Here is a 114,039-nt window from a genome sequence, read left to right as displayed (position 1 = left end):
CGCAGCAGCACCAGCAGGATGTACGAGGCGAGGCCGAGCGTCTCGTAGCCCGGCAGCAGGCCGATCAGCAGCGTGATCACCCCGAAGCCCGCCACCGAGTAGATCGAGGCGGCCCGGCGGCCGACCTTGTCGGCGATCAGGCCGAAGATGAGCGCGCCGATCGGGCGGCCGAGCAGGGTAGTGATGAAGACCAGCGAGGCCAGCACCGTCTCCATCTGGGGAGACAGGTTCTTCGGCTGGAACATGAACATCACCGGCGCCAGCGCGACCACCGGCAGGTAGATGTCGAACATGTCGATGTATTCGGAGAAGAACGCGCCGCGGATGGCGCTCTTCCGCTTCTCCTCGATCGACTGGGACGCGGCCGGGCGCGCACCCGCCGTATCCGTTGCCAAGGCTGCCGACGTGACCGACATGGCGTCTCCCTCCCTGTTCGTCTGCCGCGCGAGTTTTCTGACTGCGTCGGACCTGGGCGCGGGTGCGGGCTCAGCGCCCGCTGGCGTGCTCTCTGTCCCAATCGGCGATCGCCGCGGAGGCGGTCCGGAAGGCAGCCAGGGCCGCCGGGGCGCCGCAATAGACGAGCGCCTGCATCAGCACCGCCTGGATCTCGTCCTTCGTGACGCCGTTGTTGAGGGCGCCTTTGACGTGGACGCCGAGCTCGTGGTGCTGGTTCATCGCGGTCAGCATCGCGATGTTGAGCATGCTGCGGGTCTTGAACGGCAGCGTCTCATCGCCCCAGACCGCGCCCCAGCAATACTCCGTCACGAGCCGCTGGACCGGACGGTTGAACGCGTCGGCATTGGCCCAGGACTTCTCGACATGGGCGGCGCCGAGGACGGTCTTGCGGTTCTCGAAACCCTGGCCGAACAGCTCGCTCTCGTCGGACATCTGGTTCTCCTGGTCGGGGCCGACGCGCGCGGGCGCCGGCCGCATCGCGCGGGACGGATCAGTCGAGGCCGAAGCCGATCATCGCCTTGGTCTCGAGGTATTCCTGGAGACCGGCCTCGCCCCATTCCCGGCCGTTGCCGGACTGGCGGTAGCCGCCGAAGGGCGCGTGGACGTCCGGGGGCGGGTAGTTGATGTGGACCTGCCCGCCGATGAGCCGCCGCGCCACGGCGCGCGCCCGGTCGCGGTCCCGTCCCTGCACGTAGGCGGCGAGCCCGTAGCGCGAGCCGTTGGCGATCGCGATCGCGTCGTCCTCGCTGTCGTAGGCGAGGATCGACAGGACCGGGCCGAAGATCTCCTCCCGCGCGATGGTCATGTCGGGGGTCACGTCGGCGAAGATTGTCGGGCGGACGTAGAAGCCGCGGTCGAGGTGGTCCGGCCGCTCCGGGCCGCCGGCGACGAGCCGCGCGCCCTCCGCGATGCCGGTGCGGATCAGCCCGACGACGCGCTCGTACTGGGTGCGGTTGACCACCGGGCCGAGATCCGTCTCGGGGTCCGCGGTCGGGCCGAGCCGGAAGACCGCCGCCGCCTCGGCCGCGATGGCGGCCGCCTCGTCCATCCGGGCCCGGGGCACGAGCATCCGCGTCGGGATCGAGCAGGACTGGCCCGAATTCGTGCAGCAGGCCGCGACGCCGCGCCGGACCGCCTGATCGAAGTCGACGTCCTCCAGCAGGATGTTGGCGGACTTGCCGCCGAGTTCCTGCGCGACGCGCTTGATGGTCGGGGCCGCCGCTCGGGCGATCTCGATCCCGGCGCGGGTCGACCCGGTGAACGAGACCATGTCGATCCCCGGATGCGCGGCGATCGCGGCGCCGACGCCGGGGCCGTCCCCGTTCACGAGGTTGAACACGCCCGGCGGCACGCCCGCGTCGTGCAGGACCTGCGCGAACAGCATCGCGCTGACCGCCGAGTACTCGCTGGGCTTGAGCACCATCGTGCAGCCGGCCGCGAGCGCCGGGGCGATCTTCACGACGATCTGGTTGATCGGCCAGTTCCAGGGGGTGATCAGGCCGCAGACGCCGATCGGCTCGCGCCGGATCCGGGTGGTGCCGCGATCCTCCTCGAACGCGAAGCGCTCCATCACCGCGATGAGCGCGTTGAGGTGCGCCGGGCCCCGCGCCGCCTGCCCCTTGCGCGCGAAGCCGATGGGCGAGCCCATCTCCTGCCGGATCGTCTCCGCGAAGATCTCGAACCGCTCCTCGAAGAGCGCGAGGATCCGGCGGAGGAGCGCGACGCGTTCGGCGGGCGCCGTCTCCGAGAAGGCCGGGAAGGCGGCGCGGGCCGCGCGCACGGCCCGGTCGACATCCGCGGCATCGCCGAGCGCGAGGGTGCCGAACGCCGTCTCTGTGGCGGGATCGATCAGCGGGAACGGCTGAGCCGAAACCGGCTCGACCCAGGCGCCGTCGATGTAGAAGCGGCTCAGGTCCGTAAGCGCCATGGTCTCAGGCTCCCTCGGCCAGCAGGCGGTACATCTCGGTGTGGTCGGCCGCGGGCCCGACCTCGCCGGCGATGGCGTGCCAGGTCTCGATGCAGTGCCGGCCGAAGCCGAGCGGGTAGTCGACCGAGTCAGCCAAAGCCCCAGCGATGCCGAGATCCTTGTCCATCAGCTTCAGCGAGAAGCCCGAGGCGAAGCTGCCGCTGAGCATGAACTGCTTGACCTTGTTCTCGGAGGTGTTGCTGCGCCCGGACGAGGCGTTGAGCACGTCGGTCATGGCCTCCGGCGCGATGCCGAAGCGCTGCGCCACGTGGAGCGCCTCGACGGTGGCGAGCAGGCCCGCGGCGGAGACGAAGTTGTTCAGCGCCTTGGCGGCGTGGCCCGATCCCGCTTGGCCGATATGCAGGACGGATGAGCCCATCGCCTCCAGCACCGGCCGCCAGCGGGCGAGGAGATCCGCCTCGCCGCCGACGAGGATCGCGAGCGTGCCGTCCACGGCCCGCCGCACGCCGCCCGAGACCGGCGCGTCGAGATAGCCGAGCCCCTTCCCGGCGAGCGTCTCGCCGAGGGCGCGGGAGCGCACCGGCTCCGACGAGCTCATGTCGATCACGGTGGCGCCGGCCGGGAGCGCGTCGGCCCAGCCCTCGTCGAGCAGCACCGCCTCGACGATGGCCGAGTTCGGCAGCATCGTGATCAGCAGGTCGAGTTCGGACGCGTTCTCCCGCGTGAGCGTCGCCGCGCCGAGATCCCGGGCGAGCGCGTCGGTCCGGCCGGCATCCGCGTCCAGCAGGCGGAGCGCGTGCCCCGCTCGGGCCAGGCACCGGCTCATGGGATCGCCCATCATGCCGAGGCCGATGACGCCGATGGTTCTCTGTTCCATGCCGTGAATATCCCTCTGGGCGACGGCCGGACTGGCCCGGCGCCGCGTGTCCCCGTCAGCGCAGGGCGGAGAAGTCCGTGGGGGCGAGGAAGGTGTTCTCGATCCGGGCGACGATCGGCCGGTCCTTCTCGGTCTCGGCGCGGGCGGCGATCCAGTCCGGATCGGCCTGGAAGGCGTTCCAGCGCGCCTCGCGCTGGGCCATGTCCTCCCACTTGAGCAGGTAGGTGAGCGCGTGGTTGTCGGGACCGACGAGCGTAGTCCAGAAGCCGACCTGCTCGATGCCGTATTTCTGGAAGAAGCCGAGCGTGGTGGAGCGGAACCGCTCCAGCAGGGCCGGCAATCGGGTCGGGGCGCAGTAGTAAACGCGCATCTCGACGATCATGGAATCCTCCGGTCAGTAGGTCGGTGAAGCGGTCGGAGGCAGGTCGACGCGCGCGATCCAGCCGGCGACATCCGCGGACGCCGGCGGGTAGATCGCGAGAACCTGCGGATCGTGGCCCGGGACGATGTGATCCTCGGACTCGGCCAGATGCCGGACCGTCCGGTAGCCCTCGAACATGTCGCCGACATTGTAGACGATGGGATAGGCGAGCCGGCGACCGATATTGGCGTAGAAGTGCGCGGCGTCGGAGGCCAGTACGACCCAGCCGCGCGCGGTCCGGACTCGGACGATCTGCAGGCCGTCCGAATGGCCGCCGACCCGGTGGAGGGTGATCCCCGGATACAGCGTGTCGGTCGTCTCGCGGAAGCGGACGCGGTCCTCGAACAGGCGGTCCACCATCGCCTTCACGTCCTCGGCGGCGAAGGGGTGGCGGACCTCCGGATGGCACATGCACCGGCCGGTGCAGAACGCCATCTCGCGTTCCTGGACGTGGAAGCGGGCCGTCGGGAACAGGTCGTGGTTGCCGGCGTGGTCGTAATGCAGGTGGGTCAGGACGACGTCCTCAACCCGCAGCGGGTCGACACCGATCCGCGCCAGGCCCTCCTCGACCGGCCGCACGATGCTGCGGCCCCGCTTCGTCGCCATCGCGCGGTCGAAGCCGGTATCGACGACGATCGTCCTGCCACCGCCGACGACGACCCAGACGAAGTAATCGATCGGCATCGGGCCGTCGTGGATGTCCCCGCCGATGAAGTTCTCGCGGGCCATACGGTGATGATGCGCGTACTTGATCGCGTAGATCTCGTAGATCTCTGCGTCCATGCGGGCGTTTCCTTCGGGCGGCCGGTTGACCCGGCTCATCCTCGCGGATGCCTCTCATCCGCGGGCCGAATGGAGCACATCGTCCGACAATCTGTCAATCTGGCAAAATCTGGTCCGCATCCGCCGATCAGGCCGGCGCCCTCGGGCGACGCATCGCGAAGCCGAACACCCACAGGGACAGGCCGAGATTGATCGCCGCCACGGCCAGCATCACCTCCAGCAGGGGCAGCAGGCCGAGCCGTTCGGCGACGTAGCCGCAGGCCAGGGGCGTGATCGCCTGGCCGAGGAGCGGGAGGCGGGCGAGCCGGCCCATCGCCGCCGCGTACTGGCCCTGTCCGTAGAGCGCCAGCGGCAGCGTGCCCCGCACGACGGTGCGCATGCCGTTGCCGGCGCCGTAGAGCACCATCGCGAGCCACGCCAGGGACGGGATCGTCGCTAGCAGCAGGAGCCCCAGCCCGACGCTGGCGCTCGACAGGAGCAGGGACCAGGCCGGGTGGGCGCGGCGGCCGAGGGCCAGTTCGACGACGCGCACGCCGACCTGGGCGGGACCGATCAGGCCGGTCAGGGCCACCGCGGCGGTCGCGCCGACGCCCAGCGTCTGCAGCAGGTTGAGCAGTTGCACCGAAGTGGCGGTCATGATCATCGCCGCCATCGTGAAGGTCACGGCGAGCAGGCGCTCCGCCGGCAGGCGCGCCGCTTCGGTCGAGCCGGTCGGCTCGTAGGGCCGGGGCGCCGCGGCGGGCTCGACCGCGCCCCGGCTCCGGGCCGGCAGCGCCCAGGCGAAGAGTGGGACCACGAGGGCGACAGACAGGATCGCGTAGGTGAGGCAGGCCCCGCGCCAGCCGACATGATCGACCAGGAACCGCGTGGCGGGCCAGCAGAGCGAGACCGCGAAGCCCGACGAGATCGCGATCTGGGTCATCGCCCCGCGCGCGGCGGCGCCGTAGGCTTGGCCGATCGCCGCGAAGAGCGGGTCGTAGAGCGCGGCCGACATGCCGAGGCCGGCGACCATCCAGGCGAGCAGGAAGACCGGGAGGGACTGCGCGACCGCCATCAGCACGAGGCCCGCCGCGATGATCGTGGCGCCGGCTACGAGGACCGGCCGCCCGCCGTGACGCCGGATCATGCGGCCGACGAACGGCGCGGGCAGGCCCGACACGAAGATCGCGAGCGAGAGCGCGCCCACCACCATCGCCTGCGGCCAGCCGGTCTCGGCGACGATCGGGTCCGAGACGACGGCGGTGAGGAAGAACGTGCCGCCCCACAGGACGATCTGCGTGACGCCGAGGGCGACGTTGCCGGCGATGGTCGGACGCGGTAGCGTATCGGGCGGCTCTGAGCCGCGCGCGGTTGGGGCGCCGGGCACGATGATGATGTCTCCCAGTGGTCGTCTTCGAGGCTGCAGGGCCTCGAGCCTCACTAGCGCGCTACCGGGCCGATCAGCCCCGCAATCCTCGATCTGCAGCCGTGCGCGGGGTTCGGAGGTGACGGCGGGGTCGACGGCGACCGGCCTCAGGGCCGCGACGGATCCTCCGGCAGGAACCGCGCCACCGCGTCGTGGATCGTCGCGGCGATCTCCGCTTCCCGACGCTCGAACTCGTCGAGCAGGCCGGACACGGCGACCGCCAGCGGGCGGCCCTTGCTGTCGATGCGCCGGGGCAGCGGGACCGCGATCGAGCCGGCGCCCGGCGTGACGAGCCCGCGGGAGAGGAAGTGCCCGTCCCGCCGCAGCCGCGCCAGGTTGGTCAGGACGGCCGCGACCGCGATCGGCGGCTGCTCGGCCGGCGCCTCCGCGTTCGTGCGGCGGACCAGCGGACCGATCTCGGCCTCCGGGCTGTCGGCGAGGAGCGCGGTGCCAGTCGCCGACCAGACGACGAGGCGGCGCGTCCCGGGCGGAACGTGGAAGCGCATGGCGGTGCGCGCCTGCAGGACGTGGACGTACTGCGAGAAGATCGCGTTGCGCGCGGCGAGGATCACCGTCCCGCCCGTGCGCTCCGACAGGTGCTCGAGCATGCGCACGAGGCTGCCGTCGCGCACCGGTCCCTTGTCGAGCCACGCGCCGAGGAGCGCCACCCGGGGCGACGGCAGGAAGCTGCGGCTCGCCGGGTCGTAGTCGAGATAGCCGAGCCGGACGAGGCTCTTCAGGAGCACCGAAGTCGAGGATTGCGGGACGCTCAGCCGCTCGGCGATCTCGGAGACCCTGGCTTCCCGCTGGATCTCGTCGAACAGCTCCAGGATCTGGAGCACCCGTCCGGCGGACTTCACCAGGGCCACATCCGAACCGGCGGGATCGGCCCCCACCGTCAGGTCCGTGGACGCGCCCCCCCGAGCGCCGATGCGCTCACCCATGCCGCGACGCGCGAAACGGCGGCCCCGGAAGCCGCACGGTTCGCAACGGCCCTGGTCGCCCACGCGCGGATCCGTGGTGATCGCGGCGCATCGCCGGCACGTTCCCCCATCTGCCGCGGCGCCAGACCGCGTGCCGCTCAACAGCATTATAGAACCTGCACGATCGTGGAGATCCATCACACATGTGATATTGTACAGCAGGTGGGCGATGGCGGTTGATGCCGGGGGCGCGCTCTGCCCTACTCGCCCGCGGTGTCGGTCCCGCCTGACCGACCGGCACCGGGAGACCGCGCGGCAAGCGCGGCCCTGCTCGGGAGGAATGCCGATGTCGATCCGCCACGCGGCCGTCGCCGCGCGCCTCCTCGCCGCCACGCTGCTGCTCCCGGCCCTCGGCGGCGCGGCCCGGGCCGAAACCACCTCCGTCCGGATCGGCCTCCAGTACGGCCTCGTCTACCTGCCGGTGATGATCGCGCAGAGCGAGGGTCTCTTCGACAAGCGCGCCAAGGCCGCGGGGCTCGACGGCTTGTCGGTCACGCTGACGCGTTTCAGCGGCTCGACCGCGATGAACGACGCGCTGCTCTCCGACAGCGTCGAACTCGGCACCCTCGGCTCAGCCGGTGCCCTAATCGCCTGGGACAAGACCCGCGGGAGCCAGCAGATCAAGAGCCTCACCGCCCTGAGCTCGGTCGTCTACACGCTGTTCACCGGCAAGCCCGGCGTCGCCGCGTTGAAGGACTTCACCTTCGGCGACAAGATCGCGGTCCCGGCCTTCAACTCGCCCCAGGCGATCCTGCTGCGAGTTGCGGCGGCCCAGCAGCTCGGCGGATCGGCCAAGGCCGACGCGCTGATGGTGAGCCTGCCCCATCCGGACGCCACCGCGGCGATGCGCGCCGGACAGGGGATCGCCGGCTACTTCGCGACGCCACCCTTCACGCAGGTGCTGCAGGCCGATCCCAAGATCCGGACGGTCATGACCTCGACCGGCCTGATCGGCAGCGGCGACATCACCGCCGCGACCCTGAACGCGAAGCAGGGGTTCGTCGACGCGAACCCGAAGGTCGCGCAGGCGATCCGCGCCGGGATGGAGGATGCGGTGGCGCTGATCCGCAGCGACCCCAAGCGCGCGGCGTCGATCTATCTCGCCTCGGAGCAGGTTCAGATCGACCGCGCGCAAGTTGAGGCGATCCTGACCGACGGTTCCATCGTCTACGACGTGGCCCCGAAGGGAATGGTCGCCCTCGCCAAGGCGATGGCGACGCAGGGCTTCCTGCGGAAGGTGCCGGGCGACTGGCAGGAGATCTTCTTCCCCGGCCTCGAGGGCCGCGACGGCAGCTGAGCGCCGCGGATTCGGCACCGCCAGCCCGTCCCGCCACTCAGGGAGCCCCGATGCACAGTTTCCGCTTCAGCGCCGAGCCGCTCCCGCCCGAGGCCGAGGCCGCCCGCGCGTCCGTCCGCGCCTTCCTCGACGCGGAACGGGCGGCCGGGCATTTCGTCCCGCACCGGACCTCGTGGACGACCTTCGACGCCGCCTTCAGCCGGCGCGCGGGGGCCGCGGGCCTCATCGGCCTGACCCTGCCGGAGGCCTATGGCGGCCACGGCCGCTCCGGCCTCGTCCGCTTCGTCGTCACCGAGGAGATGCTGGCGGCCGGCGCGCCCTGCGGCGCGCACTGGATCGCCGACCGCCAGTCGGGGCCGCAGATCCACCGGCACGGCACCGAGGCGGCCAAGCGGGCGATCCTGCCGCGAATCTGCCGGGGCGAATGCGCCTTCGGCATCGGCATGAGCGAGCCGAATTCCGGCTCGGACCTCGCCGCCGTCCGGACCCGCGCGGTGCGCGACGGCGACGGCTGGGTGATCAACGGCTCCAAGATCTGGACGACGAACGCCCATCAGGTCGATTACCTGCTGGCCCTCGTCCGGACCGGCGAGCCCGGGCCGGACCGGCACGGCGGGCTGACCCAGTTCATCGTCGACATGGCGGCCCCCGGGGTGACGGTCCGGCCGATCCTCGACCTGTCGGGCCATCACGAGTTCAACGAGGTGTTCTTCACCGATTACCGCGTCGCCGACGCGATGCGGGTCGGCGCCGAGGGCGCGGGCTGGGGCCTCGTCACGGAGGAACTCGCCTTCGAGCGCTCCGGGCCCGACCGGTTCCTGTCGGATTACCGGCTGCTCGTCGAACTCGTCGACCGGATCGGGCCGGAGCCGGACCGGTTCCAGGCGGTCGAGACCGGACGGATGGTGGCCCAGCTCACCGCGCTGCTGGGCATGTCGGCCTCGGTGGCCCGCCTCCTCGATCAGGGCGTCGTGCCGGGCGTCGAGGCGGCGCTGGTCAAGGATGTCGGCAACGGCTTCGAGCGCGCCGTGCCGGAGATCGCCCGGCGGCTCGTGCCGGTCGAGCCGAGTCTCACCGCGCAGGGCGACGCCTTCCGCGAGGCTTTGGGCGGCGTGACCCTGCGGGCGCCCTCCTTCACCCTGCGCGGCGGGACCCGCGAGGTCCTGCGCGGCGTCATCGCCCGGGGGCTGGGGCTGCGATGAGTCGGATGGACCACGCGGCGGAGGCCGGCGACCCGGTCGACGGGATCGTCCTCGATCAGGTCGAGCGGCTGCTCGCCCAGCACCTCACGCCGGCGCTGCTGGCGGCCTGCGACGGGGCCGCGGGCGCGACCGCAAGGGCGGCGGATCTCTGGCCGGCGGATCTCTGGACGGCGCTCGCCGAGAGCGGCCTGCCGCTGGCGCTGGTGCCCGAGGCGGAGGGCGGGATCGGTCTCGCCGCCACGACCGCGGCCCGGCTGATCCGGCGTTGCGGCCGGGCCGCCCTCCCCCTGCCCCTGCCGGAGACCGTCGCGGGCGCGGCGCTCTGGGCTGCCACGGGGGGACAGGTGGCCGAAGACGCCCTGTCGCTGGTCCCGGGCGGTGGCCCCGTGCGGATCGCGCCGCACGCGGAGGGGTTCGTCCTGGACGGCCGGGTCGCGCAGGTGCCCTGGGGCGGTTCGGTCGCGGCCCTGCTCCTTGACGCCGTCGACGCGGCCGGCATCCCGCACCTCGTGCGGATCGCCGCGCCCGGGACGCTCCGCGACACGCACCACAACCTCGCCGGCGAGCCGCGTGACACCCTCGATCTGACCGGCTGCATCGTCCCGGCCGCCGACGTCCGGGCCGCGCCGGGCTGGGCTGCCGGAGCGGGGGCGCCGTCCGTCGAATCCGTCGGCGCCTGGGTCCGGGCGCAGCAGATGGTGGGCGCCCTGGAGACCTGCCTCGGCTCGGCCCTCGCTCACGCCCAGGAGCGGCAGCAATTCGGCCGGCCGCTCGCCAAGTTCCAGGCGATCCAGCACATGCTGGCCGAGGCCGCGGGCCATGTCGCCGCCGCAACCGCAGCCGCCGACCTTGCCGCCGCCTGCTGGGGCGACCCGCGCTTCGTCCTCGCCACCGCCATCGCCAAGGCGCGCTGCGGCGAGGCGGCGGGCCACGTCGCGGCGATCGGCCACCAGATTCACGGGGCCATGGGCTTCACCCAGGAGCACCCGCTCCACCGCGCGACGCGGCGGCTGTGGTCCTGGCGCGACGAGTTCGGATCCGACGCCCTCTGGCAGGAGCGGATCGGGCGCGCGGTCTGCGCGGGCGGCGGCGCGGCCCTCTGGCCGATGCTGGTCCGGCTCCGGGGCGGCGCCGGCTGAGATGGGAGAACTGTTGTGCTGGATCACTCCGCCGAGACCCACCTCGCCGAGACGAACACGGCCGGCCCGCTCGCGGGCGTGCGGGTCGTCGACCTGACCAGCGTGATCATGGGGCCCTCGGCGACCCATATGCTGGCCGATCTCGGCGCCGACGTGATCAAGATCGAGACGCCGGAGGGCGATTCCTTCCGGCATTACCGGCCTGCCCGCGGCGCCGGGATGGGCGGCAACTTCCTGCACCTCAACCGCAACAAGCGCAGCGTCCGCCTCGACCTGAAGCGGCCGGCGGCGCGGGCCGCCCTCGACCGGCTGATCGCCACGGCCGACGTCCTCGTCCACTCCATGCGGCCCGACGCGATCCTGCGACTGGGCTACGGCTACGAGCGGGTGCGCGCACTCAGGCCCGACATCGTCTTCTGCGGCGCCTACGGGTTCGGGGCCGACGGCCCCTACGCCCATAAGGCGGCCTACGACGACCTGATCCAGGCGGGCTCGGGCCTCGCGGCGCTCCAGACCGCCGCGTACGGCCAGCCCGGCTACCTGCCCACGGTGCTGTGCGACAAGATCGCCGGACAGGCCATCGCCTGCGCGATCCTCGCCGCCCTCTACGAGCGCCGGGCCGGCGGCGGCGGGCAGGCGGTCGAGGTGCCGATGTTCGAGACCATGGTGGAGTTCAACTTCGTCGAGCACATGGTCGGCTACGCCTTCGAGCCGCCGCTCGGTCCGCCGGGCTTCAACCGGGTCCTGAGCCCGCGGCGCAAGCCCTACCGGACCCGGGACGGCCACGCCTGCATCCTGCCCTACTCGGACCGGAACTGGCGCGACTTCTTCATCCACACCGGCCGGCTCGAGTTCGTGGATGACCCGCGCTTCGCGCCGCTCGCCGTGCGGGTCGAGAACATCGAGATCCTCTACGCGCTGGTCGAGGAGGAGGCGCCGCGCCGGACCACCGCCGAGTGGGTGGCATTTTGCGATTCGGTGAGCATCCCTTGCATGCCGGTCCTCGGCCTGGAGGACCTGCCGGAGGACGCGCACCTGAAGGCGGTGGGCTTCTTCGGCAGCGCCGAGCATCCGAGCGAGGGGCGCTACCGCACCATGCGCCGGCCGGTCTCGTTCAGCGGCAGCCGCTTCGCGATCCGCCGCCACGCCCCGCGGCTCGGCGAGCACACCGCCGAGGTCCTGGCCGAGGCCGGGCTCGAACCGGCCGAGATCGCCGCCCTGATGGACGCGCCGGACAAGCCCGACACCGCGCCCCTGGAGGCCGCCCGATGAGTGCTGAAGCCGAGACACAGGACGCCGGCGAGGACCTGCTGTTCTCCGTCGCCGACGGGGTGGCGACCATCACGCTGAACCGGCCCGAGCGGAAGAACGCCTTCACCTTCCCGATGATCGAGGCCTGGACGGAGGCCCTGCAGCGCTGCCGCACCGACGCGGCGATCCGCGTCGTGGTGGTGACCGGCGCGGGCTCGGCCTTCTGCAGCGGCGGCGACATCGTCGAGATGGGCGAGCGCCTCGACCAGCCGCCGGCACGACGCAAGGAGGAGCTTTACGGGCGGATCCAGCGCATCCCGCTGACGCTGGAGGATCTCGACAAGCCGGTGATCGCCGCCCTGAACGGCGTGGCCACCGGCGCCGGCCTCGACCTCGCCCTGATGTGCGACCTGCGCTACGCCGCGCAGAGCGCCCGCTTCGCCGAGACCTACGTGCGGGTCGGCCTCGTCCCCGGCGCGGGCGGCGCCCATTTCCTGCCCCGCCTCGTCGGGACCGCGAAGGCGCTGGAGCTGTTCTTCACCGGCGATTTCGTCGACGCCGACGAGGCCCTGCGGATCGGTCTCGTCAACGGCGTCCACGCCGACGCGGACCTGAGCCCGGCCGTGGCGGCGCTGGCGCGGAGGATCGCCAAGGCGCCGCCGCTGACGCTGAGCCTGATCAAGCGCGCGGTCTACCAGGGCATGCGCAACGACCTGCGCACCAACCTAGACCTGATCTCCTCCCACTACGCCGTCGTCACCGCGACGCCCGAGCATCGGGAGGCCGTGCAGGCTTTCATCGGGGCGCGCGACAGGACCTGACGCGTCGGGCCCCGGTCCCATTGCCGCCCGCATCAAGACCGAAACGTTTGTGCGGGCGACATCTTCCCCCCGGCGTCGCACTTTCGCGCTTGTCGCCACCGCGCTCACCTGCAAGTCTATCCAAAATTCAATCCGCGCAACGACGCGGGCTCAGGTCTGGGAGGACGCGATGACGGCTCGGATACTCGGTGCGCTCGTGTGTGCGCTCGCCTTCGTCACGCCGGCCGCGGCGCAGAGCCCCATCGTCATCAAGTTCAGCCACGTCACCACCACCGACACGCCCAAGGGCCAGGGCGCCGAGCGGTTCAAGCAGCTCGCCGAGGAGCGCACCAAGGGTGCGGTCAAGGTCGAGATCTACCCCAACAGCACGCTCTACAAGGACAAGGAGGAGGTGGAGATGCTCCAGCTTGGCGCCGTGCAGATGCTGGCGCCGTCCACGAGCAAGTTCGGGCCCCTCGGCGTGAAGGAGTTCGAGGCCTTCGACCTGCCCTACATCTTCCCCAACGAGCAGGTGCTGCGGCGCGTCCAGGACGGGCCGATCGGCCAGGGCCTGTTCAAGAAGCTCGAGACCAAGGGGATCAAGGGGCTCGGCTACTGGGACAATGGCTTCAAGATCCTCACCGCCAACAAGCCGATGCACGCCCCCGAGGACGTGAAGGGCCTGAAGTTCCGGATCCAGTCCTCGAAGGTTCTGGAGGCGCAGTTCAAGCAGCTCGGGGCGCTGCCGCAGGTGCTCGCCTTCTCCGAACTCTACCAGGCGCTGCAGACCGGCGTGGTCGACGGCCAGGAGAACCCGCCGTCGAACGTGACGACCCAGAAGCTCAACGAGGTGCAGAAGCACGCCACGCTGACCTATCACGGCTACATCGGCTACGCGGTCATCGTGAACAAGGGCTTCTGGGACGGGCTGCCGGCCGACATCCGCACGACGCTCGAGGGCGCCATCAAGGACGCGACCGCCTACGAGCACGAGATCGCCGACAAGCAGAACGAGAAGGCGCTCGCCGACATCCGCGCCACCGGCAAGACCGAGGTGTACACGCCGACCGAGGCCGAGAACGCCGCGTGGCGCAAGGCCCTGGCGCCGGTCCAGCGCGAGATGGCCTCCCGCGTCGGCAAGGATCTGGTCGCGGCGCTGAACAAGGAAGCCGAGGCGGCGCCGAACAACTGATCCCGCCGCCGCGCCCGGACCGACCATGTTGCTGAAACTGCTCGATCGGCTCGAAGAGGTGCTGATCGGAACCCTGATGGCGGCCGCGACCGTCATCACCTTCGCCACGGTGGTGCACCGGTTCCTCTCCGGCATCCCGGCGCTGCAGGACTACACCGACCGGATCGACTTCGGCTGGTCACAGGAACTGTGCATCTACATGTTCATCTGGGTCGCGAAGTTCGGCGCGGCCTACGGCGTGCGCACCGGCATCCACGTCGGCGTCGACGTGCTGGTCAACCGCCTGCCGCCGGGCGCGCGCCGGGTGATGGTCCTGGTCAGCCTCGCGGCGGGCGCGCTGTTCACCGGGATCGTCGGCACGCTCGGCACGAACTTCGTCTGGCGCATCGGCCACACCGACCAGACGACGCCCGACATGGAGATCCCGGTCTGGATCGTCTACCTCGCGATCCCGCTCGGCTCCTACCTGATGTGCTTCCGCTTCCTGCAGGTCGCGTGGAGCTACTGGAAGACCGGGCACCTGCCCGCCCGCGACCACGCCCATGTCGACGGCGTCCCGACCGTCGAGGGCGTCGACCCGATCCAGCTCGGCCGCGAGGGAGGCCCCGCATGAGCGGCCTGATCATCTTCGGGCTGCTCATCGCCCTCATGCTCACCGGCATGCCGATCTCAATTGCGCTCGGCCTGACGGTGCTGACCTTCCTATTCACCCTCACGCAGGTGCCGATCGAGAGCGTCGCGCTCAAGCTGTTCACCGGGATCGAGAACTTCTCGATCATGGCGATCCCGTTCTTCATCCTCGCCGGCAACTTCCTGGCCCATGGCGGCGTGGCGCGGCGGATGATCGCCTTCACGACCTCCCTCGTCGGGCACTGGCCGGGCGGCCTCGGCCTCGCCGGCGTGGTCGCCTGCGCGCTGTTCGCCGCCGTGTCGGGGTCCAGCGTGGCGACCGTGGTGGCGATCGGCTCGATCATCCTGCCCGCCATGGTGGCGGAGGGCTACCCACGGCGCTTCGGCGCCGGGGTGATCACCACCTCGGGGGCGCTCGGCATCCTCGTGCCGCCCTCGATCATCCTCGTGCTCTACGGGGTGTCGACGAATTCCTCGATCGGCAACCTGTTCCTCGCCGGTGTGATGCCCGGAATCGTCCTGTCGGCGATGCTGGCGAGCGTCACCTTCGTCATCGCCAAGCGCCGCGGCTATCCGCGCATGCCGAAGGCGTCCTGGGCCGAGCGCCTGCGCGCCTTCCGCGAGAGCGCCTGGGGCCTGTTCCTCGTGGTGATGGTGATCGGCGGCATCTACGCCGGCACCTTCACCCCGACCGAGGCGGCCGCGACGGCGGCCGTCTACGCCTTCGTCATCGCGGTGTTCGTCTACCGGGACCTGAAGCTGTCGGACGTGCCCCGCGTGCTCCTCGCGTCCGCCAACATGAGCGCGATGCTGCTCTACATCATCACCAACGCGGTGCTGTTCTCGTTCCTGATGACGTCGGAGAACATCCCGCAGACGATGGCGGCGTGGCTGATCGCCATGAACTTCAGCCCGCTGGTCTTCCTGCTCGTCGTCAACATCATCCTGCTGATCGCCGGCAACGTGATGGAGCCGTCCTCGATCCTGCTGATCATGGCGCCGATCCTGTTCCCGATCGCGGTCAAGCTCGGGATCGACCCGATCCATTTCGGGATCATCATGGCGGTCAACATGGAGGTCGGCCTGTGCCACCCGCCGGTCGGGCTCAACCTCTACGTGGCGAGCGGGATCGCCCATATGGGCATCTCCGAGCTGACCGTCGCGGTGCTGCCCTGGCTGCTGACGATGCTGGCCTTCCTGGTCCTGGTGACCTACTGGCCCGCCCTGTCCCTGTGGCTCCCGCGGGCGCTCGGGGCGATGTGACGGCCTGACGACCGGCGGAAGGATCCGATCGTCACGCTCGGCGCCGGGACGGCCGCTCCGGGCGCCCGTCCCGATCGCACCGGCACGGGCCGGCAGGAAGCCTGAGCATCCCTGCCGCCCCCGGGAACCGCCGCTCAGGCAGGCTGCGCGACCGCGGTGCTGCTGTGCCGCAGGGTCAGCGACAGGCAGACGATGGCGAGGACGCAGGCCGCCAGCAGGAGAATGAAGCAGCCGTTCCAGCCGTAATGGTCGGTCGTGTAGCCGACCAGCGCGCTCGCCGCGACGGAGCCGCCGAGATACCCGAACAGGCCCGTGAAGCCCGCCGCCGTCCCGGCCGCCTTCTTCGGCACGAGCTCGAGGGCCTGGAGGCCGATCAGCATCACCGGCCCGTAGATCAGGAAGCCGATGCAGATCAGGGCCGCGAGGTCGACGCCCGGATTACCCTCGGGATTGAGCCAGTAGACCAGCGTCGCCGCCATGACGCCGAACATGAACACCACGCCCGTCGCGCCCCGGTTGCCACGGAACAGCTTGTCGGACAGCCAGCCGCAGAGAAGGGTACCGGGAATGCCGGCCCACTCGTAGAGGAAGTAGGCCCAGGAGGTCTTGTCGACCGAGAAGTGCTTGGCCTCCTTCAGGTAGGTCGGCGCCCAGTCCAGCACGCCGTAGCGGAGCAGGTAGACGAAGACGTTGGCGAAGGCGATGTACCAGAGCATCCGGTTCTTCAGCACGTGCTCGACGAAGATCTCGCGCGTGGAGAACTCGCGCTCGTGGTTCGCGTCGTAGCCGTCCGGATAATCGTCCTTCCAGGCTTCCACGGAGGGCAGCCCGCAGGATTGCGGCGTGTCGCGCATGGTGATGAAGGCGAAGACCGCGACGCCGAGCGCCACGGCGGCGGGCACGTAGAACGCCGCGTGCCAGTCGTTGAACCAGGCCAAGCCGAGCAGGAAGAGCGGGCCGATCAGGCCACCGCCGACATTGTGCGCCACGTTCCAGACCGAGACGACGCCGCCGCGCTCCTTCTGGGACCACCAGTGCACCATCGTGCGGCCGCTCGGCGGCCAACCCATGCCCTGGAACCAGCCGTTGAGGAACAGCAGCACGAACATGATGCCGACGCTGGAGGTCGCCCAGGGCACGAAGCCGAACAGGAACATCACCAGCGCCGAGAGCACGAGGCCAATCGGCAGGAAGTAGCGCGGGTTGGAGCGGTCCGAGACCATGCCCATCAGGAACTTGGACAGGCCGTACGCGATGGCGACGGCGGAGAGCGCGGTGCCGAGCTCACCGCGGCTGTAGCCCTGCTCGACGAGGTAGGGCATCGCCAGCGAGAAGTTCTTGCGCAGAAGGTAATAGCCCGCATAGCCGAGAAAGATGCCCGCGAAGATCTGCCAGCGCAGCTTGCGGTAGGTCGGATCGACGCGATCCGTCTGAATGGGTGGCCTGTGGGCCGCGGGAGCGAGAAAGCCGATCATGGCGCGCCTTGGTGCTTGAGACCGCGGATGGACCCGGGCTCATCCCGGGCGCATCTCGGATTGGACGGGGTGCTGAGGTGCCGCACTCAGCGTCGTGCCGTATCGGCGCGCCGACGCGCGATCCGCGCGTCCGGTCTCGACCTGTGGCGATGGTGGACGGCATGGTCCGGTCGCGGCATCGTTTCCTCCTGTGATGCGGCGCCTCTCCGGCTCGGCCGGGTCGCCGTCTCTCGGTCTCGGTGCGTCCTTGCCGGTCTCAGACGGCGGCGGCCATCGCGCCGTCGGTGCGGCCGGTCATGGCCGCGATCCGCGCTCGGAGCGCCGCGACCTCGTCGGGCGAGAAGGCGAGACCGAGCTTCGACCGGCGCCAGAGAACATCCTCGGCGGTGCGGGCCCATTCCCGGTCCATCATCCAGCGCAGCTCGCCCTCGTGGAGGCCGTGTCCCAGATCGGGTCCCAGATTCGAGGCGATGCGCAGCGCGTCCGTCCCGTAGGCGGCCACCATGCGCTGGACCGTGGCGGCGCCGAGCCGGGGCGCGGTGCGGGCGAGGCGCGCCTCGAGCTCGGCCACCCCGTCCACCGGGAAGTCGCCGCCCGGCAGCGCGGCGGCTCCGGTCCACGAGCGGCCGCGCGCCCCGAGGCGCTGGCCGATCTCCTTCAGGGCATCCTCGGCCAGCTTGCGGTAGGTGGTGATCTTGCCGCCGAAGATGTTCAGCACCGCCGCCTCGCCGGCCGCGCCGTCCGTCTTCAGCACGTAGTCGCGCGTCGCCTCCTGCGCCGCGGAGGCGTGATCGTCGTAGAGGGGGCGCACCCCCGAGAAGGTCCAGACGATGTCCTCCCGGCGAAGCGGCGTCGCGAAGTACTCGCTGGCGGCGCTCAGGAGATACGCGGTCTCCTCCTCGGTGATCGCCGCGTCGGCGGGATCGCCGGAGAAGTCACGGTCCGTCGTGCCGACGAGCGTCGTGTCGTTCGCGTAGGGGATCGCGAAGATGATGCGCCCGTCCGCGTTCTGGAAGATGAAGGCCCGGTCGTGGTCGTAGAGCTTGCGCATCACGATGTGCGAGCCCTGCACGAGGCGCACGTGCTTGGCCTCGCTCCGGCCGAGCGGCCCCTGGATCACCCGGTCGACCCAGGGGCCGGCCGCGTTGACGAGGAAGCGCGCGGCGATCTCCTCCTCGCGGCCGGTCCGAAGCTCGCGCCGGACGATGCGCCAGAGATCGCCCTCGCGCCGGACCGAGACGACGCGGGTCCCCACCGCGATCTCGGCGCCCCGCGCCTCGGCGTCGCGCGCGTTGAGCACCACCAGGCGCGTGTCGTCGACGCGCGCGTCCGAGTACTCGAAGCCGCGCCGGAACTCGGATTTGAGCGGGGCGCCGATGGGGCCGGAGAGGTCCACGGGGCGCGTGCCGGGCAGGCGCTTGCGGCCGCCGAGATGGTCATAGAGGAATAGGCCGATCCGCAGCAGCCAGGCCGGACGCAGGCCCGCGTGGAGCGGCAGGACGAAGCGCAGCGGGCGCACGATGTGGGGCGCGATCCCCCAGAGCACCTCGCGCTCGGCCAGCGCCTCCCGCACGAGGCGGAACTCGTAGTGCTCCAGGTAGCGCAGACCGCCGTGGATCAGCTTGGTCGACCATGACGAGGTGCCGCTGCCCAGGTCATTCTGCTCGGTCAGCGACACCGAGTATCCCCGGCCGGCCGCGTCCCGCGCGATGCCGCAACCGTTGATCCCCCCGCCGATGACGGCAACGTCGAACGTCCGCATGATCCTCCCCCTCTCGTGCCGCGGCGTCGGACGCGCGGCTGCGAAAGCAGAGGAATTGAATACGAAACCAAAGGAAAGTCAATCGAAACCGATACGCTCAGCGACCGGTTTCGACGAGCCGCACTCCGGACGCGCGGCACAGGTCGCGCAGCGTATCGCTGGGGCAGCGATCGGTCACGAAGGTGCCGACTTGGCTGAGCTGGGCGAGCCGGACCGGCGCGCTGCGCTCGAACTTGGTGGAATCGGCGACCAGCACGACGTGGCGGGCGTTGGCGATGATCGCCTGCGCGACCCGGACCTCGCGATAGTCGAAGTCGAGGAGGGCACCGTCCTCGTCGATCGCCGAGGCCCCGATCACCGCGAAATCGACCTTGAACTGGCGGATGAAATCCACCGCCGCCTCCCCGACGATCCCCCCGTCCGAGCGGCGGATCAGGCCACCCGCCACGATGCACTCGATCTCCGGGCTGGGCCGCAGGGCGAGCGCGACGTTGAGGTTGTTGGTGATCACCATGAGGCCGGAATGGCTCAGCAGCGCCCGGGCGACGGCCTCGGTGGTGGTGCCGATATTGATGAACAGCGAGGAGCGGTCCGGGATCAGGTCGGCGGCCGCGCGCGCGATCGCCGCCTTCTCGGGCGCCGCGATCGCGTTGCGTGCCTCGTAGTCGAGGTTCTCGGCGCCCGCGCCGAGCACCGCCCCGCCGTGGATGCGCGAGAGGAGGCGCGCATCGCAGAGGTCATTCAGGTCCTTCCGGATGGTCTGCACGCTGACCGCGAACCGGCCGGACAGGGCATCGACCGAGACGCGCCCCTCGGTCCGGGCGACGTCCATGATCGCATTCTGACGCTCCGAGAGCATGCCTTCAGACCTCCGCGCGGCGAAAACGAAACCGGTTTCGGTGCGAACGCGCGAACGATGCCGGAAAGCGAAGGCGCGCTCTGAACCGGCCTTCACGCCTAGCGGATTCACCTCCGGGAAGAAACTTCGGGACCCCGCGGCCCGGCCCGGCGGATGTTGACGATGCGCGCCCGCGCGTCGACAAGCGCCGCGATGGAACGGTTTCGGTATTCGCATCGATGACGCGCGCGGCCGTCCCGCAGAACTGGTCTCCGGTCGGAGGCGGGGATCTCGGCGACCTGATCCGCGGTCATGACTGGGCGGCGACGCCGCTCGGGGCCATCGCCTCCTGGTCCGCGCCCGTCCGGACCATCGTCCAGACCCTGCTGCTCTCGCCGGTCCCGACGGTGGCGATCTGGGGAAGCGACGGGATCCTGGTCTACAACCGGGGCTACGCGGAGGTCTGCGGCCCGCGCCATCCGGAGGCCCTCGGCGGGCGTCTCCTGGAACTCTGGCCGGAAGCCCGCGCCTTCAACGCGCACGTGATCGCGAGTGGCCTGGCCGGTCGCCCGCTCAGCTTCCGCGCCCAGGAACTGGAGCTCTGGCGACACGGGCGTCCGGAGACGGTCTGGATGGACCTCGACTACACGCCCATCCTGGACGACGACGGGACGCCGATCGGCACGCTCGCCACGGTGCGCGACATCACCGAGCGCGTCCTCAGCGAGCGTCGGATCGCCGAGAACGAGAGCCGCCTCGGCTTCCTCGACCAGCTGGGCCAGGCAACCGCGAACGCCCGCGACGCCGGCACGATCCTGGAGATCACCACGCGCTGCGTCGGCGCGCACCTGAACCTGTCGAATTGCGCCTACGCCGACATGGATCCGGACGGCGACGGCTTCACCATCCGCGGCAACTGGCACGTGCCGACGGCGCCCTCGATCCTCGGGCGCTACAGCCTCGCCGATTTCGGCGCCCTGGCCGTCCAGGAACTCAATGCCGGCCGGCCGCTCATCATCAACGACAACGCCGCCGAGCTCGCCCCGCACGAGGCCGAGGCCTTCCGGGCGATCGGGATCGCGGCCACCATTTGCATGCCGCTGGTGAAGGACGGACGGCTCGCCGCCCTGATGGCCGTCCACCACGCGCGGCCTCACCGCTGGTCGCGCGCCGAGCTCGCGCTCATCCGCGAAGCGACCGAGCGCTGCTGGGCGCATATCGAGCGTGTCGGCGCGGAGGCGAGCCTGCGGCTCAGCGAGGCGCGGCTCCGCGCCCTGGTCCACGCGACCTCCGACGTGGTCTACCGCATGAGCCCGGACTGGCAGGAGATGCGCCAGCTCGACGGCCGCGGCTTCCTGTCCGACATGGCGGAGCCGAGCGTGCGCTGGCTCGACCGCTACGTCGATCCGGCCGACAGGCCTGAGGTCATGGCCGCCGTCAACGACGCGGTCAGCCGCAAGGGCCTGTTCGAACTCGAGCACCGGGTCCGGCGCGCCGACGGCGGCGTCGGCTGGACGCTGTCGCGCGCGGTGCCGCTGATCGATCGGCACGGGACCGTCACCGAGTGGTTCGGGATGGCCAGCGACGTCACGTTCCGCCACGAGGCCGACGCGCGGCTCAGGGAGAGCGAGGCCCGCTTCCGCGCCATGGCGGACGACGCGCCGGTGATGACCTGGATCACCGACGAGACCGGGGCGTGCATCTACCTCAACCGGCGCTGGTACGAGTTCACCGGGCAGGCGGAGGCCGAGGCGCTCGGCCTCGGCTGGCTGGACGCGATCCATCCCGACGACCGCGCCCACTCCGAGCAGGTGTTCCTGGCGGCGAACGCCGACCGAGCGTCGTTCCGCCTCGAATACCGCCTCCGGGACGGGGACGGCCGGTACCGCTGGGCGCTCGACGCCGCGTCGCCGCGGTTCGCCTCCGACGGCGCGTTCCTCGGCTATTTCGGCTCGGTCATCGACATCGACGAGCGCCGCGAGGCCGAGGCGCGGCTGCGCACGCTGACCGACGTCGTGCCGGCCTTCGTCTGGTTCGCCTCGCCGGACGGCCGGCTGCATTACCTGAACGACCGCTGTTGCGCGTATACCGGCCTCGACACGCAGGCGTCGCTGCCCGATGGCTGGATCGAGGCGGTGCATCCGGACGATCGCGCGCGGACGGCGGCGGTCTGGGCGGACGCGCGCGAGTGCGGTGTCACCTACGAGATCGAGGTGCGCTATCGGCGGCACGACGGCGCGTATCGCTGGTACATGGCCCGGGCCGAACCGCTGCGCGATCCCGGGGGGAGCATCACCGCCTGGTTCGGGACATCGACCGACATCCACGACCGCAAGCTGGCGGAAGACGGCCTGCGCGAGCTGAACGAGACCCTGGAGAGCCGTGTCGCCGAGCGCACCGGAGAGCTGCTCAAGACCGAGGAGGCGCTGCGCCAGTCGCAGAAGATGGAGGCCGTGGGCCAGCTCACCGGCGGCGTGGCGCACGACTTCAACAACCTGCTCACCATCATCCGCTCGTCTGTCGACTTCCTGCGCCGGCCCGAGCTGCCCGAGGCGCGCAAGGCCCGCTACCTCGACGCGGTGTCCGACACGGTCGATCGCGCCGCCAAGCTGACCGGCCAGCTTCTCGCCTTCGCCCGCCGCCAGACCCTGGACCCGCAGGTCTTCGACCTCGGCGACCGGTTGCGGGCCGTGGCCGAGCTGCTCGACACGGTGACGGGCGCGCGGATCCGGGTCGTCACCGCGATCCCGGAAGTCTCCTGCGCCGTGCGCGCCGACCTGAGCCAGTTCGAGACGGCGCTGGTGAACATCGCCGTCAACGCGCGCGACGCGATGGACGGCGAGGGCACCCTCACGCTGCGATTAACCTGCACCTGCCCTCTGCCGGCGATCCGCGGGCACGCGGCGAGTGCGCGGCCGTTCGCGGCGATCGCGCTCACCGATACAGGCTCCGGCATCGCCCCGAACGTGCTGGACCGGATCTTCGAGCCGTTCTTCACCACCAAGGAGGTCGGCAAGGGGACGGGCCTGGGCCTGAGCCAGGTATTCGGCTTCGCGAAGCAGTCCGGCGGCGATGTCGCGGTCGAGAGCGTGCTCGGCGCGGGGACGACCTTCACGCTCTACCTGCCCGAAGTCGCGGCCGAGTCCGCGCCGTACGCCGCCGTCGCCCCCGCGGAGCCGGCCTCCCCCATCGGTTCCGGCCAGCGCGTTCTGGTGGTGGAGGACAACGTCGAGGTCGGCACCTTCGCCACGCAGATTCTGGAAGATCTCGGTTACGAGACCACCTGGGCGGCGAATGCCGAGGAAGCCTTGGACCGGCTCGGACCCGAGGGAACGGAGTTCGACGTCGTGTTCTCGGACGTGGTGATGCCGGGAATGGGCGGGCTGGCCCTCGCGCAGGAACTCAGGCGCCGGATGCCGCGGCTTCCGGTGCTCCTGGCCTCAGGCTACAGCCACGTCCTCGCGCAGGACGGCGCGCACGGATTCTCGGTCCTGCACAAACCCTACTCGGCCGAGCAGCTCGGACGCCTGCTCCGGCAAGTCACCGCGCGGAAGCAGGGCGCGACGGCGACGCCGTGAGCCGCTGCGGCGCGCACGCGCGCCCCCCGGCTGTTTGCTGATGCAACCGGCGGTGTAAGACGGGCGCCGACGACCCGGACGGATGACGGTGCCGTCCCCCCGCGCGCGACTGACATGACGACGCCTGAACACCCATACGCGCCCGCCACCGGCGACGGCGGCCCGTTCGACGCCGACGGCCTGCGGCTGACGCTGGACGAGGCCGGCATCTGCGGCTGGGCCCTCGACATCCCGACCGGGCGCGTCACGATCCTCCCGTCCTGCATCCGCCTGTTCGGCGTGCCGCCGGACCGTCTCACCACCCTGGACGAGATCCAAGCGCGCGTTCACCCGGACGACCGCGCCGCCCGGGCGGCGGCGATCGGGCACGCGCTGACGGACGGCGGAAGCTACGAGATCGACTTCCGCGCCGTGCATCCCGATGGACGCGTTCAATGGTTGCGCTCGCGCGGGCGCGTGCAGGTCGATGCCGGCGGCCGGCCGTGCCGGCACCGGGGCGTGGTCTTCAGCATCCACGCGCAGAAGCAGGCCGACGAGGAGTTGCGGGCGCGCGAGGCGCACCTGCGCTCGATCCTCGACACGGTCCCCGATGCGATGATCGTCATCGACGAGCAGGCGCAGATCAAGTCGTTCAGCGCGGCCGCCGTGCGCCAGTTCGGCTACGGCTCGGACGAGATGGTCGGGCGGAACGTCAGCGTGCTGATGCCGGAGCCGTACCGCAGCCAACACGACGCCTACATGGCCCGCTACCTCCGGACGGGCGAGCGCCGGATCATCGGCATCGGCCGCGTCGTGGTCGGCCAGCGCAAGGACGGCTCCACCTTCCCCATGGAGCTGTCGGTCGGGGAGATGCGCTCGGGCGGCGAGCGCTACTTCACGGGCTTCATCCGGGACCTCACCGAGCGGAACGAGACCGAGACGCGCCTGCAGGAGCTGCAGTCCGAGCTGGTGCACATGTCGCGCTTCACCGCCCTCGGCGAGATGGCCTCGACCCTGGCCCACGAGATCAACCAGCCCCTGACGGCGATCGCGAGCTACCTGAAGGGCTGCCGCCGCCTCCTCGGGCGCATGGAGGGTCCCGAGGTGCCCCTGCTCGCCGACGCGGTGAATCAAGCGGCCGACCAGGCCCTGAGAGCCGGGCAGGTGATCCGGCACCTGCGGGATTTCGTGTCGCGCGGCGAGAGCGAGCGCCACATCGAGGGATTGCCGAAGCTGATTGAGGAAGCGAGCGCCCTGGCCCTCGTCGGCGCCAAGGAGAAGGGCGTGCGCGTCCGCTTCGATCTCGACCCGGACGCGCCCCTCGTGATGGCGGTCCGGATCCAGGTGCAGCAGGTCCTGCTCAACCTCATCCGCAACGCGATCGAGGCCATGCAGGACGTCGCCCGGCGCGACCTGACCGTCGCCACGCGGGCGCTGCCCGCCGAGGGCCTGGTCGAGGTGCGCGTGTCGGATACCGGGACCGGCATCGCGCCCGAGATCGCCGAGCAGCTCTTCCAGCCCTTCGTGACGACGAAGGCGAACGGCATGGGCGTCGGCCTGTCGATCTGCCGGACGATCGTCGAGGCCCACGGCGGCAAGATCCAGGCCGGACCCGGTCCGGACGGCGGGACGACCTTCCGCTTCACCCTGCGCACCTTCGACCGCGAGGAGATGGCTCATGTCGAGTGACGCGCCCGTGCACATCGTGGACGACGATCTCGCGGTGCGTCAGGCGCTGGCCTTCCTGCTGGCGACCGACGGGCTGACCGTCCGCGTCCACGATTCCGCGACCGCCTTCTTGGCGGCAGAATCCGAGCGCGTCGGCTGCGTCGTCACCGACGTGCGCATGCCCGGCATCGACGGCGTTGAGCTCCTGCACCGCCTCCGTCAGCGGGGTAGCCTGCCGCCGGTCATCGTCATGACGGGCCACGCGGACGTCGCCCTCGCGGTCGCGGCCATGAAGGCCGGCGCGGTCGACTTCATCGAGAAGCCGTTCGACGACGAGGTGCTCCTCGCCAGCATCCGCTCGGCCCTGGCGCGCTCGGACCGGACGGCCAAGCGCGCGTCCGAGCGCGACGCGGTGCGGGCGCGCCTGGCCGAACTGACCGAGCGCGAGCGGCAGGTGCTGGAGGGACTGATCGCCGGCAAGGCCAACAAGGTGATCGGCCTCGATCTCGGCATCAGCCCGCGGACGGTGGAGATCTACCGGGCGAACGTCATGTCCAAGCTCCAGGCCGGCAGCCTTTCCGAACTCGTCCGCATGGCCCTGATCGCGGGGCAGACGGACGGCGACTGAGCGCGGGAGCGGTCCCGCGGGCGGCCGGTCTCTCGGGCGCCCCGGGCGCAGCATCCGGGGGCGGTGGTCCGAGCCGGAATCCGCGTCGACGCCGTCTAGGTCGTGGCCAGCATTCCTTCCCCGAGGAAGGAGCCGGGCCCCGGCACGCCGGGCAGAGCGAAGAAATAGCCGCCGCCGATCGGGCGGATGTACTCTTCGAGCCCCTCGCCGGACAGACGGTTCTGCACGGTGACGAATCCGGCGGCGAGGTCGGCCTGGTAGCAGACGAACAGCAGGCCCATGTCGAGCTGGCCGGCGGCGGTCAGCCCGCGGGAATAGTTGTAGCTGCGGCGCAGGATCAAACTGCCCTCGGTGCCCGGCAGGCGCGGATTGGCGAGACGGATATGGGCCGCCAGCGAGATCGCCTCGCCGTCCGGGTCGGCGGCGTAGTCGGGGACGTCGCGCTCGTGTCCCTGCCGGAGCGGCGCGCCGCTGCCCTTGTGCCGCCCGATGATGGCCTCCTGCTCGCCGAGCGGCGTGCGGTCCCAGCGCTCGACGAGGGTGCGGATGATCCGCACGACCTGGTAGCTTCCGCCCGTCGTCCAGGCCGGCTCGTCCTGCCCCGCTCCGACCCAGACGTAACGGTCCATCATCCGGAGGTCCCGCACGTCGAGGTTGGCGGTGCCGTCCTTGAAGCCGAGCATGTTGCGCACGGTGTCGGCCCCCATGGTCTTCACCACGTGGGGCGGGAGGAAGCCCTCCATCTTCCAGCGCGGCGTGAGGAGGCCGGGCGTCGCCTTGATGACGTCGCGCAGGGCGTGGATGTTGGTCTCGGCGGTGTTCGAGCAGAACTGGATCAGCAGGTCGCCGTGGCACTGCGCCGGGTCGAGGGCGTCGTTGGGGAAGCGCTCCATCGGCCCGAGATGGCGCGGGCGGGCGCGACCCAGGCCGAACCGGTAGTCGAACAGGCTCGCGCCGACCGAGACGGTGGCGGTGAGATTGTCCGGGAGGATGGTCGGCCCGAGGATGCCGGAATTGCGCGGCGGGAGCTGCGGGTGAAGATCGGGCACGGCACCGCCGCGCGTCAGGAAAGCGAGGCGCTCGGTGAGCGTCCGGAACAGGCGGGGCAGCTCGCCGCGCCGCTCGGCCAGCACGTCGAAGGCGACGTACAGGGCGGCGGCCGGCTGCGGGGTGACGATCCCGGCCTGGTGGGGGCCGTAGAAGGGCTGGGCGACGAGCGTCCCTTCCGTGGCGATGGTCGGCGTCGCGTCCTCGGCCCGGGCGGGCCCGAGGAGCGCGGCGGCGCCGAGGCCGCCGAGAAACCGGCGGCGGGTGGGAACCGGTGAAAGGAAGCGCATCGTCGCTCGGCAAAATCTGGTCGCGCTGCCGCCTTTAGCCACGAAGAGAGGCCACAGCGCGGCACCTCGGCAATGATATCAGTCTAGACCGAGCCGGCCACGCAGCGTCGACAGATCTTCAGCCAGAAGGGTGATGGGCCCCTTCAGGGCGTTGCGGTCCCGGGCGGTAAGGTTGTCGTAGCTCTGGAAGCCGCCGTCCGGACTGCGGTAGCGCGCGAGCAGGTCCTCGACCCGCTTGTAGCTGCGCTCGACCCGGGCCACGAAGTCCCGGTCCGTCAGCAGCGGCCGCAGGAGCGTGAACACCACCTTCGAGCCCTCGATATTGGCCTGGAAGTCCCACAGGTCGGTGCGGCTGTAGCGCTCCTCCTCGCCGCTGATCTTGGTGGCGGCGATCCCCTCGATCAGGGCCGAGGCCGCCCCGACCGCCCGGGCGGGCGGGATGGCGAGCGCCGCGAGTCGGTCGCGCAGGGTCACGGTCTCGGCGGTGAGCCGCTCCGCGACCTCGCCGAGCCCCTCCGTGGTGCCGAGGGTGAACAGCGCCATCTCCAGCCGATGGAAGCCGACGAAGGCGGGATCGCGCTCGCGCAGCTCGAACTCGTCGCTGCGCACGTCGAGACGCTTGATCAGCTCGGGAAACAGGGCCGCCACCGGCTCGATACGCTCGTAGGGCGCGCGCGCCGGGGCGTAGAGCCGGCGCGCCTCCGCGAGCTGCCCGGCCTGGATCGCCGCGACGAAGCGCGCGGTCTCGCGCACGAAGGCGTCGGCCTGGGCCACGACGTAGGTCCTGTAGGCCGCGAGGGCCGCGGCCAGCTCCGGCGGCACCGGCCGGGACGGCCGGGCGGGACGCGGGCTGTCCGGCATGTCGAGGGACCAGCCCGGGCGGGGATCGCCGACGCCGATCAGCGTCGCCAGAGCGAGGGCCGCGATGCGGGATCGGTCCCGGGCGAGGCTTGGAGACGCGGGCATGGGCGGCGGCGCATCGTGACACGGGGCGCGGCCCGAGCCGGCCGCATCGACCGGCTAATCGAGGCCTCACCGGCGGGCAACTGCCGACCGCGGCGGCGGTTCGCGGCGGGCCCTGGTCGACCGGCCTTCCGGCGGCCTCGCGGAGCATGATCGCGGCGCGCTCAGACGAGGAGCGGGATCACGATCGCGAGCAGGACATTCCCGCCGACGAGCAGGATCAGAGGAAGCGTCTCCATACCGGTCAGCCCAGGCAGGACCGGGCGCGGATCCCGGCCATCGCGGGCTTGACCGGGCAGGCGGGCGCGTCCGCGGCGTAGCTCCGGGTGCCGGCCGGCTGCCCGGTGACGGCCTGCGAGAGCGCCGGCAGGTAGGTCGTGCCGACCATGATGCCGGCCGAGAGCAGGAGGCGGGCGATGACGTCGAGCATGGTGTTTCCCCTCATTCGGCCTTCGAGGACCGTTGTGCGGGGCGGTATCTACGCAAGCGGTGCTGCGGGAATATTGCGTCCCGTGTTGCTTCAGCGCTCTCGGGAAGTCATCGCGCCGATGGCACAATAACGGACTGTGTCGTCGCGGAATCAGCGATGGATCGGGGAGCGGGACGGGTGACGGGGCGCGGGACACGGTGCGCGGCGCGATGATCCGCGGGTTGGGGAGGTCCGGGATCGCGCGCCGCGTCCTCGTGGTCGGCGCGATCCCGATTCTCGTCGCGGCCGCCATCGCGCTGGGCGCCTGGATCCTGCTCTACGAGGCCGAGCGGGCCCGGACCGGCGCCGTGGTGGCGACGGAGACCGCACAGACGCTGACGTCGATGAACCGGGCGCGGGCGGATGCCGTCAGCGGCGGCACCGCGCGGCGGGACGAGGCCGAGCGTCGCTTCGACGAGCGGGCCGCCACGGCGGCCGGGCAGCTCGAACGCCTGGAGGGTCTCGCGCGCACGCGCGGCCAGTCGGCTCTCGTGGCGACCGTCACGGGCGATCTGAACTCGCAGGTGACGCGCATGCGCTCGCTCCTGCTCTCCGAGCGGACCGCGAACGCGACGATCGCCGATATGGCCCGGCGGGCGGACGCCCTGGTGGCCCTGACCGACGTTGCGCGCCGGCGCCAGCAGCAGGACAACGCTCAGCTGATCGCCGTCCTGGCCGTCAAGGATGCCGAGCTGGAGCGGAACCAGGGCGTCGTCACGGCTCTCCGGGAGCTCCGGGAGGCGATCAGCACCGCGGAGCTGAACCGGGCGCGCATCGGTCGCCCGGTCTTCCCGATCGAGTTCGATGAGCTCGCCGCCGACCTTCGGCAGCTCGATGCGGTGGGCGACCGGCTACGCCGCGTCCTGCGGGTCGACGGCGAGGCGGGGGCGGCGGACCGGGCGACAAAGCTCCTGAAGGCGTACCGCGACCGGAGCCGGACCGAGGACGGCCTCAACAGGGTGCTCTCCGAGGGCTTCGAGCTGACCCGCGCGACCCAGGCCGGCCGCGTCCTGGTCGAGTGGTGCGACCAGCTCGTCCAAGTGAACGTCACCCGGCAGAACCGGCTGTACGAGGAGGTCGCGCTCCTGATCCGTCACTCGGTCCTCTCGAACGAGGCCGAGCTCTCCGCCCAGGACATCGCCCTCACGGCCCTGCGCCTGGCCCGGCGGACGGATGCGGCCCTGGCGCGCCGGGATACTGCGGAAGCGTCGCGGGTGCTGGAGGCGGGCGCGGAGCTGTCGGGCACGTCCCGGACGCTGCTCATCCCGGTGAGCATCCGGGACGAGATGGCGGAGGCGATCGACGGGTGGCGCACGCAGCTCGCCGCGACGATCGGGAAGATCGGCGAGCAGAACGAGACCATCGCCGACATGGACAGCCGCGCCGCCACGATGAGCGCCAACGCGCAGACCTTGAGCCGGGCCTTCATCGACGATGCCGACCAGTTCGGCAGCGTGATCCGGCAGTTGCTGGTCGTGGGGGCGGTCGGCGCCCTGTGCCTGGGGATCGGCGCCGCCGCCGCGGTGGCGCGCTCGATCACCCGGCCGCTGCACGCGCTCCAGCACAGCATCGTCACCGCCGCCGCCGCGCCCGCCCCCGAGGATATCGGCCGCGACAGTCACCTGCTCACCCGACGCGACGAACTCGGCGACATCGCCAGGGCGACCAACGCGTTCCTGGAGCAGATCCGCCGCCGCGAAGCGGACCGGCGCAACGCCTCCCAGCGCGCCGACGACGCGCTCACGACCCTGCGGCAGGCCCAGGAGGACCTGATCCGCGCCGAACGGCTCGCCTCGCTCGGGCAGCTCGTGGCGGGCGTCTCGCACGAGATCAGCACCCCGCTCGGCATCGCCCTGACCACGGCGACGCAGGTCCAGTCCGACTCGGCGGCGTTCGCGCGCATGGTCGGGGACAACCAGCTCTCCCGGTCGCGGCTGACCCAGTATGCCGGGCGGATGCGGGAGGGCGCGCAGCTCCTGACCAGCAACCTGATGCGCGCGGCCGATCTCCTCTACAGCTTCAAGCAGGTGGCGGCCGATCAGGCCATCGAGGACCGCCGCCCGCTGAACCTCGCGGACTGGATCGACGAGCTCCTGAAGAGCCTGCGCGCCCTGGCGCGGCCGGGCCGCCACGTCTTCGAGGTCGACTGCCCGCCCGATCTCGTCGTCGACACCCTGCCGGGGATCCTGGCGCAGGTCGTCTCGAACGCCGTCAAGAACGCGATCGAGCACGGCTTCCAGGATCGGGAGGGCGGCCGCATCACCATCACGGGGATCCGGTCCGGGGACGGCATCGGCCTCTCCATCGCCGATGACGGGCGCGGCATCGACGGGGCCGACCTCGGCCGCGTGTTCGACCCGTTCTTCACGACGGCCCGCGCCCGCGGCGGCACGGGCCTGGGCCTGCACATCGTCCACAACCTCGTGGTGAACCGCCTCCAGGGGCGGGTCGAACTGCAGAGCAGCGCGGGTGCCGGCACGGTGCTGCGGCTGTGGCTACCGGAGCGGCTGGCATGAGCGGCGCGACGCAACCCATCCGGCGCGGCGTCGGCCGCTCGAGGCTGCCGAGCGCCGGCCTGCTCATGACGCTGCTCGTCGGGCTATTCGTCGGGCTGCCCGCCGCGCTGCGCCCGCTGCCCGCCGCGGCCCTCACCGAGATCCAGTTCTGGCACGCCCTGGACGGGCCGAACGGCGAGCTGGTGACCCGCCTCGCCGACACCTTCAACGCCTCCCAGCCGGACTACCGGGTCGTGCCGGTCTACAAGGGCTCCTACGCCGAGACGATCAGCAGCGGCATCACGGCCTACCGCACCGGCGCGGCGCCGCACCTGCTGCAGGTCTTCGAGGTCGGCAACGGCACCATGGCGGCCGCCGTCGGCGCCGTCAGATCCGTCGCCACCGTGATGCGGGAGGCCGGGCTCTCGGTGACGCCCGAGGACTTCCTGCCGGTCGTCGCCACCAACTATCGGGATGCCGAGGGCGGGATGCTGTCGCTCCCCTTCAACGTCTCCTCGACGGTGATGTGGATCAACCGCGACCGGTTCCGTCTGGCGGGACTCGACGCCAAGCAGCCCCCGGCGACTTGGCCCGAGGTCTTCGAGGCCGCGCGGCGGCTCAAGGCGGCGGACGGCAAGCGGTGCGCCCTGTCCTCCGCCTGGCCGACCTGGGTGCATCTCGAGCAGCTGTCCGTCTGGCACGACCGGCCGCTCGCGACCCGTTCCAACGGCCTGGACGGCTACGATGCCGAACTCGTCTTCAACGGCCCGCTCCAGGTCCGCCACCTGCAGAACCTCGTCGACCTGAAGCGCGCGGGCGTGTTCGAGTACAACGACCGCGTCAATCGCGGCGAGAGCCGGTTCGTCTCGGGCGACTGCGCGATCTTCCTCACCTCGTCCAGCCTGTACGGCAAGGTCGCCACCGCCGCCCGGTTCGACTGGACGGTCGTGCCCATGCCCTTCTATCCCGACGTCGTGCCGGAGCCGCAGAACGCGATCCTGGGCGGCGGCTCGCTCTACGTGATGCAGGGCAAGACAGCGGACGAGTACCGCGGCGTCGCCCGGTTCCTGGCCTTCCTGATGGACGGGCGGCAGCAGGCCGCGATGTACCGGAACACTGGCTACATCCCCACCACGCGCGCCGCCTACGACGACGCGGTGGCGGAGGGCTTCTTCGAGCGGCACCCGCAGCTCCACGTCGCCGTGCAGGAACTCACCCGGCGGCCGCCGACACGCAACACCGCCGGTCTGCGTCTGGGCAACATGCTGCAGATCCGGGACATCTGGGCCGAGGAACTGGAGGCGGCGCTCGACGGCGCGAAGGCGCCGCAGCGGGCCCTCGACGACGCCGTGGCGCGGGGCAATCAGGTGCTGCGGGTCTTCCAGCAGCGGACCAAGAAGTGAGCGTGGCGGGCGGTCGGCCCACACCGTCATCGCGAGCGCCGCGAAGCGACCCAGGGATGCGCGCCGTGAGTGAACGTGGCGCTGCTGGATTGCTTCGCTCCGCTCGCGAGGACGGTGCTGTCGTTGCCGTCAGCGCGGGTCGCGGAACCGTACCGTCTCGAACAGGTGGCGGCCGAGGGGATCCATCGTCAGGCCGAGCACGTCGTCGCGGAGCGCCAGATGCACCTTGGTGTGGGCCAGGGGCACCCAGGGCATCGCGCGCCGGGCGATGGCCTGAGCCTGCCGGTACAGAGCCTGGCGCGCTTCCCGGTCGCCGGTTCGGCGGGCGGCCTCGACCAGCCGGTCGTAGGCCGGGTCGCACCAGCGGGCGAGGTTGGCGCCGCCGGTCTGGGCGGCCTTGCAGCCGAGCAGGACGTTCAGGAAGTTGTCCGGGTCGCCGTTGTCGCTCGTCCAGCCGTAGAGCATCAGCGTGGGCTCTCCGCCGTACAGGGCGGCGCGGTACGCGTTCCAGGGACGCGTGACCGGGCGCGCGCGGATGCCCACCTGCGCGAGGTCGGCCTGGATCATGTCGGCGACGCGCCGGCCATTCGGGTTGTAGGGTCGGCTGACTGGCGGATACCACAGATCCACGTCGAAGCCGTCGGCGAGCCCGGCCTCGGCCAGCAGGCGCAGCGCCTCGCCGCGATCGAAGGGGGTGTCCGGCAGGTCCGCGTCGTGGGCCCAGATCCCGGGCGGCAGCGGCCCCTGCGCCAGGATCCCGGCGTCGCCGTAGACGCCCGCCACGATCGCCCGCCGGTCGATGGCGAGGTTGACCGCGCGCCGCACCCGGACGTCGCCGAAGGGCGCGCGGGTCGTGTTGAGGGCGAGATAGGCGACGTTCAGCTCGGCCAGCGCGAGCAGCGTCAGGCCCGGCTCCGCCCGGATCGCGTCGAGGTCGCCGGTCGCCGGGAACGCCATGGCGTGGCACTCGCCGGCCCGCAGCTTGTTCAGCCGGACCGCCGCGTTCGGCGTGATCGCGAAGACAAGACCGTCGGGGCGCTCGCCCGGCTCGTTCCCGTCCGCGGCGCGGCGCCAGTAATCCGGGAAGGCGCGGTAGCGGAGGACCTGATCCGGCCGGTACCCCTCGAAGACGAACGGGCCCGTCCCGATGGGCGCCCGGGCGAGGTCGTCCGACGCGTTGCCGGCCGCGAGGGCGGCCGCGTACTCGAGGGACAGGATGGCGCCGAAGGCCTGCGCGATGTTGGCGAGGAAGGTGGTGTCGGCCTCGCGCAACCGGAAGCGGACGTGGCGCGGATCCGGGGCGTCGACGGTCTCGATCAGGTCGGCGAGGCCGAGATCGTGGAAGTAGGTGAAGCCCTGCGCGGCGCCGTCGGGCCCGGAGCGCCGCTGCCGGGTGAACGAGAACACCACGTCGTCGGCGTTCAGGGCGCGCGTGGGGGTGAAGCGCGCGTTGGCGTGGAAGCGGACGCCGTCCCGCAGAGCGAAGACGTAGGTCCGGCCGTCTTCCGAGACCGTCCAGGATTCGGCGAGGGCCGGGCGGATCGTCGTGGTGCCGGGCACGAACTCCACGAGCGTATTGTAGACCTGCCACGCGGCGTTCATCGTGGTGGTGGTCGTGGCGCGGGCGGGATCGAAGGTTTCCGGGCTGCCTTCCGAGCAGAACACGAAGGTGCGCGCCGATGCCGGGCCGTGCCCCAGGAGCACCGCCGAGATGAAGCCGGCCGCCAGGGCGCGCTGGCCGGCGCGGTATGCCGCGGCCGGCCTCACGGCGTCCGGATCGCGCCGGTCCGCGGCCGGGCGGCCGCTCCAGCACCCTGGGCGGGAAAGTCGACCTGCACGACGGTCCCCTGGCCGGGCTCGCTGCTGACCGCGATGCGGCCGCCGAGCTTGGCGGTCACGAGATTGTGGACGATGTGCATGCCGAGCCCCGTGCTGCCGGCGCTGCGGGCCGTCGTGAAGAACGGGTCGAAGATCCGGTCGAGGTGCTCCGGCGGGATGCCCTGACCGGTGTCGCGGACCTCCATCCGCACGAGGCCGCCCTCCCGCTCCGACACATCCACGGTGATCCGGCCCGGCTCGCCCGCCCGGAACCCGTGCACGACCGCGTTCGCGATGAGGTTGGTCACGATCTGCGCGAGCACGCCGGGATTGGTGTCGATGACGAGGTCCGCGGGGCAGGCGCGCTCCACCGTATGGCCGCCCTTGCGCAGCATCGGCCTGAGGCTCGCCAGCAGGTCGTCGAGCCAGGTCGCCAGCACGACGCTGCGGCTCTCGTCGCTGACGCGGTCCACCGCGACCTGCTTGAAGCCCTGGACGAGGTCGGCGGCCCGGGTGAGATTCGTGCAGAGCAGGGTGGCGCCCTCCTCGACCCGGTCGACGAAGTGGTTCAGCCGGGACCGCGACAGCGTGCCGGCAGACAGGCCGGTGCGGAAGGCCCGCGCCTCGTCGCTCATGAGCGTCCCGGTGGTGAGCGCGATGCCCAGCGGCGTGTTGATCTCGTGGGCGACCCCGGCCACGAGCTGCCCGAGGGAGGCGAGCTTCTCGGCCCGGACGAGGTTGTCCTGGGTCCGGCGCAGCTCGACCAGGGCGACGTCCGCCTGATCCTTGGCCCGGCGCAGCGCGCCTTCCCGGCGGGTGATCTCGGAGACGAACACCGCGGTGGCGCGGGCGATGTCGCCGAGCTCGTCCCGGCGCGCCGTGCCCCGCACGGCCGCCCCCGCCGGGTTACCGGTCAGCATGACCATGTCGCCCTGGAGGGCGCGCAACGGCACCAGGATCGAGCGGGCGACGAGGATCACGACCAGCGCGCCGAACAGCAGGAGCCCGGCCGCGCCGGCGAGCAGGATCCGCTGGATGACGATGCCGGACCGGTCGGCGTCCTCCACGAAGGCGTCGTTGAGCGCCTTGGCGCTGTCGATCATCGTCGCGGCGAGCCCGTCCATCGCGACGATCATGGCGTTCTGCTGCCGCAGGCCCCCGATGGTGGTGGTGAGGCGCCCGCGCCACCCGTCGAGGGCCTGGACCATCTCGGCCTGGATCAGCGGCGAGATCGGCAGCGAGGCGGCGCTCCGGGCGAGGCGCTCGCCCTCGTCGCGCATCCGCTCGGCGAGGGCCGCGTCCCGGTGCAGGAGGGCGCCCGCGGTGCGCGGCCCCAGCTTGAGGGTGCTGATCGCGACGTTCTGGGTGGCGCGCTCGATCTCGTTGGCCTCCACGGAATAGGCCAGCAGCTGCGCCACCTCGTCGTGCAGGCTCTCCTGGCCGGACGTCTCGATCTTCAAGGTGCGCTCGATCCAGGCGTCGAGCCTCGCGCGGAGGTCCGGCTTCGACCCCGCCGTCTCGGCGGTGAGCGCGTCGAGGGCCTCCGCGTCGGCGTCCCGGCCGTCGGCCCGCAGCGCCGCCGCGAGGTCGCGGCTGGCGGCGCGGAAGAGGCCCTGCGCGCGCGGGCCGTCGCCCTCCGAGACCGCCGCTCCGGCGGGGCCGGCCGCGGGCGCATCGCTCCGGGCCGCGGCCTGGGCGGCGAGCACGGCGCTCTCCGCGCTCCGGGCTCGCAGGGCGTTGAGGCGGGCGACGAGGCCCCGGGCGACCCGCAGCGCCTCGACCTTCTCGGCCGTCGAGCGCGCGAGGTCGGCGTTCGAGGCCTGCTGCCGCAGGCGCGCCCGGTCGGTGAGGTCGATCAGGGTGTCGGCCCGCTGCGTCATCTCGCGGATCAGGCCGTCATTCTCCCGGGTCCGGCGGACGAAGGCGTCCATCTCGCCCCGGTAGCCGGCCAGCGCCCGCTCTACCGAGGCGGTCCGCGCGCGCTGCTCGTCGATGCGGGCGAAGCCGGCGAGCCGGCCGAGGCCGGCCTCGGCCCGTGCCGTCAGGCTGGCGAAGCGCTCGGCGTAGGCGGGCCGGTCCTGCGCGTCCGCGGCGGCGTACTGGTCGCGGACCAGGCGGGCGGTGGCGATGTCGTGGTACACGTCGGCGGCCAGGACCGCGCCGCGCCGGGCGCGCTCCTCCTGCGCCAGGAGGAGCCAGCCGGCCATGGCGATCGCGCCGGCGGCGAGGATCGGCACGCCACCGACCAGGGCGATCTTGGGTCCAACCCGCATCCGCGTCCCGACATAGGGGTCCGGCAGCAACTTAAGGCCGTGCCGGAGAGCGGTGCAATCGGGCGGCGTTCCGGCGACCGGATCACCCGGTGTCCGCGCGCAGTCTTCGGTCGCTGCCGCCCGCTCCGTCATCGCGCGCGCAGCGAAGCGACCCAGGGCTGCGCGCGTCCGGCCGATACGGCGCCGCCGGATCGCTTCGCTGCGCGCGCAGAGACGGCGTCGAAGCCATCCGCCACGGGTGGTCTCAGCGATGTCGGGATCGGGGCGGCCGCGGGTCCGGGCCGGCCAGCACGGCATCCTGCGCGTCACGCGCGCGATCGCGCGGCGCCGGCACGCCGAACCGCTCGGCGCAGGTCGGCAGGCGCCGCGGAGCGCGTTCTCCGCCGTGCAGCATGCGGCGCAGCGCGCCGAGCAGGTCGGGATCTTCGTCGGCACCGGGGTCGTCGCTGAAGTGCGGCATGGCGGTTCGCGCCCCTCATCGACGGCCGGGCGCGGCGTCGACCGCGATGAGCCGGACGCGACGGCCCGCCGGGTCGCCGACCGGGCCGGCACCCGCGCAGGCGCCGGGCGGGTACGGCCAGGCCGCCCCGCCACAGGCGGCGCCGTCACGGGCCGCCGCGGAGGCTTTTGCGCCCCCGCTGGCCTGCATCGGCACCGTGCTGGCCGCTTGGGTCCAGCCGACGAGCGCCAGGACGCAGAGCGTGCCGAAAGCCGCGGCCGACGAGGTACCGATCACGTGTCGCATGGCCCGTCCTCCGGGCACTTGCGGCCCTCGGTCCTGCCACGCTGATAGGGACGCTCCGTACCGCGGATATTGCTTTCAGCCCGATCTGGAGCGTGAATTGTTGCGTCACCCCATCACGACGCAACATTGATCCGGGTCGCATCAGTCTCCCTCGGGGCGGAATATGTATCCGAGGCCCCGCACGGTGCGGATGTAGCGCGGATTGCCGGGGTCCGGCTCGACCTTCTTGCGGATGCGGTTGATCCGTACGTCGATGGCGCGGTCGAACGCGTCCGGGTCGCGGGCGTCCGCGAGGTCGAGCAGGCGCTCGCGCGAGAGCGCCCGCCGCGGATTGTCGGCGAACGCCTTCAGCAGGTCGAATTCCGAGCGGGTGAGCGCCTGCTCCAGACCGGCATCGTCGCTGAGGCGCAGGGCGTCGAGCTCCAGCCATTTCGTGCCGAACCGGATGCGGCGCCCGCTCACGGGAACCGGGGCCGGCGCGGCGGCGGTCGGCGTCTGCACGCGGCGCAGGACCGAGCGCACGCGGGCGACCAGCTCGCGCAACTCGCAGGGCTTGGGCAAGTAATCGTCGGCCCCGAGCTCCAGCCCGACCACGCGGTCGATCGCGCTCGCCGTGGCGGTGAGCATGATGATCGGGATCGCGGTCCGGGCCTTGAGGTCGCGCACGATGGAGAGCCCGTCCTCCTCGGGCATGTTCAGGTCGAGCACGATCAGGTCCGGGCTGTGGCCGGCGAGGTGCTCCCGCAAGGAGCGCCCGCCGTCGCACAGGACCACCGAGAACCCGTGGAGCTTCAGGTAATCCCCGACCATCTCACGGGTCGCCGCCTCGTCGTCCACCACGGCGATCGACGGGATCGCCGCACCGCCGCGGGCGGCGCCGGGGGCGGGGCTGTCTGGTATGGTCATCGCAGCGGTGCGCACTTTCCGGGTTCGCTCTTGAACGAATGCAGGAATCGTATCGGCTCACGGTAGCGTGACAAGTTTTCAACACGATTTCTAGCGTAGTCGTCCGATTGCGAGCAGCATTTCAGGTCATAGCCATGGACGATGACACCCTCACGCTGATCCCTGACGACCTCGACGAGGCGCAGCCGACCGCGGGAGCCTGGGTGATCGCCGTGATCGACGACGATCCGGCCGTGCATGACGGCACGCGCTACGCGCTGGCGAGCTACACCCTCGACGGGCGCGGCCTGGAGATTCTCACCGCCCGTTCGGCCGCGGAGGCGCGGGTGCTGCTCGCCGAGCGCCGCGACGTGGCGGTGGTGCTGCTCGACGTGGTGATGGAGACCGACAATGCCGGGCTGGAGCTGGTGGACTACATCCGGCGCGAGCTCCGGCAGGAGACCGTGCGCATCATCCTGAGGACCGGCCAGCCCGGGCAGGCGCCGGAGCGGCGGATCATCGTCGACTACGACATCAACGACTACAAGGCGAAGACCGAGCTGACCGCCGACAAGCTGTTCACCAGCCTCACCGCGGCCCTGCGCGCCCATCAGCAGCTCAAGCGCCTCGACGAGACCCGGCGCGGGCTCGAGATCATCATCGACGCCGCGCCGATGCTCCTCGATCACAAGTCGATGCAGCGCTTGGCGGAGGGTGTCCTCACCCAGGTCGCCTCGCTCCTGAACGTCGCCTGCGCCGGCATCTTGGTCCTGCGCGAGACCGCCGCCCCGCAGGAGCGCTTCTGCGTTCTGGCCGGCTCCGGCTGTTACGGCCACTACGCCGGCCGCGAGCCGTGCTGGCCGCTGGAGGAGCGGGTGCAACCCCTCGTCGAACGCGCCTTTGCCGAGCGCCGGCACAGCTTCGGCGAGCACTGGTCGACCCTGTATCTGCACACGGCGAGCGGCAGCGAGATCGTCGCGCTGATCGAGGCCGACCGCCAGTTGTCCGAGACCGACCGGTCGCTCATCGCCCTGTTCACGAGCCGGCTGTCGATCGCCTTCGACAACGTCATCCTCTACGAGCGGCTACAGCTGACCAACGCCGACCTCGAGCGGCGGGTCGTCGAGCGGACCGCCGAGCTGATCCGGGCGAATCGCCGGCTGGACCTGCAGCGCTCGGACCTGCGGCGCGCCAACAGCCTGAAGACCGAGATCCTCGGCACGATCGCGCACGATCTGAAGAACCCGCTGGCGGTCATCCTCGGCCGCGCTGAGATGCTGTCCGACCTGATCGACATGCAGGGCGACCGGGAGCAGATGCGGGCGCAGGTGCAGCACGTGCGCACCAGCGCCAAGGGGCTGACGACCATGATCGACAGCCTCATGGCCGACGCGATGAACGACGCCCTCGACATCAGCCTGCGTCGGGAACCGGTCGACCTCGCGGGCCTCGCCCGGGAGGTCTGCGAGGCCGACCGGCCGCTCGCCGACGCGAAGGACCAGACCCTGGTCTGCGAAGGCCCGGACGAGCTGTTCCTCTGCGGCGACGCCGAGCGCCTGCGCGAGGCCCTCGACAACCTCGTCTCGAACGCCATCAAGTACAGCCCGACGGGCGGGGCGATCACGGTCCGGGTCAGCCGCGAGCCGGGCCCGCGCGGCGCGGAACTGATCTGCGCCGTCGCCGACCACGGGCCCGGCCTCTCGCCGGAGGATTCGGCCCGCGTGTTCGGGCGGTTCCAGCGCCTGTCGGCCAAGCCCACCGGCGGCGAGAATTCGACCGGTCTCGGGCTCTCGATCGTCCGTCGGATCGCCGAGCTTCACGGCGGCCGCGCCACGGCGGAGAGCGCCGGTCCCGGGCTGGGGGCGGTCTTCGCGATCCGCTTCCCGGAAGAATCCGTCGGGCTGATCTGAGGGATCGCCGGGTCAGTCCGTGCCGCCACGCGAGACGTCGCGCAATCCGGCGGCAGAGGAGCTTGACCACAACGCCGCTCCGAGGCGGCCGATCACCGGCCGCGACCGCGAGGGGACGGCCGATGGCGACGCGCAGGATGACGAAACCGCGTCCGGATCCGACCGGCTCGTCGCTTGGTCGATGATCGCGGGTCTCGCACCAACTCTGATCCAGTACGCGCACGGCGTCGCCCTGCCCACGCGCTTCGTCGGACCGGCAGGACGATCCCGACTCCGATCGCGTCGCGAAGGACGCGCGATGCCGCCGGGGAGCCGCTCAAGGCCGCGACGGGTGCGCCTCTGCGTCACCGTCCCCCGGTGACCGGGTCCGGAGATAGGCGATGAGATCCCCCCGATCGAGGGGATCGGGAAGGCCGCGGAAGGTCATGCGCGTGCCGGGCGCCAGCTTCGCCGGGGCGGCGAGCCAGAGGTCCATCCGCTCCGGTGTCCAGACGCCGCCCAGCGCCCGGAGCGCCCCGGTATAGCCGTAGCGCCGGCTGTTGCTGGCGACCGGCTTGCCGAGCACGCCGTAGAGTTCGGGTCCGTTCCGATCGCCCGCCCCCGGGCTGATCGTGTGGCAGGCGGCGCACTGACCGAACAGCCGCCCGCCGCGCTCCGCGTCGGCCACCCGCATGACGTCGTCGAACGTCGGGGTCTCGCCCAGGGCGCGGCGGCGCTCCCGTCCGTCGTCCGAGCAGGCTGACGCGAGCAGTGCCAGCGCCAGTGCCGAGACGCGCGAGGGACGACGCGGGATGCGCGGGCGCGTCCGCCTGAGACACCGGAGCATCGCGTTCCCTTCGCGGTCAGAGGGGTCGGACCGGCACGCGCCGCCTCTGCCGGCTCAGACAACGGTGGAGATCGCGCCGGGCGGGTGCGCCAGCAGCGTCGCGAGCAGGCTGAGGCCGTACCGGAGCGTCTCGGCGTCCGGCGCCGCGCCCAGGGAGACGCGGATCGCTTCCGGGGCGGCCCCGACCGCGAAGGCGTCGCTCGGGACGACCGACACGCCGAGCTGGCGCGCGTGGGCGCCGAACTCGCCGCGACGCCAGGGATCGGGCAGCCGGAGCCACAGATGGTGCCCGCACGGATGCGCCCAGACGTCTAGGTCCCGGAGCGTCTCGCGCGCGACCGCCTGCCTGAGCTCGTTCTCCTGCCGGATCGCCGCGACGATGCCGTCGAGTTCGCCCTCGGCGATCCAGTGCGAGGCGAGCGCGGCCGTGAGGGGCGAGGCCATCATGTTGATCGCGCGCAGCTCGGCCGCCAGCCGCACCGCCTCGTTCGTTCCCGGGACCGCGACGTAGGCGATGCGCAGGCCGGGACTCGCGCATTTGGACAGCGTCGCGATGTGCCACGTGATGTCGCTCGCCTGAGACGCGATGGGAGCCGGCGCGTCGTGGGGCAAGGCGCCGTACGCGTCGTCCTCGATGATGGCGACGCCGTGCGTGCGGGCGATCTCGGCGATCCGCCGACGCCGGATTGCCGGCAGGGTCGCGGTGGTCGGGTTGTCGAGGGTCGGCACGAGGTACAGGGCCCGCGGCCGATCGGATCGGCACCGCTCGAGCAGGGCGTCCGGGTCGAGCCCCTCCGCGTCGCCGACCACAGGCAGGAGGCGGACGCCGCGGCGCTCCGCGGCCATGCGCAGCCCGGGATAGGTGAGCGCCGGGACGCAGAGGGCGTCGCCCGGCTTCAGGACGGCAGCGAGCACGGCGGCGAGCACGACCTGGGCACCACCGGCCACGAGGACGCGCTGCATCGGGAGCGCCCCGAGCCGTTGACCGAGCCAGTGGGCCGCCGCCGCCCGGTCGGCGAGGTTCCCGGCACTGTCCTGGTACTGCATCCGGGCCAGGAAGGTCGACGAACCGGCCAACCGCGACAGACCCGCCTCCAGGCGCTCCGCCAGCCGCGCCGCCTCCGGCTGGGGCGGCATGTTCATGCTGAAATCGACGCTGCCGGACGGATCGGGCCTGCGCATCTCCGCGGCCGGCGAACGGGACGCCCGGACGAAGCTGCCCCGGCCCGCGGTCGCGTCGATCAGGCCCGTTCGGCGCGCCTCGTTGAAGGCGCGCGTGACCGTCGTGAGATCGACGTTGAGGTGCTTCGCCAGGGCGCGCTGCGGCGGAAGGCGCGCTCCCGGCGAGAGCCGGCCGGCCCGGATGTCCTCGGCCAACGCCCGGACGATGGCGAGGTATTTGGGCCCCGTGTCGCCGGCGATTGTCGGGCTCCAGGATTCCATCATTGACCCCTGTAATCCCACCACTGTATGCATACATTGAGCGTGCGGCCAGAGCGCTCAGTGTTCCAAACCGGCCGCGATCCGCCAGAAACCTGTCGGATGGCTCAGTCTCAACCGCGATTGTATGGCTTGATATGCCATACAATCGGCAGGCGCAAGGCCGGTCGATCAGGGATCGGCGCCGGCCTGTTGCTCAGGACCGTCGATGATGCAGAGGACCACCGACCAATCGCTCATGTCCGTCGGCCTGCGCTGCCGCTGCCCGCGCTGCGGGACAGGACGCCTGTTCGACGGCTTCATCACCCTGCGGCCGCGCTGCGAGGCGTGCGGGCTGGACTACGGCTTCGCCGATCCGGCGGACGGGCCCGCCTTCTTCATCATGATGACGATGGCGTTCCCCGTCACCGCTTTCGGGATCTGGCTGGAACTCACCTACGATCCGCCGCTCTGGGTCCACGCCGTGGTGACGCTGCCGCTGCTCCTCCTGGCCTGCGTGCCGATCATCCGGCCGCTGAAGGGGCTCTTCATCGCCAGCCAGTACATCAACAAGGCCGAGGAGGGACGCCTCGCGGTCCCGAAGGCGCCGGTCTCCGGTCCGACGTCGCGGGACTGACCGCGTCGCCGGTGCGTGCGCGCCGCCGCGATGGTCAGGCGGCGGTCGCGGCACGTTGACCGGAAGTCGACCGCCGGGCTAGCCTCGCGGAATCAGAGTATTCCGGGATGTCTCGTGGTCAGAATGTTTCGCCTGATCGTCCCGGCGCCGGGGCTGCGCGACGATAGTGGGACGCGTACACGGGCAGATTTGGCATCTCGGCAGATGCCGATGATCGGGACGCGCGGCCGCACAGGAAAGTCTTCGGTCCGGCCGCGCCTCACGTCACGGGACGGGCTCCGTGAGGCGCCCGCCGCCGGCTCGACGGCGCAGCGCGGGACGGCACCGCGACCGATCGCCCTGTCGCGGCGAGCGGGCCGAACCTGACGGGAGGGGGGTATCGATACCGCGATCGCACGCCTGGAGCGCGCCATCAGCCGCGCGGCCCGCGGCCTCGTCGGGCGTCGCCACGTGGTGGAGCTGGTGCACCTCGCGCTGGTGGCGCGCGAGCATCTCCTTCTGATCGGACCGCCCGGCACCGGCAAGTCGGCCGCGGTGCGGGCCTGCGCCGCCGGGACCGGGGCGCGCTGCTTCGGGTACCTGATCGGGCGCTTCACGGAACCGGCCGAACTGTTCGGCCCGCTGGACCTCGAAGCCCTGCGCGCGGGCAAGCTGCGGCCGGACATCTCCGGCATGCTGCCGGAGGCCGAGTTCGCCTTCCTCGATGAGGTCTTCCTCGGCTCGACCGCGATCCTGAACGCGCTTCTCGGCGTGCTGAACGAGCGCCGCTACCGCCGGGGGCATTTCGACACCGCCGTCCCGCTGCGCTGCTGCGTCGGCGCCAGCAACGCCCTGCCGGAGGATCCCGGTCTCGCGGCCTTCGCCGACCGCTTCCTCGTCACGGCCTTCGTCGATCCCCTGGCCGACACCGACCTGGAGGCCCTGCTCGCCGGCGATCCGGTCGCGTCCGTCGAACCCGGCGACGGGGAGGCGCCGCTGACGCTCGCGGAGATCGACGCCCTCGCCGAGGCCGCCGCGCGGATCGACCTCTCGCCGGTCCGGCCCGCCTACGCGCAGGTGGTGCGCAAGCTGCGCGCCCGCGGCGTGCGGCTGAGCGACCGGCGCGTAGTGCGGGGCCAGTCGCTCGTCGCGGCGGCGGCGCTCATCGCGGGCCGGACGGCTGCGGAGGAGGCCGACTTGTGGCCAATGATCCACCTCGTCCAGGACCGGATCGCGCAGGACGAGGCCCGCGACCTGCTGCGCGTCGAGCTCGGCGCCGCGGCGAGCCCCGTCCTGCCCGCCGCCGCCAAGGCGGCGGGCTACGGTCCGGCCGCACGGGCCGCGGACCTCGCCAAGGAGGGGGAGGCTCTGGCCGCCTCCGCCCCGGACGACCGCACCGCCCCCGCCTTCGAGGCCTGGCTGGTCCGCGCCGAATCCTTCCTCGTGCAGATCGACGCCGCCTTCGGGGCGGAGGAGCGCCCGCGGGCCCTCGCCGCGGCGCGGGACGCGCTGCTGACGCGCTGCCGGGCACCGGTCGCGGGCGTGACCCCGGCGTGATCCCGGATCCGGCGCGTCTTCCCCTGCGGTTGATGCCGGCGGCCGGCGGCTCGCCGGTGGGTCTGCGCCTCACCCGCAGCGACGCGGCCGGTCTCTTGGCGCGGATCGCCCCGCGGATCGGCCGCTACGCCACCCTGCGCCTGGCGCTGGCGGGCGGCGAGGCCGTCCTGTTCGCCCCCGACACAGGCTCGGGCCGGCCGGCGCTGCCCTGGTGCGCGACGCCGCTCGGGTGGCTGGCGGCCGACGGGCCGCTGCTCCTGCCCTTCGGGTGCCGCCTCGCCGTGCCGGCGCCCTGGCGCGCCGAGGTCGCGCGCCGCCTGCTCGACCGGCACGGTCTGGGCGGTCCGGCCCTGCTCGTCCCCGAGGGCGAAACCCTGCGCCTGCTCGACCTCGCCGGTTCGCGCGCCGTGCCGGACATCGATACCGGCCGCCTGGGAGAGGCGGCGTGAGCGCCGCATCGACCGGTCCGCGGACGACCCTTCCGCCGGCGCTGGCATCCTGGACGACGCTCTTCTCCGACATGGCGGAACCGGATCTGCGGATCCTCGCGGCGCTGGTCGAGGCGCTGCGGCCCCTCGTCGAGCGGGCCGACGGCGCGGGCGGGCAACCGCAGGGCGAGATCGACGGGCTGGGGGGCCTCGGAACACGCGGCGGGATCGAGCGCCTCGTCGCCTCGGAGTGGCTCTGGCGCGACCTCGATTCGGACGCCTTCCTGCAGCGCGCGGCCGAGCGCGACCTGCTGACCCTGGAGCCGGTCTACCGTCAGGCGGCGGATGCGGGCGCCGTGCTGGTCGTGGTCGATGCCGGGCCGGAACTTCTCGGCGCCCCCCGCCTCGTGGCCTTCGCGGCGCTGCTCTGCCTGGCCGGTCTCGCCCGGCGGCGCGGCGCGCGCCTGCTCTGGGCCTCGACCGCCACGCCGGAGCGGCGCTGGCTCGGCGCGTTGAAGCGGTCCGACGCCGCGGTCCTTCTCCGCGAGAGCGCCGCCACATCCCTCGACGCGGTCGAACTCGAACGGGTCGTGGCCGAGCCGGTCGCGACCCGCGCGGCCGGGCGGCCCGGCGCCAGCCTCTGGCTCATCGGCGGGTCCGACCTGCCCGAAGCGGCGCGACCGTGCCGGCGGATCACCATCGAGGAGCGGCCGCGTCTCGGGCCGGACGGCCTCGCCGTGGCCGCCGACGTCACCGTGCTGGACGCCACCGGCCCTGTCGCCGCCGCGCGCCTCGACCTCCCGCCGGAGCGCGAGGCGGTGGCGCTGTTGCGCGACCCGTTCCGGCCCCGTCCGGCTCCCGGACGCCCGCCGCCCCGGCGGTCCGCGCCCGACCGGAGCGCGGCGCCTCCGGACTGGGCGCCCCGCGGGCTGGCCTTCGCGCCCTGCGGCGAGCACCTCCTGGTGGCGCGGCCCGACGGCATTCTCATCGTCCCCGTCACCGGCACCTCCGGCGCGCTGCGCCTGCCGGTCGCACCCCACGAGCGCCTCGTGGGCTCGCCGTCGGCCGGTCGCGGATCCGGGCCGCGTGCCTCAACGTCTACGCCGACGACGCGCGCCTGACGCTCCGCAGCTGGACCTTCGACCGCTCGGGCGCCGCTGCGACGCTCGACCGGCGGATCCCGCGGGACCATCCCCTGGTGAGCCCGCGCCTGCCGAAGGCGGTTCTGCCGCCCCTCGGGACGCTGAAACGCCGCAACCGGTCCTGGCTCCTGGCGGCCGACGGCACGGCCTTCCTGGTCTCGGAGACGCGGCTGATCGACTACGCGCCGCTCGCGGGCGAGCTTCCCCTCGCGGTCACGCCCGCCGGTCTGCTGATGCGCGATCGCGCGGATGGGGTGATCGCGCGGCGGCCGTCCGACGGGAAGGTCGTGGCGCGGTTCCCCGGCCGGGCCGGATCGCTGCGGCCGGGCGGCGGCCTCGCCCTCTGCGCGGTGCGCGGGCAGCCCACCCTGGGGATCGAGCAGGCGGGCGGGCACTGGCACGTGGTGAGCGCCGCGGACGGAGCGGTCGCGCACCTCGGGCCGCAGGGCCGGATCATCGGCATCGTGCCCCCGTACGACGGCGTGAGCGCCCAGGCCGTCGAGGGCCCCCTGGCCCTCCATCTCGACCGCGACGAGGCGGGCTCGGCGCGCCTGACGTTCCGGACCCCGGACGGCGCGGCGGCGTGCGATCCCCTGACGCTTCCGGACGCGACCCTCGAGGCGGTGCGCGTCGCCGTCGATGCCGATGCCGTCCCGTGCATCGCGGCCGCGCGGTGCGACGCCGCGGGCTTCGTCGACGCGCTCGCCTTCGGCCAGCTCGACCGCGGATGGTCCCACCTGAGAGATCTCGGCGCGTTCGCGGAAACCGTCCCGTGCCTGGGCGCCTGAGGCCGCCGCCGGTCCCCGATGCCCGGGAGCCGCTCGCGGCCCTGCGCCCGCGCGGCTGGATGCATGCCGGCACGATCCCCCTCGACGGGATCCTGATGGCGCGCGGCTCCGCGGGGCCGGACTGGCGCGCCCGGCTCCTTCCCTGGCTCGAGCACGCCGCGGAGGTGCGATCACGCGGCGATCGCGTGCTCGTGCTGTTCGCCGCGCCCGTCACGCGGGACTGCGCGGCCCTCGGACCGGTCCTGCCGGTCGTGCGCAGTGCCGGGATCCTGACCGCCGTACCCCTCGCCGAGCCGGAGCCGCCCGTCGCCGCGGCCCTGCGGGACCATGTCGTCCACATGACGGGGGGACGCCTCGCCGCCGAGCCGCTGGCGGCCTTCGCTAGTCTCGACATCGCCGGTTGGTGGGATCTCGACGCGATCGCGGTACATCCGGCCGAACGCCTGCCGGTCCTGCGACCGGCGGCGCCGGCGCGCCGCCTCGTCAGCGCCCCCGCCCTCGTCGCCGACGCGGACCCCCTCGCGCCGGTCCGCGACGCCGTGACCCGGCGGCCGCGGCGCCGGACGAAGCACGTCCTCGGCGATCTCGTCACCCGCTTCCGGCGCCTGATCGGCGGCGCGTTGGGGCTCCTCTGGACCGCCTACGTCGTCCTGCTGGCCTCCATCATGGTCGGCGCCATGGTGCTTGGCTTCGCCGAGAACGTCCGGACGACGGCGGAGCACGGGGCCGCCGCGGCCCACTGGGGCAGCCTCGCGCTGCCGGTGCTGGTCCTTCTCGTCATCGCGTGGTTCGCGTTCCGGCGCCGCGGAGCGCGGGCCGGGCGTGAGGGCGCCGCGCCCTCGGCCAGCCAGCCCGCCGGAACCGGCAGCGGACGCACGCCCATCTGGTGCCGGGCGGCGGCGTGGCTCGCGTGGCGCTCGCCCTACGCGGTCCATCTTCGCCGCCTCTATGCCCGGCGGCTCACCGAGGTCGAGCGGCTGTTCGCGGCGGGGCGCGTCGACGAGGCCCTGTACCGGGCGATCGGTCTCGGCGGCGCGGCGCGGCGCGGGAGCGCCTTCGCCGACCTGCCGCTGACCGGGCCCGGGCTGCGCAGGAGCCTCGACCTCGATCTCGGGCCGCAGCGGGCGAGCGGACTGAGCCTCGCGCCCGCGGACGAGATCCGGCTCGCGGCGCTCTACCGCGCGCAGGCCGTGGCGATGGCCGGACGCGGCGACACGGATCGCGCGGCCTTCGTACTCGACAGCCTGGTCGGGAACCCGCACGAGGCGGTGCGCCTCCTCGCGGAATCCGGGCGCCTGGAGACCGCCGCCCGTCTGGCCGAGGCGCGCCGCCTCCCGCCCGCGACGACCGTCCCGCTCTGGTTCCGGGCGGGGCAGACCGAGCGGGCCCTGGCACTCGCCGCCCGCCACGAGGCCCACGCGGAGCTCTGGAAGGAACTCGGGGCCGACGATCCGTTCCGACCGGTCCTGGCCGAGGCCTGGGCCGCGCGCCTCGTCGGGATCGGCGCCCTGGATCGCGCCGCCGCGGTCACCTTCGGCCTGCCGGCTCTGGCCGAGCGGCGACTGGACTGGATCCGGCAAGCCCTCGACGCCGAGACGCCGGTGCCGGCCGCGCCGCTCGCCCGGGCCCTGCGCGCCCTGCCCTGGGAGGGACGGGACGGCGACCGGCTGCACGCCGCCTTCGCGGACCTGGTGAGCGCGACCGGGGCCGAGGCGGCGGCGCGCCGGAGCGCGGTGGCCGCGCTCCTGCTCGACGCGCAGTTCGAGGGCGGTCCGGAGCGGCCGCCGACGCCCGCCTTCGCGCTCCTCTGCCGCGGCCTCGCGCGCCGCCTCGCCGCGGATGACGGCATCCTCGGCCACGATGCGGAGCGCGCCCGGCTCGCCGGGCGCTTCGCGGAAGCCGGTGGACAGGTCGCCCTGCGCCAGCATCTCCGGCAGCTCAGGACGCGCACCGCACCGTCCGCCTCCCGCCTGGCGGGCCCGCTCGTCGTCCCTGACGGCCCGGCGCTCTCCGAGATCGCCGATGCCGCGCTCCTGTCGGGCGGGCGGCTGCTCCTGGGCTACCGCTCCGGGCTCGTGCGCCTCCTCGGCCGCGCCGGCCGCGAGCGCTGGCGGGGACAGGTGGATGGCCTGACGGGCTTCGCGCGTCTCGGCGCGGGCGACCGGGCCCTCGTTCTGCGCGAGACGCTCGACGGCCCCGACGTCCAGCTCTTCGACGCCGGCACCGGACGGCTCCTGCCGCTCGGTCCGCTGCCGATCACGCACTGGCATGGTCAGGCGGACGAGACCGGCTGGCTCGTCTTCGACGGGGAGGCGCTCGTCCGGCTGGACACCGCCTCGCTCCTCGGTCGCGCGGGCGGCGCGCCCGGCTCCGACGGCGCCCTGGCGCACCATTGGCGCCTGCCCATGACCGAACCGGGCCGGCCGCTGCTGCTCGCCGCCTTCGCGGACGCGAGCGCCCTGATCTACGCCCGGCACGACGGCCTGATCGAGTGGTGGAGCCTGTCCTCCCGCACCCTTGCGGTGACGTGCCGGTTCTGGACGCCGCCCGATCGCGGCGTCGGCGTGCTCGGCCTGACCGAGGCCGTCGCTTGGTCCCTCGAGGGGACCGGCGCGCATCCGCACCTGCGGGCGCATCCCCACGCTTTCACGACGGCCTCCCGGGAGCAGGAGCGCGCGTTGATCGAGGCCGCCGCGCGCGCGGAGCCCGCGGACCCGCCGCGCCTAGTCGCGGCGGAGAACGGCCGCCTCTGGGCCGCGACCGCCACCGAGGAGGGGACGCTCTGGGCCAGCGTGCCCGGCGCGAACCGGATCCGCGGACCGGCCGTCCTGTGGCAGGGCAGCGGGAGCCTGCGCGCGCGCTTCGCTCCCGAGGGCGACGCCGCGGCCGTCTTCGACGGGCGGGGTCGCCTGATCGTGTTCGAGACCGTCACCGGACAGGTGATCCTGCGCCTGATCTGACCGGCCGGGCGCACGCACCGCCTTGGGCACGCGACACCATCCGGGCTAGCTTCCCCGTCGGACGACGACGTCGCTGCCCCGGCGACCGGCAGGCTCACCCCGACGATCCCATGCGGCCCCGCACGCCTCCCCTCTCCACGCTCAGGCTCTTCGAAGCGGCCGGCCGCCATCTCAGCTTCGCCCGCGCGGCGTCCGAACTGAACCTGACGCCGAGCGCCGTGAGCCACGGGATCGTCGGCCTCGAGAAGGCGCTGGGCGTCAAGCTGTTCGTCCGGGAGCCGGGCCGGCTGGCGCTGACGCGCGAGGGGGCCGAGTACCTGACCTACGTGTCCGAGGCGCTGTCCCTCATCCTGATCGGCACGCGCCGCCTGCCCACGCCGCGGTCCGGCAGGACCCTGGCCATCAGCTGCGCACCGACCCTGGCGACGCGGTGGCTGCTGCCCCGGCTCCCGGCCTTTCGCAGCCGCCACCCGCAGATCGCGATCCGGATCGACACCTCCCACCGGCAGGTCGGCTTCCCGATCGACGGCTTCGACTTCGCCCTCCGTCTCGGCCGGGTTCCGACTCCGCGCCACCGCAGCGTCCGCCTGTTCGAGGATTGGCTGCTCCCCGTCTGCAGCCCGGCCCAGCGCGGGGCCGTCACCGGTCCGGACGGCGCCCTCGACCTCCGGCGCGCGACGACGATCCACGTCACCTCCGCGACCGAGGACTGGCAGGCCTGGAGCGACGCGTCGGGGGCGGTGGAGCTGGCCTCGGCCGACACCCTGCACGTCGACACGTTCGCGATGGCGCTCCAGGCCGCGGCCGCGGGCCTCGGCATCGCCCTCGGCCGGGGGGCGCTCATGGACCGGGAGCTGCGCGAGGGTACGCTCGTCGGGGTCGGCCCCGCCGTCCCGGCGGCGACCTCCCACTGGCTCGTGAGCGCCGAGGGCGACGACGACCGGCCGGAGCCCGACCTGTTCCGGACCTGGCTGCTGGCAGAGGCGCGCCGGTTCGCGGCCGAGCAGAAGCGGCGCTTCCCGACCGGCGCCGCCTGAGGGCCCGACGGGACCGGGACGGCGCGCCCCGCCCGTGAGCGGCGTTCACTGCCCGTGGAAATCTTCTCGTTTGTCGCGCCGGCCACCGGCTGCGACCGTCTCCGAAGGCGACAGCCAACGGAGGCCGCGATGGCAACGATCGGGCGCGCGCGCGCAGGGCGACGGGGCGGGTTGCCGGTGGTGCCGGTGGCGGTCGCGGCCGGCCTGGTTCTGAGCGGCGCGATGGGCATCCGGCAGACCTTCGGGCTGTTCCTCGGGCCCTTCTCCCTCGAGACCGGCATCCCGGTGGCGACGACCGCCCTCGCCATCGCCCTGCACAACCTCGTCTGGGGCTTCGCGCAGCCCTTCGCGGGCGCGGCGGCGGACCGCTACGGGGCCGCGCCGGTCGTCGCCCTCGGCGCACTGGTCTACGCGGGCGGCCTCGTCCTGACGGCGCTCGCGCCGGCGGCGCCGACGCTGCTGCTCGGCCTGGGGCTGCTGGTCGGGATCGGGATCAGCTGTACCAGCTTCGGCGTCGTCCTGACCGCGGTCGGTCGCGCCTCCGCACCGGAGCGTCGCAGCGCGGCTCTGGGCCTCGCGAGCGCCGGCGGCTCGCTCGGCCAGGTGCTGCTCGTCCCGTTCGCGCAGTCCGTGACCGCGGTCGCGGGCGTGAGCGCGGGGCTCCTCGCGCTCGCGGCGATCATCGTCGCGCTCGCGCCGCTCGGTGTCGCGCTCGACCGCGCGCCCCGCGCCGGCGTGCCGGACGGCTCTTCGGCGGCCGGCAGCCTGTCCGAGGCGCTCCTGCGGGCGTGGCGGCACCCGGGCTACCGGCTGCTGACGCTCGGCTTCTTCACCTGCGGCTTCCAGCTCGCCTTCATCGCGACCCACCTTCCGGGGTACCTCGCCCTCTGCCACATGCCGGCGGGCCTGGGCGCGACCGCGCTGGCGCTGATCGGCCTTTTCAACATGGCCGGGAGCTGGGGGTGCGGCTGGCTCGGCGGCCGGTACCGGCCGCAGCACGTCCTGGTCTGGCTCTACCTCATCCGCGCCGCCGCGATCGGCACCTTCCTCGTCGCGCCGAAATCCGAGGCTGTCGTCCTGGCGTTCGCGGCCGTGATGGGCCTGACCTGGCTGGGCACGGTCCCGCTGACGAGCGGCCTGGTGGCGCGGGTCTTCGGGATCCGTCACCTCGGGACGCTGTTCGGGATCGTCTTCCTCAGCCACCAGATCGGCTCGTTCCTCGGGGCGTGGCTGGGGGGCGTGGTTCTGGAGGTCTCCGGATCCTACGATGGGGTCTGGCTCGCCACGGCCCTCGCGGGCCTGATCGCCGCGCTCCTCCACCTCCCGATCGACGATCGTCCGGTCCCGGCGGCCACCGCCGAGGGGGTCCGATGACGCCCGTCCGCCACGCGCCCGCCGCGACCGCCGGTGTCGACGCGCGACCCGTGGCGATCGCCTGCCGCGACGGCTACCGGCTCCGCGGTCACCTCTGGCGCCCGGGCGCGAGCGGGTCGCCGGGCCGGGGCACGATCGTCGTCAACCCGGCGACCGGCGTCCGCGCGCGCTACTACTACGCCTACGCGCGGTTCCTGGCCGAGCGGGGCTTCGTCGTGCTCACCTACGATTACCGCGGCATCGGCGAATCGCGGCCCGCGCGCCTGAGGGGATCCGGCATCCGCTGGCGGGACTGGGGCGAGCTCGACTTCGACGCCGCCGTCCGATGGATTCGGCAGCGCGAGGCGGGGCCGCTCACGGTCGTCGGCCACAGCATCGGCGGCTTCCTCCCCGGCTTCGCCGAGGCCGCGGGCGCGGTGGACCGCATCCTCACCGTCGGCGCGCAATTCGCCTATCGCCGCGATTATCGCGCCCGCGAGAGGCTCAGCATGATCGCGAAGTGGCACCTGCTGATGCCGTGCGTCACCGCCGTCGTCGGCTACTTTCCCGGCCGTCGGCTCGGATGGCTCGAGGATCTGCCGGCCGGCGTGGCCTACGAGTGGGCATTCCGCGGGCGGCGCATGGAGGCGAGCTACCCGGCCGCCGAGCGCCCCGCCCTCCTCGCCCGCTTCGCCGCCGTCCGCGCCCCGATCCTGGCGGTCGGTACGCCGGACGACCCGTTCGGCACGCCGGCGGCGATCCGCCGGGCCCTCGGCTACTACGTGTCGAGCCCGCGCATCCAGGTACAGCTGACCCCGTCCGCGATCGGCGCGGAGGCGCCCGGCCATTTCGGCCTGTTCCACGCGCGCAGGAGCGGCGGATTCTGGGCCGACACGCTGCGCTGGCTGAGCGACGGGCAGAATCCCTGGCCGGACTCCGTGATCGATCCGGGTCGCCCGATCCCCGCCTGACCGCGTGTATCGCGGCGAACCGCTCCGGACGCGATTGAGAGGGCCTATCCCGCCCTGTGTCGCAGCTGCAGCGATCGCGCGATCTCCGAGCGCTTGGCGGCGTAACCCGGAGCCACCATCGGATAGTCGCGCGGCAGCCCGTACTTGGCGCGATACTCTTCCGGTGTCAGCCCGTAAGCCGTCAGGTGACGCTTGAGCGTCTTGTAGGACCTGCCGTCGATGAAGCTGATCAGGCCCTCGGCCTGGATGGACGCGCGGATCTCCCGCGCGGTGGCGGCCTCGGGCGTCGCGACCGCGCGCGCCGGTCCCGCGCTGATCTGGCTAAGCATTTCGTACGTACTGGCTAAAATCTCACAGAGTTGGACAGGGGATACCGGATTCCGGATCACGTAGGCGCAGACGATCTTGATTGAATTTCTCAAGGACGAGTCAGAAAATTCTCCCGCACTGGCACCAACCTCAGGTAGCATGCCTGCCATTCTCCCTCTAAACGCACCTCACGAGAGTTGTATATCAATTTTCGCATGTCAATCCTTCATCTTGATTGAGCTTCAAAAAAGAACATCGTGACCACTATTCTACTTATAGAAACAGTGGCTACAAAATTTCTCAACCAGAAAGTGGCTCCATCCTCCCCGCTGATCTGGGTACCGAACAGGTTGCTGGACTGGATCTGCGAGACGTCCGTGGCGGCGACTTTGTCGGAAGCGATCGCGCCGGTCCCGCACGGGACGCCCACGGACGCGGATGGAAGCGCGATCGGCGGAGTTCGCGCACGGCGGACGGTCGCCGACGACGCTGGCGCGACCGTTGCACCTCGGGTCCCAGGTCTGCGAAGAGCCCAGCCGGCACGGGACCGGATGCGGGGCGCCGGATCGCGTCGAGAGAGGATCATGACGGATCAATCCGCACGGACACGGGCGACAGAGTCCGGACGCCGTCCATGAAGGCGGGAGACGAGGGCGATCGCGTCGGGGCGATCTGCCAGGCCCTGAGGCGGGCCATCGTGGAACGGGCGCTCGCCCCCGGCGACCGGCTGCCGGAGGACGCCCTCGGCGAGCGGTTCGGGGTGAGCCGCACCATCGCCCGGCAGGCCCTGCTGCGGCTGGCCGGGGAAGGCTTGGTCGATCTGCGCCGCAACCGCATCGCCGTCGTGGCGACGCCGAGCTGGGAGGAGGCGCGCGACACCTTCGACGTGCGCCTCGGCCTGGAGCGGCTCGTGGTCCGCCGCCTCGCCGGGCGGCTCAGCGCGGAGCAGCGTCAGGTCCTGCTGGACCAGATCGCGCGCGAGGAGGCCGCACGGGGCGGCCCCGAGGCGCTGTCGATCCGGCTCGCCACGGAGTTCCACCTGATGCTCGCCGAGATGACCGGCAGCGCCGTGCTGATCCGGTACGTCGCGGAACTCGGCTATCGCTGCGCCCTGATTCTGTCCCTCTACAGCCGCCCGCATTCCTCGGACTGCGCCGTGAGCGAGCACCGGGACATCGTCGCCGCCCTGGTCTCGGGCGATGCCGAGCGCGCCGCCGCGCTCATGGACCACCACCTCGACGCGGTCGCCGACCGGGCGCGGATCGTGCCCCCGGCCCCGCGCGAGCGCGATCTGGCACGCCTGCTGGCGCCCTACGTCGCGGGCGGCGGGGCCTGAGCCCGCCGCGTCAGGCCGTGAGGCCGTGCTTGGTCAGCAGGCGCTCGGCGCTGTCGTTCCAGACCTCCATGCCGACGATCAGCCCGTCGCGCACGGTGAAGCGGTCGACGTAGCGGTTGCCCTCGAAGGGCGTGCCGTCCGGCCACGCGCCGTACAGGGTCCCGAGGCTGTAGACCGTGGTGACGCCGTCGCCCGGCACCACGTCCAGCCGCTCCATCCGCTTCTTCACCCAGGCGTAGCGGCCGGCATTGAAGGCCGTGACCTCGGACGGATGGTTGAACACCCGGGCGCCGGTGAACACGATCCGGGTGCCCGGGGCCATGTAGCGTGCGGCCGTCTCGGGATCGGGCACCATCGAGGCCTCGAGATAGGCGGTGACGTTGGCGGCATCGCGGGCGGTCGCCGCATCGTGGGTCATGTCGGTCATGCAGGCCTCCTGTCGGCCCAACGTGCCGCAAAAGGCCGGCCCGTGCATGCAGGAAGTGTATGCACTTTGACGCCAGATTGAGCACAGATTGCCTCCGAGGATACAGGCACCGGTCTGTGCAGCGGCCGAAGCGGCCAATTCCTGGTGGCATGGAGGTTGCGCAAAGCAGGCTGCGCCCCGCCCTCGGAGACATGCCATGGCCTCCTTCCTGCCCCCGACCCTGCGCCGCTTCGCGGTGACGACGAGCGCGCTGCTCGGCCTCGCCGTCTCGACCGCGCAGGCGGCCGACACCGTCAAGATCGGCCTCGTGACCGCCCTGAGCGGCCAGTCCGCGAAATCCGGCGAGGCGATCTCCCGCGGGATCGGGCTCGCCATCGACGAGATCAACGCCAGGGGCGGCGTCCTCGGACGCCCCCTCGAGCTCGTGGCCCGCGACGACGAGGCCAACCCGTCCAAGGGCGTGCTGGCGACCCGCGAGTTGATCCAGCGGGTCGGCGTCGTCGCGGTGGTCGGCGGCCTCGACACGCCGGTCTCGATGGCGATCGTGCCGATCGCCAACCAGATGAAGGTGCCGTTCATCGGCCCCTGGGCGGCCGGCACCGGCATCACCCGCAACGGCGCCGCCGACAACTACGCCTTCCGGGTCTCCGCGGTCGACGCCCTCGTCGACGAGGCGCTGGTCGCCTACGCGGTGAAGACCTACGGGGCGAAGAAGCCCGGCATGATCCTCGTCAACAACGCCTGGGGCGAGTCGAACCAGAAGGGCCTCAAGGACGCCCTGCAGGCGGCCAACCTCCCGGCGGCGGGCATCGAGAAGTACGAGGCCAACGACGTCGACATGGTGCCCCAGCTGTCCCGGCTGAAGGAGGCCGGGGCCGACGCGCTGTTCCTCGTCGGCAATGTCGGGCCCTCGGCCCAGGTGGTGAAGTCGCTGGACCGGATGGGCTGGTCGGTGCCGGTCGTCTCGCACTGGGGCCCGGCGGGCGGCCGCTTCGACGAGCTCGCCGGCCCGAGCGCCGGCAAGGTCCATTTCATCCAGACCTTCACCTTCGCGGGCAACGCGTCGCCGAAGGCGAGCGCGGTGCTCGACGCGCTCAAGGCCAAGTACCCGGCGATCAAGTCGATGGCCGATGTCACCCCCGCCGTCGGCATCGCCAACGCCTACGACGCGACGCACCTGCTGGCCCTCGCCATCCAGGCCGCCGGCTCCACCGAGGGCCCGAAGGTCCGCGACGGCTTCTACAAGATCGGCACCTATCCGGGCCTGATCAAAACCTACGCCACGCCCTTCACGCCCGGCCAGCACGACGCGCTCGGGCCGAACGACTACGTGTTCACCCGCTTCAAGGACGGTGAGATCGTCGCGGTGACCAACTGAGCCCGGCGATGCTGACCTCCATCCTCGTCAGCGGCCTCGGCCTCGGCAGCATGTACGGGCTCGTGGCCCTGGGCTTCCACGTGACCTACGCGGTGTCGGGGACCGTGAACTTCGCGCAGGGGAGCGTCGTCACCCTGGGCGCGGTCCTGGCCTACGCGCTCGGCGTCACCCTCGGCTGGCCGATGCCGGCCGCGATCGTCCTGGCGCTCGCCGGCTGCGCCCTGTTCGGCCTCGTGGTCGAGCGGGCGCTGGTCCGCCCGTTCGTTGCGCGCGGCTCGGACGCGTGGCTCCTGGCGACGGTGGCGGGCGGCATCGTGCTCGACAACACCGTGCTGTTCACCTTCGGCAAGGAGCCGCGCAGCCTGCCCTCGCCGCTGGCCACGAAGCCGGTGGAGATTCTCGGGACCGGCATCTACCCGCTGCAGCTCGTGATCCCGGTGGTCGGGATCGCCCTTGCCTTCGCGATCCGCACGGTGTTCCGGAAGACCGATCTCGGCCGCGTCCTGCTCGCCGTGGCGCAGAACGCCGACGCCGCCCGGCTGATGGGGATCGACGTGCGCCGCACCGTGGCCTGCGCCTTCGCGCTCTCGGCAGTGCTCGCCGGCATCGCGGGCCTGCTGATCGCGCCGCTCTTCTCGGTCTCGGCCGAGCTCGGCACGCTGTTCGGCATCAAGGCCTTCGCGGTCGCGATCCTCGGCGGCATCGGTTCCGCCACCGGGGTGATCCTGGCGGGGCTGCTCTACGGCCTCGTCGAGGCCGGCGTCACCGCGACCCTGGGCTCGACCTACACGCAGCTCGTGGTGTTCTCGGTGATCATCCTGGCCCTCACCCTGCGCCCCGACGGCCTGCTCGGCCGCGCCGCGGTCAACAAGGTCTGACGCGATGCCGTACCTGCGCTCAGGCCCGGCGATGCGGCTCGGCATCGCCGGCCTCACCGCCGCCGCGCTCGGCCTCGTGGCGCTGACCGCCGGCTACAGCCACTTCGTGATCGCCCTCATGGCGCTGACCACGGTCGCGGGCGTCGGCCTCAACGTGCTCCTCGGCCTGACGGGGCTGATCTCTTTCGGCCAGGCCGGCTTCTACGCGATCGGCGCCTACGCGAGCGCGATCCTGACGCTCCACGGCGTCAGCTTCTGGCTGGCGCTCCCGGCGGCGGCCCTGATCGCGGCGCTCGTCGGCGGCCTCGTGGCGGTGCCGGCGATGCGGGTGAAGGGCCCCTACCTCGCCATGCTGACGATCGCCTTCGGCTTCATCGTCGAGCACGGCCTGATCGAGGGCGGCGAGCTGACCGGCGGCCAGAACGGCCTCGTTGTGACCGACGCGCCGAGCCTCCTCGGCGAGCCGCTCTCGCCGGCCGGCCTCGCGGTGCTGGCGGTGCTCGCCGCCGGGGCGAGCCTCGCCGTGTTCGACATCCTCGCCCGCAGCCGCCTCGGCCGGGCGATGCGCGCCGTGCGCGACGCCGACGTCGCCGCGGCGGCTCTGGGCTTCGACCCGGTCCGGGTGAAGACCCTGGCCTTCGCGATCTCCGCCGCCCTGACCGGCCTCGCGGGGGCTGTCCTGCCGCCGCTGATGCTGTTCATCGCGCCGAGCTCGTTCCCGTTCTCGCAGTCGATCCTGTTCGTCCTCTCGGTGATCGTCGGCGGCGCCGGCACGGTGCTCGGCCCGCTCCTCGGGGCCCTCGTCACCGTGCTGCTGCCGGAGGCGCTGTCCGGCCTCGCCGAGTACCGCCTGCTGTTCTTCGGCGTCGCGACCCTCGCGGTGCTGTGGCTGGTGCCCTCGGGGCTGGTCGGCAGCCTCGCCCGCCTGCTGCCCCGGGGCCGGGACGCGCCGGCCGCCGCCGAGGGCGAGGAGGTGCCGCTGCCCGGCACGGCGGCGCGCGAGGCCCTCGTCCTCGAGGGCCTCGGCATCCGCTTCGGCGGCATCACGGCGGCGGACGGCGTCGACCTCACGGCGCGGCCGGCGGCCGTCACCAGCGTGATCGGCCCGAACGGGGCCGGCAAGACCACCGTGCTCAACATGGTTTCGGGCTTCTACCGCCCGAGCGCCGGGGCGATCCGGCTGGGCGGGCGCGACCTCGCCGGGCGGCCGGCCCACGTCGTCGCCCGCGCCGGCATCGCGCGCACCTATCAGACCACGCGCCTGTTCGGCTCGCTGCCGGTGGCCGACAACGTCGCCCTCGGCCTCGCGCCGGGCCGGCTGTGGCGCCGCGCGCGGGCGCGGGACCGCGCGACGGCCGCCGCGCTCCTCGCCTTCGTCGGCTACCGGGGCGCCCTCGACCGCCCGGCCGCCGAGCTGCCCCACGTCGACCGGCGGCTCGTGGAGATCGCTCGAGCGCTCGCCGGCAGCCCCGCGGTGCTACTCCTCGACGAGCCCGCCGCCGGCCTGTCGCGGGCCGACACCGACCGGCTGGCCCGGCTGATCCGCCGGATCGCCGACAGCGGCGTCGCGGTGGTGCTGGTCGAGCACGACATGCCGCTGGTGATGGGCATCTCCGACCACATCCTCGTCATGGATGCCGGCCGCCCGATCGCGCGCGGCACGCCCGCTGAGATCCGGCGCGACCCGGCGGTGCTGCGCGCGTATCTCGGCGGCGCCGACACCCCGGCCCGGCCGCGGAGCGCGCCGTGGCAGGGACCGGCGGACGCCGTCCTCTCGGTCCTCGACCTGACCGCCGGCTACGGCGCCGCGCCCGTCCTCGACGGCGTCCATCTCGACGTGCGGCCCGGCGAGACCGTCGCGCTCCTGGGCGCGAATGGGGCCGGCAAGTCCACGGCGATGCGGGCGCTGGCGGGGCTGCTGCGCCCGGTCGCGGGATCGGTCGTGTTCGACGACCGGCGCGTCGACGCGCTGCCCGCCCACCGGATCGCCCGCGGCGGCCTCGTCCTGGTGCCAGAGGGGCGGCAGGTCTTCCCGGAGCTCACCGTCGTCGAGAACATCCGCCTCGGCGCCTTCGGGCGCGGGTCGCCGATCGACCCGGCCGAGGTCGAGCGCCTGCTCGACCGGTTCCCGCGGCTGCGCGACCGGGCGGCGAGCCGGGCGGGCCTGCTCTCCGGCGGCGAGCAGCAGATGCTGGCCATCGCCCGCGGGTTGATGGCGCACCCGCGCATCCTGCTCCTCGACGAGCCGTCGCTGGGCCTCGCCCCGGCGATGATCAACGCCCTCTACGCGACCGTGGCCGAGCTGCGCGACGAGGGCGTCACCATCCTGATCGTGGACCAGATGGCGGCGCTGGCCCTCACGGTCGCCGACCGCGGCTACGTGCTGGAGCAGGGCCGGGTCGTCGCGCGCGGAACCGCCGCGGAGCTGTCGGCGGACAAGGGGCTGGAAGCGGCCTATCTCGGTGCGGCGTAACGGGGGCTCTGATGGACACGAATGCCGGACACGGTCGCTACGGCTACAGCGCCCTCCCCGACCGCCCGGTCTACGACTGGCCGGAGGGCAAGCGGCTGGCCGTCTATGTCGGGCTGAACCTCGAGACCTTCGCGTTCGGCGAGGGCCTGGGCGCCGAGCTGGCGCCCGGCGGCCCGCAGCCGGACGTGCTCAACTACGCGTGGCGCGACTGGGGCAACCGGGTCGGCGCGTGGCGGATCGCCGAGATGCTGGACGCTCTGGCGATGCCGGCGAGCGTGCTCGTCAACAGCAACCTCTACCGGGACTGCCCCGGGCTGATCGAGGCGTTCCGGGCGCGGGGCGACGAGATCGTCGGCCACGGACGCACCAACGCCGAGCGGCAGGGTACCCTCGACGAGGACGCGGAGCGGGCCCTGATCGCCGAGACGACCCGCGAGATCGCCGCGCGGGAGGGCCGCCCCCCCGCCGGGTGGCTCGGGCCGTGGATCTCGCAGTCGCGGGTGACGCCCGATCTCCTCGCCGAGGCCGGGTACCGCTACCTGCTCGACTGGGACCACGACGACCAGCCGACCTGGTTCAAGACCCGCGGCGGCGGCCGCATCCTGACGGTGCCCTACCCGCAGGAACTCAACGACATCCCCGCGATCGTCGCCCGCAAGGAGACGGGCCGCCAGTTCGCCGAAGCCATCGTCGACGCCTTCGAAGAAATGCTGGAGCAGTCTCGGGGCGCGCCGCTGGTGATGGGCATCGCGCTCCATCCCTACATCGTCGGGCGCCCGCACCGGCTGCGGCCCCTGCGGCAGGCGCTCCGGCACATCGCAGACCGCCGCGACGCCATTTGGCTCACCACCGCCGGGGCGATCGCCGACCACATCGTGGCGCGGGAGGCCGCGCCGCGCTGACGCGGCCCTGACCCCGGCGGGCTCAGAGCACCTGCGACAGGAACCGGCGCGTGCGCTCGTCCTGGGCGGAGGCGAAGAAGGTCGCGGGCGGGCCGTGCTCGACGATGACGCCGCGGTCGGTGAAGTAGATGTGGTCGGCGACGTCGCGGGCGAAGTTCATCTCGTGCGTTACGAGCATGCAGGTCATGCCCTCCTCGGCGAGTTCCCGGATCGTCACCAGCACCTCCTTGACCGTCTCCGGATCGAGGGCGGCGGTGACCTCGTCGAACAGCATCACGTCCGGCCGCATCGCCAGCGAGCGGGCGATGGCCACGCGCTGCTGCTGGCCGCCCGACAATTCGCCCGGATAGGCGTTCTCCTTGCCGGCGAGCCGGACCTTGGCGAGGAGCGCCCGCGCCCGGGCCTCGACCTCGCGCTTCTCCTGCCCGAGGACGTGGATGGGGGCCATCATCACGTTCTGAAGCGCGGTCTTATGCGGGAACAGGTTGTACTGCTGGAACACCATGCCGACCTTGCGGCGCAGCGCCAGCTTGTCGAGCCGCGGTTCGGTCACCTCGATCCCCTCGACTTGGATCGAGCCCGCGCTCACCGGCACCAGGGCGTTGACGCAGCGGATCAGCGTCGACTTGCCCGAGCCCGAGGGGCCGATGATGCACACCACCTCGCCCTTGCGGACGTCGAAGCTGATTCCCTTCAGCACCTCGAACGTCCCGAAGGATTTGTGCACGTCGACGACGCGGACGATCGGCTGATCGGGGGTCCAGCTCGGGGACGGGGTGGCGGCCAGGGTCGCGCGCGTCATGGTCTCAGCGGGTCTCGAAGCGGCGTTCCAGGGCGGCGGTGAACCGGTCGATCGGGTAGCAGTAGAGGAAGAAGCAGAGCAGCGCGAAGCCGTAGAGCGGCGCGAACAGCTCGGGGCGGCCGCCCTCGGCGGCGTGCACCTGCGCGGTCAGCGTCAGCATCTCGGTGACGCCGACGATGGAGGCCTGCACGGTGGCCATCGCGATGAGCGAGTAGACGTTCATCCAGGGCGGCAGCATGCGCTTCGCGCACTGGGGCAGGATGATGCGCCACATCGTCTGGCGCCGGGTGAAGGCCAGGGATTCGGCGGCCTCCCACTGGGTGTTGGGCACCGAGCGCACCGCACCGCGGACGATCTCGGCGACGTTGGCCATGACCGGCAGGCTGAAGCCGAAGGTCGCCTTGACCCAGTCGGGCAGCGGCACGCGGACGCCGAACACAGTGACCTGGAACGGGACCAGGAACATCACGAAGAACAGCAGGACCAGCCAGGGCACGTTGCGGAAGACCTGCGTGGCGCACCACGCGAGACGGGGCAGGACCCGGCCCTCCGCCAGCATGGCCAGACCGAGCCCGATGCCCGCCACCGTGCCGATCGCCATCGCCATCAGCGAGATCGCGACGTTGAAGGCGAAGCCCGTGAGCAGGAGGGGCGCCCACTTGATCACCACCTCCAGCGGCGACAGCGCGGCGGCCCCGCCCTGCGCCCAGGCCGGGACGGCGACGAGGGCGAGCGCGGTGAGCAGCCAGAGATGGGCCGGGCGCAGGCGCGCCGCCGCGCGGTCCCTCGGGAGCGCGAAGGGCAGCAGCACCGGCAGGTCGCCCGGTCGCCCGCCCCGCGGATCGGCAGCTTTCATCGGCCGTATCCCGGGATCCGCAGGGCGCGTTCCCAGCGGTGCATGATCCAGACGAGCACGCCGACGAGGACCGCGTAGGTCGCGAGCAGCACCAGCATCATCTCCAGCACGTTCTGCGATTCGGACCAGATCTGCTTGACCGCGTACAGCGTCTCCGGGACCGCGATGGCGTAGGCCAGCGTGGTGGTCTTGAGGAGGTTGATCAGGTTGTTGTTGAGCGCCGGCAGGCAGACGCGCAGGGCCAGCGGCAGGACGACGTACCGGTAGGCCTTGAAGCGGGTGTAGCCCAGGGCCTCCGCGGCCTCGACCGTGGTCCGCGGCACCGCCTCGATGCCGGAGCGGAAGATCTCCACGTTGAACGCGCCCGCGAACAGCGACAGCGAGATGATCGCCCACTGGACGTTGTTGAGGATCGGCGCGCGCAGCCCGTCCGCCGAGCGGATGTCCGGCAGCAGCGTCCCGAGGCCGAAATAGAAGAAGAAGATCTGCACGAGCGGCGGCGTGTTCCGGAAGACCACCACGAAGCCGTTGACCAGCGCCCGCAGGACGCGCGACGGCCCGCTCTGCAGGAGCGCGCCGACGGCGCCGATGACGAGGCTCGCCAGGATCGTGCTGATCCCGAGGAGCAGCGTCATCCGCAGGCCGGCCACGTACCGGCCCCAGTCGTAGGGATCGTAGAAGACCGTGAAGTTGAAGCCCGTGGTCTCGTAGAGCTGCTGGAACCACGCCTGGATCGTGGCGATCATCGCGGGCTAACGCTCGGTGTTGTCGCGCAGAACCGCATCAGTTGGTCGCGTTCTTGTACTTCTCGTGCATCGCCTTCGAGTAAGCGGTCGGCTCGATGCCCCACTTCTTCTCCTCGTTGACGATGAAGCCGGTCTTCATCCAGTCCTTGGTGGCGTCCTCGACCGCGGCCTGGAGCGTGGTGTTGCCCTGCGCCACCGCCATCATCCACGGGGCGTCGAGGATGCCCTTGAGCGGCAGCGCGTAGTTGGCCTTCCAGTCGTCGTCGAGCAGCTTACCCTGCAGCATGCTCTGGTCGTAGACGTAGCCGATGCAGTTGCCCTGCTTGAGCGCGAAGAGCGGCTTCTCGGACCCGTCGAAGGCGACGATCTCCGCCCCGTAGGTCCGCGCGACGTCCTTGTTGTACCAAGCGCCCGAGGTGGCGCAGAGCGGCTTGCCCTTGAGCTGCGCCCAGTCGGTGATGCCGGACGACTTGGGCAGCAGGACGTTCACGAAGTCGGAATAGTAGTTCGGGTCGATCGCCTGCACCACGCGGCGGCGCTCCGGCTTGTCCGACAGGGTGGCGATCAGCAGATCGACCTTGCCCTGCTGCAGGAACTCGATCCGGTTGGCCGAGACGACCGGCACGAGCTCGAGCTTCACGCCGAGCCGCTTGGCGAGGTCGGCGGCGAGGTCGGGCTCCAGGCCGATGATGGTCCCGCTCGGGTCGCGGAAGCCGAACGGCTTGTAATCCGCCTTCACGCCGACGATCAGCGTTCCGCGCTTCTTGATCGCGTCGACGCCGTCGGCGGCCGTGGCCCGGCCGGGCAGCGCGACGGTCGAGAACGCCGCGAGCGCGGCCAGCGCACCGGTGGTCAGAAGGGTGCGGACGGTGAGACGCATCGGATCTTTCCTGCTCGGGTCGACGGATCTTGGCATGGTTTCAAGCAATCCACGAGCCATTGGCCGGCGCATCAACTGAAACGTGCCAGAGCGAAGGGCTTGAGATCGACGGTGCTACCGGTCCCAGCCAGCTCCGCGGCGACGGCCTCGCCGATGCCGGCCGAGTGCTTGAAGCCGTGCCCCGAGCAGGCGGAGACGACCAGGATCCGCTCCATCGCGGGATGCCGGTCGATGATGAAGCCGCGGTCGGGGGTCACCGTGTAGACGCAGGCGGCGGCCTGGACGACCTCCGGGGTCGCGCCGGCCAGCCGGTTCGCGACGCGCAGCCGGTACATGTCGTCGGATTCCGACGGATCGACGCGGCGCTCCACCCCGTCGGCGGTGGTGGTGGTGCTGTACTGCTCCGTCGCGACCTTGATGGACCCGTCGAGCGGCGGGAAGCCGTAGAGGTATTCCGTGTCGCTCGTCCCGTACATCCAGATGAAGACCGGCGCGTGCGGCCCGTAGGCGGTCTCGTCCGCGAGCGCGTACCAGTGCAGCAGTTGGCGACGGACGGTCAGGAGCCGGTCGAAGGGGCTCCCGAGCAGGGGGGCCGTCCAGGCGCCCGCGGCCACGACGGCGCGGTCGGCCAGGATGGTCTCCTCCGCCGTCTCGATGCGGACGCCGCTCCCGTCCTGCTGCAGCCCGACCACCGTGCAGTTGGTGCGGATCTCGGCGCCCGCGGCACCCGCGCGGCCGAGCTGCGCCGCGAGGCATCGCTCCGGGAACACGTAGCCGCCGCCCGGCTCGTAATAGGCCTTCTCGTCGCCCGCGAGGTTCAGGAATTGCGGGAAGCGGCGGGCCACCTCCGCCCCTGTCAGCACCTCGTGGACGATGCCGGCGCCCTCCGCGGCGCTGATGGACCGGCCCACGAAGTCCGGTTTGCCGTGGTGCGAGGAGACGCCGTGGCCCGGGGCCATGACGAGCGCCCCGCAGGCGTTCAGCAGGGTCTCGCCCGTCTCGGCCTCCAGCTCGCGCCAGATGCAGTGCGAGGCGGTGACGAAGGGGACGTAGTCGGCGCCCTCACCGACCGCCTGACGGGTGATCCGCGTCTCGCCGTGGCTCGACCCGAGCGCGTGGGGCGGCGCGAAGCGGTCGAGCCCGATGACCGCGGCGCCCCGCTTCGCCAGCTGGTAGAGCGCGGCGCTGCCCATCGCGCCGAGACCCAGCACGGCGACGTCGTAGCGGCGGCTCACGGCCGACACTCCCGCTCGATTCCGGGACGGGCCGCCGCGGCGGCGCGGAACGGAGGAAGATCGGCAGGTCGAGGCATCCGGAAGCGATCTCGCGCGGGACGGGGTAACGGCACACAGCATGATCAATGCCGAGGCGGGCGTTTGACTGAAACGGACGGTTTCCTGCACGTTTGAGCCATCGAGGAGCGGAGGGGGCGTCCGAGATGGAGGCGGAGACCGGGGATCGCCCACAGGAGATCGGCTTCATCCTCGTGCCCGGCTTCGCGCTGCTGTCCTTCGCTTCGGGGTGCGAGCCGTTCCGGGCGGCCAACGAACTTGCCGGGCGGCCGCTCTACCGCCTGCGCTACTTCGGCGAGTCGGAGGGCCGGGTGGCCGCCTCGTCGGGCGCCGAGGTCCCCACCGAGGCGCTGCCGCGCCAGCGCGGCCACCTCCACACCCTCTTCGTCTGCGCGGGCGGCGAGCCGACCGGGTGGGACAGGCCCGAGATCCACGCGACCCTGCGGCGGATGGCCCGACTCGGCGTCCGCATCGGCGGCATCTCGGGCGGTCCCTACCTGATGGCCGAAGCGGGCCTGCTGGCCGATCGCGCGTTCACGCTCCACTGGGAATATGCCGGTGCCACGGTCGAGACCTTCCCGGAGGCGCGCCTGAGCCGGGCGCGCTACGTCGCCGACGGCGATCGCCTGACCTGCGGCGGCGGCGTCGCGCCCCTGGAGATGGCCCACGCCCTGATCGCCGAACGCATGGGCGAGGCCTTCGCCCGGCGCGTCTCCGACTGGTTCCTCCACACCGCCATCGGCGCCGCCGACGACCCGCAGCGGGCCTCCGCGGTCGAGCGCTACGGAATCCACCATCCGGCTCTGCTGGCGGTGCTGGAGACGATGGAGAAGACCGTGGAGGCGCCGCTCGGCCGCCTCGCCATGGCGCGCCTCGCGGCGATCAGCCCGCGCCACCTCGACCGGCTGTTCCTCGACAAGCTCGGGCTCAGCTTCTCGGCCCAGTACAGGGCGATTCGCCTCGCCCACGGACGCCGCCTTCTGCGCCAGAGCCCGCTCAGGATCGGGGAGATCGCGACGGCCTGCGGCTTCACGAGCGCGGCCCATTTCGCCCGCTGCTACCGGTCCCATTTCGGCTGCAGCCCGTCCGCGGAGCGCGCGTGACGTCCGCCCGGGTCGTCCGAGCGGTCAGTCCCGCGCGTCCGGCAGCGCCTTCGGGTCTGCGGGATCGTCCCGGCGCAGCGCGACGCCGCTAGTGCCCTGGGCCAGCATCGCCCGTAGCAGCGCCTCCATCTGCCCGGCGGCCGCCTCGACCGCCAGGCCGCCCTCCCGGATGTTCGAGATGCAGTTCCGCCGGGAATCGGGCAGCCCCGGCGCCGGGCCGAACGTGACGTAGCAGCCCAGGCTGTCGGAGGCCGACAGACCCGGCCGCTCCCCGATCAGAACCACGACGCAGCGCGCCCCGAGTCGCGCCCCGATCGGATCGCCGATCGCTACACGTCCCTGGCTCGCGACGACCACCGGCGCGAGGCGCCAGCCGGCCTGCCACACCCGCGCTGCCAGCGCCGCCGCCGCCGGGACCGCGTTCAGCGCGACGGCCGTCGCCGACAGCCCGTCCGCGATCACGATCGCCACGTCGAAGCCCGGCCCGTGCCCGTCGAGCACCGACCCGGAGTCCGGATCGAGGGTGCGGCCCCTGTCCGGCCGGCGCAGGTACTCCGCCCGGTCGGCCACGGCGGAGCGGACCTCCACCGCGTCGAGGCCCTGCGCCCGCAGCCCTTCGCGGATCGCGGCCGCGTCGAGGGGCGTCCACACCGCCTCGCGGGCGCGGGCATGGTCGAGCCCGAAGGCGAGCGCCGCGCCGGTCGGCAGGCCAGCGCCGTGCGCGCCGAGCGCGATGCGCGCCTGGGTCAGCCCGCGCAAGTCGCGCAGCGTCGGGGGGCCCAGACGGGCCGGCTCGCCGCTCACGCGGCCCGCCCAGGCAGGAGTCGGGACGCCTCCGCCAGGGCCGGGGGCAGCGCGCCCGTCGCGCTGGCCAGCCTGCCCTGCCCGTCCGTGATGCCCACGGCCCGCAGCCACGCCTCGAATTCCGGGGCCGGACGGCGACCCAGGGTCTCGCGGGCGTAGACAACGTCGTGGTGCGACAATGACTGGTAGTTCAGCATCACGTCGTCTGCCCCCGGCACGGTGATGACGAAGTTGACGCCGGCCGCGCACAAGAGGGTAAGGAGGGCGTCCATGTCTTCGCCGTCGGCGTCGGCATGGTTGGTGTAGCAGACGTCCACGCCCATCGGCAGGCCGAGCAGCTTGCCGCAGAAGTGGTCCTCGAGTCCGGCGCGGATGATCTGCTTGCCGTTGAAGAGGTACTCGGGACCGATGAAGCCCACGACCGTGTTGACGAGCAGCGGGTCGAACTCCCGCGCCACCGCGTAGGCGCGCGCCTCCATGGTCTGCTGATCGACGCCCCAGTTGGCGTCCGCGGAGAGGGCCGAACCCTGCCCGGTCTCGAAATACATGAACTGACCGCCCGCCGGGCAGCGGCCCAGCGACCGGGCCGCCTCGGAGGCCTCGCGCAGGACGGCGAGATCGACGCCGAAGCCGGCATTGGCCTTCTGCGAGCCCGCCACCGACTGGAACACGAGATCGACGGGCGCCCCGCGCGCCATGGCCTCGATCGCCACCGTGACGTGGCCGAGGCAGCAGTGCTGGGTCGGCACGTCGAGGCGCAGCCGCAGGGTCTCCAGGAGCTCGACGATGCGGATGTAGTCGGGGAGGGAATCGGTCGCCGGATTGACCCCGATGACCGCGTCGCCGGAGCCCATCAGCAGGCCGTCGAGGGCCGAGATCAGGATGCCCTCGGACGAGTCGGTCGGGTGATTGGGCTGGTTGCGGGTCGCGAGCCGGCCGGGCAGGCCGATGGTCGAGCGGAATCGCGTCACCACCGGCCGCTTGGCGGCGACGGCGACGAGGTCCTGCAGCCGGCAGATCTTGGAGACCGCCGCGACCATCTCGGGCGTGAGGCCGGGCGACAGGGCGGCGAGCGCCGTTGCGTCGGCGGCGGGGGAGAGCAGCCACTCGCGGAAGGCGCCGACCGTGAGGGCGGAGACCAACGCGAAGGCGGCCGCGTCGTGCCGGCGGGCGATGAGGTCCGAGACCTCGTCCTGATCGGAGGGGATCAGCTCCTCGGCCAGGAAGGTCTTGAGCGGCAGGTCCGCGAGGGCGATCTGCGCGGCCAGGCGCTCCACCGGCCCGTCGGCGCAGAGGCCGGCGAGCTGGTCGCCCGAGCGCTCCGGCGTGGCCTTGGCGAGCAGGCTGCGCAGGTCGGGGAAAGTGAAGCGTGTGCCTTCGATCGTCGTCGCGTAGGCCATGCGGGCGCTCCCGGCGCGCTGTCGGACGTCAGCGAACCCGATCCTGCAGGATGTCGGGGCCGCCGGGAAGCGGGGACGGCGCGGACGCTGCCCGCCCTCAGGCCGGCAGCACGACCACCTTCGTCTTCACCGGCGTGCGCGCGTAGAGGTGGATCATGTCCTGGCTGAGCAGGCCGACGCAACCGCTGGTGATGCCCGTGCCGATCGATTCGGCGTCGCTGCTGGCGTAGATCGTGTAGAGCGTATAGGCGCCGTTCTGGTAGAGGTGGAGCGTGCGCGCGCCGAGCGGGTTGTCGAGGCCGCCGGGCATGCCGCGGGCGTATTTCGCGGCCTCGGGCTGGCGCCGGATCATCTCCTTGGGCGGGGTCCAAGTCGCCCACTCGGACTTGCGGCCGACATAGGCGTTCCCGTTCCACAGGAAGCCCTGGCGGCCGACATTGGCGCCGTAGCGGGTTGCGGTGCCGTCACCCTCGATGCGGTAGACGTAGTAGTTGGCGGGATCGACCACGATCGTGCCGGGCGCCTCCGACGAGGCGTACTGGACCGTCCGCCGGTAGTATTTCGGGTTGACCTTGCTGACGTCGACCGCCGGGATCGGGAACTTCTCGTTCGGCATCGGCCCGTAGGTCTTCGCCGCCTCGGCCATGAGCAGGGTGTCGGTCGTCCCGCACCCGCCGAGCGAGAGGGCGCCGATCCCCAGGGCCGAGCCGGCCAGGAACGACCGGCGGCTCAGACGCCCGGCCTCGCGCTCCGGATGCCCGCGCTCGTCGAGGCCGCCGGCCATGCGATCGTCCGTCATCATCGCCCTGGACTTCCCTGTCCTGCAGCCCGGCGCGACCGCGCGGCGTGCCTTTGCCGCGCGAACGGCCAAGCTCGAGAGTGCCGCGTGCCAGCGCACCTGGCAAGCTTGTCCTTACAGAGCCGAGAGCGGCCGAAATGCGTCGCAAGTGTGGTGGATCCTCGCGATCTCCAGACTTCGTCGCCGAACTTGCGTATCGAATGTGCCGCGCGTGCTTCGACTGCCGCAGGCGCCCCCCGGACGGCGACGCCTGTCGGCGGAGTCAGAACTGCACGCCGCGGGTCAGGCTGCCGTCGACCACGAGGTTGGTGCCGGTGATGAAGCTCGCCGCCGGGCTCGCCAGGAACACGGCCGCGCGGGCCACCTCCTCCGGCCGCGCCATCCGTCCCGTCGGGTTCAGCCGGAGCGCCTCGGCGAACAGCGCGGGGTTGCCGGTCTCGATCTGGTGCCAGACGCCGCCCGCGAAGTAGGTGTTGCCGGGCGAGACCGAGTTGGCCCGGATGTTCCGGGGCGCGAGCTGGAAGGCCAGGCCCTGCGCGTAGTGGATCAGCGCCGCCTTGAAGGCGCCGTAGGGCCCCTCCGCGAAGTCGATCTCGCGCCCGGAGACGCTGGAGATGACGACGATCGCGCCGGCCTCGGAGCGCTCGAGGTACGGCATCGCCGCCTCGACCGCCGTGACGGTGCCCATCATGTCGACCGCGAAACCGCTGCGCCACGCCGCCTCGTCGCTGCCGACCGCCAGCGCGCTGACGTTCGGCACCACGATGTCGAGGCCGCCGAGCTCATCGGCGGCCTCGGCGACCCAGCCGCGCAGGGCGGCGGAATCGGCGACGTCGACGGCGCGCCCGGTCGCCGCCACGCCCCTGGCGCGGAGGGCCGCCACCTTGGCGGCGACCTCCGCTCCGTTGCGGGCGCAGAGGGCGACCGCCGCCCCCTCGTCGGCCAGCAGGTCGACGATCGCCGCGCCGATACCTTGGTGCCGCCGGTCACCAGCGCCCGGCGGCCTCTGAGCCCGAGATCCATGCCGTCCTCCTCCGTCGCCGATCAGGCGTGGGCGATCGCCTTCGTGATCGAGGCGCCGAGCGTGTATTTCGGATCGACCATGTTGCCGAGCCGCACGCGCCCGCACTGCGTGAGCAGCATGTAGGCGTCGATCTCGTCGAAGCCGAAATCGGCCGCGAGCCAGCGGATCAGCTCCCGGTAGGCGATGCGCGCCGCGTCCTCCATCGGCCGGGACGAGCCGATCGTCATGTAGAAGTCTTCGGTCTCGAGCCGCGGCCAGCGGAAGGTCCAGCCCTTGATCAGGTCGATCTGCACCGTCGTGTGGGTCGGGTGCTCCACCGCGACGCCGCAGAGTTCGCCGTCGCCCTGCGCGGCGTGGCAGTCGCCGAGGTAGAGGAGTGCGCCCTTCGCATTCACCGGCAGGTAGATCACCGCGCCGACGCCCACGTCCGGCAGGTCCATGTTGCCGCCGTAATAGTCCGGCTGCAGCGAGGAGATCGCCTCGATCTCCGGCGAGGTGCCGATCGTGCCGATGAACGGCTGGTAGGGCAACGTGATCCGGTCGTTCCAGCGCACGCCGGTCTCGGCCGTGACCTCGAGCTTGCGCACCCGCTCGGGGAGCGGCGGATTGAGGAGCGCGGTGTCGCCGGTGGCGACGAGGCCGCCGAATTCCGGCATGATCAGCGTCGTGCCGCAGGGCTGCGGGCCGCGCGGCCGGATCGAGCGGATCGCCACCGCGAGGCAGTCGCCCTTCTCGGCGCCGTTGACGTAGATCGGCCCGTTCTGCGGGTTGAGGTAGGGGAAGTTCAGGATCTGCGTCGGGCTGTCGGTCTCGTGGCGGATCTTGCCCTCGAAGGCGTCGTGGGTCTCGACGGTGACGACCGCGCCGGGATCGACGGTCAGCACCGGCTCGGCGAAAGGCCCGTAGACGTAGTGGTAGCGGCCCTGCTCGACCTCGGTGATCGTGTACTCCCGGCCGGGCTTGCCGCCGGCGACGCCCTTGCGGGCCATGATGGACTGGTCGAGCCACTGCATGGTCGTCTCTCCCTTGGTTGTCTGCCGTGTCGTCAGACGGCGAGGTGGCGCCGCACGAGGTCGCGGTCGTCGAGGTCGCGGGCCGTCAGCTCCGCGACGATCCGGCCCTTGTCCATGACGTAGCTGCGCTGGGCCATGGCGCGGATCAGGTCGAGGTTCTGCTCCACGAACACGATCGTCACCCCGGTGCGGTGGTTGAGATCGACCAGGGTGCGGCCGATCTGCTGCACCACCGAGGGCTGGATGCCCTCGGAGGGCTCGTCGAGGAGGATCAGCGCAGGTTCGCCGACGAGGACGCGGCCGATGGCGAGCTGCTGCTGCTGGCCGCCCGAGAGCGTCCCCGCCCGCTGCCCGCGCCGCTCCCGCAGGATCGGGAAAGGCCCGAAGGCGCGCTCGTAATCCGGCCGCTCCCCCTTCGGCAGCAGCGACGCTCCGACCGTCAGATTGTCGACGACGCTCATGCGCGGGAAGACATCGCGGCCTTGCGGCACGTAGCCGATGCCGAGGCGGGCGCGCCGGTGGGCGGCGAGCCCCTCGACCGCCGCACCCCGGAACGCGATGCCGCCCGCGGAGGCGGGCAGGAGCCCGACGAGGCTGCGCATCAGCGTCGACTTGCCGACGCCGTTGCGGCCGATCACCGCCACGATCTCGCCGGGCCGGACCGCGAGGTCGATGCCCTGCAGCACGGGCTTGCCGCCGTAGCCGGCGCGGAGGCCGGTCGTCGCGAGGAGCGCCTCAGGCATCGGCGACGCTCCGCAGCGGCGGCGCGTCCGCTTCCCCGAGGTAGATCGCGGCGACTCGCTCGTCCGCGATGATCGCGTCGGTGGTGCCCTGAGCGAAGATGCGCCCGACATGGAGCACGGTCACCCGCTGGGCGATCTGCCGGACGAAGGCCATGTCGTGCTCGATGGCCAGCACGGCGACGCCGTCGCGGTTGAGCGCCTGCACCATCGCGCCGGTGGCGAAGGTCTCGTCCGGCGACATCCCGGCGGTGGGCTCGTCGAGGAGGAGCAGGCGCGGCTTGAGGCTGATCGCCATGCCGATCTCCAGCCACTGCTTCTGCCCGTGGCTGAGGTTACCGGCGCGGTCGGAGGCCGCCGCGGTGAGATTGAGGAAGGCGAGCAGTCGGCGGATCTCGGCACCGAGCGAGGCGCCCTCGAGATGGTGCTGCAGGGCTATCTCCAGGTTGTGCGCCACCGACAGGCTCGGGAAGATGCCCGGCACCTGGAACTTGACGCTCATGCCCCGCCGGATCCGCGCGAAGGGCTTGAGCGCGGTGATGTCCTCGCCGGCGTAGAGGATCTGCCCCCGCTCCGGCGTGTACTCGCCGAGCAGCAGGCGGAAGAAGGTGCTCTTGCCGGCGCCGTTCGGCCCGATCAGGCAGTGGATCTCCCCCGCCGCGAGGGCGAAGTTCACGTCGTTGGTGACGTGGAGCCCGCCGAAATGCTTGCTCAGATCGCGGGTCTCGAGCAGCGGATTCATCGGCCCACCTCCCGGCGGCGGAGGCGCCCGAGCCCGCGCATGGCCGCCACCACGAGGCCGTCGGGCGCCGCCAGCACCACCACGACGAGGAGCAGGCCCATCACCACCAGGGCGTACTGGCTGCCGTAGATCGTCAGCGCCTGGAAGCCGCCGAGGACCACGAGCGTGCCGATGAGCGTCGCCGTCAGGTCGCCGCGGCCGCCGACCGCGACCCAGATCACCGGCAGCGCGGCGGCGGTGAGCCCCATGCTGGAGGGCGTGATGTACTGGCCCCAGGCGGTGTAGAGGGTGCCGCTCAGCCCCGCGAGGGCCGAGCCGATCACGAAGGCGGCGAGCTGGTAGCGCCGCACGTCGTAGCCGAGCATCTCGGCCCGTTCCGGGTTCTCGCGGATCGCCACCAGCACGTTGCCGAACCGGGCGTTCACCAGGATGCGCAGCGCGAGGTAGACGACGATCAGGAGGCCCAGGAGGCCGTAGTAGAGGGCGACGTCGGGAAACAGCACGACGTCGCCGTCGAGCCACGGCAAGGTCAGGGGCGGCATGCCGCTCATGCCGTTGTAGCCGTTGAGGCGCGCCGCCCCGATCTTCCATTCCGGACCGGCGGTCTGCGCCATGAAGCGCTCCAGGGCGAGCGTCACCGACAGGGTGATGATGCCGAGGAACACCCCGCCGATCCGGCCGAAGAACAGGAAGTAGCCGAGGAGCGCCGCCATCACGGCCGAGAGCGCGACCGCCAGCACCAGGGCCGCCAGGGTGAAGCCGTAGGCCGCGCCAACATTGAGCGTGAGCACGCCGTAGGCGTAGCCGGAGAGGCCGAAGAAGGCGGTCTGGCCGAAGCTGAGCGCGCCGCCGTAGCCCCAGATCAGGCACAAGCCGAGCGCCATGAATACCCAGCAGAAGAAGTAGGCGGTGTTGCCGACCGTGTAGCCGTCCGCGAACCACGGGTAGGCCACGGCAGCCGCCACCGCGAGGGCGAAGGCGGTCCAGAAGGCCGGGCCGCGCCCCAGGGTCTGCGGGCCCTCGAGGCGCCGGAGCAGGGTCATCGCCGGAATCATCGCCATGGCTTCAGGCCCGCTCGCGCAGGATCAGGCCCGAGATGCCCCGCGGGAGCACCCGGATCACCAGGATCACCGCGACGAGGAGGCCGATCTGGCCGAAGAGCTGGCCCTGCCACGTCGTGAGCAGCGCCCGCACCGTGCCCAGCACGAGCGCCGCCGGCGCCGTGCCGAGGAAGATGTCGGCGCCGCCGACCACCACGGTGACGAAGGCCTCCATGATGAAGGTCGTCCCCATGGTCGGCACGATGGTCATGGTCGGCGCGTAGAGCCCGCCCGCGAGGCCCGCCAGCGCCGCGCCGAGGCCGAAGGTCAGGGCGTAGACCGTGCGGGTGTCGACGCCGAGGGCCTCGGCCATGTGCGGCACCTGGATGGTGGCGCGGGCGAGCGTGCCGAAGCGGGTGGCGTTGAAGGCGAGGTAGAGCCCGGCCAGCACCGCCACGGCGGCGACCATCAGCACGACGCGGTAGGTCGAGTAGGAGTAGCCGCCGACCGTGAAGCTGCCGAGCGGCGTGCCGATCCCCGGCATGCTGGAGCCCAGCAGGATCAGCGTGCCCTGCGTCGCCGCGAGGCTGATGCCCCAGGTCGCCACGATCGTGTCGAGGGGCCGCCCGTAGAGATGGCGGATGACGAGGCGCTCCATCACCATGCCGACGGCCCCGGCGACGAGTGCGCCGGCCAGGATGCCCAGCGGCAGCGGCAGCCCGGCCCGCGTGGACGCCGCCGTGACGTAGGCGCCGCACATGATCAGCTCGCCGTGCGCGAGGTTGATCACGCCCATCATGCCGAACACCACCGCGAGGCCGCAGGCGGAGAGGACCAGGAACGAGAACGCATCGCCGATCTGGTAGAGGAACGTGAAGGCGTGAGTCAGCAGATCCATCCGGAGGCCCGATCGTGATGGCTGTGGGCCGGGGCCTCGGCCCCGGCGATGTCGCGTCGTCTCCGGCCCGGGGCCGCGGCGCGCGGATGACCGACCCGGCAGGTCAGGGCTTCGGCGGGTTGCTCGGCGTGTACTGCGCCATCGGATCCTTCTGCGTCAGGTCGCAGCCGGCCTTCCCGAGCCAGTAGGGCTGGATGTTGTCCCAGGTCTTCGGGAAGGAGATCGCGTGCTTCTCGTCGACCTTCGCGAGGTAGATCGTGTGGGAGGCGTGCTGGCTCTTCGGATCGATGCAGACCTTGCCCTCCGGCGCGTCCACGCAGACGTCGCCCGCCGCGATGACCTTGCGCAGGTCGGCGCGCTTGGTCGAGCCGTTCGCCCGCTCGACCATCTGCTTGTAGAGGTAGACCGCGAGGTAGGAGTTCTCTGCCTCCTGGTTCACGTACGGCTCGTTCGGGAACTTCGCCTTCCACTTGGCCAGGAACGCCTTGCTCGACGGGCTGTCGACCTCCTCGATGTAGTTCGTGGTCACGTACATGTTGGCGAGGCTCGGGGGCTGGAAGCGCTTGTGCTCGTAGCCCTGGCCGATATTGACCGAGGAGCCCATCGGCACCTTCAGGTTCGCGGCCGCCGCCTGCTCGTAGTAGGAGGCCTGCGCCGTCCCGACGAGCAGCGTCATCAGGATGTCGGGCTTGGCCTTCTGGATGTTCTGGATCGTCTGCGAGAATTGCGACACGCCGAGGGGGATAAATTCTTCCCCGACCATCTCGCCGCCGTTCTCCTTGACGATGTTGCGCACCCACTCGGCCGAGATCTGACCGAAATTGTAGTCGGCCGCGATCGTGTAGACCCGCTTGCCGAACTTCTCCATCATCCACGGGATCAGCGTCGAGAACTGCTGCTCCGGCACCGCGCCCGTGACGACCATGTGGCCGTCGCAGACGCCGCCCTCGTACTGGTTGTTGTAGAACGCGAAGCCGTCGAGCTGGTCGACGATCGGCCGGTAGGCCTCGCGGGACGCGCTGGAGAAGCCCGCGAAGACGGCGTTGACCTTGTCGCGCTGGAGCACCCGACGCATGAATTCCTGATAGCGCGTGTTGTCGGACTGCGTGTCGTAGATCACGAGCTCCAGCTTGCGCCCGGCGATGCCGCCCGCGGCGTTGATCTCGTCCGCGGCGAGCTGGATGCCGTGGACCTTGCCGATGGTGGCGACCGCGAAGTCGCCGGACTGGTCCTCGAGGACACCGAGCTTGATCGGGTCGGCGGCGCGCGCCGCCGGGGCGGCCAGGGATACGCTCGCGAGCAGGGCGGCCGCGAGGGCGGACAGGCGGGATCCGCGGGGCGTTCTCGTCATCGGGTCGTCCTCGTCTACGGGGTGGAGTGCGTGCTTCAGGATCGGGCCAGCCGCGGCGAGAGGGCCGGCGCGGCGACGGACGGACGGGCGCGGACCAGCGCCTCGCAGTAGGCTTCCAGGGGCTGCCGGGCGCGCATGGCGTCGCGCCGCAGCGTCTCGTAGGCCGCGTCGTCGTCGAGGCCATGCTCCTGCATCAGCCGGAGGATCGCCTTGACGACGTGGCGCCGGCCGCGCCGCCGCTCCTCGTGGCGGGCAAGCCGTTCTTCGAGGAGACGGCGCCGGTTGTGCTCGTTCACCGCCAGGAACAGGGCGGCGTAGACCGAGGCGCCGTGGATCGGCTTGCGCAGCAGGCCGGTCGCGCCGAGCTGGAGCAGCCCCTTGAGCCGGCTCGGCGCCTCGACGCCCACGAGCCCGACCACCGGGACCGGCGGCAGGTCGGGCACGGCGCTCGCCGCGAGGCCCGGCAGCGGCAGGTCGCCGTCCACGATGACGATGTGGTGCTCGGGGTCGAGGATCTCGAAATCGAGCCACGGCGCCTCGCCGGCCGGGAGGACCGAGGCCACGGTCAGCCCGAGCTTCATCAGGGTGCCCGCCAGGACGTCCGTGGCGGTGCTCGGCGGCGCGATCAGCAGGGCCTGCGCACCGCTGAAATTCTGGATCAGCCGGGGCGTCGTCATGGCACCACCTTCAGGTGCGGGCGCCGGCTCACCGGCACGACGCGCGGATCACTGCGCACCAGGTAGGGGTCCGGCGCGACCGGCGCCTCGGCCTGCGCCACGATGGTGAAGCGGGCCGCCGCCGTCGAGAGGCCGATCCGGGGGGTCAGGCAGGCGTGGAGGGTCGTCTCGTCGAGGCGCACCGGTCCCTGGGGCGCCTCGAACTCGTCGGCGCAGGCTGCCCGGCGCACCGTCGCGGCCTCCTCGGTCCCGGCCCGCGCCAGCGCCCGCGCCAGGAGATGCACCGCGATGTACGAGGATTCCGCATCCGCCGAGGGGGTCGGGCCTTCGGGGAAACGCGCCGCGTAGGCCGCCATGAAGGCGCGGTTGCGGGGCGTGTCGATCGACGTGAAGTAGACGCTGGAGGACAGGTGGCCGTCGACCGCCTCCGGCCCGATCGCCTCCAGTTCCGGCTCGGCGAGGCTGCAGCTCGCCACCGGCATGGTCCGCGCCTGGTCGATGCCGCGCGCCGCGCAGGCACTCCGGAAGTCGCGGAAGAACCGGTACGCCGAGATGCCGATCAGCGTGTTGAAGACGAAGTCCGGCTTCGCGGCCAGGATCGCCGCGATCACCTGATCGAAGGCAGTCTCGCCCACCGCGAGGTAGCGCTCGCCCGCGACGTCGCCGCCGGCGATCGCCAGCGTCTCCCGCAGGATCCGGTTGTTCTCCCAGGCCCAGATGTAGTTGGAGCCGACGCAGAAGGCCGTGCGGCCGCCCCGGGCGAGGAGGTGCCGCACCAGCGGGACGATGTGCTGATTCGGCGCCGCGCCGGTGTAGACCACGTTCGCCGAGGTCTCGAAGCCCTCGTAATGCGACGGATACCAGAGCAACGCGTCCCGCTTCTCGAAGATCGGGATGATCTCCTTGCGGCTCGACGAAGTGTAGCAGCCGACGACGTGGCGGATCCCCGCGTCGAGGAGCCGCTCGGCGCCGGCGACGTAGCCCGCGAGGGCGCCCTGCGGATCGCGGATCACCGGCTCCAGGACGCAGTCGCCCCGCGCGTTCACCTCGTCGACCGCCAGGAGCGCGCCGTTCAGCATCGCCCGCCCGACGAGACCGTAGGGTCCGTCCGCGGAGAACAGGATTCCGATGCGGTGATGGCTGAGGCCCATGCAATCCTTCAGAACGCAAAAAGCCCGCCAGTGCGGAAGCACTGCGGGCGGCATCGCCGTGAAAGATGGTGACGTATTGGCGCGAAACTGGGCAGCTTTGCCCCGCGCCTGAAAACTAGGCTCCTCGGTAATGGCCTCGGTGTCAAGTCCCGCGCAGTCTTTTCGGAACCGGCGTCTTGATGATTGCTTCCCGGGTCGCGGATCGGCGCCCGCGCCAGGCCCCTCCGCGGCGCCTGTACCCGCGGAGGCGAGGCGGATAACGGCCGCGCCAGGCCGGCGCAGGATCGCTCGGCACCTTTGGCCCGCGCGATTATTCCGATTTCCGGAATTATGAACTGCGGAGAACGCCTATTCTGCTCGCCCGAACGCGGCGGCATTCTCCTCACACGGCCTGGGGCGATCCCGGCCCCCGACGGAGATCCACGGTCATGAAGCTCTACCACCATCCCCTCTCGGGCCACGCGCATCGGGCCCGCCTGTTCCTCTCCCTGGTCGAGGCCCCGCACGAGCTGATCGAGGTTGACCTGAAGGCGGGCGGACACAAGACGCCGGCCTTCCTGGCCATGAACCCGTTCGGTCAGGTGCCGGTGCTCGACGACGACGGCGTGATCGTCTCCGATTCCAACGCCATCCTCGTCTACGTGGCGAAGCGGCTCGGCCGATCCGACTGGCTGCCCGAGGATCCGCGCGCCGCGGCGGCGGTCCAGCGCTGGCTCTCGGTCGCGGCGGGCGAACTCGCCTACGGGCCGGCGGCCGCGCGGCTGATCACGGTGTTCGGCGCCACGTTCCATCCGGAGGAGGTGATCGCCCGGGCGCACACGCTCCTGGGGCGGCTCGAGGCGCATCTCGATGGCCGGAACTGGCTCGCGGCCGAGCGGCCGACCGTCGCGGACGTGGCGGTCTACAGCTACCTCGCCCGCGCCCCGGAGGGGAACGTGGACCTGTCGGGCTACCCGCGGGTCGAGGCCTTCCTGCGCCGGATCGAGGGCCTGCCGGGCTTCGTCCCCTTCGCCCAGACCCCCGCGGGCCTCACGGCCGCGGCGTGACCGGAAGGCCCCGGGCGCACCCGCGCCCGGGAGCGGATGCAGATGGAGGGCGCGAAGATGGCTGACGGTCAGACCCTTGCGACGCTGCCGACCTGGCATGCCGGCGAGACGTCCATCCAGGAGACGGTCGGCGCCGCCGACCGGATGGCGGTGGTCGGCCAGCGGGTGGTGCGGGACTTCATGCCCGATCAGCACCGCGCCTTCTTCGCGGAGATCCCCTTCATCGTGCTGGGCAGCGTCGACCGGCAGGGCGACGCCTGGGCCACGCTCCTGGCCGGCCGTCCCGGCTTCATCTCCTCGCCGACCGCCACGACCCTCGACATCGCCGCGCGGCCGGACCCGGCCGACCCCGCGTTCGACGGCACGGGCGACGGCGGCGCAATCGGCCTCCTCGGGATCGCGCTGGACAGCCGCCGCCGCAACCGCGTCAACGGCCTCGTCCGCTCCACGGCCGGCGGCGTCCTGCACTTCGCCGTCGACCAGAGCTTCGGGAACTGCCCGCAATACATCCAGCTGCGCGACATGAGCTTCGTCCGCGAGCCGGGCGCCCCCGCTCCGGCCCCCGCCGAGGAGAGCGCGGAGCTCGACCCGGAAGCCCGCAGCCTGATCGCGGCGGCGGACACGTTCTTCGTGGCCTCCTACGCCGACCGGGAGGGCCGGCGGCAGGTCGACGTCTCGCATCGCGGCGGCAAGGCGGGGTTCGTCCGCATCGCCGCGGACGGCACGCTGACCATCCCCGACTTCGCCGGCAACCTGTTCTTCGCCACGCTCGGGAACATCTTCCTGAACAGCAGGGCCGGCCTGGTCTTCACCGATTTCGAGACGGGCGATCTCCTGCAGCTGACCGGCGACGCCGCGGTGATCCTGGACTCGCCCGAGATCGCGGCCTTCCAGGGCGCCGAGCGGCTCTGGAGCTTCCGGCCGCGCCGGGTGATCCGCCGACGCGGTGCCCTGCCGCTGCGCTGGTCGTTCCGGCCGGACGGCTGGTCGCCGAACGCGCTGATGACCGGCGACTGGGCGGAGGCCGCCGACCGCGTCCGGGCGGCCGAGCGCGCGACGCAGTGGCGGCCGTTCCGGGTAGCCGAGATCGTCGACGAGAGCCGCACGATCCGGTCCTTCCACCTGACCCCGGACGACGGGGCCGGGCGGCTCCCGCACCGCGCGGGCCAGCACCTGCCGATCCGCGTCACGCTGCCGGGGGCAGACGCGCCAGTCATAAGAACCTACACGCTCTCGGTCGCGCCCTCGGACCCGACCTACCGGATCAGCGTGAAGCGCGACGGCACCGTCTCGCGGCACCTCCACGACCGAGTCCAGGTCGGCGACATCGTCGAGGCGCGCGCCCCCGGCGGCGGCTTCACCCTCGATGCGAGCGCGGCGCGCCCGGCCGTGCTGCTCGCCGGCGGCGTCGGGATCACGCCGCTCCTCGCGATGCTCCGGCACGTGGTCTACGAGGGCCTGCGCACCCGCAAGATCCGGCCGACCACGCTCGTCTACGCTGCCCGCACCCGCGCCGAGCGCGCCTTCGACCGGGAGTTGTCCGAACTCGCCGCGGCGGCGCAGGGAGCCGTGCGGATCGTGCGCGTCCTGAGCGATGTCTCCGATGCCGCGGCTGGCGTCGATTACGAGGCCGCGGGCCGGATCGACATGGCCCTGCTCACGCGGTTCCTGGCCTTCGCGGATTACGATTTCTACCTGTGCGGCCCGTCGGCCTTCACCCAGGCGCTCTATGACGGCCTGCGCGGCTACAACGTGGCGGACGACCGGATCCACGCGGAGGCGTTCGGTCCATCGGGGCTCATCCGCGACACCGGAACGGCGGCGGCCGTGCCTCCGCGGCCACCGGCCTCCACGGAGACGGTGCCGGTCGCCTTCCTCGACACCGGCAAGGAAGCGCGCTGGACGCCGGATTCGGGCAGCCTCCTCGACCTCGCCGAGGCGCGGGGTCTCGCACCGGAGTTCAGCTGCCGCGAGGGCAGCTGCGGGACCTGCCGCACCAAGCTACTGGCCGGCGCGGTGACCTATCTGAGGGAACCGAGCGCACCGGTGGCTGAGGACGAGGTGCTGATCTGCTCCGCGGTGCCCGCGGAGGGCACGGACCGGGTGCAGCTGGCGCTCTGACGCGCGCGACGGCACGGCGCGCGCCGTGTTCCGCCTCGCGGGACCGGCGCCGGCGGATCATCCTGCGCCGCTACCGGAGCCGGGCTGAACCTTCCCCGAGGACAAGGAGCCCATCCTGTCCGTCCGCCGCTGCCGCCATTCGACGCGCAGAGCACGATCACGAAGGTCCGCCTCGCCGAGGACGGGCTGATGCGCTATCGGCACAGCAGCATCAACGCGTTGCCGATCGCGGAATCGGACCGCGAGTTTCACTGGCCCCTCGGGCGCCGGCCGGACGACCATCCGGACCTGAGCCAATTCGTCTTCTGACCGATCGGCCGGGACGCCGACGCGGCGGGCCGGATCGGGCGTGAGCGTCGCGACACGGCCGCGAGAACCCGGAGCGAGGCTATGGATCGGTGGCAGGCCATGCGCATCTTCGCGAAGGTCGCCGAGACGGCGAGCTTCGCGCAGACCGCCCGCCTCCTGCACATGAGCCCGCCGGCCGTGACGCGCGCCGTGGCGGCGCTCGAGGAGACCATCGGCGCCCGCCTCCTGATCCGGACGACCCGCTCCGTGAAGCTCACGGAAGCGGGCAGCCGGTACTACGAGGATTGCCGGCGGATCCTGGCCGACATCGCCGAGGCGGAATCGGCGGCGGCCGGCTCCAACGCGACACCGTCGGGCACGCTCGCGGTGACGGCCTCGGTCCTGTTCGGACGGATGCACGTGCTCCCGATCGTCACCGATTACCTCGACACCTACCCGACCATGGTGGCGCGGACCCTCTTCGTCGACCGGCCGGTCAGCATGGTGGAGGAGGGAATCGACGTGGCGATCCGCATCGGCCACCTGACCGATTCCGGGTTCACGGCCGCTCGGGTCGGGTCGGTGCGCCACGTCATCTGCGGCGCCCCGGACTACTTCGCGCGGCACGGCGTGCCGGCGACCCCGGCAGATCTCAAGCGCCACCGGATCGCCGTCTCCACCGGGGCCTTCGCGTCGCCGGAGTGGCGGTTCGGCCGGAACGAGCGGGTGGTCGTCCGCCCCACTCTGGAGGGCAACACCAACGAGGTCTCGATCGGCGCCGCACGGTCGGGCTGGGGGCTGGCGCGTGTCCTGAACTACCAGATCGGCCCGGACCTGCGGGACGGCCGGCTGCAGATCGTGCTCGCCGATTACGAGGAAGCGCCGCTGCCCGTCCACGTCCTGTACCCGGAAGGCCGGCACGCGCCCGCGAAGGTGCGGACGTTCGTCGACCTGGCCGTGGCGCGGCTGCGCGCCAACCGGACGCTGAACTGAGAGCAGCCCGGATCGACGACGGTCGCATTGGTCGCAGCCGCGGCCGGGGAAAGGATGGCTCAGTCTTAGGTTAGTTTTTTAGGATCTTCCGCATCTTCTGCGGGCAATGGGGGCCCATACGTGACGAGACCCGAGCGCGCGACCGTGGGCAACCGCCCCTCAGCGGCCATTCGCCTGGATGTCGACGCGGTGGCGCTCTGAGAGGAGTCAGGCGCATGGATCAGTGGACCCGCCTGGATCCCGTCTACGATTCCGAGGCGGCCGCGCGCGCGATCGCCGCGTCGGCGCCCGCGCGCGCCGACGCCCAGGATCACGACGACGGCTTCCCACAGGACGATATCGCCGATCTCGCCCGCCTGGGGCTGCTCGCCGCGCCCGTACCGGTGGATCACGGCGGCGCGGGCCTCGGGACGGAGCCGGGCGCCGGTGCCCTGGCGGAGGTTCTGCGGCTGGTCGGCTACGGAAGCCTCGCTCTCGGCCGGCTCTACGAGGGTCACGTCAACGCCCTCCAGCTCGTCGCCCGTTACGGCTCACCCGCCCAGCGCGTCCGCCTGTTCGCCGACGCGCGCGCCGGCCACCTGTTCGGTGTCTGGAACACCGAGCCGGGGGAAGGCGGCCTCACGATCGAGGCCTCGGACGTCGACGGCCATCTCCGCGGCGTGAAGACCTACGCGTCGGGCGCCGGCTTCGTCACCCGCGCCCTCGTCACCGCCCGGCATCCGGGACAGGGCGGCACGGCGATGATGGTGGTGCCGCTCGACGCCGGCACGCGGTCCGATCTCTCGGCGTGGCGGGCGCAGGGCATGCGCGCCTCGGCGACCGGCACGATCGACTTCACCGGCCTCGCCTTCGCGGCCGACGATATCCTCGGCCAGCCCGACGATTACTTCCGGCAGCCGGCCTTCTCGGGCGGCGCGTGGCGCTTCGCGGCGGTGCAGCTCGGCGGCATCGAGGCCGTGTTCGATGCCTGGCGCGGCCATCTGCGCCGCCTCGGCCGGGGGAGCGATCCGCACCAGCTGGCGCGCCTCGGCGAGGGCGCTATCGCGGTCGAGGGCGCGCGTCTCTGGGTCGAGCGCGGGGCGCAGGTCGCGTCGGACGCGGCGATGCCGCCGGAGCGCGTCGTCGCCTACATCAACCTGGTCCGCCTCGCGGTCGAGCGCGCCGGCCTCGACATCCTCCAGCTGGCCCAGCGCTCGGTCGGCCTCCAGGGTTTCCTGCGCGGCCATCCGCTGGAGCGGCTGTCGCGCGATCTCGCCACCTACCTGCGCCAGCCCGGACCGGATCACGCGCTCACCAGCGCGGCCTCCGAGATCCTGCGCGGGGACGGCCTGGCCGGTGACCTCTGGACCGAGAACGCCGCGTGACGGAGCAGAGCGGCCACGCCACCGCATCGCGGACCGTCTGGCTGGACACGCCGGAGCGGTACGGTCGCGTCAGCCGCGGCTTCCACTGGGTGATGGCGGCCCTGTTCGCCTGGCAATTCACCGGGGCGCTGCTCTACGTCACGATCGGCGATGCGGCGCTCACCCGCCTCGTCGGCGGCAGCCACTTCACCCTCGGCTTCACCCTGTTCGTGCTCGTGCTCCTGCGCGGGGTGTGGGGCCTCGCGAACCTTCACCGGCGCCCCGCCCATCCGGGCGCGCCGGGGCGCGCGGTCGCGGCCGGTCACGGCCTGATCTATCTCCTGATGGTCCTGGTCCCGAGCCTCGCGCTGCTGCGCCAGTACGGATCGGGCAAGCCCTTCGCGCCCTACGGCATCCCGGTCATGCCGGCGCGCGAAACGAAGATCGAGTGGATGATGCTGCCCGCCGACCTGTTTCACTACTGGCTGGGCTTCACGCTCCTCGTCGTCGTGCTCGGCCACGCCGCGATGGCGTTCCTGCACCGCAGGCTCTGGAACGAGACCGTCCTGACCCGCATGACCTGACCGGCGGCGGGCCCGCGGGACGCGATCCTCAGCCCGTCGCCTCCGCCGCGGCGGGCGCGCGGTCGGGCAGCGGCGCGTCCAGCGTGAAGACCACGCCGCGGGGGCGGTACTCGATCTCGGCCGAGCCGCCCATCTCGGCGGCCAGCGCCCGCTCGATGAGGCGCGTGCCGAACCCGCCGCGGGCCGGTGCCGTCACCGCGGGTCCGCCGACCTCCTCCCAGCGGAACCAGAGACGGGCCGGCGTCGCCCCGTCGACCACGTCCCAGTTCAGGACCACTCGCCCCCGGTCGTTCGACAGGGCGCCGTACTTCACGGCGTTGGTCGCCAGTTCGTGCAGCGCCATCGTGAAGGCGAGCGTCAGGCGCGGCGTCAGCCACACCTCCGGTCCGTTGATCAGGAAGCGCTGTCCCGCCCCGCCCCGGAACGCCTGGAGGGTGCCCTCCACGATGACGTCGAGCGTGGCCCCGATCCAGCTCTGGCGGGTCAGGACGTCGTGGGCCGCCGAGAGCGAGTGCAGCCGCGCGTCGAGGGTCCTGTGCGCCTCCTCCAGGGAGGCGGCGTTGCGCAGGGTCTGGTGCGCGATCGACTGCATAGTCGCCATCGAGTTCTTCACCCGGTGATTCAACTCGTCGGCCAGGAGGGCGCGGTGCTCCTCCGCGCGCTTGCGCTCGGTCACGTCGATGGAGACGCCGGCCATGCTCAGCGGCTGCCCGACCGAGTCGTAGAAGGTCTGACCCCGGATCTGCAGCCAGCGAAGCTCGCCGCCGGGCGTGCGCGCCCGGTACTCGATGTCGTAGTCGCTGTGCTCGCGGATCGAGGTCTGCACCGCGGCCTGCATGCGCGGCCGGTCCTCGGGCTCGATCGCGGCGATCAGGTCCTCGTAGCTGAACGCCTCGCCCGGCACCCGCCCGAAATTCTCCTTGCAGGTCTCGGAGGCCACGAGCCGCATGTCGGCGAGATCGAGGGTCCACGAGCCGAAACGTCCGGCCTTCAGGATGAATCGCAGCCGCTCCTCGCTGCGGGTGAGGTCGCTGGTGCGGCGCTCGATCTCCTGCTCGAGCGCCTCCCGGTCGCGCTGCATCCGCGCGAGCTTCTCCCGCTCCAGCGTCACGTCGAACTGCGACGCGAAGAAGTAGGTGAGCTCCCCGGCGCGATCGAAGACCGGCGAGATCAGCAGCCGGTTCCAGAAGAGCTCGCCGTTCTTCTTGTGGTTCAGGAGCTCGATCTCGATCGGCACGCGGCGGGCGATCGCCGCCCTGATCTTCGCGATGTCGGCCTTGCTGGTCTCAGGCCCCTGAAGGAACCGGCAGTTCCGGCCGATGATCTCGTCGTGGCCGTACCCGGTCAGCTTGGAGAAGGCGGCGTTGACGAAGACGATGGGGTTGTCCGGCTGATGGGGATCGGTGATCAGCATCGGCATCCGCGTCGCCCGGACGGCGGAGACGAAGGGGTCGGTGCTCGCGTCGGTCCGGGCGAATTCCGCCTCGAAACGCGTGCGTTCCTGCTGATCCGTCAATGCCCGGTCGCCCCTGTCACGACTCGCCGATGGCGGCCTTCGGCCCTCGTGGCGTGGCTGTACCACAGCGGGGATAGCTTGTGCGCAATCATGATGCGGTCCGAGACGCCGCAGGGGGTCGCGACGCCTCGCCCGATCGGACCCGGGAAGAGGCCCGCCGCTACACCGCGGCCCGACCGGGGCCGAACCCGGCCGGCGGGCGCGAGCCGAGATGGTCCCGCAGCGTCCGGCCCTCGTACTCGGTGCGGAACAGGCCGCGCCGCCGCAGCTCCGGCAGGACCAGCGCGATGAAGTCGTCGAGGCCGCCGGGCAGCGTCGGCGGCATGATGTTGAAGCCGTCCGCCCCGCCGGCCCGGAACCGCGCCTCCATCTCGTCCACGATCTGGGCCGGCGTGCCGACGATCTGCGAGTGGCCGCGCGCGCCGGCGATGCGCAGGTAGAGTTGGCGCAGGGTCAGGCCCTCGCGGCGGGCGAGGTCGAACATGAGCTGCTGGCGGGACTTGATGCCTTCGGTCTCGGGCAACTCCGGCACCGGCCCCTCGGGATCGTAGCCCGACAGATCGTGGCCGCCGATCATGCGCCCGAGCAGCGCCAGCCCGACCACCGGGTCGATCAGGTCCTGCAGCGCCTCGAACTTCGCCCGCGCCTCGGCCTCGCTGCGCCCGACGACGGGGAACAGGCCGGGCATGATCTTCAGATCATCCGGCGCACGACCGAAGCCGGGCATGCGCCCCTTGAGATCGCCGTAGAACTCGACCGCCTCCTCCAGCGTCTGGTTCGCGGTGAAGACGATCTCGGCGGTCCGCGCCGCGAGGTCCTTGCCGGGCCCGGAAGCGCCGGCCTGCACCAGCACGGGCTGGCCCTGCGGCGTCCGCGAGATGTTGAGCGGACCGCGGACCTCGAAATGCTTGCCCCGGTGATCCAGCGGGCGGAAGCCGTCCGGCTTCGAGAACTGGCCGCTCGCGCGGTCGATGATCACGGCGCCGTCGTCCCAGGTGTTCCAGAGGCCGAGGACCACGTCCGCAAATTCCTCGGCGCGCTCGTAGCGGTCGGCGTGACGGCCGATCCGGTCGCCGCCGAAATTCGCCGCCTCCGCGTCGGTCGCGGAGGTCACGAGGTTCCAGCCGGCGCGCCCGCCGCTGAGATGGTCGAGGGAGGCGAACCGGCGCGCGACGTTGAAGGGCTCGTTGAAGCTGGTGGAGGTGGTGGCGACGAGACCGATCCGGCGCGTCACCGCCGCGAGGGCCGACAGCAGCGTCAGCGGCTCGAAATGGGTCGAGCGCGCGGTGCGCTCGCTCGACCGCAGGTCGAGGTCGCGGATCCCGCTCCCGTCCTCCAGGAAGATGAGGTCGAACTTCGCGGCCTCGGCGCGCTGCGCCCAGCCGACGTAGCGCTCCAGGACGAGCCCGCCGTCGGCCTCGCTGGAGGGATGGCGCCAGCCCGCGACGTGGTGGCCGGTCGCGTAGAAGAACGCGCCGAGGCGCAGGGTACCCTGTCTCATCGAACCGACCGTCATCGTGCCTGATCCGCTCCGTGCCTTCCGCGCGGGCCGGTGTCCAGCCGAACCGTGCGCACGGGCGGACCCCGCGTCGCGCACGGCTCATCCGCCGCACCGGAACTCCGGCCGGGCGGCCGGAGCCTCAGCGCGGGACTGCGGCGTCCGGCGCGTTGTCGGCGGGGAGGTCGCGCAGGTCGGACGAGGCGTAACGCCCGTGCCGGGCCGCCAGCGAGCCCCTCGCCTCCTGCATCGGCATGAAGGCCGCGAATCCGACCGGCTCGGCCACGTCGTGGTAGATCGCCTCCATGCCGCCGCGCATGTGGTAGGTCTCGTGCCAGATGCCGACGCCGCGCGTGTCGCGCAGGAAATCCCGCCACCAGATCCGGTGCGGCTCGGACTTGGACCACGCGACCATGCTGTCCATGTCCCGCCAGTACCAGCGCATGCCGACATGGAGCGGGCGCAGGCTGAAGATGATGTTGTTCTCGTAGTGCAGGAGGCCCTCTGGCCGCGCCGCGCCGACCCTGTCGATCCGCGGCCCGAAGCCGAGCAGGGTCTTCACGCCGGCCAGGGTGCGGACCTTCATCCCGAGATAGATCACGACGAGGTCCGGGTAGCCCGAGAAGTCCGGGACCGCGTGTCGCCGGTTCGCGCCCATGTTCGCGCCCTCATTCGCCGGCCGGTCCTGGCGGGCCTTCAGCGTCGAGAATAGGCGACGACGCGGTCGGCGAGCAATATTCGTGGACCGCGTTGCTTACGACCTGCGAAGTCCGGCAGTATCGGACGAACCCGGTCGACCTCCGTCACGGCCGCCGCGATCCGGGCGGACGCCCCCGCCCGCACCGCCGCGGAGATCCTCGAGGTTCGCGCCGACCGCCTCGGAGATCTCCGCTCCGTCGCCGGATCGTTCGGGATCGTGCGCGGCTCAGCGCGTGCGCTCCCCGCAATCCGGGCCATTCTGCCGGGAGCGCGGCCAGGCGCGGGTGCGGATGTACTGTTCGACCACGAGAGCCCCTCCTCCAAGAACAACCACAGCGAGAATGGCTTCGCGGAAAGTGCCAGGATCGATCATCGTCTCGACTCCCTGAAGTGAATCGCCCCTGCTGGGGCCTGAGAGCTCTTCAAGTCTGCTCCCCCTCGTCAATCCCTGACCGCTTCCCGGGTTGCGCTGCCTAGCTGACAATTGCCCTTCGACGACGTGAACATTCTGTAAGACTGAGGATCGAGAGAGCGGCGCGTCGGCGCAGAGCGCGCGGCCGGACAATGGGCCCGTCCACCGCGTGCGCCGGCCGACTGGCATCGTGTCGACGGCGCAAGGCCTTCGACATTTCGCGCGACGCGCCCGTGTCGGATGCTAGGATCCGACGATGCAGCAGCAGATCTCAGTCATCACGCTCGGCGTCTCATCGCTCGGCCGGTCGCGCGCCTTCTACGGCGACGGCTTCGGCTGGGCTCCCGTGTTCGAGAACGACGAGATCGTCTTCTACCAGATGAACGGGTTCATGCTCGGAACCTGGCAGAACCCCAACCTCGACCAGGACATGCGGCGCGCGAGCGAACCGAGCCCGAGCGCGTTCTGCCTCGCCCACAACGTCCCGAACCGCGGCGACGTCGCGCCCACCATCGCGCGGCTCGTCGCGGCGGGCGGGACGCTCCTGCGCGCGGCCGACGAACCGCCCCACGGCGGATACCGCGGATATCTGAGCGATCCGGACGGACATGCCTGGGAGATCGCCTGGAACCCGGCCTGGCGGATCGATGAACGCGGTCGGGTGACGTTCGGACTCTGAGCGGGCGCGGAGGCCGCCGAGGAGATCGGCCGTGCCGGGAAGGCCGCGCCTCAGAGGTGGGTGAGCCGCAGGCGCCACCCGGACGAATCCGCGACGATGGCCGGGTCGAGGGCCGGATCGGGCGGCCGCGCCGCGGCCGGCGCGGCCGTCGGAGGCTCCGCCACGGCGATGTCGGCGGACGGGACGCGGCCGGAGACGCAGCCGCAGAGGGGCAGCGCCAGGGCGAGTGCCGCGACGGCGACAGACCGGATCGGTACGGTCCACCCGCGGATCGGCGATGCGGCCTCGACCGCGCGGGAGACCGCGGCGCTCCGTCCTCGGCGCGGAGCGCATCCGGCAACGGGTTCCGGCGGACGGCCCGAAGCGGCGCCACGGTGGGGCCGGGAGCCCGACGCGGCCATGGCCCGGCCCCGGCCCTCGGCCTCAGGCGCCCGCAGGCCCGCGGCTCACGTGGCCGCCCAGAAGGAGCGCCTTGGCGGCCGCGTCGATCCGGCCGAGCCACTTCTCCGCCGTCTCCGCGCGCAGGTCGGCGACGCGGACCTGCTCCTCGGCGGCCCGAACCCAGGCTTCGGCCTCCGCGTGGATCGTCCGGACGCGCGCCTCGGCCTCCGCGCGGATGTCCTGCACCTGGGCGTCCGCCTCGGCCTGGACGCGCTGCAGCCGGATATCGGCGCGGGCCTCGACCTCGCGGACGCGCATCTCGGACAGTTGCAGGCGGTGCCGGGTCTCCGCCAGCGCGCGCTGCGCGGCGGCCAGGGCGGCCTCGTGCGACATGCTCTGCTCCTGCAGGCGCTGCTTCTGCGCTTCGGCACGGCCGGCCATGCCGGTGATGATGTCGAGCGTGCTCATCCAGTCCGACACCGCCTCGGACTCGCAGGGGACGGGCGCGGGACCCGCGTCGTTGACCGCGGGTTCCGGCAGGATTGGCGGGTGCGCGACGGGCTCGATGCGCGGCGCGGACAGCGCGGCCGGCCCCTCGACCGTGTCGAAGGACGGCTTGAGCTTCAGGATCTCGGCGGACGGTCCCTCGACGAAGCGGTCCAGGCTGTCGGCGACCTGCGAGAGGATGTGGGACCACGTGGCTGTGGGGGCCGCGACCATGATGGCTCTACCCTGGCGGGATTTTGGCAATGGCTAATACAATCTCCGGTATGGTTAATGTGTGGTTAATCGGCGGCGCGGCGGCGCGAATCCCGGACGGTTCGTGGCGGCCCGATCAGTCTCGGCAGGCCCGGACGGGAAGGCTCGACAATCTTCCGCCGGATCGGTTCCAGTTTCCGAGGCGCTTCGAGCGGTTTCGGCAGGTTATCGACCGCCGAAGACCGGACTCCCGGACTGGCCGCGATCGGGCCGGCGTCATCGCGCGGCCTGCGTCGCGGGCGCGGCCTGGATGATCGGCGCGGCCGCGGCCAGGATGGACGCGGCGTCGCGGTCGAGGGGCGGATAGATGCGCGTGCCGTTGATGATTTGCTTCGTCGCCTTCGCGGCGGCGCCCGACGAGACCAGCGTGCCGCGATCCCAGCCGGCGGTGTAGACCGCCCCCCAGGCGCCCAGATCCAGCACGGTGACGTAGTCGGGCGCGGCGAAGCGCAGCCGCCGCTCCGGCCGGCCGGCGAGATCGCAGACGGCGTTGAAACCCGCGAACCGACCCATCGGCCGGGCGTGCTGGCACGACATCACCGTGCGATGACCGGCATCGTCCGCCGCAGCCGAGGCGATGTCGCCGGCCGCGTAGACGCCAGCGAGCCCCTGGACGGCCAGGAAGGCGTCGACGGGCAGGCGCCCGAGCGGGTCGAGGGGGAGGCCGAGCGTGCCGCCCAGCGGGCTCGCCCGCATGCCGGTGGCGCAGACACTCGTCCACGCCGGCAGGCGCGTCCCGTCCGCCAGCGTCACCCCGGTGCGATCGACGGCACCGACCCGCGCACCGCCGATGCAGGTCACGCCGGCATCGCGCAAGGCCTCGCGGATCCCCGGCAGGGCCGCCGCGCCCATGGCGCTCCCGACTTCGCGCGCGTGGTCGATCAGGATGGTCCGCACCGGACCCGTGGCCCCGGCCCGGTCCCTGGCAGCGGCGAGCCGGGCGGGCAGCTCGCAGGCGAGTTCCAGTCCCACCAGGCCACCGCCGATGACGACGGCGGTCCAGCGGCCGGCCTCATCCGGCCCGCCCGCGTCACCGAGACGATCGAGATGCGCCGCGAGGGCCTGGGCCCCCGCGAAGGTGTCGACATCGAAGGCGCCCGCGATTCCCGGGATCTCGGGGCGCCACAGCAGGCTTCCGGCGGCGAGGATGAGGCGGTCGTACGCCAGCGTCTCGACGACGCCCGACGACGCGGCGGACGACACCGCGGACGACACCGCGGACGCCGCCGCGGACTCGACCGTGACCGTGCGCGCCGCGGGGTCGATGTCGATCGCGCGCGCCTCGCGGCGTTCCACGCCGATCGGCCCGAGCACGTCGTCGAGGGGTACGCGCAGGGCGCCGAGATCGGCCTCGTAGCAGCGGACCCGGATGACGTGGAACGGGTCCGGCGCGATCACCGTGACCGCGACGCGGTCGCCGAGGCCGAACTCGGTCCGGGCGCGCGCCGCGGCGGCGGCGGCCCACAGACCGGCGAAGCCGCCGCCGATCACGACGATTCTCGAGTCCATGGCAGAGTTCCCCCCGTGCCGGAGACATTGAACTCTGCACGTCGCTCGGCGATGCGGCAACGGTTACAGTCCTGGCGCGGGCGAGGATCGCTTCCGACAGTCGAGCGCCGGCGGTTCAGCCGTCGTGGCAGCCGCCATCCTGGCACGCCTTCGGGCGCCGGAAGGACCCGTCAGCCCGAAGCCGCGGTCTCACGTGAGTGCGGGCCGCGCGGCTCCAGCGTGGCCGCGGCGCGGCCCGGGAGGACAGACGTTGCTCCTCGCGCGCGCGGACGCGTAATTTCTTCTCGTCCTGGGCTGGCCGACCGAAAATTCTTGCTTCGACGCCGCGAAGTAGAGAAAGCCCTTTTGTTGACTCCGCGACCGGCCGACAGGATCTTGTATTCACAGTCACGCTGAGGGCCGCGCAGGTACGATGAAGACGCAGGGGCGGACCGGGCGTGATCCCGCAGCCGGGAGATGTGTCGGCGCGGATCGCGCGATCGGGGCGGTCCCGGGTCTCGGACGCGCCGGATGCGCCCGGCCGATCGTCTCGCCGACGGCGCCGCGTCCCTGAACCCAGCCGCCCGGACGAGACCGCTCGGGACCGCGCCGCGGCGCGGATCCCCTGCCCCGCGCCGGCCCCGCACCCCGCCCTCCGTTTCGCCACGACATCAGGCCCGACCATGCGCTCCACCCGCCGATCCCTCCTGGCCGCCGGCCTCGCCCTGGCCTGCCTCGGCGCGCTCGCGCCGCGCGAGGCCCGCGCCGACGACCCGAAGGAGATCCGCCTGGACTGGGCGACCTACAATCCGGTCGGCCTGCTCCTGAAGGAGAAGGGCTTCCTGGAGGAGGCGCTGGCGCCGCGCGGCATCAAGGTCCGCTGGGTCCAGTCGCTCGGCTCCAACAAGGCCCTCGAGTTCCTGAATGCCGGCGCCATCGATTTTGGGTCGGCGGCCGGCGCGGCGGCCCTCGTGGCGCGCATCAACGGCAACCCGATCAAGGCGATCTACGCCTACTCGCGCCCCGAATGGACGGCGCTCGTGACCCGCAAGGACAGCGGCATCACCAAGCCCGCCGACCTGAAGGGCAAGCGCGTCGCCGTCACCCGGGGCACCGATCCGCACATCTTCCTGATCCGCGCGCTCCAGGGCGCCGGCCTCACCGAGCGCGACGCCAAGCTCGTGCTGCTGCAGCACGCGGACGGGCGGACCGCCCTCGACCGCGGCGACGTCGATGCCTGGGCCGGCCTCGACCCGATGATGGCGGCGGCCGAGATCGAGAACGGCGACGTGCTGGTCTACCGCGACGCCGCGGCGAACACCTGGGGCCTGCTCGACGTCCGGGAGGACTTCGCCACCGCCCATCCCGACCTCGTCCGGACGGTGATCGCGGCCTACGAGCGGGCGCGCGCCTACGCGCTGGCCAACCCGCAGGCGCTCGCGGCGGCCCTCGTGGCGGCCACCAAGCTGCCCGAGCCGGTGATCGCCCGGCAGCTCGAGCGGACCGACCTCTCCCAGCCGGCGATCGGCCCGGCCCAGGCGCAGTCGATCAAGGCGGCCGGCACCGCCCTGCAGCAGGCCGGGATCATCCCGGCGGGCACCGACGTGTCCGCCGCCGTCGACGGGCTGCTCGACACGCGCTTCAATCCCGTCGCCGGACAGTGAGCGGCCGCGTGCCGCTTCTGCGGCGGGGCGGTCGCGCCGGCCTGGGTCTGCTGCTGCCGCTCGTCCTGGCGATCGGCTGGGAGATCGCGGTCGCGAGCGGCGCGGCGTCGGGGCGGCTGCTCCCGCCGCCGAGCCGGATCGCCGCGACCCTCTGGGCCCTGGCCGTCTCGGGCGATCTCTGGATGCATGTCGAGGCGACCCTCGTGCGGGTCGGCCTCGGCTTCCTCTGCGGCGCGTCGGCCGGGATCCTGGCCGGCGCCCTCGTCGCCACGGTCCCGCCGCTGCGCTGGCTCCTCGACCCGAGCCTGCAGGCGCTGCGGGCCGTCCCGTCGCTCGCCTGGGTGCCGCTCTTCATCCTGTGGTTCGGCATCCTGGAGACGCCGAAGGTCCTCTTGATCGCCGTGGGGGTGTTCTTCCCGGTCTATGTCGGCGTCTCGGGTGCGATCGCCTCGGTCGACCGCAAGCTGGTCGAGGTCGGCCGGATCTTCCGCCTGTCCCGCCTCGCCCTCGCCCGCCGGATCCTGCTGCCGGCCGTGCTGCCGGCGACCCTGGTGGGCCTGCGCACGGGGCTCGGCCTCGGCTTCCTGTTCGTCGTGGCGGCGGAGCTGATGGGCGCCTCGGAGGGGCTCGGCTACCTGCTGGTGGACGGCCAGCAGTTCAGCAAGCCCGATCAGATCGTGGCGGCGATCATCGCCTTCGCCCTCGTCGGCAAGGCGGCCGACATGGCCCTGGTCACGCTGACAGCTCCCCTGACCCGGTGGCAGGATACCGTGCGGGACAGCCTGTGACCGCGGCTCCGGCCCGGACGCGGGCCGCGGACCGGGAGGCCGCCCCGCGCCGCGATCCCCACGCCACGCCCGCCGAGAGACGCCCGTGCTGACCGTCGACGACCTCTCCAAGACCTACGCGGACGGCACGCAGGCGCTCGCGGGCATCGACCTGTCGGTCGAGCAGGGCGAGATCGTCGCGCTGATCGGCGGCTCGGGCTGCGGGAAGACGACCCTGCTCCGGCTGATCGCGGGGCTCGACCACGCGAGCGCGGGCGCCGTCGCGGTCGACGGCGAGACGATCCGCGCACCCCATCCGAGCGTGGGCGTCGTCTTCCAGGAGCCGCGCCTGCTGCCCTGGCTCGACGTGGCCGGCAATGTCGGCTTCGGCCTCGCCGACCTGTCCCGGTCCGAGCGCCGCGCCCGCGTCGCCCACGCCCTAGAGCGCGTCGGGCTCGCCGAGCACGGCGGTCGCTGGCCGCGGGAGCTGTCCGGCGGGCAGCAGCAGCGCGTGGCGATCGCCCGCGCCTTCGTGGCGCGGCCGCGGGTGCTGCTCCTCGACGAGCCGTTCTCGGCCCTCGACGCCTTCACCCGCAAGGGGCTGCACGACCAGCTCCTCGGTCTCTGGGCCGAGTCGAAGCCGACGATCCTGATCGTCACGCACGATGTCGGGGAGGCCGTCACCCTGGCCGACCGGGTGGTGGTGATGCGCCCGCGGCCCGGGCGCCTCGACGAGACCGTCCCAGTCGCGCTCGCCCGGCCGCGCGAACCGGTGGCGGCGACCTACGAGGAGGCCGTGCGCCGCGTGCTCGCCGCCCTCGACCACTCCCTGCGCCCGGCGACGAGCAGCCGGCCGCCCGCGCCCGAGACCCGCGCGAGCTGGTGGTAGGGCCGCCGGCGAACCGCGGCCTCAGGACCCGACCGCGGTCAGTTCCAGATCCGCGGGGTCCGCGCGCCGGAACCGGGCGTAGCGCAGCGCCATCACCGGCAGGACCAGCAGGTTCAGCACCGTCGAGGTGATCAGGCCGCCGAGGATCACGAGGGCCATCGGGCCCTCGATCTCGCGGCCGGGCTCCCCGGCCCCGAGCGCCAGCGGCAGCAGGCCGAGGCCCGTCACCAGGGACGTCATCAGGATCGGCACCATCCGGTCCGCGGCGCCCGCCGCCGCCGTGGCGGCGTCCCAGGCGCGCCCGTCCCGGGTGACCATCTGCTCGTAATGGGCGATCAGCATCACGCTGTTGCGCAGCGAGATGCCCGACAGGGTCACGAAGCCGACGATCGAGCCCAGCGACAGCACACCGCCGGTGAGCGCCACGGCCGCGACGCCGCCCACGAACGCGAAGGGCAGGTTGACGAGGACGAGAAGCAGGTTCGCCGCCGAGCCGGTGACGATCGCCAGCAGGACCACGATGCCGAAGCCGGCCATCCCGGCATGGACCAGCAGGTCGCGGCGGGCGGCCGCCTGCGCCTCGGCGGCCCCCGAGAAGGTCACGTAGACCCCTTCCGGCAGCCGCACCTCGCGGGCGATCTTGCGCTTGGCCGCTGCCACGAAGCCCGCGACGTCGCGGTCGGCGACGTTGGCGGTCACCGCCTGCACCCGCTGCGCGCCGAGATGCTGGACCTGGTAGCGGCCGGCGCTCTCGTAGACGTCGGCGACCTGCGACAGCCGGACGTAGCGCCCGCCCGGCGTCCGCAGGGGCAGGTCGCCCACCGCGCTGAGGCGGTCCCGCACGCGGGCGTCGAGGATCACCAGCACGTTGAACACGGCGTTGCCGCGATAGGTCTGGCCGACCGTGTCGCCCTGGTAGGCGGTGCGCACGGCCTCGAGCACCTCCACGGGGTCGAGCCCCCAGTGCCGCAGATCCACCGGCCGCAGCGCCACCGTGACCTGCGGCAGCCCGGCCGGCGAGGCCTGCTGGACGTCCCGGGCGCCCTTCACCTCCGAGAGTTCCTGCGCCACCGAGCGGGCGGCCGCCTCGATCCGGTCGAGGTCGCTGCCGACCACGTTGACCACGACCGGCGCGGTGAAGCCCGAGACCGTCTCCTCGATGCGCTCGGTGAGGAAGGTCTTGAGCGAGAAGGCGGCCCCCGGGAAGCCGGCGATCAGCTGCCGGATGGCGCCCTCGACCCGGCGCTGGGCAGCGCCGTCGAGCCCGGGCTCGAGGTCGATGTGGATCTCGCTGTAGTGCGGCCCGGCGGTGTCCTCGGCGGCCTCGGCCCGGCCGATCTGCGCCGCCACGGCGCGCACCCCGGGGATCTCCTTCAGGTCGCCGGTGATCAGCGTCCCGAGCCGCTCCGATTCCTGCAGCGCGGTGCCGGGGATGGCGACCATGTGCAGGATCATGTGCCCCTCCTTCAGGTCGGGGAGGAACACCGCGCCGAGGGTCGGCAGGACGGCGGCGCCCGCGAGGGTGACCAGCAGGGCGCCCGCCATGGCGACCCGCGGCACCCGCCCGATCCCGGCGAGCAGCCGCAGGTAGGCGGCGCGGCTCCAGCGCACCACGGGCGGATCGGGCGGCGCGGCGCCGGAGTCGCGCCCCATCCGGCCCCCGAGGAGCAGGAGCGCCAGGGCCGGCGTGACCGTGAGCGCCACGAGGAGCGAGGCGACGACGGCCGCGATGTAGGCGAGCGCCAGCGGCCCGAACAGGCGGCCGGCGACGCCGGTCAGCGCCAGGACCGGCAGGAACATCAGGATCACCGCGAGGGTCGCGTAGGCAACCGAGGTCCGCACCTCCAGCATCGCGGCGAGCACCACGCGCGGCAGGCCGCGGCGCCCGCCCCGCGACTCCCGCAGCCGGCGCGCGACGTTCTCGACGCCGATCACCGCGTCGTCGACGACCTCGCCGATGGCGAGGGCGAGGCCGCCGAGGGTCATCGTGTTGAGGCTCTCGCCCCAGGCCTGGAGGGCGAGGGCGGCGGCGATCAGCGACAGCGGGATCGCCGTGGCGCTGATCAGGGCCGCCCGCCAGTCCGCGAGGAAGACGAGGAGCACGACCACCACCAGCACGCCGCCGAGCGCCAGCGCCTCGATCACGTTGCCGGTGGCCACGTCCACGAAGTTCGCCGGCCGGAACAGGTCGGCCCGCAGGCTCACGCCGTCGCGCTTCAGGACCGGGCGCAGCTCGTCGAGGGCCGCCTCCAGGCGGGCGGTCACGGCGCGGGTGTCGACGCCCACCTGCGCGCCGACCATCAGCAGCACGCCGGGCCTGCCGTCTACGAGGGCCGCGCTGATCGCCGGCTCGGGCGCGGCCGTGACGGTCGCCACGTCGGAGAGCACCACGCTCGCCCCGCCGTCGTTGTGGAGCACGATCTGCCCGAGCGCCTCCGGGGTGAGCGACTGCCCCTCGGTCCGGAGCAGGACGCGCTGGTTCGGCGTGTCGACGAAGCCCGCCCCGCGCACGCCGGTCCCCTTCCGGGCGGCCGTGAGGACGTCGTTGAGGCCGATCTGGAAGCGGATCAGGTCGTCGGGGCGGACCTGGATCTGCAGGGCGCGCACGCCGCCGCCGTAGATCGAGACCTGGGCGATGCCGGGCACCGCCTGGAGCCGCCGCCGCACGGTCCACTCCGCGACCTGGCGCAGATCCATGGCGTCGCGGGTCTCGGAGGTGAGACCCACGAGGAGCACGGTCAGCGTCGAGGAGGTCAACGGGGTCATGGCGGGCGCCGCCACGCCGGCCGGCATGCGGCCGGCGAGCGCCGCCAGGCGCTCGTTGACCCGCTGGCGGATGCGGTCGACGTCGCTGCCGGACCGGAACGCGGCGGTGATCACCGACAGGCCCTGGATCGAGGTGGAGCGCAGGGTCTCCAGGCCCGGCAGGCCGCCGACCGACACCTCCACGGGCTGCGTGACCAGCACCTCGACCTGCTCCGAATCGAGGCCCGGCGCCTCGGTCTGGATGGTCACGGTCGGCGGCGCGAATTCCGGGAACACGTCGTAGCGCGCCCCCGAGAGGGCGTAGAGCCCGAAGACGAGGACGGCGCAGGCGAGGGCCAGGACCACCCTGGGCAGCCGGACGGCGAAACCGACGAGGGCCGCCTGCGGACCGCCGCGACCGGCGGCAGCGGGCGGCTCAATCATCGTCGTCGCCCACGACGCGGATGCGGCTCTTCATCTCCTCGGACAGGAGCGCCTGCGCGCCCCGCAGCACGATCTCGCTGCCATCCGCCAGATCCTCGACCACGAAGGCGTCGGCCGACATCGGCGCGTCCGGCCGCACCGGGTGACGCACGAAGGCGCCGTCGCCGGTCCCGCGATACACCCAGGTGCCACCCTCGCCGTGGACGACGGCGTCCTCCGGCACGAGGACGCCCTTCACCGCGCGCGGCGCCGGCAGGAACGCCATCGTGCTGGTCCCGGGCAGGAGACCGCTGTCGCCGGAGACGAGATAGAAGAAGCTCTGCCCCTGGATCCGCGGATCGGTCCGCGTCGCCGGCGAGACCAGCCGGAGAGCGACCCGCTCGCTCTGCGGCGGCACCTCGGCGAAAGCGGCCTTGGGCGCCTGCGGCAGGGTCTCCCCCGGCGGCAACGTCACCTGCATGAGGAAATCGGCCCGCTCGATCAGGCGCGTCACCAGCGGCGACCGCTCGATGATCGCCTTTCCGAGCACCGGCCCCCATTCCTGGCGCGCCGTCGCCGCGAAGGTGCGCAACTGCGATTCCGCCACCGTGACCGACGCCTGATCGGTCAGGAGCGTGCCCTCGGCGGTCTCGATCTGCGCCACCGCCACCACGCCGGCGCCGAGGGTCCGCGCCCGGCGGGCGGCGCTGGCCGAGACCTCGACCCGGGCGCGGGCCGTCTGGAGCGCCGCCACGGCGCCGGCGTAGCTGTTGGTCAGCTCGGTGATGCGGGCGAGGTCGAGGACGCTGCCGTAGGCGGTCAATTCCTGGGGGTGCAGGACGGCGGGACGCGCCTCGGCGACGAGACCGATCCGGGCGCGCTCGGCCGGCGTCAGCCGGACCAGGGTCCGGCCGTCCTCGATGGCGGTGCGCGGCGCGGGAAGCTGCGCCGCCGCCGACAGGTTCTCTCGCCGCTCGGGAATCAGCGCCGCGACGCGCGCCCGTACCTCGGCGACGATCGGGCCGGCATCGGCCCGGAGGCGCGCGCCCGTCGGCGTGACCGCGAGACCGGCCGCAGCGAGCAGGACCCCTCCGATGAGCAGCAGCGCCCGGCGACCACGCACGTCGCTCTCCTCCCCCGAACCGATTGCCGAATCTACCCGGTTTCGGTGCCAAATACAGCCGAACTCGACCAGCTCAAACTGTCACGCTCGGTTCCGGTCGTGGGTCGGGCCTCGGGGGTGCTCGGGAACGCGAAAGCCCGCCTCGACGGTGCGAGGCGGGCTTCCGGTCTGCTGGGATTATGTCGGTTCGGATCAGCAATCGTTGCCGGAGACCGGGGCGGTCTGCCGATCGGCGGCGGCCTTGTTCATGGCGCCGACCGTGCCGGGCGACGCGGGCTGGTTGCCGCCGGCCAGGTTCGCGGCGGCCGGATCGGTCGAGTTCGACTTGGAGCCGGCGTCCGTCTGCGCCTGACGGTCGGCGGTCTGGTTGGCTCCCACGTTGTTCATGGCACCGACCGTGCCGGGCGACGCGGGCTGGTTGCCGCCAGCGAGATTCTTGCTCGACTTGTCGACGTCGGAGCTCTTGGGATTCGATGCCTGCTGATCGGGGCTGTTCGACTTCGTGGTTCCGGTGTTGCACGGGGCCGCGAGGGCGGGCCCGGCAGCGAGGGCCAGAAGCGCAACCGCGCCGGCCAGATGAGAGACCTTCATCAAACGCTCCTCCAGGATTTATCGATCTCCCAAGTGCCTAATCGTCCCGTGAGTTCCGTCGCGACTGCCCAGATCTTCGATTGAGAGCGGGCCGCACACCGGATTTCGGTGCCCTCAACGTGGAGAAATGTATGAATTCAGACATTGGTGCCGAAGATTCCGGGCCGCTCACGTCGCGGCGGCCGATCTTCGGTGCGGCATCTTATCCCACGAGGCCCGGCCGAGCTGTTTCATCGGCCCGGCGGGACCGCGCATCGATCCGGTCGTCACCGAGCGCCGCGCCGCCGCTACCTCGTTTGGTCGAGTTCTTGAGTCCGGGATGCCCGGGATAGCGTCGACTCGCGAGGGGGCGTGTCCGCGGCAGCCTCGAGCGGTGTCAGGCCGCGGGGCGGATGGGACACCGCCTCACCCGGGGCGTCTGAGATCGAGCGATGGCGTTTCCACGACACTTGACGGGCCTCGGACACGGTCCTGCCGGCGGTCTCGCTTGGTCGCCGGGCGGGCCGTACGGAACGGATCACCGCTGGGCCCATTCGGGCGCACCGGGCGATGGCGGGGCCGAGGCCATGCCGCGGCTCGGCGTGGCCGCCGCCGCGTGGATCGTCCTGTTCCTCTTCGCCCCGGTGGTCGGCGAGCAGATCAAGCTGCCGGGCGTCGACAAGGCGATCTGGATCGGCAGCGACCTGATCGCTTTCGCGTTCCTGGTCATGCGCCGCGACCTCGCCGCCACCCTGTTCGGCAGCCGTCTGCTGCTGCTCAGCTGGCCGCTCCTCGCGATCGCGTCCGCCCTGTGGTCCCTCACGCCCGGCCTCTCGGCCTATCACGGGCTCCAGCTGCTCGCGACGATCGTGGCCGGCATCACCCTGCGGACGACGATGGGCCTGTCCCGCCTCGTCAGGATCGTCTTCCTGGGCCTCCTGGCGGGACAGCTCCTGTCGGCCTTTCTCACGGTGGCGGCGCCCGCCCTGACGCGCGGGACGGACGGCAACTGGGCCGGGATCTACTCGCACAAGAACGTCCTCGGATCCCTGTCGAGCCTCCAGATCCTCTGCGCGGCCTGCCTGTTCCTGCAGGGCTGGAACCGTCTCCTGACCGCGTTCGGATTCTGCCTGGCCCTGGCGCTCCTCGTGTCGACGCACTCGGCCACCGCCCTGGTAGCGGCCGCCGCGGGGCTGTTGCCGCTTGCCGCGATCTTCGCGTGGCGCCAGGGAAAGCACGTGACGGGCTTCTGCCTCGGCATCGCCATCGCCCTGGCGGGCGTCGGGATCCTCGTCGTCGCCGCGCGGGGCGCCGACATCTCGGCGAGCGTGCTGTCGGATCTCGGCAAGGACACCACGCTGACCGGCCGCACCATCCTCTGGCAGTTCGGCCTCGACCAGTTCTGGCGGGAGCCGCTCATCGGCATCGGCTACAAGGCCTACTGGGAGAGCCCGCTCACCACGGCCGCCTACCTGCACTTCGTCACGAAGCAGAAGCTGTGGTTCTTCCACAACAATTTCATCGACACGGCCGTAGCGTTCGGGATCGTCGGCCTGGTCCTCTTCACGGCCGCGCTGCTCGACACCGCGCGCCGGGTGATCGCCCATTTCGCGCGCTCCTCCGGCTACGTCGAGGCGTGGCCGATCCTGTTCATGAGCCAGCTCTTCGTCCTGGTCTGTTTCGAGTGCCCGCTCTTCGTCAATCACGGTCTCCACCAACTCCTGCTGGCGGCGATCCTGCCGGTGGTGCGGTCGCCGACCGTCGACGGGAGCGACCCGGCCGCCCGCGATTGAGCTCGCAGGCCGGAGCGCCGTCCGGACCCCGGCGCAGATCCGGACGGCCAGAGCCGGAGGACGCGGTCGGGAAGGATCACGGCCGCCGAACGCGGCCGGCCCGACGGGCCCCATCAGAGGTGACTACGATGTACTGCTTCGGGATCTCCCTGCCCCGGTTCCGCGAACGGCACGCCTACCTATCCCGGCACCTCGCCGAGGTGTGGGGGCCGCGCTGCGAGATCACCGGCTATGAAGGCCCGGTCCCGGATCCGAACGCCCCGTTCCAACCCGACCTGACGGCCGGTCAGATCGGGTGCGCGCTGTCCCACATGAGCGCCTACGAGCGGATGATCGCGCTCGACCTGCCGCACGCGCTCATCGTCGAGGATGACGTCGTTCTGCCGCCGCAGATCCATCAGATCGTGGCCGGCATCGAGGCCGCCCTGCGGCCGGGCGACGTCGTCCTGCTCTTCAATTGGGCCGAGACGGTCGGGCCGTTCAGCTCAGTCGACACCGTCACCATCGGCGAATACCGGTTGTGCCTGCCCATGGACATGAGCAGCCTCGGCACGGCCGCAGCCTACGTGATCACCCGGTCGGCGGCCGAGGGGATCCTGCGGGCCAACCGCCCGGTCGCGGTGACGTCGGACAACTGGGCCTACTTCTTCGAGCGCGGCGCTCTGACATGCGGTCGCGCGCTCGTCCCGAACGCCGTCTCGCGGAAACCTTTCGAATCGACCATCTTCACGTCCCGCTCCAGGATCGCGGCCTTCCTGAAAGGCAACCCGATCCTCAAGCCCCTCTTCGCCGCGCGCCGCCGGGTCCTGGCGGAACGGGTCGCCGCCAAGCTGACATTCGTCGACGAGACCTCACCGCTGGCGGGACAGGCGCCGCGCTGACGCCCGTCCCACCGCGCGCAGCGGCGGGTAGAGCCCGGGGGCCGGGACGGTCGGGGTAGCCGAAAGGCGTAGGGGCGATCGCCCTCTTTGCAGCCTCTCACACCCCCGTGAAGTGCCAAGCTCTCCGGCGAGGCAGGAACCCGGGGCGGCAGGACAGGTCCGCGGCGGGTCCTCCTCGAGACGCCCGCATGACGGCGGACCCCGTTCGGCCGCTGGCCGCCCCGTCAAAGCGGGCCCTTGAGGATGAGAGGCCGTCGCTGCGCGCAGCGGCGGTCGCACCAGCGCGGCGGAAGACAGACGATGAGCAGCACGCTCCCGATCACCGGCCCGGACAAGGCCCTCGACACCGCCCTGCGACGCCTCGTGCGACCAGTGGCGGAGCGGGCGCGCTACTACCTGATCCTGCTCGCGCAGATCGGCGCCCTGCTGGTCCTGCTGAAGATCTCGCACGGCGTCACGGCGATCAACAACTACTACGGCGTGGTGCTGCCCGTGGCGCTGGCCCTCGCGATGACGCGGGTGCGCTTCGCCGCCGCCGATCTCGCGTCGGTCCGGCTGCTGCAGATGATCGGCGTGATCGCGGGCGGCTACGCGCTGATCCACTACCCGCTCTTCCCCGTCATTCTGCCCGGGGCGAAGGCGACCGTCGCCGTCACGGCCATCGCGGCGCTGTGGGTCGCGGCTGTGGCCGGCGGCGTGCTCTGCCTGCGCTGGCCCTCGCTCGCCCTGATCAGCGCCACCTACCTGGTCTGGAGCAAGCAGGCGGTCATCCGGGTGACCGGCCTCTGGCACGGGCACATCATCGACGTGGTGCCGCTCGCGGAGGTGAGCTTCTGCCTCGTCGCGGGCCTGCTGATCGCCCACGGGACGGCGCGTCTGCGCGACTGGCGCGGGCTCGGCGCCGCGGCGCGGTCGGACGTCGCGTCGGCCAGCGCGATGTTCTCGAAAGTGCTGATCGCGGCGGCGATCAGCATCCACCTCGGCAACTACTATTCGTCATTCCTGGCCAAGGTCACGCTCGACGACGGGCCGTTCTCCTGGCTGCTGAACAACGATCCCGGCAAGATCTTCATCGTCGGCCTCGACAACAACCACGTCCCCTACGCCGGCTGGCCCGTGCTGGTGGAGGCGATGCGCACGATCCTGAGCCATTCGAGCGCGCTGACCAACACGCTCATCCTGGTCGGTCAGGGCATCGCCCTGGTGGGGATCCTCATGCCGCGCCGCTGGCTGCTGCTGCTGCTCCTCGGCTTCGACGTGATGCACCTGTCGATCATCGTGCTCATGGGCGCCAACTTCGCCCCCTGGATCATGCTGAACCTCGCCATCGCGGCCGTCGTCGTGAGCCGGCACTACGAGCGGCCCCCGGTCTCGGTCGGGATCCTGTCGGTGCTGTTCATCCTGACCGGCAACACGTTCATGACCCAGGCCTGGCTCGGCTGGTACGACACCCTGGCCAACAACAAGATGTACTTCGAGGCGGTCGACCGGACCGGCCAGCGGCACTACGTGCCGACCAACTTCTTCACCTTCTACTCCTACCCGTTCGCCCACATGGCCTACGGCGCGCCCGACGCGGCGAACGCCTTCGCCCTCGACAACCCGAACGGCGGCACGCAGGTCTTCCGCAAGGTCACGGCCTCGACGACCTGCGACGTTCCCGTCCTGACCGCACCGGACGGCCTGGGTCAGGAATACTCGAAGTCGGAGATCGACGGTCCGGCGCTGGACGCCTACGTCCGGGGCTACCACCGCCTCGTCAGCGCGATCCGCGACAGGACGGGCCTGTTCCCCTACGCGGTCTATCCGCACCACTTCTTCGTCCCGCTCCAGTACGCCGCCGGCTTCGACACCCTCGCCATGGCCGACATCGTCGCCTACGTGTACCGGCGCGAATCCGTCTGCTTCAGCCTGCAGGACGGCGTCCCCGTCCGCCGCGTGGTGTCCGAAGCCGAGCACAGGATCGACCTGACGCCATGACCGCCCCCTCGACCGAGGCCGCCCTGACGGTGGTCTACGACGGCGAATGCCCGTTCTGCTCCAACTACGTGCACCTCATGGCCCTGCGCCGGTCGGTCGGCACCGTCGCCCTGGTGGACGCCCGGAGCGGGGGTCCCCTGGTCGACGAGATCGCGCGGCGCGGGTACGACCTCGACGAGGGCATGGTCGTCCGGCACGGCCCGGACCTCTATTACGGCGCGGACGCCCTCGTCCTGCTGTCGCGCCTCAGCGACGACCGGGGCGCGGCGAGCCGGCTCCTGGCGCGGCTGCTGCGCAGCCCCGGACGCGCGCGGCTTCTCTACCCGGCGATGAAGCTCGGGCGGCGCGTCACGCTCCGGATGCTCGGCCGGACGCGCCTCGCGCGGCCCGGCGGCGCGCCGGCCCGCTGAGCGGGCGGCACTCCCGCGCCTCCCGCCGGCGCGTTCCGCCCCCTAGGCCCGGGCGGGCGGGCGCGTCAGCAGCGTCCGCGCGCTGTGCCAGGCGAAGGCCAGGACGCCGCTCAGATTGGCGGTCACGATGGCGCGCCACGTCAGGCCGAGCTGCGCGTCGAAGCACGGGCCCCCGACCAGTTCGCGGGCGGCGTTGCGGGCGGACCAGTACAGGTGCTTGATCAGCCACGGGCTGCGGCCGATGTGCTTGGCGTAGAGCGCGCCGTTGCCGAACTGGTAGTTCCAGTGCAGCCGGTCGATCGTGCGCGGGTCCCGGCGCCCGTGGAAATGCTTGACGCTCATGTCGGGCACGTACTCGACCGCCACGCCGGCCGCCCAGCCGCGGTAGATGAAGTCCGTGTCCTCCGCCGCGCGGAACGTCGCCCCGGGGCCGAACGCCGCGTCGAACCCGCCGATCCGCTCGATGACGGCCCGGCTGCAGGTCATGTTGCAGCCGTGGACGAAGCCGCCGGGATGAGCCGGGTACGTCAGCCGGCTGGCCAGGGCCTCGGTCTTCGTGGTGAAGTCGATGTCCTGGGTAGATCCCAGCTCGACGCGGCCACCGCGGATGACGCTTTCCGTGTCGCCGGCATAGTGCGCGATCAGATCTCGCAGATACTGGTCCGACACGACGCAATCGTCGTCGATGAACGCGATGATGTCTCCGGACGCGCGCGCGATCGCGGCGTTCCGAGACCCGGCGACACCTGGGCGCGCCTGCGTGAGGAGCAGAACGTCGCGTCGATCGATCGAGATTGACGCGGACCAGCGCTTCAACGCCGCGTCCGTGCCGTCCTCGGACCCGTTATCGACGACGATGATCTCGGCCTCAGCTTCGGGCGCGGCCTCGATCGCGCGGACCACCGAGTCGAGCGTCTGCATAAGGGACGCTACACGGTTGCGAGTACATACGGTGAAGCTGATTTTCATTTGGCATTATTCCATAAATACTGCCAGAATTGCGACCTTCTAAAACGAGTCACAGACAATGTATAGTAATGTTATTGCACTTTCTCGATCCGTGCGCCGTAGGGGCGGCTACGCCTTTTGGATGCGGAACCGAATGTCGTGCAGTTGTGGCGGCGCAATATCCGGCGTCCTCGACGCACAGCGACGGCCGCTTGGATCCTCTGACGGGCTATAGAAAAGTCCGGATCCGCGCCGGCATCGGACGATGATCTCGGGTATTCGATCCCACCGACCCGTCAAGCCGGGAAAATCTTGCGGAGATTTACTGTTCCATCGACGATAACGCGGAATAGGGCACGCGCACGCCGTGACGGAATGCGACCCGTTTAGCCTTTCGACCGGACCTTCAAGTTGTTCCGCGAGGTCTTCGGCCGAAACATCGGATCATCCCGACCGTGCCGCGCGCCGCTTGCACATTTGGATATCTTCGTTCGGCCTCGGCATACGGTGCTGCCAGCGTGAACGGGGCTCGAAGTGCGTTCGGTAAGATGAATATATTACGTGCTGGTTCATGACGCGGGCAAAACACGGATATGTGCGTCCGATACAGTCAAATCGGATTCCCGGACTCGGGAGCGGGCGAGTTCTCGGGCCTCTCTGCAGCGCCTGATCTGCACGGCGGCCCGACCTGACCTCGGCCATCGGGCGTGGGCACGGTCCTCCGATTGGCCAGCTGCCGCGGTCCACCGGGCACTGTTAAGCCGTCCCGATCGATCGCGCCCTGGCCGCCGCCAGCGCCGCCGCCACCCTGTCGCGTCCGAAGGATCCCATGGCAGAACTCCGAGAGGGGCCGGAAGCGACGGCGCCGCCCGCGTTCTCGAAGCGCCGGAGCCTGGCCTGGATGGGATTCTGCCAGGGCGGGTTGTTCCTGGCACAGTTCGGCACCTCGCTGGCCCTCGCGCGGCTGCTGACGCCCCACGAGACCGGCATCTTCAGCCTCGCCGCCGCGATCGCGGGCCTGCTGTCCACGCTGCGCTCCTGCGGCCTGTCGAGCTACATCGTCCGGGCGGACCGGGTGGACGGGGCCCTGCTGGCGAGCGTGTTCACGGTGAACCTGATCCTGTCGGGCGCGGCGGCGATCCTGATCCTGGCCTTCAGCGTATTCGGCAGCGTCCTCCTGGGCGAGCCGGAGGTCCAGCGCGCCCTGGCCATCCTCGCAGTCGTGCCGCTGGTCGGCGCGCTGGAGTTCCGCCCGGCCGCCATGATCGAGCGGCACGGCAATTTCCGCGGCGTGGCCCTCGTCAACATGCTGCGCGGTCTCGTCGCCAGCGGCGCGATGCTGGCGCTGGCGCTCCTCGGCTTCAGCTACATGAGCCAGGCCTACGGGCAGGCCGCGGGCGCCGTCGCGGCGGCGCTGGCTGCGAACGGCCTCGGCCTGCGCTACGTGTCGCTGCGCATGGGCCTCGCGGGCTGGCGCGAGATCCTGACCTACGGCGGCCGGCTCTTCGCCATCGCGGGCGTCGCGGGAATCGCCGGCCGGATGGGCGACCTCGTCCTCGGGCGGATGCTCGGGCTCAGCGCCCTCGGCCTGTACTCCCGCGCGGCGAGCCTCAACACCCTGATGTGGGACCACCTGCACGTGGTGATCACGCGCATCACCTTCGTGGACCTCGCGAACCAGCAGCGGAACGGGCAGTCCCTGCGCACCTGCTACCTCCACACGCTGCGGATGATCACCGTGCTGCTCTGGCCGGCCTTCGCGGGCGCGGCCGTCCTGGCCGGGCCGATCATGCGCGTCCTGCTCGGGCCGGGCTGGGAGGGCGCGGCGCTGCCCTTCTGCCTGCTGTCCCTGGCGGCGATCGTCCTGACCTCGCTCAGCATGACCTGGGAGGTGTTCCTGATCCGGGACCAGACCGCCCTGCAGGCGCGGTTCGAGTTCCTGCGCCACGGCGCCGGCCTCGTGATGTTCAGCATCGGCTGCCTGTTCGGCCTCGGCGGCGCGGGCGCGGCGCGGATCGGCGAGGCGTTCCTGGCCGTCGGCCTCTACCGGCCGCATCTCGAGCGGATGACCGACACGTTCCGGCGCGACTACGCCCCCATCTACCTCCACGCCGCCGTCCTGACCGGCATCGCCGTCGCGCCCGCCGTCCTGGTGATGTCGGCCTGGGGATGGTCGGCCGAGACGCCGCTCCCGAGCCTCGCGGCCGCGATCGCCGCCGGGATCGCCGGCTGGGCCTGCGGCCTCTGGTACCTGGACCATCCCCTCGTCGCGGAAGCGCGCCTGCTGCTCGCGCACATGCGCCCGGCCCGTCCGGCCACGAGCGTGTCGAACCTCTAGCGGCGAGCGGCGGCCGCGCGCTTGCGCTCGCGCGCATCGGGGCGCGATATGACCGAGCACGACGGCGAGGCGGGACGATCGCGGGATGGCGGATTTCCGCAGCTTGGAGGTGTTCTACTGGGTCGCGAAACTCTCGAGCTTTCGCCGCGCCAGTGAGAAGGTGAACACCACGCAGCCGGCGGTCTCCCAGCGCATCGCGGCCCTGGAGCACGAGTACGGGACGCTGTTCGAGCGCCGCAGCCGGGACGTCGCGCTGACGGAGCGGGGACGCCTGCTCCTCGGCTTCGCGGAGCGGTTCCTGGCGCTCCAGTCCGAGATGAGCGCGGCCCTGCACGAGACCGGCCGGACGCGGGGCACCCTGCGGCTCGGCGTGTCCGAGACGATCGTGCACCTGTGGTTGTCGCGCTTCATCGAGCGGATGCGCGCCACCCATCCCGGGATCGGCGTCGACATCACGGTCGACATCTCGCCGAACATGCAGGCCGCCCTGGTCGCCGACGAGATCGACCTCGCCCTCCTCGTCGGGCCGATCACCCTGCCGAGCTTCGCCAACCGGCCCCTGTTCAGCACCCCCGTCGCCTGGATCGCCGCGCCCGGCCTGCTGCCGGACGACGAGCCCCTGAGCCTCGGCGCGCTGCTGCACCACCCGCTCATCACCTACCCGCGCAACACCAGCCCCTACGTCGAGCTGCGCGACCTCGTCCTCCAGGAGAACCTCCTGCCGAGCCAGATCCACACGAGCGCCTCCCTGGCCACCATCGTGAAGATGGGCGTCGAGGGCCTCGGGATCTGCGTGATCCCCCCGGCCGTGGTCGAAGCCGAACTGCGTGCCGGCACCCTGCGCGTCCTGCCAGCCGAGCCGCAGCTCTCGGACCTGACCTTCACGGCGATGCACACCAAGCGGCCGGCCCATCACTTCGTGGCGGACGCGGCCCGCCTCGCCCAGGACGTCGCCGAGACCTGGGCCGCCGGGACCTGGGCCGCCGAGACCTGGGCCGCCGGCCGATAAGTCCGGTTTATCGCGCCCCATTCGCAATCACGATTGGCCTGCTCCGCGGCGCGATGGGATCGTTGCCGCAGGAAATGAATCGCTGAAGCGATCGGGATCTCGCGGAATACGGACGGCCGACGCGGCCGCGCCGGCGCGCGACGACCAGCCAGGGAGATCAACGCGGTGAGCCAGCACGCGGGCGCCGACGGCGCGCCACCTGTCTTCGCCGACGCGGCGGACGCGCGGCGCGCGATCCGCGCGGGTCGGTTCCGGGGCCACACCTCGGGTCTCGTCCCCGCCCACGCGCAGGGCAACCTGATGATCCTGCCGCGGGCCATGGCGGAGGATTTCCACCGCTTCTGCCAGCAGAACCCGAAGCCCTGCCCGATCCTCGGCGTCTCGCGGCCCGGCGACCGCGCACTGCCGACGCTGGGGATCGATCTCGACCTCGCCACAGACGTCCCCGGCTACCGCGTCTACGAGGGCGGCGCGCTCGTGGCCGAGCTGCCCGACCTGACCGGCGTGTGGCGGGACGACCTCGTCACCTTCGTCCTCGGCTGCTCCTTCTCGTTCGAGGCCGGCCTGATCGAGGCGGGCATCCCGCTCCGGCACATCGCCCTCGGCCGCAACGTCGCGATGTACCGGACCTCCATCGCCACCCAGCCGTCGGGCCCGTTCCACGGTCCGCTCGTCGTCTCCATGCGGCCCATGAAGGCGGCGGACGCCATCAAGGCCGTGCAGGTGACGGCCCGGATGCCGGCGGTCCACGGGGCGCCGATCCATCTCGGAGATCCGGGCCTGATCGGCATCCGCGACCTCGCGCGACCGGATTTCGGCGACCCTGTGCCGATCGAGCCCGACGAGCTCCCGGTCTTCTGGGCCTGCGGGGTCACCCCGCAGGCCGTGGCGATGGCGGCGCGGCTGCCGCTCTGCATCACCCACGCGCCCGGTCACATGCTGATCACCGACCTCCTCAACCGCGACCTGCCGTTCCTGTGACCATCCCGGCCGCGCGGCGGCCATTCCGCAAAGGAGTTGCGCCATGTGGGTGAGAGACACGAGTCCGGCGGAGCGCCGGGTCCTGGGCGCGGCCTTCGCGGGCTACGGCGTCGATGCGTTCGACTACATGGTCTACACCTTCCTGATCCCGACCCTGGTCGTGGTCTGGGGCCTGACCAAGGTCGAGGCCGGCAACATCGCCACCGCCGCGCTCGTCACGTCGGCGATCGGCGGCTGGGCGGCCGGGATCCTGGCCGACCGCTACGGCCGGGTCGTCGTCCTGCAGGGCACCGTCGCGTGGTTCACCCTGTTCACGGTGCTCAGCGGCTTCACCCAGTCCTACGAGCAGCTGCTCGTGACCCGCGCGCTGCAGGGCTTCGGCTTCGGCGGCGAGTGGTCGGTGGGCTCGGTGCTGATCGCCGAGACGATCCAGGCCCGCTACCGCGGCAAGGCGGTGGGGCTCGTCCAGTCGAGCTGGGCGGTCGGCTGGGCCTGCGCGGCGATCGCCTTCTGGGCCGTGTTCGCCCTGGCGGAGCCGGCGGTGGCGTGGCGGATCCTGTTCTGGCTCGGCGCCCTCCCCTCGGTGCTGATCTTCTGGATCCGCCGCAACATCGAGGACCCGGAAGTCTACCGGCAGACCCGCGCCGCCATGCGGGACGTCGGCGACACCGGCAGCTTCCTCGACATCTTCTCCCGGCCGCTGATCGGCCGGACCGTGCTGGCGAGCCTGCTGGCGACCGGCATGCAGGGCGGCTACTACGCGGTGACCACGTGGCTCCCGACCTACCTGAAGACCGAGCGCAACCTCTCGGTCCTGAACACCAGCGGCTACCTGCTGATGCTGATCTTCGGGTCGTTCGTCGGGTACCTGACCAGCGCCTGGCTCTCCGACCGCATCGGGCGCCGCCTGGGCTTCGTCCTGTTCGGCTTCTGCGCCGGCGTCCTCGTCCTCGCCTACACGCTGATCCCGATCACCGACCCGGTGATGCTGGTGCTGGGCTTCCCTCTGGGCTTCTTCCTCTCCGGCGTCTTCTCCGGGATGGGCGCCTTCCTGAGCGAGCTGTTCCCGAGCCGGATCCGCGGCTCCGCGCAGGGCTTCTGCTACAATTTCGGCCGCGCCACCGGCGCGATCTGCCCCGCCGTGGTGGGCCACCTCAGCGGCTCGCTGACACTCGGCATCGCCATCGGCGTCGTGGCGGCGGGCGCCTATTGCCTCGTGATCGTCGCGGCGCTTCTCTTGCCGGAGACGGCGGGCCGCGCGCTCGATTCTCGCAGCGCGGATCCGGCCGAGCCGGAACCCGTTGCGGCCCTATGAGACCCGATCGGCACGCGGAGCGGCGGCGATGACCAGCGTGGACCTGAATTCCGACCTCGGCGAGGGCTACGGCGCCTACGCCTGCGGCGACGACGCGGCGATCCTCGGGATCGTCACCTCGGCCAACGTCGCCTGCGGCCTCCACGCCGGCGACCCCGAGATCATGGCCCGAACCTTCGCGCTGGCGAAGGAGCGCGGCGTGGCGGTCGGCGCCCATCCGGGCTTCCCGGATCTCTGGGGCTTCGGGCGGCGGCGGATGCCCTACAGCCCCGCCGAGATCGAGCGACTCGTCGCCTACCAGATCGGCGCCGCGCAGGCGCTCGCCGCCTATGCCGGCCACCGCATCACCTACGTGAAGGCGCACGGGGCGCTGGCCAACGTCGCCGCGGAGGAGCGGCCGGTGGCCGACGCCATCGCCCGCGCGGTCCGTGCGGTGGACCGGGAGCTCGCGCTGCTCGCCATCGCGCTGACCGCCCAGGTGCCGGCGGGCGAGGCCTGCGGCCTCGACGTTCACCAGGAGATTTTCGCCGATCGCGGCTACACGCCGACAGGCCTCCTGATCCCCCGCAGCGAGCCCGGCGCGATGATCACCGATGCCGGCGAGGCGGCCGACCGCGTCCTGCGCATGGTCGAGGCGGGCGCGATCCTCACGGCCGACGGTCAAACGCTGCCGACGCCGATCCGCTCGATCTGCGTCCACGGCGATTCGGACCACGCCGTCGCCACGGCGCGGGCGGTGCGGACCCGGCTGGAGGGCGCGGGCGTCACGCTGGCGCCGTTCCGGCCGTGAGCGCGGCGCTGGACGAGCCCCGCCTCCTCGACGCCGGCGAGGCGGCCCTCGTGGTCGAGTTCGGCAGCACCGTCGACCCGGCGATCAGCGACCGGGTCCTGGCCCTCGACGACGCACTCGGGGCGGACCCGCCAGAGGGGCTGCGCGAGCGCGTGCCGACCTACCGATCCCTGATGCTGCACTACGATCCGCTGGTGCTCGACCGCGGGACGCTCGCCGAGCGGGTCCGGGGGCTGGTCGCCGGCGCGACCGCGCGCGCGGCGAGCCCGATACTCTGGACGCTGCCCTGCTGCTACGACGCGCCCCACGGGGAGGACGTCGCGCAGGTCGCCGAGCGGAGCGGCCTGAGCCCGGAGACTGTGGTGTCGACCCACGCGGCCACGACGTTCCGAGTCTACATGTACGGCTTCGCGCCGGGCTTCGCGTATCTCGGCGGCCTGCCGCAGCCCCTGGCAGTGCCCCGGCGGGCGAGCCCGCGGCCGCCGCACCCGCGCAACGCCATCATGATCGGCGGCGGCCTCGCCGCGGTGGCGACCGTGCCGATGCCGACCGGCTGGTACGTGATCGGCGCGACGCCGTCCCGCCTCTACGCGCCGGAGCGCGACCCGAGCTTCTTCGTCGGCGCCGGCGACCTGATCCGCTTCGAGCCCGTGGATGCCGCGACCTTCGACGCCCTCACGGCGCGCGAGGCGGCGGGCGAGCCGGTGGCCCGCCGCGGGGAGGCGCGCTGATGCCCGCCCTCGTCATCGACTCCGCCGGGCCCGGCATCACCCTGCAGGACGGGGGCCGGCACGGCTACCTGCGCTACGGCATCACGGCCGCGGGCCCGATGGACCCGCTGATGCACGCCGCGGCCAACCGGGCGGCGTCGAACGCCCTCGACGCCACCGCCATCGAGATCTCCACGGGCGGCATCACCGTCTCGGCGCAGGACGGCGCCGTCGGGCTCGCCCTGCTGGCGCCGGGCTTCCGCGTCGCGCTGGACGGCGTGCCCCTGCCCGACACGGTCGCGCTCGCCCTGGAGCCCGGCCAGACCCTCGTCGTGCGGGCCGGCGATGCCGGCGCCTGGGGCTACCTCGCGGTCGCCGGGCGGGTCGACGTGGCGCCGGTCCTCGGCTCGGCGGCGACCCATACCCGCTCGGGGCTCGGCGGCCTCGACGGGCGCGGCCTCGCCGCGGGCGACCGCCTCCCCGTCGCCGAGGGCCGAACCCCGGACGGGCCGCCGCAGCGGCTCGTCGCGCCCTGGCTCGAGCGCGACGGCCGGGAGATCCGGGTCGTGCTGGGCCCGCAGGACGACTACTTCGCGCCCGACCAGGTCGAGGCCTTCCTGGCCGGTCCCTGGACGGTCTCGCCGCGGGGCGACCGGATGGCCTGCTTCGTCGACGGCACGCCGCTGAGGCACGCCAAGGGGCACGACATCGTCTCGGACGGCGTCGCCATGGGGGCGATCCAGGTGCCCGGTAACGGCCTGCCGATCATCCTGATGGCCGACCGGCAATCCACCGGCGGCTACCCGAAGATCGCCACGGTGATCGGCCCGGATCTCGGGCGGCTGGCGCAGGTCCGGGGCGGGGCGAGCCTGTCGTTCCGGCGCGTCACGGTGGCGGAGGCGGTCGCGGCGCGCCGCGCCGAGCGC

General features: G+C 72.0%; 97 protein-coding genes and 2 pseudogenes (2 of these 99 running past the window's edge). 50 read left to right on the top strand and 49 right to left on the bottom strand.

What is annotated here, in order from left to right:
- The 8 genes from H288_RS0113770 to H288_RS0113735 all read right to left on the bottom strand — a co-directional run.
- Window positions 1-416: the 5' portion of an MFS transporter gene (locus tag H288_RS0113770; RefSeq protein WP_020093164.1), read on the bottom strand. The gene continues 961 nt to the left of window position 1, outside the view; the window shows 416 of its 1,377 coding nt (coding positions 1-416); its start codon is at window positions 414-416; the stop codon falls past the left edge of the window.
- A 70-nt stretch (window positions 417-486) separates the two neighbouring features.
- On the bottom strand, window positions 487-888 hold the full coding sequence (locus H288_RS0113765) for a carboxymuconolactone decarboxylase family protein (RefSeq protein ID WP_026604928.1): 402 nt from the start codon (window positions 886-888) through the stop codon (window positions 487-489).
- A gap of 58 nt (window positions 889-946) precedes the next feature.
- On the bottom strand, window positions 947-2,383 hold the full coding sequence (locus tag H288_RS0113760) for an aldehyde dehydrogenase family protein (protein WP_020093162.1): 1,437 nt from the start codon (window positions 2,381-2,383) through the stop codon (window positions 947-949).
- A gap of 4 nt (window positions 2,384-2,387) precedes the next feature.
- Window positions 2,388-3,260: an NAD(P)-dependent oxidoreductase gene (locus H288_RS0113755; protein ID WP_020093161.1), complete on the bottom strand. Its 873-nt coding sequence runs from the start codon at window positions 3,258-3,260 to the stop codon at window positions 2,388-2,390.
- Window positions 3,261-3,315: 55 nt separating this feature from the next.
- Window positions 3,316-3,642 carry an NIPSNAP family protein gene (locus H288_RS0113750; protein WP_020093160.1) on the bottom strand — a complete coding sequence of 109 codons (327 nt, stop codon included), beginning with the start codon at window positions 3,640-3,642 and terminating at the stop codon, window positions 3,316-3,318.
- Between the two features lie 12 nt (window positions 3,643-3,654).
- Entirely contained in the window at window positions 3,655-4,464 is an 810-nt protein-coding gene (locus tag H288_RS0113745) for an N-acyl homoserine lactonase family protein (RefSeq protein ID WP_020093159.1), read from the bottom strand.
- A 127-nt stretch (window positions 4,465-4,591) separates the two neighbouring features.
- The gene (locus tag H288_RS0113740; protein ID WP_020093158.1) at window positions 4,592-5,830 is read right to left on the bottom strand and encodes an MFS transporter; all 1,239 of its coding nucleotides are present in this window, start codon (window positions 5,828-5,830) and stop codon (window positions 4,592-4,594) included.
- A 146-nt stretch (window positions 5,831-5,976) separates the two neighbouring features.
- Entirely contained in the window at window positions 5,977-6,729 is a 753-nt protein-coding gene (locus H288_RS0113735) for a helix-turn-helix domain-containing protein (protein WP_234081165.1), read from the bottom strand.
- A gap of 409 nt (window positions 6,730-7,138) precedes the next feature.
- On the opposite strand from H288_RS0113735, the gene H288_RS0113730 reads away from it, so the two are divergent.
- The 8 genes from H288_RS0113730 (at window position 7,139) to H288_RS0113695 (ending at window position 15,626) form a co-directional block, all read left to right on the top strand.
- Entirely contained in the window at window positions 7,139-8,149 is a 1,011-nt protein-coding gene (locus tag H288_RS0113730; protein WP_103985272.1) for an ABC transporter substrate-binding protein, read from the top strand.
- Between the two features lie 50 nt (window positions 8,150-8,199).
- Window positions 8,200-9,351: an acyl-CoA dehydrogenase family protein gene (locus H288_RS0113725; protein WP_020093155.1), complete on the top strand. Its 1,152-nt coding sequence runs from the start codon at window positions 8,200-8,202 to the stop codon at window positions 9,349-9,351.
- 5 nt (window positions 9,352-9,356) lie between these two features.
- Entirely contained in the window at window positions 9,357-10,490 is a 1,134-nt protein-coding gene (locus H288_RS0113720) for an acyl-CoA dehydrogenase family protein (protein ID WP_020093154.1), read from the top strand.
- Between the two features lie 15 nt (window positions 10,491-10,505).
- Entirely contained in the window at window positions 10,506-11,762 is a 1,257-nt protein-coding gene (locus H288_RS0113715; RefSeq protein ID WP_020093153.1) for a CoA transferase, read from the top strand.
- Window positions 11,759-12,562, top strand: coding sequence for an enoyl-CoA hydratase-related protein (locus tag H288_RS0113710; protein ID WP_020093152.1), 804 nt, complete (start codon window positions 11,759-11,761; stop codon window positions 12,560-12,562). The genes H288_RS0113715 and H288_RS0113710 overlap by 4 nt, the downstream gene beginning before the upstream one ends.
- A gap of 169 nt (window positions 12,563-12,731) precedes the next feature.
- A complete protein-coding gene (locus H288_RS0113705) occupies window positions 12,732-13,733 on the top strand; it encodes a TRAP transporter substrate-binding protein (protein ID WP_026604925.1) in 1,002 nt (333 codons plus the stop codon).
- A 25-nt stretch (window positions 13,734-13,758) separates the two neighbouring features.
- Entirely contained in the window at window positions 13,759-14,346 is a 588-nt protein-coding gene (locus tag H288_RS0113700) for a TRAP transporter small permease (RefSeq protein WP_020093150.1), read from the top strand.
- Window positions 14,343-15,626 (top strand): TRAP transporter large permease subunit, encoded by a 1,284-nt coding sequence (locus H288_RS0113695; RefSeq protein ID WP_020093149.1) that lies wholly within the window; start codon window positions 14,343-14,345, stop codon window positions 15,624-15,626. Before H288_RS0113700 ends, H288_RS0113695 begins: the two co-directional genes overlap by 4 nt.
- A gap of 134 nt (window positions 15,627-15,760) precedes the next feature.
- Here H288_RS0113695 and glpT read toward each other — a convergent pair whose 3' ends face one another.
- The 3 genes from glpT to H288_RS0113680 all read right to left on the bottom strand — a co-directional run bounded on the left by glpT (window position 15,761) and on the right by H288_RS0113680 (window position 19,722).
- Window positions 15,761-17,101 (bottom strand): glycerol-3-phosphate transporter, encoded by a 1,341-nt coding sequence (gene glpT / locus H288_RS0113690; RefSeq protein ID WP_020093148.1) that lies wholly within the window; start codon window positions 17,099-17,101, stop codon window positions 15,761-15,763.
- A gap of 256 nt (window positions 17,102-17,357) precedes the next feature.
- Window positions 17,358-18,863: a glycerol-3-phosphate dehydrogenase gene (gene glpD, locus H288_RS32360; RefSeq protein WP_020093147.1), complete on the bottom strand. Its 1,506-nt coding sequence runs from the start codon at window positions 18,861-18,863 to the stop codon at window positions 17,358-17,360.
- 97 nt (window positions 18,864-18,960) lie between these two features.
- Window positions 18,961-19,722 carry a DeoR/GlpR family DNA-binding transcription regulator gene (locus tag H288_RS0113680; protein WP_020093146.1) on the bottom strand — a complete coding sequence of 254 codons (762 nt, stop codon included), beginning with the start codon at window positions 19,720-19,722 and terminating at the stop codon, window positions 18,961-18,963.
- Window positions 19,723-19,940: 218 nt separating this feature from the next.
- Here H288_RS0113680 and H288_RS0113675 point away from each other — a divergent pair, with 218 nt between their 5' ends.
- The 3 genes from H288_RS0113675 (at window position 19,941) to fixJ (ending at window position 25,554) form a co-directional block, all read left to right on the top strand.
- Window positions 19,941-23,279, top strand: a complete 3,339-nt coding sequence (locus tag H288_RS0113675) for a PAS domain S-box protein (RefSeq protein ID WP_020093145.1) — start codon at window positions 19,941-19,943, stop codon at window positions 23,277-23,279.
- 114 nt (window positions 23,280-23,393) lie between these two features.
- Window positions 23,394-24,947, top strand: a complete 1,554-nt coding sequence (locus H288_RS0113670; RefSeq protein WP_020093144.1) for a PAS domain S-box protein — start codon at window positions 23,394-23,396, stop codon at window positions 24,945-24,947.
- Complete coding sequence (gene fixJ / locus H288_RS0113665; protein ID WP_020093143.1) at window positions 24,937-25,554, top strand: response regulator FixJ; 618 nt, start codon at window positions 24,937-24,939, stop codon at window positions 25,552-25,554. Before H288_RS0113670 ends, fixJ begins: the two co-directional genes overlap by 11 nt.
- Window positions 25,555-25,649: 95 nt before the next feature.
- On the opposite strand, the gene efeB is transcribed toward fixJ, so the two are convergent.
- The 3 genes from efeB to H288_RS0113650 all read right to left on the bottom strand — a co-directional run bounded on the left by efeB (window position 25,650) and on the right by H288_RS0113650 (window position 28,284).
- Window positions 25,650-26,891 (bottom strand): iron uptake transporter deferrochelatase/peroxidase subunit, encoded by a 1,242-nt coding sequence (gene efeB, locus H288_RS0113660; RefSeq protein WP_020093142.1) that lies wholly within the window; start codon window positions 26,889-26,891, stop codon window positions 25,650-25,652.
- Between the two features lie 78 nt (window positions 26,892-26,969).
- Window positions 26,970-27,857 carry an iron uptake system protein EfeO gene (gene efeO, locus H288_RS0113655; protein WP_020093141.1) on the bottom strand — a complete coding sequence of 296 codons (888 nt, stop codon included), beginning with the start codon at window positions 27,855-27,857 and terminating at the stop codon, window positions 26,970-26,972.
- Window positions 27,858-28,098: 241 nt separating this feature from the next.
- The gene (locus tag H288_RS0113650; RefSeq protein ID WP_020093140.1) at window positions 28,099-28,284 is read right to left on the bottom strand and encodes a hypothetical protein; all 186 of its coding nucleotides are present in this window, start codon (window positions 28,282-28,284) and stop codon (window positions 28,099-28,101) included.
- 209 nt (window positions 28,285-28,493) lie between these two features.
- Between H288_RS0113650 and H288_RS0113645 the strand changes: the two genes are divergently transcribed.
- Complete coding sequence (locus tag H288_RS0113645; protein WP_026604924.1) at window positions 28,494-30,839, top strand: HAMP domain-containing sensor histidine kinase; 2,346 nt, start codon at window positions 28,494-28,496, stop codon at window positions 30,837-30,839.
- Window positions 30,836-32,221 carry a sn-glycerol-3-phosphate ABC transporter substrate-binding protein UgpB gene (gene ugpB, locus H288_RS0113640; protein ID WP_020093138.1) on the top strand — a complete coding sequence of 462 codons (1,386 nt, stop codon included), beginning with the start codon at window positions 30,836-30,838 and terminating at the stop codon, window positions 32,219-32,221. Before H288_RS0113645 ends, ugpB begins: the two co-directional genes overlap by 4 nt.
- A gap of 129 nt (window positions 32,222-32,350) precedes the next feature.
- On the opposite strand, the gene H288_RS0113635 is transcribed toward ugpB, so the two are convergent.
- The 5 genes from H288_RS0113635 to H288_RS0113615 all read right to left on the bottom strand — a co-directional run bounded on the left by H288_RS0113635 (window position 32,351) and on the right by H288_RS0113615 (window position 37,963).
- Window positions 32,351-33,988, bottom strand: coding sequence for an ABC transporter substrate-binding protein (locus H288_RS0113635; protein WP_020093137.1), 1,638 nt, complete (start codon window positions 33,986-33,988; stop codon window positions 32,351-32,353).
- Window positions 33,985-36,312 carry a HAMP domain-containing sensor histidine kinase gene (locus H288_RS0113630; protein ID WP_020093136.1) on the bottom strand — a complete coding sequence of 776 codons (2,328 nt, stop codon included), beginning with the start codon at window positions 36,310-36,312 and terminating at the stop codon, window positions 33,985-33,987. Before H288_RS0113630 ends, H288_RS0113635 begins: the two co-directional genes overlap by 4 nt.
- A gap of 244 nt (window positions 36,313-36,556) precedes the next feature.
- Window positions 36,557-36,772, bottom strand: coding sequence for a hypothetical protein (locus tag H288_RS0113625; protein WP_020093135.1), 216 nt, complete (start codon window positions 36,770-36,772; stop codon window positions 36,557-36,559).
- Window positions 36,773-36,787: 15 nt separating this feature from the next.
- Window positions 36,788-37,057 (bottom strand): hypothetical protein, encoded by a 270-nt coding sequence (locus H288_RS0113620; protein ID WP_020093134.1) that lies wholly within the window; start codon window positions 37,055-37,057, stop codon window positions 36,788-36,790.
- Between the two features lie 141 nt (window positions 37,058-37,198).
- Window positions 37,199-37,963 carry a response regulator gene (locus H288_RS0113615; RefSeq protein ID WP_020093133.1) on the bottom strand — a complete coding sequence of 255 codons (765 nt, stop codon included), beginning with the start codon at window positions 37,961-37,963 and terminating at the stop codon, window positions 37,199-37,201.
- A gap of 134 nt (window positions 37,964-38,097) precedes the next feature.
- Between H288_RS0113615 and H288_RS0113610 the strand changes: the two genes are divergently transcribed.
- Window positions 38,098-39,852, top strand: a complete 1,755-nt coding sequence (locus tag H288_RS0113610; protein WP_020093132.1) for a DUF3369 domain-containing protein — start codon at window positions 38,098-38,100, stop codon at window positions 39,850-39,852.
- Window positions 39,853-40,168: 316 nt separating this feature from the next.
- On the opposite strand, the gene H288_RS0113605 is transcribed toward H288_RS0113610, so the two are convergent.
- Entirely contained in the window at window positions 40,169-40,678 is a 510-nt protein-coding gene (locus tag H288_RS0113605; RefSeq protein ID WP_020093131.1) for a c-type cytochrome, read from the bottom strand.
- Between the two features lie 54 nt (window positions 40,679-40,732).
- On the bottom strand, window positions 40,733-42,124 hold the full coding sequence (locus tag H288_RS0113600) for a PLP-dependent aminotransferase family protein (RefSeq protein WP_020093130.1): 1,392 nt from the start codon (window positions 42,122-42,124) through the stop codon (window positions 40,733-40,735).
- A 205-nt stretch (window positions 42,125-42,329) separates the two neighbouring features.
- Between H288_RS0113600 and H288_RS0113595 the strand changes: the two genes are divergently transcribed.
- From H288_RS0113595 to H288_RS0113555, 9 genes are all read left to right on the top strand, one after another.
- Window positions 42,330-42,734 carry a DUF983 domain-containing protein gene (locus tag H288_RS0113595; protein ID WP_085986796.1) on the top strand — a complete coding sequence of 135 codons (405 nt, stop codon included), beginning with the start codon at window positions 42,330-42,332 and terminating at the stop codon, window positions 42,732-42,734.
- Window positions 42,735-43,112: 378 nt separating this feature from the next.
- The gene (locus H288_RS32355; RefSeq protein WP_043712585.1) at window positions 43,113-44,270 is read left to right on the top strand and encodes an AAA family ATPase; all 1,158 of its coding nucleotides are present in this window, start codon (window positions 43,113-43,115) and stop codon (window positions 44,268-44,270) included.
- Window positions 44,267-44,719: a hypothetical protein gene (locus H288_RS0113585; RefSeq protein WP_158684213.1), complete on the top strand. Its 453-nt coding sequence runs from the start codon at window positions 44,267-44,269 to the stop codon at window positions 44,717-44,719. The genes H288_RS32355 and H288_RS0113585 overlap by 4 nt, the downstream gene beginning before the upstream one ends.
- Window positions 44,716-45,819: a hypothetical protein gene (locus H288_RS0113580; RefSeq protein WP_020093126.1), complete on the top strand. Its 1,104-nt coding sequence runs from the start codon at window positions 44,716-44,718 to the stop codon at window positions 45,817-45,819. Before H288_RS0113585 ends, H288_RS0113580 begins: the two co-directional genes overlap by 4 nt.
- 77 nt (window positions 45,820-45,896) lie before the next feature.
- Window positions 45,897-46,628, top strand: coding sequence for a hypothetical protein (locus H288_RS0113575; RefSeq protein WP_020093125.1), 732 nt, complete (start codon window positions 45,897-45,899; stop codon window positions 46,626-46,628).
- Complete coding sequence (locus tag H288_RS0113570) at window positions 46,613-49,588, top strand: hypothetical protein (protein WP_020093124.1); 2,976 nt, start codon at window positions 46,613-46,615, stop codon at window positions 49,586-49,588. The genes H288_RS0113575 and H288_RS0113570 overlap by 16 nt, the downstream gene beginning before the upstream one ends.
- A gap of 110 nt (window positions 49,589-49,698) precedes the next feature.
- Window positions 49,699-50,625, top strand: a complete 927-nt coding sequence (locus H288_RS0113565) for a LysR substrate-binding domain-containing protein (RefSeq protein ID WP_020093123.1) — start codon at window positions 49,699-49,701, stop codon at window positions 50,623-50,625.
- Window positions 50,626-50,754: 129 nt separating this feature from the next.
- On the top strand, window positions 50,755-51,999 hold the full coding sequence (locus H288_RS0113560; protein ID WP_043712583.1) for an MFS transporter: 1,245 nt from the start codon (window positions 50,755-50,757) through the stop codon (window positions 51,997-51,999).
- Complete coding sequence (locus H288_RS0113555; RefSeq protein ID WP_020093121.1) at window positions 51,996-52,949, top strand: alpha/beta fold hydrolase; 954 nt, start codon at window positions 51,996-51,998, stop codon at window positions 52,947-52,949. Before H288_RS0113560 ends, H288_RS0113555 begins: the two co-directional genes overlap by 4 nt.
- 44 nt (window positions 52,950-52,993) lie before the next feature.
- Here the strand turns inward: H288_RS0113555 and H288_RS0113550 are convergent, their stop codons facing one another.
- Window positions 52,994-53,419, bottom strand: a complete 426-nt coding sequence (locus tag H288_RS0113550) for a MucR family transcriptional regulator (RefSeq protein ID WP_026604922.1) — start codon at window positions 53,417-53,419, stop codon at window positions 52,994-52,996.
- 473 nt (window positions 53,420-53,892) lie between these two features.
- Here H288_RS0113550 and H288_RS0113545 point away from each other — a divergent pair, with 473 nt between their 5' ends.
- A complete protein-coding gene (locus H288_RS0113545) occupies window positions 53,893-54,594 on the top strand; it encodes a GntR family transcriptional regulator (RefSeq protein ID WP_020093119.1) in 702 nt (233 codons plus the stop codon).
- Window positions 54,595-54,604: 10 nt separating this feature from the next.
- On the opposite strand, the gene H288_RS0113540 is transcribed toward H288_RS0113545, so the two are convergent.
- Complete coding sequence (locus tag H288_RS0113540; protein WP_020093118.1) at window positions 54,605-55,021, bottom strand: nuclear transport factor 2 family protein; 417 nt, start codon at window positions 55,019-55,021, stop codon at window positions 54,605-54,607.
- Between the two features lie 196 nt (window positions 55,022-55,217).
- On the opposite strand from H288_RS0113540, the gene H288_RS0113535 reads away from it, so the two are divergent.
- From H288_RS0113535 to H288_RS0113520, 4 genes are read left to right on the top strand one after another with little or no spacing between them, the layout of a single operon-like run.
- Window positions 55,218-56,399 (top strand): ABC transporter substrate-binding protein, encoded by a 1,182-nt coding sequence (locus tag H288_RS0113535; protein WP_020093117.1) that lies wholly within the window; start codon window positions 55,218-55,220, stop codon window positions 56,397-56,399.
- Between the two features lie 8 nt (window positions 56,400-56,407).
- Window positions 56,408-57,277: a branched-chain amino acid ABC transporter permease gene (locus tag H288_RS0113530; RefSeq protein ID WP_020093116.1), complete on the top strand. Its 870-nt coding sequence runs from the start codon at window positions 56,408-56,410 to the stop codon at window positions 57,275-57,277.
- A gap of 4 nt (window positions 57,278-57,281) precedes the next feature.
- Window positions 57,282-59,750: a branched-chain amino acid ABC transporter ATP-binding protein/permease gene (locus tag H288_RS0113525; protein WP_026604921.1), complete on the top strand. Its 2,469-nt coding sequence runs from the start codon at window positions 57,282-57,284 to the stop codon at window positions 59,748-59,750.
- 11 nt (window positions 59,751-59,761) lie between these two features.
- A complete protein-coding gene (locus tag H288_RS0113520; RefSeq protein ID WP_020093114.1) occupies window positions 59,762-60,652 on the top strand; it encodes a polysaccharide deacetylase family protein in 891 nt (296 codons plus the stop codon).
- Between the two features lie 22 nt (window positions 60,653-60,674).
- Here the strand turns inward: H288_RS0113520 and H288_RS0113515 are convergent, their stop codons facing one another.
- From H288_RS0113515 to solA, 5 genes are all read right to left on the bottom strand, one after another.
- A complete protein-coding gene (locus H288_RS0113515; RefSeq protein ID WP_020093113.1) occupies window positions 60,675-61,454 on the bottom strand; it encodes an amino acid ABC transporter ATP-binding protein in 780 nt (259 codons plus the stop codon).
- Between the two features lie 4 nt (window positions 61,455-61,458).
- Window positions 61,459-62,310, bottom strand: coding sequence for an amino acid ABC transporter permease (locus tag H288_RS0113510; RefSeq protein ID WP_020093112.1), 852 nt, complete (start codon window positions 62,308-62,310; stop codon window positions 61,459-61,461).
- Window positions 62,307-63,056, bottom strand: coding sequence for an amino acid ABC transporter permease (locus H288_RS0113505; protein WP_020093111.1), 750 nt, complete (start codon window positions 63,054-63,056; stop codon window positions 62,307-62,309). The genes H288_RS0113510 and H288_RS0113505 overlap by 4 nt, the downstream gene beginning before the upstream one ends.
- Before the next feature lie 37 nt (window positions 63,057-63,093).
- Window positions 63,094-63,936: a transporter substrate-binding domain-containing protein gene (locus tag H288_RS0113500; RefSeq protein WP_020093110.1), complete on the bottom strand. Its 843-nt coding sequence runs from the start codon at window positions 63,934-63,936 to the stop codon at window positions 63,094-63,096.
- Between the two features lie 71 nt (window positions 63,937-64,007).
- Window positions 64,008-65,171: an N-methyl-L-tryptophan oxidase gene (solA, locus tag H288_RS0113495; RefSeq protein WP_026604920.1), complete on the bottom strand. Its 1,164-nt coding sequence runs from the start codon at window positions 65,169-65,171 to the stop codon at window positions 64,008-64,010.
- A 203-nt stretch (window positions 65,172-65,374) separates the two neighbouring features.
- Between solA and H288_RS0113490 the strand changes: the two genes are divergently transcribed.
- Window positions 65,375-66,331, top strand: coding sequence for a GlxA family transcriptional regulator (locus tag H288_RS0113490; protein WP_020093108.1), 957 nt, complete (start codon window positions 65,375-65,377; stop codon window positions 66,329-66,331).
- 24 nt (window positions 66,332-66,355) lie between these two features.
- On the opposite strand, the gene eutC is transcribed toward H288_RS0113490, so the two are convergent.
- The 12 genes and pseudogenes from eutC to H288_RS0113430 all read right to left on the bottom strand — a co-directional run bounded on the left by eutC (window position 66,356) and on the right by H288_RS0113430 (window position 77,970).
- Window positions 66,356-67,135: an ethanolamine ammonia-lyase subunit EutC gene (gene eutC, locus H288_RS0113485; protein ID WP_020093107.1), complete on the bottom strand. Its 780-nt coding sequence runs from the start codon at window positions 67,133-67,135 to the stop codon at window positions 66,356-66,358.
- Window positions 67,132-68,535: an ethanolamine ammonia-lyase subunit EutB gene (locus H288_RS0113480; protein WP_020093106.1), complete on the bottom strand. Its 1,404-nt coding sequence runs from the start codon at window positions 68,533-68,535 to the stop codon at window positions 67,132-67,134. The genes eutC and H288_RS0113480 overlap by 4 nt, the downstream gene beginning before the upstream one ends.
- A 97-nt stretch (window positions 68,536-68,632) precedes the next feature.
- On the bottom strand, window positions 68,633-69,337 hold the full coding sequence (locus tag H288_RS0113475; RefSeq protein WP_020093105.1) for a L,D-transpeptidase: 705 nt from the start codon (window positions 69,335-69,337) through the stop codon (window positions 68,633-68,635).
- A 259-nt stretch (window positions 69,338-69,596) separates the two neighbouring features.
- Window positions 69,597-70,357: pseudogene (locus tag H288_RS32350) on the bottom strand (SDR family NAD(P)-dependent oxidoreductase).
- Between the two features lie 21 nt (window positions 70,358-70,378).
- Window positions 70,379-71,371: an acetamidase/formamidase family protein gene (locus tag H288_RS0113465; RefSeq protein WP_020093103.1), complete on the bottom strand. Its 993-nt coding sequence runs from the start codon at window positions 71,369-71,371 to the stop codon at window positions 70,379-70,381.
- Between the two features lie 32 nt (window positions 71,372-71,403).
- Complete coding sequence (locus H288_RS0113460; protein WP_020093102.1) at window positions 71,404-72,114, bottom strand: ABC transporter ATP-binding protein; 711 nt, start codon at window positions 72,112-72,114, stop codon at window positions 71,404-71,406.
- Window positions 72,107-72,853 carry an ABC transporter ATP-binding protein gene (locus H288_RS0113455; RefSeq protein ID WP_020093101.1) on the bottom strand — a complete coding sequence of 249 codons (747 nt, stop codon included), beginning with the start codon at window positions 72,851-72,853 and terminating at the stop codon, window positions 72,107-72,109. The genes H288_RS0113460 and H288_RS0113455 overlap by 8 nt, the downstream gene beginning before the upstream one ends.
- Complete coding sequence (locus H288_RS0113450; protein WP_026604919.1) at window positions 72,850-73,908, bottom strand: branched-chain amino acid ABC transporter permease; 1,059 nt, start codon at window positions 73,906-73,908, stop codon at window positions 72,850-72,852. Before H288_RS0113450 ends, H288_RS0113455 begins: the two co-directional genes overlap by 4 nt.
- A gap of 10 nt (window positions 73,909-73,918) precedes the next feature.
- Complete coding sequence (locus H288_RS0113445) at window positions 73,919-74,791, bottom strand: branched-chain amino acid ABC transporter permease (protein ID WP_020093099.1); 873 nt, start codon at window positions 74,789-74,791, stop codon at window positions 73,919-73,921.
- A gap of 103 nt (window positions 74,792-74,894) precedes the next feature.
- Window positions 74,895-76,142, bottom strand: coding sequence for an urea ABC transporter substrate-binding protein (locus tag H288_RS0113440; protein ID WP_020093098.1), 1,248 nt, complete (start codon window positions 76,140-76,142; stop codon window positions 74,895-74,897).
- 35 nt (window positions 76,143-76,177) lie between these two features.
- A complete protein-coding gene (locus H288_RS0113435; protein WP_020093097.1) occupies window positions 76,178-76,819 on the bottom strand; it encodes an ANTAR domain-containing protein in 642 nt (213 codons plus the stop codon).
- On the bottom strand, window positions 76,816-77,970 hold the full coding sequence (locus H288_RS0113430; RefSeq protein WP_020093096.1) for a transporter substrate-binding domain-containing protein: 1,155 nt from the start codon (window positions 77,968-77,970) through the stop codon (window positions 76,816-76,818). The genes H288_RS0113435 and H288_RS0113430 overlap by 4 nt, the downstream gene beginning before the upstream one ends.
- A gap of 428 nt (window positions 77,971-78,398) precedes the next feature.
- On the opposite strand from H288_RS0113430, the gene H288_RS0113425 reads away from it, so the two are divergent.
- The 6 genes and pseudogenes from H288_RS0113425 to H288_RS0113400 all read left to right on the top strand — a co-directional run bounded on the left by H288_RS0113425 (window position 78,399) and on the right by H288_RS0113400 (window position 84,345).
- Entirely contained in the window at window positions 78,399-79,016 is a 618-nt protein-coding gene (locus H288_RS0113425; RefSeq protein ID WP_020093095.1) for a glutathione S-transferase, read from the top strand.
- 57 nt (window positions 79,017-79,073) lie between these two features.
- Window positions 79,074-81,137: a pyridoxamine 5'-phosphate oxidase family protein gene (locus H288_RS0113420; RefSeq protein ID WP_026604918.1), complete on the top strand. Its 2,064-nt coding sequence runs from the start codon at window positions 79,074-79,076 to the stop codon at window positions 81,135-81,137.
- A gap of 174 nt (window positions 81,138-81,311) precedes the next feature.
- Window positions 81,312-81,446 (top strand): annotated as a pseudogene (locus H288_RS35935) (DUF1348 domain-containing protein); the annotation flags it as partial.
- Window positions 81,447-81,527: 81 nt separating this feature from the next.
- Window positions 81,528-82,418: a LysR family transcriptional regulator gene (locus H288_RS0113410; RefSeq protein WP_020093092.1), complete on the top strand. Its 891-nt coding sequence runs from the start codon at window positions 81,528-81,530 to the stop codon at window positions 82,416-82,418.
- A 215-nt stretch (window positions 82,419-82,633) separates the two neighbouring features.
- Window positions 82,634-83,782, top strand: coding sequence for an acyl-CoA dehydrogenase family protein (locus H288_RS0113405; RefSeq protein WP_020093091.1), 1,149 nt, complete (start codon window positions 82,634-82,636; stop codon window positions 83,780-83,782).
- Window positions 83,779-84,345, top strand: a complete 567-nt coding sequence (locus H288_RS0113400) for a cytochrome b (RefSeq protein ID WP_020093090.1) — start codon at window positions 83,779-83,781, stop codon at window positions 84,343-84,345. Before H288_RS0113405 ends, H288_RS0113400 begins: the two co-directional genes overlap by 4 nt.
- Before the next feature lie 28 nt (window positions 84,346-84,373).
- Here the strand turns inward: H288_RS0113400 and H288_RS0113395 are convergent, their stop codons facing one another.
- From H288_RS0113395 to H288_RS0113385, 3 genes are all read right to left on the bottom strand, one after another.
- Window positions 84,374-85,861, bottom strand: coding sequence for an HWE histidine kinase domain-containing protein (locus H288_RS0113395; protein WP_020093089.1), 1,488 nt, complete (start codon window positions 85,859-85,861; stop codon window positions 84,374-84,376).
- 160 nt (window positions 85,862-86,021) lie between these two features.
- The gene (locus H288_RS0113390; protein WP_026604917.1) at window positions 86,022-87,362 is read right to left on the bottom strand and encodes an LLM class flavin-dependent oxidoreductase; all 1,341 of its coding nucleotides are present in this window, start codon (window positions 87,360-87,362) and stop codon (window positions 86,022-86,024) included.
- A gap of 139 nt (window positions 87,363-87,501) precedes the next feature.
- Window positions 87,502-88,017 carry a DUF4188 domain-containing protein gene (locus H288_RS0113385; RefSeq protein WP_020093087.1) on the bottom strand — a complete coding sequence of 172 codons (516 nt, stop codon included), beginning with the start codon at window positions 88,015-88,017 and terminating at the stop codon, window positions 87,502-87,504.
- 709 nt (window positions 88,018-88,726) lie between these two features.
- Between H288_RS0113385 and H288_RS0113380 the strand changes: the two genes are divergently transcribed.
- Window positions 88,727-89,149 carry a VOC family protein gene (locus H288_RS0113380; RefSeq protein WP_020093086.1) on the top strand — a complete coding sequence of 141 codons (423 nt, stop codon included), beginning with the start codon at window positions 88,727-88,729 and terminating at the stop codon, window positions 89,147-89,149.
- Between the two features lie 423 nt (window positions 89,150-89,572).
- Here the strand turns inward: H288_RS0113380 and H288_RS0113370 are convergent, their stop codons facing one another.
- Window positions 89,573-90,250 (bottom strand): hypothetical protein, encoded by a 678-nt coding sequence (locus tag H288_RS0113370; protein ID WP_020093084.1) that lies wholly within the window; start codon window positions 90,248-90,250, stop codon window positions 89,573-89,575.
- A 255-nt stretch (window positions 90,251-90,505) separates the two neighbouring features.
- Entirely contained in the window at window positions 90,506-91,798 is a 1,293-nt protein-coding gene (locus H288_RS0113365) for an FAD-dependent oxidoreductase (protein ID WP_020093083.1), read from the bottom strand.
- Window positions 91,799-92,460: 662 nt separating this feature from the next.
- Between H288_RS0113365 and H288_RS0113360 the strand changes: the two genes are divergently transcribed.
- The 3 genes from H288_RS0113360 (at window position 92,461) to H288_RS0113350 (ending at window position 95,097) form a co-directional block, all read left to right on the top strand.
- Complete coding sequence (locus tag H288_RS0113360) at window positions 92,461-93,441, top strand: aliphatic sulfonate ABC transporter substrate-binding protein (RefSeq protein ID WP_020093082.1); 981 nt, start codon at window positions 92,461-92,463, stop codon at window positions 93,439-93,441.
- Window positions 93,442-93,449: 8 nt separating this feature from the next.
- Window positions 93,450-94,229 (top strand): ABC transporter permease, encoded by a 780-nt coding sequence (locus H288_RS0113355; protein WP_106735915.1) that lies wholly within the window; start codon window positions 93,450-93,452, stop codon window positions 94,227-94,229.
- Window positions 94,230-94,314: 85 nt separating this feature from the next.
- Window positions 94,315-95,097 (top strand): ABC transporter ATP-binding protein, encoded by a 783-nt coding sequence (locus H288_RS0113350; protein ID WP_020093080.1) that lies wholly within the window; start codon window positions 94,315-94,317, stop codon window positions 95,095-95,097.
- 21 nt (window positions 95,098-95,118) lie between these two features.
- Here the strand turns inward: H288_RS0113350 and H288_RS0113345 are convergent, their stop codons facing one another.
- From H288_RS0113345 to H288_RS0113335, 3 genes are all read right to left on the bottom strand, one after another.
- A complete protein-coding gene (locus tag H288_RS0113345) occupies window positions 95,119-98,286 on the bottom strand; it encodes an efflux RND transporter permease subunit (RefSeq protein ID WP_020093079.1) in 3,168 nt (1,055 codons plus the stop codon).
- Window positions 98,279-99,388, bottom strand: coding sequence for a multidrug transporter (locus tag H288_RS0113340; protein ID WP_020093078.1), 1,110 nt, complete (start codon window positions 99,386-99,388; stop codon window positions 98,279-98,281). Before H288_RS0113340 ends, H288_RS0113345 begins: the two co-directional genes overlap by 8 nt.
- 192 nt (window positions 99,389-99,580) lie before the next feature.
- Window positions 99,581-99,979, bottom strand: coding sequence for a hypothetical protein (locus tag H288_RS0113335; protein WP_020093077.1), 399 nt, complete (start codon window positions 99,977-99,979; stop codon window positions 99,581-99,583).
- 566 nt (window positions 99,980-100,545) lie between these two features.
- Here H288_RS0113335 and H288_RS0113330 point away from each other — a divergent pair.
- The 4 genes from H288_RS0113330 (at window position 100,546) to H288_RS0113315 (ending at window position 105,022) form a co-directional block, all read left to right on the top strand.
- On the top strand, window positions 100,546-101,751 hold the full coding sequence (locus H288_RS0113330; RefSeq protein ID WP_020093076.1) for an O-antigen ligase family protein: 1,206 nt from the start codon (window positions 100,546-100,548) through the stop codon (window positions 101,749-101,751).
- A gap of 128 nt (window positions 101,752-101,879) precedes the next feature.
- Window positions 101,880-102,632: a glycosyltransferase family 25 protein gene (locus H288_RS0113325; RefSeq protein ID WP_020093075.1), complete on the top strand. Its 753-nt coding sequence runs from the start codon at window positions 101,880-101,882 to the stop codon at window positions 102,630-102,632.
- A gap of 300 nt (window positions 102,633-102,932) precedes the next feature.
- Window positions 102,933-104,612, top strand: a complete 1,680-nt coding sequence (locus H288_RS0113320; protein ID WP_020093074.1) for a hypothetical protein — start codon at window positions 102,933-102,935, stop codon at window positions 104,610-104,612.
- Complete coding sequence (locus tag H288_RS0113315; RefSeq protein ID WP_020093073.1) at window positions 104,609-105,022, top strand: DCC1-like thiol-disulfide oxidoreductase family protein; 414 nt, start codon at window positions 104,609-104,611, stop codon at window positions 105,020-105,022. The genes H288_RS0113320 and H288_RS0113315 overlap by 4 nt, the downstream gene beginning before the upstream one ends.
- 42 nt (window positions 105,023-105,064) lie before the next feature.
- Here H288_RS0113315 and H288_RS0113310 read toward each other — a convergent pair whose 3' ends face one another.
- Window positions 105,065-105,991: a glycosyltransferase gene (locus H288_RS0113310; RefSeq protein WP_026604916.1), complete on the bottom strand. Its 927-nt coding sequence runs from the start codon at window positions 105,989-105,991 to the stop codon at window positions 105,065-105,067.
- Window positions 105,992-106,799: 808 nt separating this feature from the next.
- On the opposite strand from H288_RS0113310, the gene H288_RS0113305 reads away from it, so the two are divergent.
- The 7 genes from H288_RS0113305 to H288_RS0113275 form a co-directional block, all read left to right on the top strand.
- Window positions 106,800-108,308, top strand: coding sequence for an oligosaccharide flippase family protein (locus H288_RS0113305; protein WP_042672444.1), 1,509 nt, complete (start codon window positions 106,800-106,802; stop codon window positions 108,306-108,308).
- Window positions 108,309-108,393: 85 nt separating this feature from the next.
- Window positions 108,394-109,317, top strand: coding sequence for a LysR family transcriptional regulator (locus H288_RS0113300; protein WP_020093070.1), 924 nt, complete (start codon window positions 108,394-108,396; stop codon window positions 109,315-109,317).
- 165 nt (window positions 109,318-109,482) lie between these two features.
- The gene (locus H288_RS0113295) at window positions 109,483-110,298 is read left to right on the top strand and encodes a putative hydro-lyase (RefSeq protein WP_020093069.1); all 816 of its coding nucleotides are present in this window, start codon (window positions 109,483-109,485) and stop codon (window positions 110,296-110,298) included.
- Window positions 110,299-110,341: 43 nt separating this feature from the next.
- Window positions 110,342-111,613 (top strand): MFS transporter, encoded by a 1,272-nt coding sequence (locus tag H288_RS0113290; protein ID WP_020093068.1) that lies wholly within the window; start codon window positions 110,342-110,344, stop codon window positions 111,611-111,613.
- A gap of 28 nt (window positions 111,614-111,641) precedes the next feature.
- Window positions 111,642-112,403: a 5-oxoprolinase subunit PxpA gene (locus H288_RS0113285; RefSeq protein WP_020093067.1), complete on the top strand. Its 762-nt coding sequence runs from the start codon at window positions 111,642-111,644 to the stop codon at window positions 112,401-112,403.
- Complete coding sequence (locus H288_RS0113280) at window positions 112,400-113,134, top strand: allophanate hydrolase subunit 1 (protein WP_020093066.1); 735 nt, start codon at window positions 112,400-112,402, stop codon at window positions 113,132-113,134. Before H288_RS0113285 ends, H288_RS0113280 begins: the two co-directional genes overlap by 4 nt.
- Window positions 113,134-114,039, top strand: partial view of a biotin-dependent carboxyltransferase family protein gene (locus H288_RS0113275; protein WP_020093065.1) — the 5' portion only. Its footprint extends 111 nt past the window's final position; only the first 906 of its 1,017 coding nucleotides appear in the window; the start codon lies at window positions 113,134-113,136; the stop codon falls past the right edge of the window. Before H288_RS0113280 ends, H288_RS0113275 begins: the two co-directional genes overlap by 1 nt.

The organism is Methylobacterium sp. 285MFTsu5.1 (genome assembly GCF_000383455.1).
Classification (GTDB): Bacteria; Pseudomonadota; Alphaproteobacteria; order Rhizobiales; family Beijerinckiaceae; genus Methylobacterium.
Note: the sequence above shows the minus strand (reverse complement) of the source record. Positions and strands in the feature narration are given on the sequence as shown.

Excerpts from the sequence above, each read along its gene's own strand:
- H288_RS0113540 (WP_020093118.1), bottom strand. The coding sequence starts at position 55,021 with ATGACCGACATGACCCACGATGCGGCGACCGCCCGCGATGCCGCCAAC.
- H288_RS0113360 (WP_020093082.1), top strand. The coding sequence starts at position 92,461 with ATGCGCTCCACCCGCCGATCCCTCCTGGCCGCCGGCCTCGCCCTGGCC.
- H288_RS0113725 (WP_020093155.1), top strand. The coding sequence starts at position 8,200 with ATGCACAGTTTCCGCTTCAGCGCCGAGCCGCTCCCGCCCGAGGCCGAG.
- H288_RS0113545 (WP_020093119.1), top strand. The coding sequence starts at position 53,893 with ATGAAGGCGGGAGACGAGGGCGATCGCGTCGGGGCGATCTGCCAGGCC.
- H288_RS0113335 (WP_020093077.1), bottom strand. The coding sequence starts at position 99,979 with ATGAAGGTCTCTCATCTGGCCGGCGCGGTTGCGCTTCTGGCCCTCGCT.
- efeO (WP_020093141.1), bottom strand. The coding sequence starts at position 27,857 with ATGCCCGCGTCTCCAAGCCTCGCCCGGGACCGATCCCGCATCGCGGCC.
- H288_RS0113510 (WP_020093112.1), bottom strand. The coding sequence starts at position 62,310 with ATGAAAGCTGCCGATCCGCGGGGCGGGCGACCGGGCGACCTGCCGGTG.
- H288_RS0113620 (WP_020093134.1), bottom strand. The coding sequence starts at position 37,057 with ATGCGACACGTGATCGGTACCTCGTCGGCCGCGGCTTTCGGCACGCTC.
- H288_RS0113285 (WP_020093067.1), top strand. The coding sequence starts at position 111,642 with ATGACCAGCGTGGACCTGAATTCCGACCTCGGCGAGGGCTACGGCGCC.
- H288_RS0113405 (WP_020093091.1), top strand. The coding sequence starts at position 82,634 with ATGGATCAGTGGACCCGCCTGGATCCCGTCTACGATTCCGAGGCGGCC.
- H288_RS0113550 (WP_026604922.1), bottom strand. The coding sequence starts at position 53,419 with ATGCTACCTGAGGTTGGTGCCAGTGCGGGAGAATTTTCTGACTCGTCC.
- H288_RS0113745 (WP_020093159.1), bottom strand. The coding sequence starts at position 4,464 with ATGGACGCAGAGATCTACGAGATCTACGCGATCAAGTACGCGCATCAT.
- H288_RS0113695 (WP_020093149.1), top strand. The coding sequence starts at position 14,343 with ATGAGCGGCCTGATCATCTTCGGGCTGCTCATCGCCCTCATGCTCACC.
- H288_RS0113565 (WP_020093123.1), top strand. The coding sequence starts at position 49,699 with ATGCGGCCCCGCACGCCTCCCCTCTCCACGCTCAGGCTCTTCGAAGCG.
- H288_RS0113675 (WP_020093145.1), top strand. The coding sequence starts at position 19,941 with ATGACGCGCGCGGCCGTCCCGCAGAACTGGTCTCCGGTCGGAGGCGGG.
- H288_RS0113535 (WP_020093117.1), top strand. The coding sequence starts at position 55,218 with ATGGCCTCCTTCCTGCCCCCGACCCTGCGCCGCTTCGCGGTGACGACG.
- H288_RS0113390 (WP_026604917.1), bottom strand. The coding sequence starts at position 87,362 with ATGAGACAGGGTACCCTGCGCCTCGGCGCGTTCTTCTACGCGACCGGC.
- H288_RS0113455 (WP_020093101.1), bottom strand. The coding sequence starts at position 72,853 with ATGAATCCGCTGCTCGAGACCCGCGATCTGAGCAAGCATTTCGGCGGG.
- H288_RS0113605 (WP_020093131.1), bottom strand. The coding sequence starts at position 40,678 with ATGCTCCGGTGTCTCAGGCGGACGCGCCCGCGCATCCCGCGTCGTCCC.
- H288_RS0113490 (WP_020093108.1), top strand. The coding sequence starts at position 65,375 with ATGGAGGCGGAGACCGGGGATCGCCCACAGGAGATCGGCTTCATCCTC.
- H288_RS0113315 (WP_020093073.1), top strand. The coding sequence starts at position 104,609 with ATGACCGCCCCCTCGACCGAGGCCGCCCTGACGGTGGTCTACGACGGC.
- fixJ (WP_020093143.1), top strand. The coding sequence starts at position 24,937 with ATGTCGAGTGACGCGCCCGTGCACATCGTGGACGACGATCTCGCGGTG.
- H288_RS0113625 (WP_020093135.1), bottom strand. The coding sequence starts at position 36,772 with ATGCCGCACTTCAGCGACGACCCCGGTGCCGACGAAGATCCCGACCTG.
- H288_RS0113700 (WP_020093150.1), top strand. The coding sequence starts at position 13,759 with ATGTTGCTGAAACTGCTCGATCGGCTCGAAGAGGTGCTGATCGGAACC.
- H288_RS0113445 (WP_020093099.1), bottom strand. The coding sequence starts at position 74,791 with ATGGATCTGCTGACTCACGCCTTCACGTTCCTCTACCAGATCGGCGAT.
- H288_RS0113370 (WP_020093084.1), bottom strand. The coding sequence starts at position 90,250 with ATGGTCGCGGCCCCCACAGCCACGTGGTCCCACATCCTCTCGCAGGTC.
- H288_RS0113475 (WP_020093105.1), bottom strand. The coding sequence starts at position 69,337 with ATGATGACGGACGATCGCATGGCCGGCGGCCTCGACGAGCGCGGGCAT.
- H288_RS0113730 (WP_103985272.1), top strand. The coding sequence starts at position 7,139 with ATGTCGATCCGCCACGCGGCCGTCGCCGCGCGCCTCCTCGCCGCCACG.
- efeB (WP_020093142.1), bottom strand. The coding sequence starts at position 26,891 with ATGCGCTTCCTTTCACCGGTTCCCACCCGCCGCCGGTTTCTCGGCGGC.
- H288_RS0113610 (WP_020093132.1), top strand. The coding sequence starts at position 38,098 with ATGGACGATGACACCCTCACGCTGATCCCTGACGACCTCGACGAGGCG.
- H288_RS0113290 (WP_020093068.1), top strand. The coding sequence starts at position 110,342 with ATGTGGGTGAGAGACACGAGTCCGGCGGAGCGCCGGGTCCTGGGCGCG.
- H288_RS0113425 (WP_020093095.1), top strand. The coding sequence starts at position 78,399 with ATGAAGCTCTACCACCATCCCCTCTCGGGCCACGCGCATCGGGCCCGC.
- H288_RS0113650 (WP_020093140.1), bottom strand. The coding sequence starts at position 28,284 with ATGCTCGACGTCATCGCCCGCCTCCTGCTCTCGGCCGGCATCATGGTC.
- ugpB (WP_020093138.1), top strand. The coding sequence starts at position 30,836 with ATGAGCGGCGCGACGCAACCCATCCGGCGCGGCGTCGGCCGCTCGAGG.
- H288_RS0113345 (WP_020093079.1), bottom strand. The coding sequence starts at position 98,286 with ATGATTGAGCCGCCCGCTGCCGCCGGTCGCGGCGGTCCGCAGGCGGCC.
- H288_RS0113500 (WP_020093110.1), bottom strand. The coding sequence starts at position 63,936 with ATGCGTCTCACCGTCCGCACCCTTCTGACCACCGGTGCGCTGGCCGCG.
- H288_RS0113555 (WP_020093121.1), top strand. The coding sequence starts at position 51,996 with ATGACGCCCGTCCGCCACGCGCCCGCCGCGACCGCCGGTGTCGACGCG.
- H288_RS0113705 (WP_026604925.1), top strand. The coding sequence starts at position 12,732 with ATGACGGCTCGGATACTCGGTGCGCTCGTGTGTGCGCTCGCCTTCGTC.
- H288_RS0113310 (WP_026604916.1), bottom strand. The coding sequence starts at position 105,991 with ATGAAAATCAGCTTCACCGTATGTACTCGCAACCGTGTAGCGTCCCTT.
- H288_RS0113710 (WP_020093152.1), top strand. The coding sequence starts at position 11,759 with ATGAGTGCTGAAGCCGAGACACAGGACGCCGGCGAGGACCTGCTGTTC.
- H288_RS0113680 (WP_020093146.1), bottom strand. The coding sequence starts at position 19,722 with ATGCTCTCGGAGCGTCAGAATGCGATCATGGACGTCGCCCGGACCGAG.
- H288_RS0113615 (WP_020093133.1), bottom strand. The coding sequence starts at position 37,963 with ATGACCATACCAGACAGCCCCGCCCCCGGCGCCGCCCGCGGCGGTGCG.
- H288_RS0113330 (WP_020093076.1), top strand. The coding sequence starts at position 100,546 with ATGCCGCGGCTCGGCGTGGCCGCCGCCGCGTGGATCGTCCTGTTCCTC.
- H288_RS0113420 (WP_026604918.1), top strand. The coding sequence starts at position 79,074 with ATGGCTGACGGTCAGACCCTTGCGACGCTGCCGACCTGGCATGCCGGC.
- H288_RS0113305 (WP_042672444.1), top strand. The coding sequence starts at position 106,800 with ATGGCAGAACTCCGAGAGGGGCCGGAAGCGACGGCGCCGCCCGCGTTC.
- H288_RS0113380 (WP_020093086.1), top strand. The coding sequence starts at position 88,727 with ATGCAGCAGCAGATCTCAGTCATCACGCTCGGCGTCTCATCGCTCGGC.
- H288_RS0113630 (WP_020093136.1), bottom strand. The coding sequence starts at position 36,312 with ATGCGGGTTGGACCCAAGATCGCCCTGGTCGGTGGCGTGCCGATCCTC.
- H288_RS0113410 (WP_020093092.1), top strand. The coding sequence starts at position 81,528 with ATGGATCGGTGGCAGGCCATGCGCATCTTCGCGAAGGTCGCCGAGACG.
- H288_RS0113460 (WP_020093102.1), bottom strand. The coding sequence starts at position 72,114 with ATGCCTGAGGCGCTCCTCGCGACGACCGGCCTCCGCGCCGGCTACGGC.
- H288_RS0113325 (WP_020093075.1), top strand. The coding sequence starts at position 101,880 with ATGTACTGCTTCGGGATCTCCCTGCCCCGGTTCCGCGAACGGCACGCC.
- H288_RS0113465 (WP_020093103.1), bottom strand. The coding sequence starts at position 71,371 with ATGCAGTGGCTCGACCAGTCCATCATGGCCCGCAAGGGCGTCGCCGGC.
- H288_RS0113755 (WP_020093161.1), bottom strand. The coding sequence starts at position 3,260 with ATGGAACAGAGAACCATCGGCGTCATCGGCCTCGGCATGATGGGCGAT.
- H288_RS0113505 (WP_020093111.1), bottom strand. The coding sequence starts at position 63,056 with ATGATCGCCACGATCCAGGCGTGGTTCCAGCAGCTCTACGAGACCACG.
- H288_RS0113440 (WP_020093098.1), bottom strand. The coding sequence starts at position 76,142 with ATGACGAGAACGCCCCGCGGATCCCGCCTGTCCGCCCTCGCGGCCGCC.
- H288_RS0113365 (WP_020093083.1), bottom strand. The coding sequence starts at position 91,798 with ATGGACTCGAGAATCGTCGTGATCGGCGGCGGCTTCGCCGGTCTGTGG.
- H288_RS0113450 (WP_026604919.1), bottom strand. The coding sequence starts at position 73,908 with ATGATTCCGGCGATGACCCTGCTCCGGCGCCTCGAGGGCCCGCAGACC.
- H288_RS0113320 (WP_020093074.1), top strand. The coding sequence starts at position 102,933 with ATGAGCAGCACGCTCCCGATCACCGGCCCGGACAAGGCCCTCGACACC.
- glpD (WP_020093147.1), bottom strand. The coding sequence starts at position 18,863 with ATGCGGACGTTCGACGTTGCCGTCATCGGCGGGGGGATCAACGGTTGC.
- H288_RS0113385 (WP_020093087.1), bottom strand. The coding sequence starts at position 88,017 with ATGGGCGCGAACCGGCGACACGCGGTCCCGGACTTCTCGGGCTACCCG.
- H288_RS0113435 (WP_020093097.1), bottom strand. The coding sequence starts at position 76,819 with ATGACGACGCCCCGGCTGATCCAGAATTTCAGCGGTGCGCAGGCCCTG.
- H288_RS0113480 (WP_020093106.1), bottom strand. The coding sequence starts at position 68,535 with ATGGCCTACGCGACGACGATCGAAGGCACACGCTTCACTTTCCCCGAC.
- H288_RS0113765 (WP_026604928.1), bottom strand. The coding sequence starts at position 888 with ATGTCCGACGAGAGCGAGCTGTTCGGCCAGGGTTTCGAGAACCGCAAG.
- H288_RS0113645 (WP_026604924.1), top strand. The coding sequence starts at position 28,494 with ATGATCCGCGGGTTGGGGAGGTCCGGGATCGCGCGCCGCGTCCTCGTG.
- H288_RS0113430 (WP_020093096.1), bottom strand. The coding sequence starts at position 77,970 with ATGGGCCTCAGCCATCACCGCATCGGAATCCTGTTCTCCGCGGACGGA.
- H288_RS0113600 (WP_020093130.1), bottom strand. The coding sequence starts at position 42,124 with ATGATGGAATCCTGGAGCCCGACAATCGCCGGCGACACGGGGCCCAAA.
- H288_RS0113595 (WP_085986796.1), top strand. The coding sequence starts at position 42,330 with ATGCAGAGGACCACCGACCAATCGCTCATGTCCGTCGGCCTGCGCTGC.
- H288_RS0113720 (WP_020093154.1), top strand. The coding sequence starts at position 9,357 with ATGGACCACGCGGCGGAGGCCGGCGACCCGGTCGACGGGATCGTCCTC.
- H288_RS0113520 (WP_020093114.1), top strand. The coding sequence starts at position 59,762 with ATGGACACGAATGCCGGACACGGTCGCTACGGCTACAGCGCCCTCCCC.
- H288_RS0113560 (WP_043712583.1), top strand. The coding sequence starts at position 50,755 with ATGGCAACGATCGGGCGCGCGCGCGCAGGGCGACGGGGCGGGTTGCCG.
- glpT (WP_020093148.1), bottom strand. The coding sequence starts at position 17,101 with ATGATCGGCTTTCTCGCTCCCGCGGCCCACAGGCCACCCATTCAGACG.
- H288_RS0113670 (WP_020093144.1), top strand. The coding sequence starts at position 23,394 with ATGACGACGCCTGAACACCCATACGCGCCCGCCACCGGCGACGGCGGC.
- H288_RS0113515 (WP_020093113.1), bottom strand. The coding sequence starts at position 61,454 with ATGACGCGCGCGACCCTGGCCGCCACCCCGTCCCCGAGCTGGACCCCC.
- H288_RS0113760 (WP_020093162.1), bottom strand. The coding sequence starts at position 2,383 with ATGGCGCTTACGGACCTGAGCCGCTTCTACATCGACGGCGCCTGGGTC.
- H288_RS0113530 (WP_020093116.1), top strand. The coding sequence starts at position 56,408 with ATGCTGACCTCCATCCTCGTCAGCGGCCTCGGCCTCGGCAGCATGTAC.
- H288_RS0113525 (WP_026604921.1), top strand. The coding sequence starts at position 57,282 with ATGCCGTACCTGCGCTCAGGCCCGGCGATGCGGCTCGGCATCGCCGGC.
- H288_RS0113300 (WP_020093070.1), top strand. The coding sequence starts at position 108,394 with ATGGCGGATTTCCGCAGCTTGGAGGTGTTCTACTGGGTCGCGAAACTC.
- H288_RS0113750 (WP_020093160.1), bottom strand. The coding sequence starts at position 3,642 with ATGATCGTCGAGATGCGCGTTTACTACTGCGCCCCGACCCGATTGCCG.